Raw genomic sequence first — 82,447 nt, 5'->3', positions numbered from 1 at the left:
CCGCGTTGAGCGGCACAGCAACCACCGGAATAGGGCGGTCCTGCGCACTGCGTCCTCGCTAGTGTTTACTTCATAAAGGAATCTCCAACCCCACCACAAAGGTGAGGCCGGGGATGTCAACATATCTGGCGTTGACTTTTGGCACGCTGTTGAGTTCTCAAGGAACGATGGCTTCCTTCGGACTGCCTTCCGGCAGGCCCTCCGGGCGCTTCGTTCTTTCGTGTCTCCCAGCCTATCAGACGTTTTCCGCTCCGTTTCACCGGAGTTTCACCCATCTGACCTGCTTTTGTTCGCTGCTCTCGCGGCGACTCCGGAACTGTACGGGGATCGGCGCCCCACAAGCAAATCGTCCCCGCCCGGCGGACCGGACGGGGACGAAGAGCGCTGTGCGTCAGCGGACCTCGGTGATCTCCGGGCCGCGGGCGAAGGGGTCGAGCGAGGCGTCCGCGAAGCGGGAGCCGGCGCCCTCGACGACGCCAGCGCCGCCGTCGGCGACCATCTGGGCGTCCTCGGGGAGCTTGAGGACGATCGGGTCGCGGGGGGCCATCGGGGTCTCGCCGCGGACCACGACGGTCTGCTGGAAGACCTGCTCCAGGACGCCGGCCATCTCGGGCTGGACCGCGGCCTGGCCGGAGATGACGCCGCGCAGGAACCAGCGCGGGCCGTCGCAGCCGACGAAGCGGACCAGCTGGACACCCTGGGTGCCGTCCGGGAGCTGGACCGGGACCTGGGCGCGGAGGTGCCAGCCCAGCGGGCCCTCCTCCTCCTCGACCAGTCCGCCCTGCTGGGTGATGCCGGTGGCGATCTCCTCGCGGACCTCGCCCCAGATGCCCTCGGACTTGGGGGCGGCGAAGGCCTGCAGCTGGATGGCGCTGTTGCCCAGGACCAGGGTGGCGGCCACGATCGCGTCGCCGGCCACCTCCACCCGGAGCTCCATGCCCTCGACGCCGGGGATCAGCAGACCGCCGAGGTCCACCCGGCCGTCCTGCGGGCTCTCGAGCTCGGAGATGTCCCAGGGGCCGTCCGGACGCGGGGCCGGCGGCAGGCCGACCCGGTCGGCGGGGTCGATGCTGTTCTCGCTCTCGGAGTCGGCGGAACCTTCGACGTCATCGGCCGTCTCGTCGGCGCTGATGGCGTCGTCGGCGAGCTGCTCGACAGCGTCCTCGCTCTTCTGGCGACGACGGAACACGGTCACTGTCCTTCCCGGTCCAAGACCGATGCGAATACCTGCTCGACTACTGCTCGGCTACTGCGCTGGCGCGGGCATGGTAACCCTGTCGTGACCTCCGGTCGACCCGAACCCGCCTTCTCCCCGGGACGAACCGGGCAGTTCGGCCACCTCGTGGAAAAGGGCCTTCTCGACCTGCTGGACGACCAGCTGGGCGATCCGGTCCCCCCGGCGGAACTTCACGGGCTCGCGCGGGTCCAGGTTGACGACGATCACCTTGATCTCACCACGGTACCCGGCGTCGACCGTCCCTGGGGCGTTCACCAGTGCAACGCCGCACCGGGCCGCCAGGCCGGAGCGCGGGTGCACGAAGGCGGCGTAGCCGTCGGGCAGGGCGATGGCCATGCCGGTCGGCAGCACGGCCCGCTCGCCCGGGGCCAGTTCGGCGTCCTCGGTGGTGCGCAGGTCGGCGCCGGCGTCGCCGGGGTGCTCGTACGCGGGCAGCGGGATCTCCGGGTCCAGCCTGGTGATCAGGACGTCTACCGGCGGGCGGGCGGTGGTGCTCACGGGTTCACCTCAAGGGCTCGGGCGCGTTTGAACAGGTCCGGGTCGTCCATGGCCTTCTTGATGTCCTCGGGACGACCGTGCGTGGTGAAGTGTTCCAGCTTCACCTGGATGAAGAGTGCCTGGGCGCGTATCGCCACCGGTCCGTCAGGTCCGCCGATCCGGCCCTCGGCGACGCTGTAGATCTTGCGGCCGTGCACGCCGGTGATCCGGGCGTGGATGTGCAGCACGGAGTCGACGGGCACCGGGCGGGCGAAGTCGCACTCCAGGCGGCCGGTGACGGCGGGGGCGTTCAGCAGCCAGTTGAGGCAGCCGATGGTCTCGTCCATGGCAGTCATCAGGACGCCGCCGTGGGCCAGGCCCGGGCCGCCCTGGTGGCTGGGGCGGACGGTGAACTCGGCGGTGACGTCCAGGCCCTCCCCGGCCACCGCGTCGAGCTGGAGGCCCTGGGGGTGTTGTGGGCCGCAGCCGAAGCAGTGGTCGTAGTGCGAGCCGAGGTGGGTGCCGGGTGCCGGCGCCTCGGGGTGGCGGGGCGGCAGCACGGCCTCGGCGGGCGGGGTGGTGGGCGGCAGCGCCGGTGGGGCGGGCGCTGCGGCGGCGGTGTTCGTGGAGGCGTTCACGCCCGCGACCCTACCGGCGGGTAGCTTCCGGTGCACGGGGTGTCCGCTGCGGCGGACGGGGGCGTCCCGGAGGCCCGCGGCGGGGCCCCGGCGAGGCCCCCGGGGGCCGGGGGCGGCGTCGGCGCACCCACAATGGAGCCATGTACGACGAACGCCTCACCGTCCCGCGCAGCTGGTGGCTGCTGCCCGTCGCGCTCGGCCTCACGCTGGGCCTGATCATGATCCGGTTCGACGCGGTCGCGGCGCTGGTCGCGCTGGTGATCGGCCTGGTCGCCGGAGCCGCTGCACTGAGCAGCTACGGCTCGGCCCGGATCCGGGTGGTGCAGGGCTCGCTGGTGGCCGGGCAGGCCCGGATCCCGGCCGAGGCGCTCGGCACCGCGCACGTGCTCAACCCCGCCGAGACGGTGGCCTGGCGGACCGTCAAGGCCGATCCGCGTGCCTTCATGCTGCTGCGCAGCTACGTGCCGACGGCACTGCGGGTCGAGGTGACCGACCCGGCCGACCCGACGCCGTACGTCTACCTGTCCACCCGCTCGCCGCAGAAGCTGGCCGACGCCCTGGCCGAGGCCCGCAGGGTCGGGCGCACCAAGTAGGCCCGCACCCGGGCGGACCGGCGCCGGGGGCGCGCCGGGCGGCCCCGGACACGGAGGAGGGACGGCTCCGCGTGGTGTCACGCGGGACCGTCCCTGTGTTCCGGTACTGCTACCGCCCGGCCGGAAGGACCGGCCGTGCGGGGGTGCGGGCGCGACCGCCGGAGCGGCCGCTGCTGCTGCCTCCGGCCTTGCTGCCCAAGGCCGGGCGGGGTGGTGTGCCGGGCCGGCGGTGACCGTCGGACCCGGGCCGTTCCCGCTCGGGCTCAGGCGCCGCAGTCCACGCAGATGGGCTGGCCGTTCTTCTCGCCGGCCAGCTGGCTGCGGTGGTGCACCAGGAAGCAGCTCATGCAGGTGAACTCGTCGGCCTGGCGCGGCAGCACCCGGACGGAGAGCTCCTCGTTGGACAGGTCGGCGCCGGGGAGCTCCAGGCCCTCGTTGGCGTCGAACTCGTCGACGTCCACCGAGCTGCCGGACTTCTCGTTCCGGCGAGCCTTGAGCTCCTCGATGCTGTCTTCGTTGACGTCGTCGTCAGTCTTGCGTGGGGTGTCGTAGTCCGTTGCCATTGTTCGCTCTCCCCCTCTGGGTGTGTGCGGGTATCTCCAGCGCACGTAACGCATGGGGGGCCGGTCTTGTGCCCGACCCGAGGCCGAGATTTTGCCTTACTTCAAGCCCTGTTACTCAATCGACACCCTCAAACGGCCCTCTCGGGCGGGTCCGAGGGGGCCGTCGGGGGCTCACGGAGAGCTGCCACCGCAGGTGCGGCAGGGCAGCCGGACGGACACGCTGGGTAGTGGCCCCCGGAGGGGCCAATCGCCAACTCACCTGCGACACCATTGATTTGACGCTACGTCGACAATTGTCGCCGTTCGGCGCGCCGTCACCCTACGGAGCCGGTTCACCCTGATCGGTGATCACCAAGAGAGATCATCCGAACGGCCCAGGCGGGTGAATGTGAGATCCGTCACAGTCTGAACTTTTCGGGCAAAACCCGAAGAATCCACCTGGCCCGCGACTACTTCCGAGCGGCCGCGGCGGCCCGGCGGGCGAGCAGCGCGGCCTGCCGCTCGTCGAACTTGGTGGCCTGCGCGTCCAGGCCGTCCAGGAAGGCGCCGAGCTCCTGCTGGGCGAGCAGGCCCTCCGGGCCCAGGCCGCCGAGCTCCATCACCTTGAGGTGGCGCAGCACCGGCTGCAGCACGTCGTCGTGGTGGATCCGCAGGTTGTAGACGCCGCCGATGGCGATCTGGACCGCCGCGCGCTCGAAGCCGGGGATGCCGTGGCCGGGCATCCGGAAGTCGGTCACCACGTCGGCGATGGCCCGCATGGCCTGGTCCGGGGCGATCTCCAGGGCGGCCTTGAGCAGGTTCCGGTAGAAGACCATGTGCAGGTTCTCGTCGTTGGCGATCTTCGCCAGCAGCTGGTCGCAGAGCGGGTCGCCGGCGTAGTGGCCGGTGTTGCGGTGCGAGATCCGGGTGGCGAGCTCCTGGAAGGCCACGTAGGCCACCGAGTGCAGCATGCTGTGCGCGTTGTCGGACTCGAAGCCCTCCGACATGTGCGACATCCGGGCCCGCTCCAGCTCCACCGGGTCGACCGCGCGGGTGGCCAGCAGGTAGTCGCGGATGGCTATCCCGTGCCGGCCCTCCTCGGCCGTCCAGCGGTGCACCCAGGTGCCCCAGGCGCCCTCGCGGCCGAACATGGTGGCGATCTCGTGGTGGTAGCTGGGGAGGTTGTCCTCGGTCAGCAGGTTGACCACCAGCGAGACCCGGCCCAGCGGGGTCACCTGCGACTGCTCCAGCGACCAGGCCTCGCCGCCCAGCACGCCGTCGAAGTCCCGGCCCTGGCCCCACGGCACGTACTCGTGCGGCATCCACTCCTTGGCCACCTTCAGGTGCCGGTTCAGCTCGGTCTCCACGACCTCCTCGAGCGCCATGATCAGTCGCGCGTCGGTCCAGCCGGTGGTGGTGAGCGGGGCGGCGGTGGGGGCGGCGGCAGTGCGCTGCACGGGTGCGATGGTCACGGCGGTGCTCCTGACGGGCGGGCAGGGACGACGGCGGGTCGCGGTCGGGCCTGGGTGGCTGCGACCCACCTTACGGCTGCGTAGGTTACGACACCGTAAGTTCTCCCGGCGGCAAAAGACAAGCCGCCCCCGCCAGGGCATATGTCGGCTGACTTGCCTGGCGGGGGCGGCTGTTGGGCGTCCGGGGACGTAGCGGAACGCTCCGGACACGGAGCGACGCGGAGGCGGGCGGGCGGGCGGGTGCGGTGGTCAGACCCCGGGGATCCGGACCCGGATGGTCAGCCCTCCCCCGGGGCGCGCGGCGGCCTCGATGGCGCCTCCGTGCGCCCGGACCACCGAACGGACGATGGAGAGGCCGAGGCCGACCCCCTTGTCGCTCCTGGTCCGGTCCGCGCCCTTGACCCGGCGGAACGGCTCGAAGATGTGCTCCAGCTCGTAACCGGGCACCACGGGCCCGGTGTTGCTGACGGTCAGCTCTCCCCCGCCGCCCGGGGCCGGGGCGCTGGTGATCTCGACCCAGCCGCCGGGGGTGTTGTAGCGGATGCCGTTCTGCAGCAGGTTGAGCGCGATCCGCTCCAGCAGCACGCCGTTGCCGCCGACCACGGCGGGGTTCAGCTGGGAGCGGACCTCCACCTCGCGGCCGGCCGCCTCCGGCCTGGTCACCTCCACGGCCCGCTGGGCCACCTCGGACAGCTCGACCGGGCGGCGCTCGGTCAGCTCGTTGTCGCTGCGGGCCAGCAGCAGCAGGCCCTCGACCAGCTGCTCGCTGCGCTCGTTGGTGGCCAGCAGGGTCTTGCCGAGCTGCTGGAGGTCGGGCGAGGCGCCCGGGTCGGAGAGCTGCACCTCCAGCAGGGTGCGGTTGATCGCCAGCGGCGTCCTCAGCTCGTGCGAGGCGTTGGCGACGAACCGCCGCTGGGAGTCGAAGGCCCGGTCCAGCCGCTCCAGCATCTCGTCGAAGGTGTCGGCGAGCTCCTTGAGCTCGTCGTCCGGACCGTCCATGTCGATCCGGCGGTGCAGGTCGGAGCCGGCCACCTCGCGGGCGGTGCGGGTGATCCGGTTGAGCGGCTGGAGCACCCGGCCGGCCAGCGCGTAGCCGAGGATGAAGGCGATCACGGCCAGGCAGACCATCACCGTCAGCGACTTGCGCAGCAGGGTGGTGAGCGAGGCCGCCTGCTGGACCCGCAGCGACTCCTGGATGTACTGGTTGAACTCGCCCTCGCTGAGGGACTGCCCGTTGGTGATGACCTGCACGTTCGGCCCGATGCCGATCCGCGGCAGCGAGGAGTCGTGGAAGGCCTGCTGGACGAAGTAGTACATGAGCAGCAGCAGCACCACGCCGGCCATCAGGAACATCCCGCCGTACAGCAGGGTGAGCCGGATCCGGATGGTCGGGCGCAGCTGGAGCCAGCCGAACAGGCCGCCGCCCTGCACCGGGTCGGACGGCTGCCGGGCCGGGGCGACGGCCGGGGGCCGGGACGGGCGCGGCGGTACCGGGGTGCCTCCGGGCGCGCCGGAGGCCCCGCCGGGCGAGGGCGGGGTGGTCATGGCTGTCCTCTCGGGTGCGGTCCGGGGCCGGGCTGGTCCGGGGCCTGGGGTGGATGGGGCCGACGGGGCCGACGCGTCGTCAGATCCGGTAGCCGGAGCCGGGCACGGTGACGATGACGGCCGGGTCGCCGAGCTTGCGGCGCAGGGTCATCACGGTCACCCGGACCACGTTGGTGAACGGGTCGGTGTGCTCGTCCCAGGCCTTCTCCAGCAGCTGCTCGGCCGAGACCACGGCGCCGCCGGCCCGCATCAGGACCTCCAGGACGGCGAACTCCTTGGGGGCCAGCTGGACCGGCCGGTCGTCCCGGAGCACCTCGCGGCGGCCCGGGTCCAGGGAGATGCCGGCCCGCTCCAGCACCGGCGGCAGCGGGACGGTGGCCCGGCGGCCGAGTGCCCTGACCCGGGCCACCAACTCGCTGAAGGCGAAGGGCTTGGGCAGGTAGTCGTCGGCGCCGATCTCCAGGCCCTCGACCCGGTCGCTGATGTCGCCGGAGGCGGTCAGCATGATCACCCGGGTGGCCAGGCCCTGCTCGACGATGCTGCGGCAGACGTCGTCGCCGTGCACCAGTGGCAGGTCGCGGTCGAGCACCACCACGTCGTAGTCGTTGACCGCGATGCGCTGGAGCGCGGCCTCCCCGTCGTAGACCACGTCGACTGCCATGGCCTCCCGGCGCAGGCCGGTGGCCACTGCTTCGGCGAGCAGCTGCTCGTCCTCCACGACGAGAACCCGCACGGTGGTTGTCCCTTCTACGGCTTGACTGCGGCCCACCGTGCCGATGCCCGGGCAGGCCGTGGTGCGGCCGGGCGCGGACACCGGCCCGGGCTCCGGCCGGTCTTGCGGCGGCGGGGCCGGGCACAGTGGCCGACGGTGCCTCCATCCTGCCTGGTCCGGCGGTAAAGCAGCGATAAGCCGGGGTTCGTCAGGTCGGACGGTTCCGTGTTCGGACTGTGACGCGGGCAACTTTCCGGCTGCGTCAGGTTTCCCGGCGCCGGTGGCGGGGAGTAGAGCTGCACACCCACGATCGTGCCGAGCGCCGATCGTGGTCACCACCCGCCGTGCGTTCATCCGCACCGGTCAGGGTTTCGGAGTCACATCGGGCGGCCGCAGGCCGTTGACGCACCAGCCGGGGGAGCAGGGAGCCTGGCTGGGGCGTTTCCGTTGGCACCGTCATCCGGCCGGGGAACGCCCGGACCGTGCCCGTCCGACACCGTAAGGGGGCCCGAATGGACGCCTTCACCGCCGGGATCATCCAGCGCATAAGGAACGCCGAGGAAGACCTGCACCGCGCTCTCGCCTCCGGGGACGAGTTCCTCGCCGAGGTCGAGCAGTCGGAGCTGGACGACCTCCGCCGGCTCGCCGCCGAACACGGCGTCGACCCGGTGCAGGAGCTGCACCGCTCCGCCGCCTGACCCAGCGCCACCCGCACCGCCCGCGCGACCCGCACAGACCGAGCCCTGGCACCCCCCGTGTGCCAGGGCTTCGTGCTGCCCGGGCACACGGAGGGGAGGGCTCAGGCGCCGAGCTCGGCCAGCCGGGCGGTCAGCCGCTCGAAGGTGGCGGCGGGCGCGGCCACGGTGAGCGCGTCCCCGGCCGGTTCGCCGGGGCGGCCGCCGGAGACCCCGCCGGCCTCGGCGACGATCAGCAGCCCGGCGGCCCGGTCCCAGGCGTGCAGGCCGCGCTCGTAGAACGCGTCCAGCCGGCCCGCCGCCAGGTCGCAGAGGTCCACCGCGGCGGCGCCGCCCCGGCGGATGTCGCGGACCTCCGGGAGCAGGCCGAGCAGCACCCGGGCCTGCTCCTCCCGGACGGCCCGCACGTAGTTGAAGCCGGTGGAGACCAGTGCCTGGCCCCAGGGCTGCGCCGGGCGGCAGCGGATCGGGGCGCCGTCCAGGTACGCGCCGCGGCCGAGCACGGCGTGGAAGAGCTCGCGGCGGGCCGGGACGGCGACCACCCCGACCACCGCCTCCCCGTCCAGTTCGGCGGCCACGCTGACGCCCCAGGAGGGCATCCCGTACAGGTAGTTGACGGTGCCGTCGAGCGGGTCGACCACCCAGCGGACGCCGCTGGTGCCGGGCCGGTCGGCGCCCTCCTCGCCGAGGTAGCCGTCCTGCGGGCGGCGGGTGCCGATCAGCTCCAGGACGAGCTTCTCGGAGGCGAGGTCCATCTCGGTCACCACGTCCACCGGGCTGCTCTTGGTGGCGGCCACCCCGAGGTCGGCCGGGCGGCCGTCGTGGAGCAGGGCGCCGGCCTTGGTGGCGGCCTCCAGTGCCACGTCGAGGAGTTCGTCGAGCAGGGCGGGATCGGGCACGGGGTTTCCTTCCGACGGTCCGTCAGGGTGACGCGGCGTCAGCTGACGCCGCGTCGGTTCAGCGCTCGGCGGCGGCCGGACGCGGGGCGCGCGGGTTGGGGCAGCAGGCGACGGCGCACACGTCGTGGCTGGGGCCGAGCGCCCCGAGCGCGCACCGTTCGGGGCGCGCCCCGCGTTCGGCGGCGGCGCGCTCCAGCACCAGCTCGCGCACGGCGGCGGTGAAGCGCGGGTCGGCGCCGACCGTGGCGGCCCGGGTGACCGGCAGTTCCAGCTCGGCGGCCTTGGCGGTGGCCTCGGTGTCGAGGTCGTACTTGACCTCCATGTGGTCGGAGACGAAGCCGATCGGCACCATCACGGCGGCCGGGGCGCCGTCCGCCTTCAGGCCCTCCAGGTGGTCGCAGATGTCCGGCTCCAGCCACGGGATGTGCGGGGCGCCGCTGCGGCTCTGGTAGACCAGCTGCCACGGGCGGTCGGCGACCCCGGTGCGCTCGGCCACCGCCTCCGCCACCAGCCGGGCCACGTCCAGGTGCTGGGCCACGTACGCGCCGCCGGGCTCGCCGCGGGCCGGGTCGTCGGGGGCGCCGGAGCTGTCGGCCATCGCGTCCGGGATGGAGTGGGTGGTGAAGGCGAGGTGGGCGCCGTCGCGGACCCCGGCGGGCAGCGCCTCCAGGGCGGCCAGGGTGGCGTCCGCCATCGGCCGGACGAAGCCGGGGTGGTTGTAGAAGTGGCGCAGCTTGTCCACGCTCAGGCCGGTGACGCCCTCCCCCTCCAGGGTGGCCAGCGCGTCGGCCAGGTTCTCCCGGTACTGGCGGCAGCCGGAGTAGCCGGCGTAGGCGCTGGTGGCCAGCACCAGCACCCGGCGGTGGCCGTCGGCGGCCAGCTCGCGCAGGGTGTCGGTCAGGTAGGGGGCCCAGTTCCGGTTGCCCCAGTAGACCGGCAGGTCAAGGCCGTGGTCGGCGAAGTCCTTGCGGAGGGCGGCCAGCAGCTCCCGGTTCTGCTCGTTGATCGGGCTGACCCCGCCGAACAGGAAGTAGTGCTTGCCGACCTCGGCCAGCCGCTCCTTCGGGATGCCCCGGCCGCGGGTGACGTTCTCCAGGAAGGGGACCACGTCCTCGGGGGCCTCGGGGCCGCCGAAGGAGAGCAGCAGCAGGGCGTCGTACGGGGCCGGGCCGGAGCCGGGCGTGAGGGTGCGCGAGTCGGGCATGGCACCGATCCTGCCACCAAAGGGCCTGTTCCCCGGCGCAGGTCCACAGAACGGAAATATCGGTTGCCCGGGCTCGTAAGCTGTGTATGCGATCCGTGTTCCTTACCCCACCAGCGGAGCTCCCCCGTGCTGTCCAGCTACCGCCAGATCTTCGCCTCCCCCGGCACCCTGGCCTTCTCGTTCTCCGGATTCATAGCCCGGATGCCGATCTCGATGACCGGCATCGGCATCATCACCATGCTGTCCCAGCTGCGCGGCTCCTACGGGCTGGCCAGCGCGGTCTCGGCCGCGATGGCGGTCTCGGCGGCGGTGCTCGGCCCGCAGGTCTCCCGGCTGGTCGACCGGTACGGGCAGCGGCGGATCACCCTGCCCGCGACCGCCGTCACCATCGCCGCCGCGGTGGCCCTGCTGCTGCTCGCCCGGGCCGGGGCGCCCAGCTGGACGCTCTTCCTGCCCGCGGTCGGCATGGGCGTGATGCCCAGCGCCGGTTCGATGGTCCGGGCCCGCTGGGCCAACCTCTACAGCTCCACCCCGCCGAAGCTGCACACCGCGTACTCCTTCGAGGCGGTGGTGGACGAGGTCTGCTTCATCATCGGCCCGATCCTCTCCGTCACGCTGGCCACCAGCGTCTTCCCGGAGGCCGGCGTGCTGCTGGCCGGGGTCTTCCTGACCGTCGGCGTGCTGCTCTTCACCGCCCAGCGGCGGACCGAGCCGCCGGTGCGCACCGAGGAGCACCGGGCCGGCCGCTCGGCGATCTTCTCCAAGGGGCTCCAGGTGCTGGTGGCCACCTTCGTGGCGACCGGCGCGGTCTTCGGCTCGGTCGAGGTGGTCACCCTGGCCTACGCCGAGGCCGAGGGGCACAAGAGCCTGACCGGCGTGGTGCTGGCGATCTACGCGCTGGGCTCCTGCCTGGCCGGGGTGGTGTTCGGGACGCTGAAGCTCACCGGTTCGATGGCCACCCGCTTCCTGGCCGGGGTCGCGCTGATGGCGGCCAGCATGGTGCCGCTGGTGGTGGTCGGCTCGCTGGTGCACGGCACCGCCGGGCTGATCGCGATCAGCGCCGCGCTGTTCGTGGCCGGCATCTCCATCTCGCCGACCCTGATCACCGCGATGGCGCTGGTCGAGCGGCTGGTCCCGGCCACCCAGCTGACCGAGGGGATGACCTGGACCACCACCGGCCTGGCGCTCGGTGTGGCGCTCGGCTCCTCGGCCGGCGGCCTGGTGGTGGACGCGGCCGGCGCCTCGGCCGGGTACTGGGTGCCGGTGGCCTCCGCCGCCTTCGGCGCGCTGGTCGCCCTCGGCGGCTTCCGGCGCCTGCGGGCCGGGCTGCCGGCCCCCGAGGCGCAGCAGCCGGTAACGGTCTGACCCGCCGTCAGCCGTTCCGCCGGATGATCGCCGGGCTGCCCCGGACCCCTGTTTTCCGGCGCGCCCGGCGACTACGCTCCCCCTACCCACCGGTACGGAACGGGCCGAGGCCCGGAGCGGAGGCACCCCCATGCCCCAGGCCACCTGGCGGAACTGGGCCGGCAACCAGAGCGCCCGGCCGAGCCGGACCGCGACGCCGCGCTCGGTCGAGGAGCTGTCGGCCCTGATCGGCCACGCCGCCGAGCAGGGCCGCACGGTGAAGGCGGTCGGCTCCGGCCACTCCTTCACCTCGATCGCCTCCGCCGGGGAGGGCCTGCTGATCCACCCCGACGGGCTGTCCGCGCTGCGCGGCATCGACCGCGAGGCCGGCACCGTCACCGTCGAGTCCGGCTTCCCGCTCTGGAAGCTCAACCGGACCCTGGAGGCGGCCGGGCTGTCGCTGACCAACATGGGCGACATCGAGGTGCAGACCGCCGCCGGGGCGACCAGCACCGGCACCCACGGCACCGGCCGGGACTCCGGCTCGCTGGCCGCCCAGGTGAAGGCCGTGGAGATCGTGCTGGCCGACGGCTCGGTGCGGCAGTGCTCGGCGGAGCAGGACCCCGAGCTGTTCCAGGGCGCCCGGCTGGGCCTCGGCGCGCTCGGCGTGGTCAGCGCGCTGACCTTCGCGGTGGAGCCGCTCTTCCTGCTCACCGCGCACGAGCAGCCGATGGACTTCGAGGAGGTGCTCGGCTCCTTCGACGAGCTGGCCGCCGTCAACGAGCACTTCGAGTTCTACTGGTTCCCGCACACCGACCGCTGCTCGGTGAAGCGGAACAACCGCAGCCAGGGCCCGGCCGCCCCGCTGCCCCGCTTCAAGGCCTGGCTGGACGACGAGTTCCTCTCCAACACCGTCTGGGAGGGTGCCTGCCGGGTCGGCCGCCGCTTCCCCGGCTCGATCCCCACCCTCGCCCAACTGGCCAGCCGCGCCTGGTCCGAGCGGACCTACACCGACGTGGCGTACAAGGTGTACACCAGCCCGCGCACGGTGCGTTTCATCGAGATGGAGTACGCCGTCCCGCGGGCGGCGGCCACCACCGTGCTCCGTGAGCTCAAGGCGCTGGTCGAGCGCTCCGACTGGAGGATCAGCTTCCCGGTCGAGGTCCGGGTGGCGCCCGCCGACGACCTCTGGCTCTCCACCGCGAACGGGCGGGACAGCGTCTACATAGCCGTCCACCTCTACCGGGGCACCCGGGAGCAGGGCTACTTCACCGAGGTGGAGAAGCTGATGACCGCTCACCAGGGCCGCCCGCACTGGGGGAAGCTGCACACCCGCGACGCCGCTTACCTGGCCTCGGTCTACCCGCACTTCGGCGACTTCACCGCGCTGCGCGACAAGGTCGACCCGGGCCGGCTGTTCGCCAACGACTACCTGCGCCGGGTGCTCGGGGACTGACGGCCGGTCAGGCCGAGGGGCTGCCGGACGGCAGGCCCGCGGCCGGCTGCCCGGAGGGCGTGGGGCTCGGGGTCGGCTCCGGGGTCGGGCTGGGGGTCGGCGACGGGGTCGGCGTGGGGCTCGGGCTCGGCGTCGGGCTCCCCGAGGGGGAGGACGAGGACGACGGCGAGGAGGACGGACTGCCCGACGGCTTCCCGCTCGGCGTCCCGGACGGGCTGCCGCTCGGGGTGGCCCCCGGCCGCTCCTCCTGGGACGGGGTGCCGGGCGGCGGCGTGGACTTCTCGACCGTGCCGCCGAAGGACGTGCCCGCCCCCTGCTCCCCCTTGACGGTGGCCGCCACCGGCTGACCGGTGATCAGCTCGAAGGACACGATCGGCACCATCGCCAGCACGAACACCAGCCCCGAGGCGGCCAGGTACGTCCGCCAGGTCCAGCGCCGCTTGGCCCGCACCGTGGTCGGCTCGTTCCACTCCCCGGAGGGTCCGGTGGTCTCCGGCAGCGGCTCCTGCTTCGATCCCTGGGTGCGGTCCACGACCTGACGGAGTTGCTCCCCGCCGCGCCGGAACCAGTGCTGGAAGACCGCGCTGCCGGTGGTGGCCCCGACCGAGACCACCGCCGCGCCGAGGATGGTGCCGTAGACGCCCAGTTCGGAGGCGAGCAGCGCGCCGACGATGGTGGCCAGCGCGCTCGCGGCCACCTGAGCCACACTCAGGTCGATCCGTGGTCGTTCGGTGCGCTGCTGGGGCATCAACATCCCTCGGTTGGTACTGGTGTTCATCCGGAAAAGTCCCTCCATCTTGCACAAAGAGGGACACAAGGGGCGAAAATCTGGTTCTCGGCCGCCGATATATGTGAAGATGATCACCGCGCACCGATCGACCGTCGGCTCTTGGAGTGCTCACCCTTGAGATTCCCCTGAATCGGGGGAGACTTGAGCGGCGAGCCGCCCCTCTGGATGCCACGAATGGAGTACTGTTCGTGGAGCCTGAGCCTCGGTCATCAGTGTCGGCTGTCCAGCGGACGGCGGCCGGGGCCCCCGGGCGCGACGTCGACCGGCGACGTGGCAAACAGGCAACCGTGCCACAACGGTGCGTCAGGGCGGAAGCCCGACACGCCGAGTAACTCTGCAAGGTTGTGGCCAGTCGTGAGTGGGCAGGCCACACTCAGTACGGGAGCAGCGACGCAGGTGACGTCGGCAGGCACCACCCGGGAGGTAACCGTGCCCGAACTGCGCGTCGTGGCCGTCAGCAACGACGGCACACGGCTGGTGCTCAAGGCTGCCGACAGCACGGAGTACACCCTCCCCATCGACGAGCGGCTGCGCGCCGCCATCCGCGGTGACCGCCCGCGCCTCGGCCAGATCGAGATCGAGGTCGAGAGCCACCTGCGCCCGCGCGACATCCAGGCGCGGATACGAGCCGGTGCCTCCGCCGAGGAGGTCGCGCAGGCCGCCGGCATCTCGGTGGACCGGGTGCGCCGCTTCGAGGGCCCGGTGCTGGCCGAGCGCGCGTTCATGGCCGAGCGCGCCCGCAAGACCGCGATCCGCCGGCACGGCGAGACCACCGGCCCGCAGCTCGGCGAGGCCGTCTCCGAGCGCCTCGCGCTGCGCGGGGCGGAGAAGGACACCGAGCGCTGGGACTCCTGGCGGCGCGACGACGGCACCTGGGAGGTCATCCTCTCCTACCGGGCCGACGGCGAGGGCCGCAGCGCCAGTTGGACCTACGACCCGCCGCGTCGGCTGGTGCAGCCGAACGACGACGAGGCGCGGGCGCTGATCGGCGAGAACGTGGAGCGGGACGAGGACTCCGTCTTCCCGTTCATCCCGCGGATCGCCCGGCTGCCCCAGGACCGTCCGTCCCGCCCGATGATCGAGCGGCCCTCGGCCGACCGGATCATGGCCCGGGAGGTGCGCGAGGTCCGGGAGGTCACCGCCGCGGCGGCCACCGCCGAGGTGCGCGACCCGCTGACCAGCCTGCTGGACGTGGTGCCCGCGTTCGTCCCCGCCATCGAGCCGGTGGTGGCGGCCGAGAGCGAGCCGGACGAGCTGGAGGAGGCCGCTCCGGCGGCCAGTGTCGGCGCCGGTTCGGCGTACGCGGACATCCTGATGCCGCGGGCGGTGGCACCGCACCGCGAGCGGCTGGTCGGCACCACCGACCGGCAGGCCGAGGCGGACGGGGTCCGGCCCGGGCGCCGGGCCACGGTGCCGAGCTGGGACGAGATCGTCTTCGGTTCGCGCCGCAAGAAGCAGGACTGACCGGCCGTCAGGTCGTGAGCGCGGGAGGCGGGGTCCGGACGGGCCCCGCCTCCCGCGCTGCTCAGGCGCCGGTCGCGGCCGGGTTGGCCGGGTCGGCGGACCACTCGCTCCAGGAGCCCGGGTAGAGCGCGGCCCCGGGGTGGCCGGCCACCGTGAGGGCCAGCAGCTCGTGCGCGGCGGTGACGCCGGAGCCGCAGTAGACCGCCACCCCGGAGGCCTCCTCGACGCCCAGCGCGCGGAACCGCGCGGCCAGGTCGGCGGCGGGCAGGAAGCGTCCGTCGGCGGCCAGGTTCTCGGTGGTGGGGGCGGAGACCGCGCCGGGGATGTGCCCGGCCCGCGGGTCCACCGGTTCCACCTCGCCCCGGTAGCGCTCCCCCGCCCGGGCGTCCAACAGCAGCCCGGTGCGGGCGAGTTCGGCCGCGGCGGCGGCGTCCACGGTGGGCAGCGCGCCCGGCTCGGGCTTGAAGTCGCCGCCGCCGTCGGCCGGGGTGTCGGTGGTCAGCGGGCGGCCCGCGGCCGTCCAGGCGGCCAGGCCGCCGTCCAGCACCCGGACATCCCGGTGGCCGGCCCAGCGCAGCAGCCACCAGGCGCGGGCGGCCGAGGTGGCCGGGCCGGCGTCGTAGACCACCACGGGGCGGTCGGCGCGCACCCCGGCGCGGCGCAGTGCGGCGGCGAACACCTCCGGGTCGGGCAGCGGGTGGCGCCCGGCCGGGCCGGGCGGGGCGGCCAACTCCCGGTCCAGGTCGACGTAGTGGGCGCCGGGCAGGTGGCCGGCCGCGTACTCCTCGGCGCCGGGCGGGCCGCCCAGGGCCCAGCGGACGTCCAGCAGGGCGGGCGCGGCACCGGAGTCGAGCGCGGCGGCCAGCTCCTCGACGGCGATCAAGGGGGAAGGGGTGCTCATGTGCGCCATTCTTCCTCCGAAACTCCCTCCTTTGTACGGTCTTTGCGCGGCTCGCCGGGGCATGTACACCCCGAGTCCGCCCTCGCGGTGGAACCATTCCCCTGCGACCGGAGCACTCCGAGGAGGACCGCCATGACCGCGGTGAAGGCACGGCTTGCCCAGGGCACGCCCTGCTGGGTGAGCCTGATGACCGGCGATCCGGAGGGCGCGCAGGAGTTCTACCGCGCCCTGCTGGGTTGGGAGTTCGAGCCGGGGCCGACCCCGTTCGGCGGCTACGTGCGGGCCACCCTGGGCGGCGCCCGGGTGGCCGGGCTGGGCGTCACCCCGCCCGGTTCGGGGCACGGCGTGGAGTGGACCACGTACTTCGCGGTGGACCAGGCGGACGAGGTGGCCCAGCGGATCCGGGAGTGCGGCGGCACCGTGGCGGTCGGCCCGGTGCAGGCCGAGCGGGCCGGGCGGGTGGCCATCGCGGCGGACGTGACGGGCGCGGTGTTCGGCCTCTGGCAGGGCGAGGAGCACACCGGCTGGGAGCTGGTCGGCGTGCCGGGCGCCCCGGCCCGGGTGGAGCTGCTGACACCGGACCGGGAGGGCGCCGGGTACTTCTACGACGCGGTCTTCGGGGCCGGTCCGGAGCGGACCTACCGGGGCGGCGAGGAGCTGCGGGACGGGCCGCCGCGCTGGCGGGTCCACTTCGGCGTCACCGACCCGGACCTGACGGCCCTGCACGCCGAGCGGCTGGGCGGGCGGATGCTGGTCGCCCCGCACGACACCGGGCACGGGCGGGTGGCCCGGCTGGCCGACCCGCAGGGCGCGCGCTTCTCGGTGATCGCCGTCCCCTGACGCGGCCCCGGGAGGGCGGCGTCTCAGGCCGGTTGGACGCCGGTCTCGCCGAAGGGCAGCACGTCGGGCGAGAGCACCGAGGCCCGGGCGGTGGCGGCGGTCAGCCGGCGCCGGTGGTGGCGGCGGCAGAGCACCTCGTAGCCGACCTCGGCCTCGCTCTTGGCGATGTCGCCGACCACCACCTGGGCGCCCTCCACCACCATCACGCCGCCGACCGTGCGGGCGTTGTGGGTGGCCCGGGCGCCGCACCAGCAGAGCGCCTCGACCTGGAGCACCTCGACCCGGTCGGCCAGCTCGATCAGGCGCTGCGAGCCGGGGAAGAGCCGGGTGCGGAAGTCGGTGGTGATGCCGAAGGTGAAGACGTCGATGGAGAGTTCGTCCACCACCCGGGCCAGCTGGTCGACCTGCTCGGCGGTGTAGAAGTTGGCCTCGTCGCAGATCAGGTAGTCGACCTTGCCGCCGGCCGACAGCAGGTGCACCACGTGGGCGTGGAAGTCGAAGCCGTCGGTCACCTCCTGGGCCTCGGCGCGCAGGCCGAGCCGGCTGGAGATGGTGGAGGCCCCGGCCCGGTCGTGCCGGGAGAAGATGATGCCCCGTCGGCCCCGGGCGGCGTGGTTGTGGTCGAGTTGGAGCGCGAGCGTCGACTTGCCGCAGTCCATCGTGCCCGAGAAGAACACCAGGTCAGCCATGGGTGGAACGGGGGCCTTTCGGTCGTGAGGGCCGGGGACGGTCAGCTGCGGACTTCGAGCAGCGGCACGATCTGCTCGACCGCGGTCATCGACCCGTGCAGGCCGATCATCGAGGACTCGCCGGGCTCGCTGCGCGAGGCGGTCACCGCGAAGTCGTCGCGGGCGGCCGCCACCACGTCGCCGATCCGGTGGTAGACCCGGTCCTCGACCACCGGGCCGAACCAGCCGTGCGCGATGGCCTGGTCCCGGGTGGCCACCCAGAACCGGTCGCCCAGCACCTCGCTCCAGACCGTGAAGACGTCGCCGGCCGCCCCGGGCACCGCGTACACGTGCCGGGCCCGGCCCTCGCCGCCGAGCAGGGCGACGCCCGCGCCCAGCTCCCAGTCCTCGTCGAAGTCGATCCGGTTCTCCGGGGTGACGTCGATCATGCCGTGGTCGGCGGTGACGTACATCGCCGAGCGCGGGGGCAGCTGCTCGGCCAGCCGCTTGGCCAGCCGGTCCACCGCGAACAGCGCCATCCGCCACTCACCGGAGTCCACCCCGTAGCGGTGGCCGGTGCCGTCCAGCTCGCTGACGTACGTGTAGACCAGCGCGCGGTCGTGCTCGGCCAGCCACTGGGCGGCCAGGTCCATCCGCTCCTCGCCGGTGGTGCGGCCGAGGAAGGTGCCGCCGGAGAGCGCCACCTGGGTGAGCGGGGTCTGGGCGAACAGCGGGGAGGAGACCTGCGCGGTGGCCACGCCGGCGGCGTGCACCCGCTCGAAGACGGTGGGGTGCGGCTGCCACTCGCGCGGCGGCACCGGCGGCTGCCAGCGCAGCTGGTTCATCAGCTGGTCGCGCCCCGGGACGGCCACCGTGTACCCGGCCAGGCCGTGCGCGCCGGGCGGCAGGCCGGTGCCGACCGAGGCCAGCGAGGTGGCGGTGGTGGACGGGAAGCCGGAGGTGACGGAGCGTCCGCCGGCCGCGATCAGCCCGTTCAGGAAGGGCGCGTAGTCCGGGTGCCGCTTGATCAGCTCGAAGCCCAGGCCGTCGACCAGGAAGACGCAGACCCGGTCGGCCGGCTCCAGGGCCAGGCCGTCCCGGAAACCGGCGATGCCGAAGCCGGCCGCCACCGCGGGCAGCAGGTCGGCCAGCGAGCCGGTGCCGTAGTGCGGCACGGGGGCGTCGGAGGGGTCGAGGATCTCGAAGTCGTCGTACCCGAGGTGCGTGGTCATGAAGGTGCGTCAGCCCCGGTTGGCGATGGTGGCCTCGGACAGCGCCCGGGCGAAGACCAGCGACTGCGCGACCGTCTCCGGACCGTCCCCGGCCTCGCTGACCCGCAGCGAGAGGTCGTCGGCGGTGGCCGAACCGGTGTAGCCGTGGTCGGCCTCGCAGTTCGGGTCCGAGCAGCCGGCCGGCTCCAGGTCGATCCGCTGCACGGCGCCCCAGCCGATGGTGAGCACCACCTCGCGCGGCAGGGTGCCGGGGGTGTACGTCTCCGGGTTGGCCACCATCCGGGAGAGCACCACGGAGTTGATCCGGTCGATCCGGACGCACTCGGTGGAGGTGGTGGCGTACGGCACCGGGTTGGTCCCGTCGGCGTTCTGCTCGTCGGTGTGGCTGACCACGAACCGGCTCGGCGTCAGCACCAGGACGGTGACGTGGCGGCGCACCTCGTTGGAGTCGAAGGTGGTCTCCTGGTGGACCAGGTAGGAGACGATCGGCTCGGGGCCCACCGCGGACTCCACGGCCTCCGACACCAGGGCCGGGTAGTAGCCGCTGCGCTCGATCGCCGACCGCAGGTCCTGGGTGGTGGTGGTACCGGTCTTCGCCATAGCTCCATCCTGGCATGTCCCGCCGACGTGGCGGTCGGCGCTGCGCCGGACTTCCGGCCTCTTCGCGTCCGGAGTCGGACACAACCTAGGAAGGTTACAGGGTGCTCATGGCGCGCGGCCCCAGATCGCTGCGGACCGGCAGCGGCGCGATCCGCACCCGGGCGGCCAGCACGGCCAGTCCGCGCGGGGCCACCACCACCGGGTCGAGGTCCACCGAGGCCACCTCCGGCAGGTCGTCCACCAGCCGGGACACCCGCAGCAGCAGCTCCTCCAGGGCCCCGGTGTCCACCGGCTCGGCGCCCCGCCAGCCGAACAGCAGCGGGGCCGCCCGGACCTCCCGGACCAGCGCCGAGACGTCCTGGTCGGTGGCCGGGACCAGCCGGTGCGCGACGTCCCCGAGCAGCTGGGACGGGGCGCCGGCCAGGCCGAAGGAGAGGATCGCGCCGACCGCCGGGTCGACGGTGGCGCCGATCACGGTGTCCACCCCGCGGGCGGCCAGCCGCTGCACCACCAGCCGGGCCCTGGCCGCGCCGCCCAGCAGCGCGTCCAACTCCCGGAACGCGCGCCGCAGTCCGGGCTCCCCGGCGAGGTCCAGGCGGACGCTGCCCAGGTCGGCGCGGTGGCGCAGGTGCTCGGCGGTGGCCTTGAGCGCGACGGGGTAGCCCAGCGCGGCGGCCGCCCGCAGGGCGCTCTCCTCGTCGGGCGCGGGCAGCGCGGGGTGGACGTCGATGCCGTAGTGGCCGAGCAGTTCGGCGGCCTGCTGGTCGGAGAGCGTGACCCTCGCCCCGCCGGGCTGGGTCCGGGCCGCCACCGCCTCCCTGGTCTGCAGCGCGGCCTCCACCAGGGCGCGGGCCCGGTCCTCGGTGATCCGGTCCAGCTCGGGCACCCGGGCGGTCTGCTCGGCCTCGGCGGTGCGGCGGCGCCAGTCGGCGTAGCCGACCGCCCGGGCCAGCGCGTGGACGGCCCGCTCGGGGGCCGGGTAGGCCGGGATGCCGGCCACCTGGAGCCGCTCGGGCAGGTCGGTCAGCGCCAGGTGGGCGAGCAGCAGCGGCTTGCCCAACTCCCGTGCCCGTCCGGCCACTTCGATCAGGGCCTCGGCGAACTCCGGTTCCTGGGCGCCCCGTTCGGTCGGCGGGCGGTGGGTGGCGATCGGCGGGATGGTCACCGCGATCACCGCGTCCACCGCCGGGTCGGCCAGCGCGGTGTCCAGGGCGATCCGGAAGTTCTCGCCGGTGGCGCCGGTGGTCAGGTCCACCGGGGTGCGGGGGCGCAGGCCCGCGCTCAGGCAGGCGTCGTGGGTGAGCAGCCCGAGCGAGTCCGAGTTGCCCACCACGGCGACCCGGTCCCCCGCCGGGAGCGGCTGGAAGGCCAGCAGCTCCCCGGTGTCGAACAGCTCGGTGATGGTCTCCACCCGGACCACCCCGGCCTGCTGGAACAGCGCGTCCACCGTCTCGTCCCGCAGCCCGCTGGAGGCCGGCTGCACGGCGTGGCCGGGCGGCAGGCTCCCGGTGTGCCGGGCCCCCTTGACCACCACCACCGGCTTGCTGCCGGCCAGCCGCCGGGCGATCCGGGTGAACTTCCGCGGGTTGCCGAAGGACTCCAGGTAGAGCAGCACCACCTCGGTGGCCGGGTCGTCCTCCCAGTACTGCAGCCAGTCGTTGCCGGAGACGTCGGCACGGTTGCCGACCGAGGCGAAGGAGGAGACCCCGAGGCCCCGGCGGTGCGCGGTCTCCAGCAGCGCCACCCCGATCGCCCCGGACTGGCAGAACAGCCCGAACGGGCCCCGGCCGGGCAGCGCCGGGGACAGCGAGGCGTTCAGCGGGCTCCCGGGGTCGGTGTTCACCAGCCCGAAGGCGTTCGGCCCGATCACCCGCATCCCGGCCGCCCGGGCCTGCCGCACCAGCGCCCGCTGACGGTCCCGCCCCTCCGGGCCGGTCTCCGCGTACCCGGCGGTGACCACCACCAGGCCCTGCACGCCGTGCGCCCCGCACTCGGCGACCGCCTGCGGCACGGCGGGCGCCGGGACGGCGATCACCGCCAGGTCCACCGGGCCGGGGATCTCCAGCACCGAGCGGTGGCTGGGCACGCCGTCGATCGGGGTGCCGGGCTCCGCGTTCCGGTTCACCGCGTACAGCTCCCCGGAGAAGCCACCGGTCCGCAGGTTGCGCAGCAGCGAGCGCCCGACCGACTGCGGGTGGCGGGAGACCCCGATCACCGCGACCGAACGGGGCGTCAGCAGCCGCTGCACCGAACGGGCCTCGGCCCGGTGCTCGCGGGCCCGCATCACCGCGAGCGCGGAGTCGGTGGGCTCCAGGTCGAACTCCAGGTGCACCACGCCGTCGGCGAAGGAGCGCCGCTGGACGTAGCCCGCGTCGGTGAAGACCTTCACCATCTTCCGGTTCTCCGGCAGCACCTCGGCCTGGAAGCGGCGGATGCCGCGCTCCTGGGCGACGGCGGCGATGTGCTCCAGCAGCGCCGAGGCCACGCCGCGGCCCTGGTGCGCGTCCTGCACCAGGAAGGCCACCTCGGCGTCGGTCCCGGTGGTGGAGGGGCGGCCGTCCGGGTCGATCCGGTCGTAGCGGACGGTGGCGATGAAGCGGTCCCGCACCACGACGGCCAGGCCCACCCGGTTCACGTAGTCGTGGTGGGTGAAGCGGCGGACGTCCTTGTCGGAGAGCCGGGGGTACGGCGCGAAGAACCGGAAGTACTTCGACTGGTCCGAGACCTGTTCGTAGAACTCCACCAGCCGCTCGGCGTCGGCCTCGGTGATCGGGCGGATCCGGGCCGTGCCGCCGTCGCGCAGCAGGACGTCGGCCTCCCAGTGCTGGGGGTAGCTGTGCTCGTCGCCGTGCGGCGCACCGTCTTCCACAGCGTCAGGTTAGACGCTCCCGCCCTCCGCCGAGCAGGCCTCTCACCCCGGTGGCCCGGCGAGCCTCACCGGCGCCGCGGGTGGTCCCGGGCAGGGTGGGACTTTGGCCACGAAACGGCCCCGCAGCGGCGCGACCTCGCCGTTCGCGTGCGACACTGGTCTAGACAACCCAGCTCCACCAGCACCACCTGAAAGGCACGTCACATGGCTGAGCGCCGCGTCACCATCGGTTGGGCCGAGGGCCTGCACGCCCGTCCCGCCTCCGTCTTCGTCCGGGCGGCGACCGCCGTGGGCGTGCCCGTCACCATCGCCAAGGAGGGCGGCAACCCGGTCAACGCCGCCTCCATGCTGGCCCTGCTGGGCCTCGGCGCCCAGGGCGGCGACCCGGTCGTCCTGGCCTCCGACGCCGACGGCGCGGACGAGGCGCTGGACCGTCTGGCGAAGCTGGTCCAGGAGGGCCTGGACGAGCTCCCCGCCGCCTGACGCACCATCGGAAGGGGCGCACCACCGGACCGCCGGTGGTGCGCCCCTTCTCGCGTCTCCGCCCCTCAGAACACCGACCACCCGGTGGCCGTGGTCAGCGCGTCCAGCGCCGCCACGCCCAGCACCGAGTTCCCCGCCTGGTCCAACCCCGGGCTCCACACGCAGACCGCGCCGCGCCCCGGCAGCACCGCCAGGATCCCGCCGCCCACCCCGCTCTTGCCCGGCAGCCCGACCCGGAAGGCGAACTCCCCCGCCGCGTCGTACGTGCCGCAGGTGAGCAGCACCGCGTTCACCCGCTTCGCCTCGCTCCGGCTCAGCAGCCGCGACCCGTCCGCCCGCACCCCGTGCCGGGCCAGGAACCGTCCGACCAGCGCCAGGTCCCGGCAGCTCGCCGTCATCGCGCAGTGCGCGTAGTAATGCGCCAGCACGCTCTCCACCGGGTTGCGCAGGTTCCCGTAGCTGGCGATGAAGTGCGCCAGCGCCGCGTTCCGGTGCCCGTGCCGGGCCTCCGAGGCGGCCACCGCGTCGTCCACCTCGATCGCGTCGTTGCCCGACTCCGCGCGCAGGAAGTCCCGGACCGCACCGACCGCGTCCCCGGTCAGCTCCAGCAGACGGTCCGTCACCACCAGCGCCCCGGCATTGATGAACGGGTTGCGCGGGATGCCCTGCTCGGTCTCCAACTGCACCAGCGAGTTGAACGGATTGCCCGAGGGCTCCCGGCCGACCCGCCGCCACAGCGCGTCGGCGTCCTCCCCGCCCTCGGCGAGGGCCAGCGCCAGGGTGAACAGCTTGGACACGCTCTGCACCGAGAACGGCGTCTCCCAGTCCCCCGCCCCGAACACCTCACCGTCGACGGTGGCGATCGCCATGCCGAACGCCGTCGGGTCGACCGCCGCGAGGGCCGGGATGTAGTCGGCCGGCCGGCCGCGTCCGGGCGCGCTCAGCGCGGTCGCCATCGCCTGGTGCAAGAGCTGCTGGTAGTCCACCCGGCCATTGTGCGAGCACCCGTCCCACCAGTCGAAATGCCGTTCGCATTCGGACGGCTGCACCGCCTACGGTGCCGGGATGACCGCCACCGCACCGCCACCCGCACCACTGCCCGCGCCGCCGCTCGTCCCGCCCCGCGACGCCCTCCGGGACACCCTCGGCGTGGGGATCGGGATCTTCCCGCTCGGGCTGGCCTTCGGCGTGCTGCTCACCCAGAGCGGCTACGCCTGGTGGTGGGCGCCGCTGTTCTCGGTGCTGATCTACGCCGGCTCGGTGGAGTTCCTCGCGATCGGCCTGCTGATCGCCGTCACCCCGCTCGCCTCGCTCGCCATGACCACCTTCCTGGTCAACTTCCGGCACGTCTTCTACGGGCTCTCCTTCCCGCTGCACCGCGTCCGGGGCCGGCTCGGCAAGGCCTACAGCGTCTACTCGCTGACCGACGAGGCCTACGCCCTCACCGCCACCAAGCCGGCCGAGACCCTCTCCTCGGGCTACGTGCTCGGCATCCAGGCGCTCTGCCAGGCCTACTGGGTGACGGGCGGTCTGCTCGGCGCCCTGCTCGGCTCCGCCCTCCCGGCCGGCCTGGAAGGGCTGGAGTTCACCCTCACCGCGCTGATCGCGGTCCTCGCCGTCGAGGGCTACCGCGCCACCCGCGACGTCCCCGGCCCGGTCCTCGGACTGCTCTCCGCCCTGACGGCCCTCCTGGTCGCCCCCGACCAGCTGCTGGCCGTCGCCCTCGGCCTCTACGTCGCCGCCCTCGCCGTCCGCCACACCCTCAGGAGCCGCCGCCGTGCCCAGTGACCGCTACCTCCTGACCGGCCTCCTGGTGATGCTCGCCGTCACCCTCGCCCTCCGCGCCGCACCCTTCCTGCTGCTCGGCCGGCTCCGCGACTCCCCCTTCCTCACCTACCTCTCCACCGCCATGCCCGCCGGCGTGATGGTCATCCTCGCCGTCTACACCCTCCACGGCACCACCACCGCCACCGCGCTCCCCGCCGCCGCCGGCCTGACCACCACGGTCGGCCTCCAACTCTGGCGGCGCAGCGCCCTGCTGAGCGTCCTGGCGGGCACGGCGGTCTACATGACGGCCCTCCAGCTCGGCTAAGCGGACAAATCGCCTTTAGCAAATCCATCTGATCGGATGGTCTGACTCGATTTCAGAAATGCTGCACGCCATCGGCGTCCAACCTGAATGCCATGAACGACTTCGATCTCCAACGCCCTGAGCACGCCTACATGTTCGGCTTCATCCAGGCGGATGGACACCTCCACCTGGGCCCCGGCAACAAGGGGCAGTTGTCGGTGGAGCTGTCCGCCCGAGACGCACCGCTCCTGGAGGAGTTCCAGCGGCTCTGCCCCTACAACAGCTCGATCAGATACCGCACCCGCGACACCAACTTCGCCACCGAACACACCTCGGTCGTATGGACGGTCTGCGCCCGCGAGTTCCGCGAAACGCTCCGAGCGCTGGGCCTACCACCCGGCCGAAAGTCGGACAGCATAGCGCCGCCCACGGTTCCGCACTCCGAACGCGACTACCTGCGCGGCCTGGTGGACGCCGACGGCTCACTCGGTCGGACCGGGCGGGACCTGCCCTTCATCGGCCTCACCACCAAGAGCGATGTGATCGCTGCTCATTTCGGGGCCTACGCCGAGCGGATCACCGGCCTCCGACGCATCGTCAACCGCAACGCGCGTGACGACATCTACAACATCTGCATCACACGGGAGGATGCCGTCGCGATCACCAGCGACCTCTACTACCCGGGCTGCCTGGCCCTGCCGAGGAAGGTCGCTGCGGCACAGCGGGTGACGACTTGGATCCGGCCTGCCAACGTACGGAAGGTCAGTCGCCGCTCCTGGACCGTCGAGGAGACCGAACTCCTCCTCGCCACACAAGACCCGGAGCAAGCCGCAGTGCTGCTGAACCGCTCGGTCCAGAGCTGCAAAATGCGCCGCTGGCGGATCCAGGGACCGAAAAAGGCCGGGGCGCTCTCTCCTCGCACCCCGGCCTGATCCGTCAGCCCTTCACACAGACGACCTGCTTGAGCTGGGCGACGACCTCGACGAGGTCACGCTGCTGCTCGATCACCTTCTCGATGGACTTGTATGCTCCCGGGATCTCGTCCACGACACCGCTGTCCTTGCGGCACTCGACGCCCCTGGTCTGCTCCGCCAGGTCCTGCGCGGTGAACTTCTTCTTCGCCGCCGTCCGGCTCATCTTCCGGCCGGCGCCGTGCGAGGCCGAGTTGAAGGCCGCCGCGTTGCCGAGGCCGCGGACGATGTACGAGCCGGTGCCCATCGAGCCCGGGATGATGCCGTAGTCACCGGAGCCGGCCCGGATCGCGCCCTTGCGGGTGACCAGCAGGTCGACACCGTCGTACTGCTCCTCCGCCACGTAGTTGTGGTGGCAGCTGATCTCGTTCTCGAACGAGACCTTGGCCTTCGGGAACTCACGCCGCAGCACGTCCTTGAAGAGCGCCATCATCACGGCGCGGTTCTTCTTGGCGTACTCCTGCGCCCAGAACAGGTCGGAGCGGTAGGCCGCCATCTGCGGGGTGTCCGCGATGAACACCGCGAGGTCGCGGTCGACCAGGCCCTGGTTGTGCGGGAGGCCACGGGCCACACCCATGTGGTGCTCCGCCAACTCCTTGCCGATGTTGCGCGATCCGGAGTGCAGCATGAGCCATACCGAATCGGACATATCGACACATACTTCCGCAAAATGATTGCCGGCGCCCAGCGTCCCCATCTGCTGCATGGCCCGCTCACGCCGCCACTTCACCTCGGAGGCGACACCGTCGAAGCGCTGCCAGAAGTCGTCCCACCCCGCCGTCGCGAAGCCGTGCAGCTTGCCCGGGTCGACCGGGTCGGAGTGGAGCCCACGCCCCACCGGGATGGCCTGCTCGATCTTCGACCGGAGCCGCGAGAGGTCGTCCGGCAGGTCCTTGGCCGTCAGCGAGGTCTTCACCGCGCTCATCCCGCACCCGATGTCGACGCCGACCGCCGCCGGGCAGACCGCGCCCTTCATGGCAATGACCGACCCGACCGTGGCGCCCTTCCCGAGATGGACGTCCGGCATCACGGCGAGACCGTGGAGCCACGGGAGGGAGCTGATGTTGCGGAGCTGCTGCATCGCGGCGCCCTCGACGGTCGAGGGGTTGGTCCACATCCGGATCGGGACGCGGATGCCGGGGACTTCGGTGTACGACATGGTGAACGACCTCCACGGGTCGGCTGGTTCAAGCGTAAGGAGAACGAGCTGCCACGCGAAGCTTCCGGCGTGGCTCGGGGAAGACCGAGGGGCTCAGAGAGCCGCACAGGGGAAGTACGGCCTCGGGGAGCCGGTTCGTCGCTCGACCCGCATGGTGACCGCCTCCTCTCCCGTGCTCGATGGCCGCCCGTGTGGCGACGGGAGCAATCTAGCCACAGCAGCCGACAGCAGCACAACGAAATTAAAAACGGCCCGGCGGAGCCGAAGGGGCTCCACCGGGCCGCGAGCCGACGGGGCGTCAGCTGACGACGGTGACCTCGCCGATCCCCAACTCCCGGACCGCGTCGGCGAACGCGGAGGCGTCGCCGACCAGCACGGTGACCAGCCGGTCCGGCGGGAAGGCGGCGACGACGGCCGCGGTGGCGGCGTCGGTGCCGAGGGCGGCGAGCTGCCGGTAGACCTCGGCCTGGTAGTCGTCGGGCAGGTACTGCTCGACCTGGTCGGCCAGGGTGGCGGCGACGGAGCCCGCCGTCTCGTACTTGAGCGGGGCGACCCCGACCAGGAACTGCACGGCCTCGTCGCGCTCGGCGTCGGTGAGGCCCTCGGCGGCGAGGGTGCGCAGGATGGTCCAGGTGTCGGCCAGGGCGGGGGCGGTGGAGGCGGTGTCCACCGAGCCGCTGATGGCCAGCAGGGCGCGGCCGGTGCCGGCCGCGTTGGAGCGCAGCGGCTGGGCGAAGGCCCGCACGCCGTAGGTGTAGCCCTTCTCCTCGCGCAGGACGCGGTCCAGGCGGGAGGTGAGGGTGCCGCCGAGGCAGTAGGTGCCGAGGATCTGGGCGGCCCAGTCGGGGTCGTGGCGGTCGGGGCCGATCCGGCCGATGAGCAGCTGGGTCTGGACGGAGCCGGGGCGGTCGACGATGACGACGCGTCCGGTGTCGTCGGCGGTGACGGCGGCGTGCTCGGTGGTCGCGGCGGGGGTGCCGGCCCACTGGCCGAGGGTGGCCTCCAGCAGGGCGGGCAGGTCGATGCCGGTGAGGTCGCCGACCACGACGACGGTGGCGGTGCCGGGGTGCAGGTGCTCGGCGTAGAAGGCCTGCACGGCGGCCCGGGTGATGTTCTTGACCGTCTCGGCGGTGCCGCTGCGCGGGCGGGAGAGGCGGTCGGCCTCCTCGAAGAGTTCGGCGTAGAGGGCCTTGGCGGCGCGGCGGGCCGGGTTGGCCTGCTCGTGCTGGATCTCGTCGAGGCGGTTGGCGACCAGGCGCTCGATCTCGTCCTCGGGGAGGGCGGGGGCGCGCAGGGCGTCGGCGAGCAGGCCGAGGCCGCGCTCCAGGCGGGAGGCGGGGACCTCCAGGGAGACCCGGATGCCGGGGTGGTCGGCGTGGGCGTCGAGGGTGGCGCCGGCCCGCTCCAGCTCGCCGGCGAACTGCTCGGCGGTGAGGGTGTCGGTGCCCTCGCTCAGCGCCCGGGCGAGGATGTTGGCGATGCCGTCGAGGCCGTCCGGCTCGGCGGCCAGCGGGGCGTCCAACTGAACGTCCACGGCGACGAGTTGCTGGCCGGGGCGGTGGCAGTGCAGCACCGTGAGGCCGTTGCCGAGGACGGCCCGCTCGGGGGCGGGGAAGGCCCACGGGGTCGGGTCGCCGGCGGTCGGCTTGGGGTGGAAGGTCATGGTGGGGGTGGGGTCGGTCATGCCGCCGCCTCCTCGTCCTCGGTGTCGGCAGCGTCGTCGGTGGTGGTGGGCTCGTACACCAGGACCGCCCGGTTGTCCGGCCGCAGGCGGGCGGCGGCCACGGCCTTGACCTCCTCGGCGGTGATGTCGAGGACCTTGCCGAGCGCCTCGTTGAGCAGCTTGGGGTCGCCGAACAGGACGGCGTAGCGGCAGAGTTCGTCGGCGCGGCCGGCCACGGTGGTGAGGCGGTCGAGCCACTCGCGCTCGATCTGGGCCTGGGCGCGCTCCAGCTCCTCGGCGGTGGGGCCCTCGGCGGCGAAGCGGGCGAGCTCCTCGTCGACGGCGGCCTCGATCCGGTCGAGGGTGGCGTCGCCGGAGGTCTTGACGTCGAGCCAGCCGAGCGAGGGGGCGCCGGCCAGGCGGAGCAGGCCGAAGCCGGCCGAGACGGCGGTGCGGTCGCGGCGGACCAGCCGGTTGTAGAGGCGGCTGGACTCGCCGGAGCCGAGGATGGTGAGCGCCAGGTCGGCGGCGTCGGCCTCGCGGGTGCCGTCGTGCGGCAGGCGGTAGGCGGCCATCAGGGCGCGGGAGGGGACATCCTCGTGGATGAGCTCGCGGACCTCGGCGCCGATGGTCTCGGGCAGGGTGCCGTCGCGCGGGGGCTGCTTGCCGTCGTGGGCGGGGATGGTGCCGAAGTACTTCTCGACCCAGGCGATGGTCTGCTCGGGGTCGAGGTCGCCGACGATGGAGAGCACCGCGTTGTTGGGCGCGTAGTAGGTGCGGAAGAACGCGCGGGCGTCCTCCAGGGTGGCGGCGTCCAGGTCGGCCATGGAGCCGATCGGGGTGTGGTGGTACGGGTGGCCGTCGGGGAAGGAGAGCGCGGTGAGCTTCTCGAAGGCGGTGCCGTAGGGGACGTTGTCGTAGCGCTGGCGGCGCTCGTTCTTGACGACGTCGCGCTGGTTCTCCATCGAGGTGTCGTCGAGGGCGGCCAGCAGGGAGCCCATCCGGTCGGCCTCCAGCCAGAGCGCGAGCTCCAGTTGGTGGGCGGGCATGGTCTCGAAGTAGTTGGTGCGCTCGAAGCTGGTGGTGCCGTTGAGCGAGCCGCCGGCGCCCTGGACCAGTTCGAAGTGGCCGTTGTTGGAGACGTTGGCGGAGCCCTGGAACATCAGGTGCTCGAAGAGGTGGGCCAGGCCGGTGCGCCCCTTCACCTCGTGGCGGGAGCCGACGTCGTACCAGAGGCAGACGGCGGTCACCGGGGTGAGGTGGTCCTCGGAGAGCACCACGCGCAGGCCGTTGGCCAGTCGGTGCTCGGTGATGGCGAGGCCTCGGGTGGAGGCGGGGGCCGGGTTGGCCATGCTGGGTCCTTCCCGTCTTCGGTCGGTCGCGGTCCGGATGGCAGGTCCGGAGGGGCAGGGAATTGCCGTTCCCCATTCTGGTCCAACGCACGGCGCGTCCGGTTGTGCCCGCGCCAACGGGGCGTTCGCCACGGGCGGAAGCGGGTTCGGGGGGAGGGGGTTGACGGAGGCTGTCAGCCTTAGGGTTCACAATGGGGGGCGCCGTACCCCGGCGCCGAGCCCGGACGTTTACCGAAGTACCGTCAGAGACGCAAGGGAGCCAAGCCGCGATGGCCCGCCGCAGTTCGCCCACCCCGCCGCCCGGAGACTACGAGGAGCGCATCCTCGACGTGGACGTGGTGGACGAGATGCAGGGCTCCTTCCTGGAGTACGCCTACTCGGTCATCTACTCCCGCGCCCTGCCCGACGCGCGTGACGGCCTCAAGCCGGTGCACCGCCGGATCCTGTACCAGGCCAACGAGATGGGCCTGCGCCCGGACCGTGCGCACGTCAAGTGCGCCCGCGTGGTGGGCGAGGTGATGGGCCGTCTGCACCCGCACGGCGACGCCTCGATCTACGACTCCGTGGTCCGGATGGCACAGCCGTTCTCGATGCGGCTGCCGCTGATCGACGGCCACGGGAACTTCGGTTCGCTGGGGAACGACGACCCGCCGGCCGCGATGCGGTACACCGAGTCGCGGCTGACGGCCGCCTCGATGGCGATGGTGGAGTCGATCCACGAGGACACCGTCGAGTTCGGGCCGAACTACGACGGCAGCGAGCAGGAGCCGACGGTGCTGCCGTCCGCGTTCCCGAACCTGCTGGTGAACGGTGCCACCGGCATCGCGGTCGGCATGGCGACCAACATGCCGCCGCACAACCTGGCCGAGGTGGTGGCGGCCGCCCGGCACCTGATCAAGCACCCGCAGGCGGACCTCGAGACGCTGATGCGCTTCGTGCCGGGTCCGGACCTGCCGACCGGTGGCCGGATCGTCGGCCTGTCGGGCATCCGGGACGCGTACGAGTCGGGCCGCGGCACCTTCAAGATCCGGGCGACGGTCTCGATCGAGGCGGTGACGGCCCGTCGCAAGGGCATCGTGGTCACCGAGCTGCCGTTCAGCGTCGGCCCGGAGAAGGTGATCGGCAAGATCAAGGACCTGGTCGGCGCGAAGAAGCTCCAGGGCATCGCCGACGTCAAGGACCTGACGGACCGTGAGCACGGTCTGCGCCTGGTCATCGAGGTGAAGAACGGTTTCGTTCCCGAGGCGCTGCTGGAGCAGCTCTACAAGCTGACGCCGATGGAGGAGACCTTCGGCATCAACAACGTGGCGCTGGTGGACGGCCAGCCGCTGACGCTGGGCCTGAAGGAGCTGCTGGAGGTCTACGTCGACCACCGGTTCACCGTGGTCCGGCGGCGCAGCGACTTCCGCCGCCGCAAGCGCCAGGAGCGGCTGCACCTGGTCGAGGGCCTGCTGGTCGCCCTGGTGGACATCGACGAGGTCATCTCGATCATCCGCTCCAGCGACAACGCGACGCAGGCCAAGGAGCGCCTGATGGAGCGCTTCTCGCTGTCGGAGACGCAGACCGCGTACATCCTGGACACCCCGCTGCGCCGGCTCACCCGCTTCGACCGGGTGGAGCTGGAGGACGAGCAGGCCAAGCTGCTGACCGAGATCGCGGAGCTGACCGAGATCCTGGAGTCGGACAGCAAGCTGCGCAGCGTGGTCTCCGGCGAACTCGCGGCGGTGGCGAAGCAGTTCGGCACCGAGCGGCGCACCGTGCTGCTGGAGGCCGGGGCCGCCCCGTCCGCCTCGCTGGCGGTGCCGCTGGAGGTCGCGGACGACCCGTGCCGGGTGCTGCTGTCGGCGACGGGCCTGCTGGCCCGGACGGCGGACGGCGAGCCGGTGGAGTTCTCCGAGTCGCGCTCCAAGCAGGACGTGGTGGTCTCGGCGGTGCCGGCCACCGCGCGGGCCGACGTCGGTGCGGTGACCACGGCGGGCAGGGTGCTGCGGCTGCCGGTGATCGACCTGCCGGCGCTGCCGCCCTCGCCGTCGTTCTCGCTGGCGGGCGGCGCCGCGGTGGGCGAGTTCCTCCGGCTGGAGGACGGCGAGCGGGTGATCGCGCTGACCACGCTGGACGAGTCCTCGCCGGGTCTGGCGCTGGGCACCGTGCAGGGCGTGGTGAAGCGGGTGGTGCCCGAGTGGCCCGCCAACAAGGACGAGTTCGAGGTGATCGCGCTCAAGGACGGCGACCAGGTGGTCGGCGCGGTGGAGCTGCGGACGGGCGAGGAGGACCTGGTCTTCATGACCTCCGACGCCCAGCTGTTGCGCTACCCGGCGGGCCAGGTCCGCCCGCAGGGCCGCCCGGCGGGCGGCATGGCCGGCATCAAGCTGGCGGACGGCGCCCGGGTGCTCTCCTTCACCGCGGTGGACCCGGCGGCGGACGCGGTGGTGGTCTCGGTGGCCGCGGCCTCGGGCACGCTCTCCGGCTCCGAGCACAGCAGCTGGAAGGTCACCGCCTTCGAGCTCTACCCGCGCAAGGGCCGTGCCACCGGCGGTGTCCGGGTGCAGCGCTTCCTGCGCGGCGAGGACGGCCTGGCCTTCGCCTGGGCCGGCCCGGCCCCGGCCCGCGCCTGCACCGCCAACGGCACCCCGGTCACCCTTCCGGAGCGGGACCCGCGCCGCGACGGCTCGGGCACCCCGGTCACCGGCACCATCGCGGCGGTCAGCGGGCCGACGGCCTGACGACGGTGGACGGGAGGGGCGCCGGGTCACCGGTGCCCCTCCCGCCGTGTCGTGGGTGCGTCAGCCACTCATCCGAAGGCCGCCGTCATCCTGGCCGCCGTCTCCCCGGCCGGCTGCCCCGGGACGGTGGCGGCCACCGGCTCCTCGTCGAGACGGCGGACCGTCTCCGCGGTCTGCGACAGCAGGGCGACATAGTCCGGGAGTTCGGGCAGCGACGGGGTGCTGAGGGCGAGTACCAGGAGTGTGCCGAGGTCCGGCAACGGGACGTAGGCGTCGACCCGGGCCAGCACGATCGGCTCCGGGCGTTCGGGGGCGTCCGCCGGGCCGATCTGCCACTCCACCGCGGAGAAGGACACCACCGCCGGACCGGCCTCGACCTCGACCCGCTGCACGTCGTTGCTGGGGTTGAGCGAGAGCGTCTCCTCCAGGGTGGCGACGATCGTCTCCAGGTCACCGGCCTCGATCGGGTCGGTGCGGGCGATCAGCGAGGCGCTGCTGATCCGGTCGTCCTCGGTGGCGAACATGGCCACACCCGCGTAGATCGCGCCGTCCTGGGCCGCCGCCTCGGCGATGTCGGCGTACAGCTGCTGGACCCCGGAGCGCTGGTCGGCGGTGCCGCCGGACCAGATCTCGCAGGCGAGCTCCTCCAGGTGGGCCCAGCGCGCGGCCTCGTCCAGGTGCATGGCGAGGTCGTGGAAGTGCACCGGCACCTCGAAGGTGAACCCCCGGTCCGGGACGTTCGGTGCGGTTGACTGCTCGGTCGTCATCGGCCGATTTCCTGTTCTCCTGACCGCTGCGGCCTCACGGCCGGTGGTCAGCCCTGGTGGTGGACGTTGCGCAGTTGGACGGTCTTCCCGGCCGGCTGCCAGCCCGGCAGGCCGGCGCGCTGACCCGCCGTCAGGATGCGGTCGAGCGGAAGGGTGCCGAAGTCGTCCCGGGTGAGGTACCAGTACGGGAGTGCGGCGAGCGGGCGGTACTGCCCGTCCCAGCGGACGGCGCTCCCCGGGTGGCGGGCGAGGCGGTCGAGTTCGGACCGCAGCTCCGCCAGCTTCCGGTCGAGGTGAGCCTCCCAGAGGCCGCCGTCACGGCTCCACTCCCGGCGGAGCCGGCCGGGGCCCACCGCGCGCTTCAGGACCGCGCTCGCGCCGAACCCCGGGCCCTTCATGCCCTGGTGGTCGAGGAGCATGAGCACCGTCGCGGGTGCCGTGCGCAGCGCCAACCACAGCGGGATCACGATCCACTGGGCGAAGAACCACAGCAACAGGCCCGTCCTGGAGCGGGGTTCACCCTGGATGAAGTTCACTTCTCGTCACCGTCCTCGGTCCTGGGGGTCATTCGCCGGAGAGCAGCGTGCCGACGCTGTTGATGATGCCGACCCCGCTGCCGACCACCTGCGGGCCCCGGGACCACCAGGAGAGCGGGTCCAGGCTGCCGTCGGCGCGGATCGCCGCCTGCAGGCCGGGGAGGCTGCGTAGCCCGGGGGTGCGGGTGACGATGTCGCTGAGGCGCTTCTCCTTGAAGGAGGAGGCCATGTTGTCGGCGACGTGCTTCTCCCAGGCCAGCGCCACCCGGTTGCCGATGCCGGGCTTGGCGACGAAGTCGACGCCGTCCTGCACCGCCTCGCCGCCGATCCGGCTGATCCTGGGCAGCGCGTGCACGGCGTCGCCGGCCTTGTCGGCGATCCGGGCCGCACCGTTGACGCCGTCGATGACGTCGACCGCCCGGGTGACCTTCTGGCCGTTCTCGATCACCTCGGCGCCCACCTTGGTGACCACCTTGGCGCTGCCCTTCATGGCGACCCCGGCGAACTTGCCGAACGGGACGACCCCGAGGCCGTCACCGATCAGGTCCATCGCGCTCACCTTGGCCCCGCCGAGCTTGGCCAGTCCGTGGGTGGCCAGCGCACCGGCCGACATCACGCCACCGGCCAGCGCCAGCGCGCCGGACAGCGGCGGGAACCAGAGCGTGCAGAGCGCCAGCACGCCCAGCACGGTGGACGCGACGCCCATCCAGTCGCCGATCTTCTTCAGCAGGTCGGCGTGCTTGGTGGCCCACTCCTTGATGGCGTGGCCGGCCCGCTTGAGGGAGTCCTTGAACCTGTCCCACATGCTGGTCTCGGGGGCGTTCTGGTTGGCCTTGCGGAGCGCCTTGGCGATCTTCGCGGCGGAGTCCTGGTGGTCCTCCTTGAGCTCCTTGGCCTGCTTGACGATGGCCTCGAAGGCGTCCTTGGCGTCGTCCAACGCGCGCTTGGCGCCGTCCAGTTCGTCCCCAGCCCGGGTCAGCTCGCGCTGGGCGGTGTCGATCCGGTTCTGGGCGTCCTGGAGGGCCGCGTCGTCGGTGTAGACCTGGCCGGCCAGCCGGAAGGCGGGGGCGTCGGCGGCCGAGTTGTAGCGGGTCCTGGCCCGGTCCTTGGCGGCCTCGCACTGCTCGCAGCGCTGCTTGGCGGCCTGCGCCTCGCTCTCGTACTTGCGCGCGGTGGCCTGGTAGGAGAGGAGCTGGCCGTGCCAGGCGTCGAGCTGGCGGGCCGCGGTGCGGATGGCGTCGTCGCTGTCGCGGAGCATCGAGGGCAGTTCGCCGACCTTGCCGGCGAAGGCGGTGGCCGCGTCGCCCTGCCAGGCGCCCCCGGTCCGGGTGAGCGAGGAGAGGCTCTGGTGGGCGCTGGAGAGCGCGGAGGCGGCGGTGTTGAGGCGGGTGACCAGGGCGTCGACGTTGCCGGGGTTGCCGGGGGCGGGGTCGAAGCCGAGGGCCGGGAAGTCGGCGGCGTCGCTCATCACTTGCCTCCGGCGAAGGCGTCGCGGATGGCCTGCTCGGTCTCCTCGTAGGCCTGCTTGGTGAGCTTCAGGCCTTCCTCGATCTGCTGGGTGCCGTCGGCGATCTTCTTGATCGCGTCGTCCCAGCTGTCGTGGAACTCGTCGCAGGCGTGGTCCAGCGCGGTGCTCCCGGTGGTCTTCGGGCCTGTGTCGCGCATGGCGTTGAGCGCGGTCCGCATCTCGTCCTGGCTGCGGTGCAGATCGGCGATCAACTTGTCCAGGCGGCCGGTCTCGACCTTGAACTGACTCCCCACAGGTCCCCCCACGCATCAGCTCACACATTCGTGCGAATACGGATCAGCATAGCCAGCCCTCCATTCCGGGGTGCGATGCCCCTACAGGGGGACTGACGGACCCGGGGCGTGGTCCGTGCGGCCCGGAGGTGGGGAAGCGTAGCCTTACCGGCGTGAGCACCTGTGCGACGCTGTCCCGCGAACTGACCGAGCCGTTGTCCGCGACGGCGGCGACCGCCACCACCTGGCTGCTGGTGGAGCAGGTCGGCCCGTGGGGCGCGAAGGCCCTGGCGGAGAGCCACCTGGACCCGGCGGTCGGGCGGGCCCTGGACGCGGCGGCCGCGGACACCGGGGTGCGGGTGGCGCTGATCCGGCGGCCGGGGCGGCACGCGGACTGCCTGCCGACGGCCCGGCACGAGGTGGTCGTGGCGCACACCGCCCCCGGCCGGTCCTGGGTGCGCCGCACCAACGTGGCCGATCCGGCGGAGCTGCTGACCCTGGACTTCGCCGCGCTCGGCGCGGGCGAGCACGGCGGCTTCGGCACCGAGCACCGCGGCGACCCGCTGGCCCTGGTGTGCACCAACGGCCGCCGGGACCGCTGCTGCGCGCTGCTCGGCCGCCCGCTGGCGGCCGAGCTGGCCGCGGCCGGCCACGCGGAGGTCTGGGAGGTGACCCACCTGGGCGGGCACCGCTTCTCCCCCACCATGCTGGTGCTGCCGTTCGGCTACGCGTACGGGCGGCTGAGCCCGACCGCCGCCAAGGAGGTGCTGGCGGCGACCGCCGTCGGGCACGTGGTGCCGGAGTTCTCGCGCGGCCGCTCGTACTGGGACCGGCCGGGCCAGGCCGCCGAGCAGGCGGTGCGGCTGCTGACCGGGGAGACCGCCGCGGACGCCCTGACGGTCGGTCAGGAGCGGCACGGCGAGGGCTGGCGGGTGACGGTCCGTCACCAGGACGGCCGGGCCTGGCTGGCCGAGGTCGCGGCCGGCGTCAGCGAGCCGCCCCGGGCGGAGAGCTGCGGCAAGGCCGCGGCCACTCCGTCCCGGATGGACGTCACCTCACTGGGTCCGGTCACCTGACCTTGGAGACGAACTCCGTGGTGTAGGTGCGGGCCAGGTCGATCGACCCCTCCTTGCCCCGCACGTCCGGGTGGAAGGCGCCGAGCACCGCGAGCACGGTCTTCGGCCCCTCCGGCGGCATCACCCCGTCGGTGGTGAACATCGGCAGGGTGGCCTTGATCGCCGCCGCGTACTGCTCGGCGCCGCCCTGGGCGTAGTCGGCGGGCATCCTGGCGGCGATCTCCTCGGGGGTGTGGGTGTTCATCCACCGGAGGGTCTTCACGAAGGCGTTCGCCAGCTTCTGCACGGTCTCCTTGTTCTGCTGGACCCAGGCGGTGTTCATGTAGAGCGAGGAGGAGGGGTAGAGGCCGCCGAGGGCGGCGCGCGAGCCCTCGGGGGTGCGCATGTCGTAGAGCACGGTGCCGATCTGCTTGGCCAGGATGTTCGCCACGGTGGGGTCGGTGGTCATCCCGGCGTCGATCGAGCCCTGCTGCATGGCGGCGATGAAGGTCTGCCCGGCGCCGACCGCGATCGGGCTGAACTCGCTGACGGCGACGCCGTTCTTGACGGCCAGGTACTTGGTAAGGAAGTCGGTGGAGGAGCCGATGCTGGTGACGCCGAGCTTCTTGCCCTTGAAGTCGGCGCCGCTGCGGATCGCCCCGGCCTGCTTGGCCGAGACCACCTCCACCTCCCCCGGTGCCTGGGAGAACTGGACCACCGACTGCACCTCCTTGCCCTTGGCCTGGAGGTCGATGGTGTGGTCGTAGAAGCCGACGGCGCCCTGGACGTCCCCGGCGAGCAGGGCGGTGGTGGCGTTCACCCCGGCCGGCTCGCTGAGGAGTTCGACGTTGACCCCGGCCTCGGCGAAGTGGCCGAGCCGCTGGGTGAGCATGGCGGGCAGGTAGATCACCTTGTCCAGCCCGCCGACCATGATCTTGACCTTGGGGCCGTCGACCGCCGGGCCGGAGCCGGCGCTGTGCGAGGAGGAGGCCTCGTTGGCGCAGGCGGTGAGGGTGAGCAGCAGGGCGGCGGCGAGGAGAGCGGTTCTGCGCACGGGGGGTGCCTCTCTGGATGGGGAGTTGACGGAGGGTCAGGCGGTGCTCAGCGGCCGTCGCCGGAGTCGGCCGGCTTCCAGCGGAAGAGCCGCTTCTCGGCGAAGGTGAGCAGCCCCTCGGTGAACAGCGCGACCACCGCGAGGATGGTCATCGCCGCGTACACCCCGGCCGCGTTGAAGGTGCCCTGGGCGGCCGCGACCAGCAGTCCGAGGCCCTTGGTGGCGCCGATGTACTCGCCGACGATGGCCCCGATCAGGGCGAAGCCGAAGGAGACGTGCAGGCTGGTGAAGATCCAGCTGGTGGCGGCCGGGACGACCACCCGCACGGTGAGCTGCCGGTTGGAGGCGCCCAGGACGCGGGCGTTGGCGATCAGGTTGCGGTCCACCTCGCGGGCGCCCTGGAAGGCGTTGAAGAAGACCGGGAAGAAGACCAGCACCACGGCGGAGGCCACCTTGGAGGCCGGGCCGAGGCCGAACCAGATCAGGAAGATCGGGGCCAGCACGATCCTGGGGATCGCGTTGAGCACCTTGATGTACGGGCCGAACACGTCCGCCAGGAAGCGCACCCGGCCGAGCGCGATGCCCAGCAGCACGCCGCCGACCACGCCGATCACCCAGCCGGTGAGGGCCTCGTAGAGGGTGTAGCCGATCTGCTCGCCGAGCGATCCCTGGGCGGTGCCGTGGGTGGTCCACTGCCAGATCTGGGCCCAGATCCTGGACGGCTGGGAGAAGTTGAACGGGTCGACGACCCCGGTGCGGGCGGCCAGTTCCCAGAAGCCGAGGAAGCCGGCCAGCACGGCGGCACGGGCTCCGGCGACGCCCAGCCGGCGCTGCCGGGCGGCCCGTTCGCGGGCCTCGGTGCGGGAGCCGGCGGCGGGTGCCGGTGCGGGAAGGGTGAGTTCAGGCTGCACGGTCGGCTCCTCGTTCGCGGGTGATCCGGACCTCCTCGCCGAGGGAGGCCCAGATCTCCCGGTACAGCTCGACGAAGCGGGGTTGCAGGCGGACGGCCTCGACGGTGCGCGGCCGGGGCAGGTCCACGGTGAAGACCTCCTTGACGGTGGCGGGGCCCGCTGTCATGACCACCACCCGGTCGGCGAGCGCGATCGCCTCGTCCAGGTCGTGGGTGACGAAGACCACCGAGGAGCCGGTGCCGGCCCACAGCTCCAGCAGCTGATCGGACATCAGCGCCCTGGTCTGCACGTCCAGGGCCGAGAACGGCTCGTCCATCAGCAGGATCCGCGGGTCGTTGACCAGGGTCTGGGCCAGCGCGACGCGCTTGCGCATGCCGCCGGAGAGCTGGTGCGGGTAGCGGTCCTCGAAGGCCGCCAGGCCGACCCGGGCCAGCCAGTCCCGGGCCCGCTCCTTCGCCTCGGCGGCGGGCACGCCGCGGAACCGGGGGCCGGCCGTGACGTTGGAGAGCACCGTCCGCCAGGGGAAGACGGCGTCCTGCTGGAAGACGAACCCGACCTCGGGGTCGATCCCGGTGACCGGGCGGCCGTGCACCAGCACCTCGCCCTCGGTGGGCTCCTCCAGCCCGCTGACCAGGGTCAGCGTGGTGGACTTGCCGCAGCCGGTCGGGCCGACCACGGCGACGAACTCGCCCGGGGCGACGGTCAGGTCGAGGCTCCGGACGGCGGTGTGCAGGGTGCCGGACGGGGTCCGGAAGCGTTTGGTGGCGCCGATCAGTTCGATCGCCGGTGGGGTGCTGCTCATCTGCTCTCCACGGGTGGGTGGTTGCGGTGCACCGGGAGGCTAGGAGCGGGCGGGCCGGGGCCGGGAGGCTTGCGGGCGTTGCGCGGGTTCTGCGCGCAGGGGGCTGTTCTGCTCGTTCTGCTTCCGGATACTCGGCGGACGGGGGCTGACAGGGCGCCCGGGCGAACGTAGGGTGCCCGTCACCTGCGCCGTCAGCCGTCAGTCGCCAGCCGCCGGCCGCCCGGTGCCGGCCGTACGAGAGGAGCCCCGGATGAGACGTCCGCACTGGCCGCGCCGGGTCTTCGCCCAGCTGCTGCTCGGCCAGACCGTGGTCACCCTCGGCGTGACGGCGCTGACCGCCGGGCTGCTGCTGGCCCCGGTCAGCCACGAGCTGGACCGGAACGCGATGGACCGGGCGCTCTCCATCGCGTTGGCCACCGCCGCCGACGAGACCATCGCCCGGGCCGCCGCCGAACGGGACTCCGCCACCGCCCAGCGCAACGCCGAGCAGATCCGGGTGGCCACGCACGCCAGCTTCGTGGTGGTCACCGACGCGGCCGGGCTGCGGCTCTCCCACACCGACCCGGCCCGGATCGGCCAGCGGGTCTCCACCGATCCGGGGCCCGCGCTGAACGGACGGAGCGTCACCGCCATCGAGCACGGCACCCTCGGCCGCACCGCCCGGGGCAAGGTGCCGCTGAGGCTGGCCGACGGCCGGATCGTCGGCGAGGTCTCGGTCGGCATCAGCGACCGGTCGATCCGCGGTCAGCTGCTCGGCATGACCGACGGGATCGCGCTGTGCGCGGGCACCGGCCTGGTGGTCGGGACGGCCGCCACCCTGCTGCTCGCGCGGCGGCTCAAGCGGCGCACCCACAACATCGCGGTGGCCGACATCTCCGCCCTGCTGATCGAGCGGGAGGCGATGCTGCACGGCATCCGCGAGGGCGTGGTCGCGCTGGACGCCCGGGGCCGGATCCGGCTGGCCAACGACGAGGCCCGCCGCCTGCTGGCCCTCCCCGAGGACTGCACCGGGCGGCCGGTGGACGAGGTGCTCCCGCCCGGCCGCCCCGCCGACGTGCTGGCCGGGCGGGTCACCGGGGCCGACCTGCCGGCCGTCCGGGGCGAGCAGGTATTGCTGATGAACCGGATGGCCACCGCCGACGGCGGCGCCGTCACCACCCTCCGGGACCGCACCGAACTGGAGTCCCTGGTCCGCGAACTGGACCACACCCGGAGCCTCACCGAGGCCCTCCGGGCCCAGGACCACGAACACGCCAACCGGCTGCACACCCTGCTCGGCCTGCTGGAGCTCGGCCTGCACGACCAGGCCGCCCAGTACCTCTGCGAGGAGTCCGGCACCCAGGCGGCGGTGGCCGCCCGGATCGCCGAACAGGTCCAGGACCCGCACGTGGCGGCGCTGCTGGCGGGCAAGACCGCGGTCGCCGCCGAACGGGGCGCCCGGCTGACGGTCACTCACCACAGCCACCTGCCGGACGCGGTGGCCGACGCCCGGATGCTGGCCGCCGTGCTCGGCAACCTGCTCGACAACGCCCTGGAGTCCACGGCCCGCTCGGTGGAGGTCGCCCTGCGCGCCGACGGGCCACGCCTGCGGCTCACCGTCTCCGACGACGGACCGGGCGTACCGCCGGAACTGCGCGATCGGGTCTTCGAGGAGGGCTGGAGCAGCAAGCAGGCCCCCGCCCACCGCCCGCGCGGCCTCGGCCTGCCCCTGGTGCGCCGTCAGGTCGAACGCGCCGGCGGCTCGGTGACGGTGGGCCGCTCCGCGACCGGCGGCGCGGAGTTCACGGTGCTGCTCCCCGAGGCCCTGCTGACCGCCCCGCCCACCGGTCACCCCGACGCCGGGCCACCCGCCCCGGCCTCCCGCCCGGCCGCCCTCCGATCCGTACCCGGGCCGCCCGCAGGGCACCCCCACCACCCCCACCGCCCCGACCAGCCCGCAGGAGCCCCCCGGTGATCGACGTGCTCGTGGTGGACGACGACTTCCGGGTGGCCCAGGTGCACGCCGCGTACGTCGCCAAGGTCCCCGGTTTCCGGGTCTGCGGGCAGGCCCACAGCGCCGCCGAGGCCGCCGCCGCGCTCCGCCGCACCCCCGCCGACCTGCTCCTGCTGGACCATCACCTCCCGGACCGCACCGGCCTGGAGCTGATCCGCGACCTCCAGTCCGCCGGGATCGGCTGCGACGTGATGATGGTGACCGCCGCCCGGGACGTCTCCACCGTGCAGGCCGCGATGCGGCACGGCGCCCTTCAGTACCTGGTGAAGCCGTTCACCTTCGCCGGCCTGCGGGAGAAGCTCACCGCCTACGCCGAGCTGCGCCAGGCCCTCACCGGCCCGGCCGCCCGGGAGACCTGCCAGGCCGAGGTGGACCGGCTGTTCGCCACCCTCCGCACCGCCGCCCCCGCCGCGGCCGCCCTCCCCAAGGGTCACTCCGCCCCCACCACCGACCTGGTGCTGGCCGCCCTGCGCCGCACCCCGGGCCCGCTCTCCGCCCAGGACGTCGCCGACCGCACCGGCCTCAGCCGCTCCACCGCCCAGCGCTACCTCAAGCAGCTCGAACGCGACGGCCGCCTGCGCCTCTCGCTGCGCTACGGCGACACCGGCCGCCCCGAGCACCGCTACCTGCTGGCCGCCCCGCCCGCCCGCTGAGCACGCCGGCGGTCGGCGAACCCGCAGGTCAGCGCGGTCGTGCCGAGCAGCACCGCCATCGCCCGCAGCAGCGCCGACTCGTAGTAGGTGTCGGTGACCGCCCGCACCGCCAGGTACGCGGCCACCAGCCCGGCCGCACCGCCGGCGAGCAGCCACGGCAGCGCGGCACCGGCCCGGCCGCCCAACCCCTGACGGAGTGCCAGCGCCCCGACCAGCAGCCCGGCCAGGGCGCCGAGCAGCGGGGTGCCGAAGGCGACGCTGTAGCGGACGGCCAGCGCGGGCACCAGGAAGTAGGCCAGCGACCAGCGCAGCACCCCCTCCAGGGCCGCCGCCGTCTCCCCGCCGCCCGCTCCCGGCCACCGGTCGACCGCCCAGGAGGCCCCGAACACCCCCGCCGTCGCGAGCAGCAGCGAGGGCCACCGCCCGCCCAGGTGGCCGAGGTTGTAGAGCAGCGCGGTGTCGTAGACCACCATCACCAGCTGCCCGAGCGCCCACAGCCCGAGGGTGAGGCCCAGCAGGCCGCCCGCCCCGAGCCGCCGCTCGCCACCGGTCTCCCGCCGGGCCAGCGCGGTGACCACCAGCGGGGTGACCAGGGCGGAGGCCGCCCGCACCGCCAGGTCCTGCCCGGTCCACGGGTTGTGCAGGTCCCACTCGACCACGCCGAAGACCACCGTGTAGGAGAGCGCGGCGGCCCACACCAGCGGGCGCGAGCCGAGCAGCCGGCGGTAGGGCGCCGGGCCGAGCAGCCGCAGCACCGTGCCGTAGGCGAACAGCACCAGGGGCAGTTCCAGGAAGGCCTGCACCCGGAGCACGGTGACCGCGAACAGCCCGGGCACCGGCAGCCGTTCGGCCAGCCACTCCACCACCGGGTTCCCCACCGGCTGGGCGAACCACCCCTCGGGCAGGTACCGGGTGACGTACGAGGGGTCGCCGCCGTGCACCCGCAGCAGGTAGGCGGCGCAGAGCAGTTGGTTGAGGTAGACCAGCGCGACCACCACGGCGAGGGCCGCCGCCGGGCTGACGGTCCGTCCGGTGGAGGTCCGCTCCCGGCCGCGGAGGACGCGGGGGACGGCGCGGACCGCGAAGCCGGTGGCGAAGGCGACCGCGCCGTCGACGAGCAGGGTGGTGGGCGTCATCCGGCCGACGGTACCGATGGGAGGTGAGGGCCCCTCAGGCGGCCCCGGCGCCGGTCAGCGCGCGGACCTCCAACTCGGCGTAGCCGTCCGGGTCGGCGGGCTCGCGGGAGGTGACGGTGCCGAGCCAGCCGGCCAGGAAGCCGACCGGGATGGCCACCAGCCCCGGGTTCTCCAGCGGGAACCAGTGGAAGTCCAGGCCCGGGAGGACGGCCGTCGGGGAGCCGGAGACCACCGGGGAGAAGAGCACCAGCAGCACCGCCGTGGCCAGCCCGGCGGACACCGAGCAGACCGCGCCCCGGGAGGTGAAGCGCCGCCAGAAGAGGCTGTAGAGCAGTGTCGGGAGGTTGGCCGAGGCGGCCACCGCGAAGGCCAGGCCGACCAGGAAGGCCACGTTCAACCGCTGGGCGAAGAGGCTGAGCACGATCGCCAGCGCCCCGATCAGCACCGCCGCTCCCCGGGCCACCAGCACCTCCTGACGTGCCGTCACCTCGGCCCCGCCCCGGGCCCGGCGCCAGACCCCGAGGTAGAGGTCGTGCGCGAAGGCGGCCGAGGAGGCCAGCGTCAGCCCGGCCACCACGGCCAGGATGGTGGCGAAGGCGATGGCCGAGATCAGCGCGAAGAGCAGCAGCCCGCCGGTGGAGGAGGCCCCGCCGCCGAGCACCTGGGCGAGCAGCGGGACGGCCGTGTTCCCCGCCGGGTTGTCGGCGCGGACGGCGGCGCTGCCGACCAGGGCGGCGGCACCGAGGCCGAGCACGATGGCCATCAGGTAGAAGCCGCCGATCAGGCCGATCGCCCAGACCGTGGAGCGCCGGGCGGCCCGGGCGGTGGGCACGGTGTAGAAGCGGGAGAGGATGTGCGGCAGCCCGGCGGTGCCGAGCACCAGGGCCAGGCCGAGCGAGATCAGGTCGAGCCGGCTGGCCGTGGTGGCCCCGTACTTGAGGCCGGGCCGCAGGTACGCCGGGCCGGCGCCGCTGTGCTCGGCGGCGGCCCGCATCAGCCCGGCCAGGTCGCCCCGGAAGCGGACCAGCACCAGCAGGGTGAGCAGCGCCGAACCGGCCACCAGCAGCACGGCCTTGACGATCTGGATCCAGGTGGTGGCCTTCATCCCGCCGACCGTGACGTAGACGATCATCAGCCCGCCGACCGCCACGATCGCCCAGGTCTTGGCCGCCCCGCTGCCGGTGCCCAGCAGCAGCGCGACCAGGCTGCCCGCCCCGACCATCTGGGCCACCAGGTAGAGCAGGGTGACCACCACGCTGGCGCTGCCCACGGCGGCCCGCACCGGGCGGCGGCGCAGCCGGACCGCCAGCACGTCGGCCAGGGTGTACCTCCCGGCGTTGCGCACCAGTTCGGCGACCAGCATCAGCACGGCCAGCCAGGCCACCAGGAAGCCGACGCTGTACAGCACCCCGTCGTAGCCGTAGAGCGCGATCAGGCCGGTGACGCCGAGGAAGGAGGCGGCGGAGAGGTAGTCCCCGGAGAGGGCGAAACCGTTCTGCAGCGGGCTGAACTCCCGCCCGCCGGTGTAGAACTCCTCGGCGGCCTGGCCCCGGCGCCCGGCCCAGAGCGTGATCCCCAGGGTGACCAGCACGATCACCGCGAACAGGCCGACCGCCCACTGGTGCTGGGTGCCGGTCATCGGAGCTGGTCCTGGGTGTCCCAGCGCAGCTCCAGGGCGGCGGCGTCCCGGCGGGTGCGGGCGTGCCGCACGTAGAGCCAGGTGAGCAGGAAGGTGGAGGCGAACTGGAGCAGGCCGAGCAGCCAGGCCACGTTCACCGGCCCGGCCAGCTGGCGCGCCATCAGACCCGGTGCGGCGGCCTGGGCCACCAGGTAGAGCAGGTACCAGCCGAGGAAGGCGCCGGTGGCCGGGAAGACGAAGCCCCGGTAGCCGCGGCGGATCTGCTGGAAGGCCTCGCTCTCCTGGACCGCCCGGTACACCTCGGCCTGCGGTCGTGCCGCCCGTTCTCTGACCTGCTGCTGTGCCACGGGCTGCTCCACGATCGGTGTCGGCGTCCGGAGGCCGAACCCGGAGGCCGGCCCTCCGGTACGCCCGGATCGTTCCAGGATGGGATGGTCCGTCCGGCCCTCGCCCCGGCTTTGCAGATACGTTCACCCAAACAGGTGAGCCCCCGTCAGCTGACGGGGGCTCACTTCGCGTGCGGGGGGCTCAGGCGTCGATGCGCGAGCGGTCCAGGGTGGCCGCCGAGTCCACGATGAACTCCTTGCGCGGGGCCACGTCGTTGCCCATCAGCAGGTCGAAGATCTTCTCGGCCTGCTCCAGGTCGCCCAGGTTGATCCGGCGCAGGGTGCGGTGGCGCGGGTCCATGGTGGTCTCCGCCAGCTGGTCCGCGTCCATCTCGCCGAGGCCCTTGTACCGCTGCACCGGCTCCTTCCAGCGCTGCCCCTTGCGCTGGAACTCCAGCAGGGTGGAGCGCAGTTCGGCGTCCGAGTAGGTGTAGTGGTACTTGTCCTGGCCCCGCTTGGGGCTGGTCAGCTCGATCCGGTGCAGCGGCGGCACCGCGGCGAACACCCGGCCCTGCTCCACCATCGGCCGCATGTAGCGCTGGAACAGCGTCAGCAGCAGGCAGCGGATGTGCGAGCCGTCGACGTCGGCGTCGGCCATGAAGATGACCCGGCCGTAGCGGGCCTGGTCGATGTCGAAGGTGCGGCCCGAACCGGCTCCTATCACCTGGATGATCGAGGCGCACTCGGCGTTCTTCAGCATGTCCGAGACCGAGGCCTTCTGGACGTTCAGGATCTTGCCGCGGATCGGCAGCAGCGCCTGGAACTCGGAGTTGCGGGCCAGCTTGGCGGTGCCGAGCGCGGAGTCACCCTCGACGATGAAGAGCTCGCTGCGCTCCACGTCGTCACTGCGGCAGTCGGCCAGCTTGGCCGGCAGCGAGGAGGTCTCCAGCGCGGTCTTCCGACGCTGCGCCTCCTTGTGCTGACGGGCCGCCACCCGGGTGCGGGCGGCCGCCGCGACCTTCTCCAGCACGGCGCGGGCCTGGAGCTTCTCGTCCTTCTTGGTGGAGGCCAGGAAGTTCTTCAACTCCTTGGCCACCACGGCCGCGACGATCCGGTTGGCCGCCGAGGTGCCGAGCACCTCCTTGGTCTGGCCCTCGAACTGCGGCTCGGCGAGGCGGACGGTGACCACCGCGGTCAGGCCCTCGGTGGCGTCGTCCTTGGTGACGTCGTCCTCGGCGACCCGGAGCACCTTGGCCGCGCGCAGCGCCTCGTTCACCGTCTTGGCCAGCGAGCGCTCGAAGCCGGTGACGTGGGTGCCGCCCTTGGGGGTGGCGATGATGTTGACGAAGGAGCGCAGCGTGGTGTCGTAGCCGGCGCCCCAGCGCAGCGCGATGTCCACCCCGAGGTGGCGGGTGACCTCGGTCGGGGTCATGTGGCCGAGCTCGTCCAGCACCGGGACGGTCTCCTTGAAGGAGCCCTCGCCCTGCAGCCGCAGCACGTCGCAGACCGGCTTGTCCGGGGCGAGGTACTCGCAGAACTCCCCGATGCCGCCGTCGTAGCGGAAGGTGTCCTGCTGGACCTTCTCACTCTCCGTCAGGCGCTCGTCACGGACCACGATGGTCAGGCCGGGCACCAGGAAGGCGGTCTGCCGGGCCCGGGCGTGCAGGGTCTCCAGCGAGAGCTTCGCGTCCTTGAGGAAGATCTGCCGGTCGGCCCAGTAGCGGATCCGGGTGCCGGTGCGGCCGCGCGGGGCCTTGCCCTTCTTGGTCATCCCGCTGCCGGCCTCGAACGGGGCGTCCGGGCTGAGCTCGGTGAAGATGCCGGGGGTGCCGCGCCGGAAGCTGATCGCGTGGACGTGCCCGCTGCGGTCCACCTCGACGTCGAGCCGCGCCGAGAGCGCGTTGACCACCGAGGCGCCGACGCCGTGCAGACCGCCGGAGGCCGCGTAGGAGCCGCCGCCGAACTTGCCGCCGGCGTGCAGCTTGGTCATCACGACCTCGACGCCGGAGAGCCCGGTCTTGGGCTCCACGTCGACCGGGATGCCGCGGCCGTTGTCCTTCACCTCGACCGAGCCGTCCTCGTGCAGGACCACCTCGATCTTGTCGCAGTGCCCGCCCAGGGCCTCGTCCACCGCGTTGTCGATGATCTCCCAGAGGCAGTGCATCAGACCGCGGCTGTCGGTGGAGCCGATGTACATGCCGGGGCGCTTGCGGACCGCCTCCAGCCCCTCCAGGACGAGCAGGTGCCGAGCGGTGTAGTTGGAACCGTCGTCTCCGGCCAGCAGGGCGGACGACGCGGTCGGTTCGGCGCTCACGCGGTGTGCACTCCTCAATGACGTTCTGACTCGTCTTACTTCGGCCCGCTCTCCGGCGGCCGACCCCCACAGTGTTCCCAATGCCTGAGACACATCGGACCCGGCCTCCGCAGCTTGTACGCGCTGCGCGAACAAGAACCGGGCCGTTTCCGGCGGCACCGGAACGCCATCTCCACCTGCCACCACGGCTCCTGGCGGACCGTCGGCCCCGGGGAGGGCGGCGGAGCAGCCGTTATGCAGGCTACCGGTGTCGCGGACGGGGCTTATGCTCCAACCCAGCAGAGGATTATGCTACGCGGACCTCGACCCCCGGCCCGTTCGGGAGTTCGAGCCGAATGGCGAGTCCTGGAAGTCGACAGGCATGAACCGCCGACGGCCTGGGCACGTCCTCATCAACGACACAGCAGAATCCTCAGAGAAGAAAAGCCACGAGCGGGAACGTTTTCGGCCTGGTTGGATGTTGACCCTGGTACGACAGCTCGTCGAGCTAGAGAAGAGGCGACGTGACTACTGTTCTGACCCCTGCGAGCCCGCTCACCGCGGCTGACCGCTGCGACCGCTGCGGCGCCCAGGCCTACCTGCGCGTCGTACTCGCGAGCGGCGGAGAGCTGCTCTTCTGCGCCCACCACGGGCGGAAGTTCGAGCCGGAGCTGAAGAAGATCGCCGTCGAGATACACGACGAGACCGGTCGCCTCACCGAGACCAGCACCAGCGCCTCCGAAGACGAGCGCTGAGCCCCAGGGCTCGCACAGGCGGGCCCGGCTGGCTGACCGGCGGAGCCGGACGGCACCCCTCCTTCCGGAGGGTGGCCGTCCGGCTCCGCTGCGTTCCGGGTCTGATGGCTCTGGGCCTGGCGGCTCCGGGCCTGGTGGCGGGCGATGCCCTTGCGGGTGATGTCCGACACTCCGTCAGCTCCCCGCCCGGGGCGGCCCATTGCCACACCGGAGCGTGTCCGGACGGACACGGAGCGCTCCCGCCGCACACTCAGATCCGGGAGTGCACCGCGTCCGAGACGGCGGCGACCCGGGTGTAGACCCCGGGGTAGCGGGCGTCCGCACAGCCGGTGCCCCAGGAGACCAGCCCGGCCAGTCGGCCGTGCACCACCAGCGGCCCGCCGCTGTCGCCCTGGCAGGCGTCCTTGCCGCCCTTCTGCTCGCCGGCGCAGACCATCACCCGGGGATCGTAGGAACCGTCCCGGCCGTGCGTGTAGGCGTCCCCGCAGACCTGGTCCGAGACGATCGGCACGTCCACCGACCGCAGGGTCCGGGAGTAGCTGCCGTTGCCCTGGGTGTCCCCCCAGCCGTAGACCGTGGCCCGGGTGCCCGGCGCGTACGGCTCGGTCTCGCCCTGGTTCAGCAGCTCGATCACCGGACGGTCGCCCTGGTGCTCGGCCAGCGTGAGCACCGCCACGTCGTTGAGGTTGTGGGCGAAGTCGTACGAGGGGTGCACCCAGATCTCGCGCACCTCCACCTCGCGGCCGGTCCCGGTGCGGCCGAGGTCGTCCCGGCCGACGACCACCCGCAGGCCGGGGCGGTTCACCCGCTGGCCGTTGGACTCGTCGTAGAAGCAGTGCGCGGCGGTGGCCACCTTGGTCGGCGAGATCAGCGCCCCGCCGCAGAACTGGCCCGACCGCGCGTTCCCGAACTGCTGACGGCTCGCCAGGGCGACCATCCAGGGCACCTGTTGGGTGCTCACGTTCTGGCCGCCGACGATCCGGCGCTGCGCGTTCGCCGGTCCGGCCGTGCCCAGCGCGAGCAGCGGGGCCGGCAGGGAGGCGAGCAACGCCAGGGCGACCGCCCGGCGGTGGCGGCGACGGGTCGGCGTCGGCGGGGTCGGGCGGGCGTCCGTGATGGGCGGCACCGAGGTCTCCAAGATCGGTCGGCGGACAGCAACCGGCACAGCGTAGTGGAGCCGTCACCCACCGTGCGGGCACCCGCGCCGGGTGTACCCGGACGGGCGACCCGGCGCTCCCCCGGCTGACGCAGCGTCCCGCCGCGGACGCCGGAAGGCCCGGAGCGGTGGTGAACCGCTCCGGGCCTTCCTGGATGCATCCGCCCCGGAGGATCAGTCCAGGTAGTCGCGCAGGACCTGGGAGCGCGACGGGTGGCGCAGCTTCGACATGGTCTTGGACTCGATCTGGCGGATGCGCTCGCGCGTCACGCCGTAGACCTTGCCGATCTCGTCCAGGGTCTTCGGCTGACCGTCCGTCAGACCGAAGCGCATCGAGACCACGCCCGCCTCGCGCTCGCTGAGCGTGTCCAGGACGGAGTGCAGCTGCTCCTGGAGGAGGGTGAAGGAGACCGCGTCGGCCGGGACGACCGCCTCGGAGTCCTCGATCAGGTCACCGAACTCGCTGTCGCCGTCCTCGCCGAGCGGGGTGTGCAGCGAGATCGGCTCGCGGCCGTACTTCTGGACCTCGATGACCTTCTCGGGGGTCATGTCGAGTTCCTTGGCCAGCTCCTCCGGGGTGGGCTCGCGGCCCAGGTCCTGGAGCATCTGGCGCTGGACGCGGGCCAGCTTGTTGATGACCTCGACCATGTGCACCGGGATGCGGATGGTGCGGGCCTGGTCGGCCATCGCGCGGGTGATGGCCTGACGGATCCACCAGGTCGCGTAGGTCGAGAACTTGTAGCCCTTGGTGTAGTCGAACTTCTCGACCGCACGGATCAGACCGAGGTTGCCCTCCTGGATCAGGTCCAGGAAGAGCATGCCGCGGCCGGTGTAGCGCTTGGCCAGCGAGACCACCAGGCGGAGGTTGGCCTCCAGCAGGTGGTTCTTGGCGCGGCGGCCGTCCTCGGCGATGATCTCCAGCTCGCGCTTGAGCTTCGGGGCGAGCTTGTCGGCGGCCGAGAGCTTGTCCTCGGCGAACAGGCCGGCCTCGATGCGCTTGGCGAGCTCGACCTCCTGCTCGGCGTTGAGCAGCGGGACCTTGCCGATCTGCTTCAGGTAGTCCTTCACCGGGTCCGCGGTGGCACCGGCGACGGCGACCTGCTGGGCCGGGGCGTCGTCCTCGTCGTCGTCGGAGAGCACGAAGCCCTGGTCCGACTCCTCCTCGGGCGTCTCCGCGCCGGCCTCCTTGTCACCGGGCAGGGCGACGTCCTCGAGCAGCTCCTCGTCGCCGAGCAGCTCCTCCTCGCCGTCCTTGGAGGTGGACTTGGTGGCGGCCGTCTTCTTGGCGGCCGTCTTCTTGGCGGGCGCGGCGGCCTTCTTGGCCACGGCCTTCTTCGCGGGGGCGGCGGCCTTCTTCGCGATGGCCGCGCGCACCTCGGTGGACTCGCCGAAGCCCTCGACGGACTCGACCACGCGGACCTCGGGCACCACCGGGGCCGGAGCGGCCGGGGTGGCCGACGGCGCGATCCGCACCGGCGGCTTGGTCGGCGCCGACGGGGTCCGGGTGGTGACCGTCTTGGCGGCGGTGCGCTTGGCGGCGCTCTTGGTCGCGGCAGCCTTGCGCTTCGCGGCGGACGGCTCCGCCGCGCTGACCATGAGGTCCACACCCTCCTCAATCAGAACCTGATTGAGGCTGCGCATGACGTTCTTCCACTTGGTGACCGGGATCTGGTCCGCCTCGAAAGCCTGACGCACGTCGTCACCGGCGATCTGCCCCTGGGCCTTGCCCCGCTCGATGAGCGCCAGCAGAGCCGCGGACTCGGCGATCTCGGGGGGGAGCGAACGGGATGTGCTGGCCGACACGAACAACCTCTCGGACGATGAGTTAACTCGACACCAGTACCGGACGCCGAGCCGACGGGAGCGGCCACGCGGAGCGCGCGCGGACCCGGTTCCGACCGGCTCGGGCTTGGGGACTGGGGTGTGCAGGACGGCAGCGGCGCCGCAGACCAACACAGCATTCTGACACGGTGGTGGTATTCCGGAGCCGCTTCCGCTCCGTACACATCGCCGCCGCTCCTCAAGTGTTACGCATGGCCTTGGTGGCGCCCGTCACACCGGGGGCCCGCAGGGGGCCGGAGCGGGGGTGCCGGGAGGCCCCGGAGACGGCCATGGCCCCTCAGCCGCAGGGGAGAGCGGCTGAAGGGCCATTGGGTACCGACGGATTTCCGTGCTCGGATCGTTGTCTTCCGGCCCTTCCGGCAGGGGCGCCGGGGCCGACGGGGCCCGCGCCCGGGCGGGGCCGACGTCCGGAGGGGGCGGGCGTCCTGGGCGTCCCGAGTGCCTCGGGTGCCCCGGCGGGGTCAGTGCTCGCGCGGGGTCAGTGTTCGCGCGGGGCCGGGACGGAGTGCTCGACCTCCGGGTGGACGGTGAGCAGGGCGCGGACGGCGGCCTCGGCGGCGGTGCCGTCGCCGGTGCCGAGGGCGTCGACCAGGCGGGCGTGCAGGCTGACCGCCGAGTCCGAGGGGCGCTCGCAGGAGGTGGCCGGACCGCCGGAGACCTGGAGGGCGCAGCCGACGATGCCGGAGAGGTGCTCCAGCATGCGGTTCCCCGCCATCTGCAGCACCAGCGCGTGCAGTTCGACGTCGGCGCGGCCGTAGCTGACCATGTCGCCCTGGGCGGCGGCGTGGCCCATCACGTCGGCCAGCTCGGTGAGGCGCTGCTGGACGTCCTCCCGGCCGTGGCCGGCCGCGAGCCGGGCCGCCAGCGGCTCGATCGCCCAGCGCAGCTCGAAGAGCTCGCGGCGCTGCTCGTCGCGCTGCGGGCCGAAGGCGCGCCACTCGATGATGTCCGGGTCCAACAGGTTCCAGTCGCCGACCGGGCGGACCCGGGTGCCGACGTTCGGCCGGGCGCTGACCAGGCCCTTGGCCTCCAGGACCCGGAGGGACTCGCGGACGACGGTGCGGGAGACCTCGAACCGCTGGCCGATCTCCTCCGGCACCAGCGGGCGGTCGGCGCCCAGGTCGCCGGAGACGATCATCTGGCCGAGCTGCTGGACCAGCTGGCCGTGCAGGCCACGGCCACGGCTGCTGGTGGTCTTGCGGCCGACCCGCAGGTCGACCTCGGAGCCCTCCCAGCGGGGGGCGGGCGGGATGGGCCGTTCGGCGTAGGAGAAGCGGTCCAGCTCTCCGGGGACGACTGCGTCGGAGGGACGAGCTGCGTTCATGGTGGGGTGCGCAAGGGTACTCACAGGTCCTTTGTCGGCGATCGGCGGGCCCGCCTTGAGAATTCTCGTGAAAAGCACACGAAAGGGTGATCGCCCGTGACCGGATAATTGACTTCTTATCAGGCAGAATCCCCCAAATCGACTCGGTGGTGCGGACCTCGGTGACGGGGCGTCACCGAGGCTCTGGGGAGCGGTCGTTCGTGCATCGGCGCATGGGTGGACGGGCGGGTGGGCCCGTGGGCGGACGGGCTGACGGGCGGTGGGCGGACGGAGTGCTCGCGGCCCCGGAGGCCGTCAGAGCGCGCGGCGGCGGAGCTGGGCGAGGACGGCGGCGAGCAGGAGCAGCGCGAGCGGGGCCAGCACGGCGGCGGCGAAGGTGCCGTCCATCGCCGGTGCCGTCCCCAGCCGCTGCGGGTCGACGCCCCGGACCAGGTCCAGGCCGTACTGGAACGGGAGCAGCTCGCGGGCCTGAGCCGGCCAGCCCCGGCCGCTGCGGCCCAGCAGCAGGGTGAGCGCCGGCTCGAGCAGGGCGGGGACCGCGCACAGGACCAGCAGTCCGGCCGCCGCGCTCCGGAGCAGCGAGGTCAGCAGCAGTCCCGCCCAGGCGGCCAGCACCGTCAGGCCGGCGAAGAGCGCGAGCGGGCGGAGCAGCTCACCGAAGGCCACCGAGGACGGGTCGGTGAGCGGGCCCGTCCCGGCGCCCGGGGCGGCGGCCGCGAGCACCACCGCCGCGTCCACGGCGACGGTGACGACGGCGAGCAGCAGCGCCACCGGACCGATGACGGCCAGCTTCGCGGCGAGCAGCCCGAGCCGGCGGCCGAAGGAGACCCGGCCCGCCACCAGACCGGGGTGCCGGACCTCGTGGCCGTAGGAGAGGGCGCCGAGGGCGCCCGCGCCGAGCGCGGCGATCGGCAGCGGGAGCAGTGGGACGACGGCCGTCAGGCAGCGGACGGCGGAGGCCGGACCGAGCTGCCCACCGGGCAGCTGACGGGCCAGCACCGCGGCCACCGCCGCGTCGACCAGCAGGACGGCGGCCAGGATCAGCCAGGTGGAGCGGAGGCCGCGCAGTCGGCGCAGCTCGTAGGCCAGTACGCGCACGGGTCACTCGCTCCAGGGCTCGGGGGCGGCCGGGTAGGGGGCTGCGGGGGTGGACGGCGTCGGCAGTGCGGTCGGGGGCGTGGGGGCAGGGGCAGGGTGGGGGCGGAGCGCGTCGAAGGCCGGGGCGGTGGCGGGGAGTTCGTCGCGGAAGAGCTGACGGCCGCTCAGGGTGATGGCCCGCGGGGCGGACCCGGGCTCGGGCCCCGCTCCGGCCCCGGGCGGGCCAGGCGGGCGGGTGTCGCTGGTGACCGCGGCTGCTGCGAGGACTGGAGCCGGGGCTGCGGGGGGCTCTGCCTGGGTGGGCGCCGGTACGGGGTGGACCCCGGGGGCGATGGGGTGGGCAAGGAGGACCGCGGTCTGCTCCTGGGCCGACTCGGTGTGCGCGGGGTGCTGCTGCGACGGCGGGCCTGCGGCAACGCCGGCCACGGTGGCGAGGACTGCAGGCGCGGGCGCGGGGGTGGGGGTCGGCGCGGTGGCCTGGGCCGAGGACGTCGCCGGGGTCTGCGACAGGAGCCGCGCCGGGGTGGCGGCGGCCTCACCCGGGCTGCCGCCGGTCGGGACCGGGACGGGCTGGACGTGGCCGGAACGGCCGGAGGCGGTGGGGAGCACCGGGTACGGGACGGGCTGCTCGACCACCCGGTCGGCCAGCTCGTGCAGCAGGATGCCGTTGCGGTAGGCCAGTTCGCCGATCTCGGTCCGGGTCAGGCCGCTCACGGCGAGGCCGGTGCCACCGTCGCGGCGGACGTCGTGGCCCTGCTCGGTCAGCAGGTCGGCCAGCCGGGCCATCTGCGGGCCGCGGACCGAGACCTCCGGGTGCAGACGGGTGCGGCGGAACTCGGAGACCGGCTGGTCGGCCACCAGGCGGCCCTGATCGAGCGTCACCACCCGGTCGGCCAGGGCGGCGGCCTCCTGCGGTGTGCTGGTGGTGACCAGGACGGTGCCGCCGGAGACGCCGAAGGAGCGCAGGAAGGAGTGGAACCACTCGATGTTGCGCGGGGAGAGGCCCTCGGTCGGCCCGTCCAGCAGCAGGGTGCCGGGCGAACCGAGCAGGGCCGCGGCCAGGGCGAGGCGGCGGTGCATGCCGGGCGAGAAGGAACGCAGGCGGTGGTCGGCGACGCCGGCCAGCCGGGTCTGTTCCAGCAGCTCGTCGGCCCGGGAGGCCGGCACGCCCGCGGCGGCGGCCAGCATCCGCAGGTGGGCGCGGGCCCGCATGCCGGGGTGGCCACTGCCGTGCCCGCCCTCGGGGAGCAGCACGCCGACCTCGCGCTCGGGGTGGCGCAGCCTGCGGTACGTCCGGCCGCTGAAGAGGGTGATGCCCTGGCCGCGCTCCAGCTCGACCATCAGCCGCAGCGCGGTGGTCTTGCCCGCCCCCTCGGCACCGAGCAGGGCGGTGACCACACCGGGACGGGCGTCGAAGGTGAGGTCGAGCAGGGCCGGGGGGCGGCCCCGGCGGTAGACCTTGGTCAGTCCGGTGATCTGGATCATCGCTGCCTGCTCCTGTCTCGGCCGACCGGGCAGCGGAGCTCTTGCGCCCCGCTGGAGCACAGTAGGGCGAGCAGGCATGGAAATCGGGCATTACGGACGCGGAGCGGGCGGCGTGGCCGCCCACCTCACTCGATCAGGGGACAGTCGGTGCACGGGGCCGCGGGAGTGCGGCTCAGGACTCCGGGCGGAGCATCGGCGGGTTGAGGACCGTGGCGCCGCCGGCCTTGAACAGCTGCGCGGGGCGACCGCCCTGACGGGTCGTCGTGCCGCCGGTGGGCAGCAGGAAGCCCGGGGTGCCGGTGACCTTCCGGTGGAAGTTCCGGGGGTCGAGGACCACTCCCCACACCGCCTCGTAGACCTGGCGGAGCTCGCCGACGGTGAACTCCGGCGGGCAGAAGGCGGTGGCCAGGGAGGAGTACTCGATCTTCGAGCGGGCCCGCTCCACACCGTCCGCGAGGATCTTCCCGTGGTCGAAGGCGAGCGGGACGCCCTCGGCCGGGCTGGGGCCGAGCAGGTCACCGACCGGTGCCCAGCGGGCGCCGCTGGCGTCGCCGCCGGGGCGGGGCGTCGGCAGGTCGGGGGCCAGGGCGAGATGGGCGACACTGACCACCCGCATGCGGGGGTCGCGCTGCGGGTGCCCGTAGGTCGCGAGCTGCTCCAGGTGGGCCCCGACCGTGCTCGGGCCCTGGCCGGGGGCGGAGAGGGCGCGCAGGCCGGTCTCCTCGGCCAGCTCGCGGGAGGCCGCCTCGGCCAGACCCTCGTCCAGCCGGACGAAGCCGCCGGGCAGCGCCCAGTACCCCTGGAACGGCGGCTCGCCACGGCGGACGAGCAGGGCACAGAGCGCGTGCTCCCTGACCGTCAGCACCACCAGGTCGACCGTGACAGCGAACGGGGGGAAGGCCGACGGGTCATAGCGAGACATGGCGACGATCATAGTCGTCTCTCTGACGATAAGCACAGGGCCCGAACGAGGGTCCATCAGATCGTGCTCCGCCTACGGAGCGACGCGACCGGGCGCCGCCGGGAGGTGCTCCGGCCCACCCCGGTCCGACCCGCCCACGAGGCCCGGGGCGGGCCGACGACACGCCGCCCGGGCTCAGCGGGTGCCGAGCTGGAGCGTCGGCGAGGCCTCCTCCACGACCGCGACACCGATCCGGCTGATCCGCACCGAGAAGGGCTCGCCGGCCACCCGCAGGCCGCCGAGCTCCAGCTCGCCCAACGGGGCGGTGCTGGCCGGACGGACGGTGACCCGGCCGGACGGGACATCAGGTCGGACCCCGGCCAGACCGGCGACCAGGTGCACGGCCGCGGCGGAGGAGAGCGCCGCCGGGCGGCAGGCGGACGGGTGCGGGACCGGCGGGCAGCCGGTGACCCGCTGCTCCCCCGCGTACATCTCGGGCAGCCGCCCCTCGAAGTGGGCGGAGGCGTCGAGCAGGCCCTCCAGCAGTATCCCGGCCTCCCGCTCGAACCCGGCCTCGGTCAGGCCGACCACCGCGAGCACCGTCTCGTGCACCCGGACCGCCCCGCTCCGGTGCCCGAGCGGGTTGAACCGGGGCGACTTGGCGCTGAGCGTCCGCAAGCCCCAGCCGCAGTCGAACTCCGGGGTGGCCAGGCGCTGGGCCAGCACCCTGGTCTGCTCGCGGTCGAGCATGCCCTCGTGGCGGTCCCCCTCGGCGGCCAGGCCGAGGTCCAGCAGGTGGACGAAGGAGGAGGCCACGGCGGGCAGCGGCCGGTCGGGGGCGATCAGGGCCGCCGCCGGACGGCCGCCCGAGAGGTCGTCGATCCAGAACTGCTCCCGGAACCGCTCCCGCAGGCCGGCCGCCCAGGACCGCCACTCGGCGGCGCCGGGACGGCCGAAGGCCTCCAGCAGCTCGGCCCCGTGCAGGGCCGCCCGGTGGGCCTGGGCCTGCACCTCACAGCGGGCGGGCACCGGTCTGGCCGCGCGATCCTCGGCCGACCTGCCCAGGTCGGTCACGAAGCCGACCGGCCCGAGCGGGGCTCCCTCGGCCTCCGCCCTCCCGGAACCCGCGGTAGCACCGGCACGGGGGGAGCCGGCTGACGGACCGTCGGACGGCGCGCCGTCCGCCGTGGCCGCGGCCGCGGCCGAGGTCGCCGGGGCCGGGGCCGGGGCATCGGTGATGTTGCTCCGCAGGGCGGCCAAGGCCCGCTCGGCGGCGGGCAGCAGCTCGGCCACCTCCTGGCGGGGCAGGCCCCAACGCCACGCCTCCGCCAGCACGGTGACGAACAGCAGGGTGGCCTCGGTCGCGGTGCAGGAGGGCGGCAGCTCGGGGCCGCCGTGCCGGAGCGGACCGGGGACCACTCCGGCCTGCGGGCCGGTGGTGGCCTGACGGCGGGCCAGCGCGCGGAGCGTGCCGGCGGCGAGCCGGGTACCGAGCGGCAGGGTGAGCCGGGCCGCCCAGAGCGCGTCGGCAGCGGTCAGGCCGAACCGCCAGGGCGCGCCGGAGACGGCGTACAGGTCGGTGGGACGGTCGGCGTCGGCGACCAGCAGGCCGCCGAGGGCGTCCAGGGAGCGGGCCACGAGCGGGGCCGTGCGGGTGTCGTCGCAACGGACCTCGGGCTCCGACCAGGGCAGCGGAACTCCGGGGCCGCGGCCCGTGGGCGGACGCGGACCGCTCTGGGCAGTGGTCTCCAGCGTGGTGCTGAGCTCCACCGACCAGCGGGCGCCCGGCTGCACCTCCAAGTCCCAGCGCAGCACGCCCGCCCCGGCCAGGACCGCGTGCGGGGACGGCCGGGCCGCCACGGAGGCGCTGTGCTGGGGGCCGGCCCAGCGGAGACCGGCCGACTGGACCTGCCCGGGCAGGTCCGCCAGGCGCTGGCCCGCCGAGATCTCGGCGAGCTGGCCGAGGTCGGTGCCGAGGGTGATCTCCAGCGGTATCCGGGCGGGCCTGACGCCGGTGTTCCGCACCGTCACGGTCTCGACGCCGTTGGCGTGGCGGAGCCGTTCGACCGTCAGGGCCGGGTCCGGGTCCGGGTCTCCGGGGACCCGGACGGCGCCGACGAAGCGCGCCTCCGCCGCCGAGGTCAGCGTGCCCTGGAGCGGCAGCGGCTCCACCCCGCCGAGGCGCAGCTCCATCCGGGCGAGGGTGCGGACTCCCGAGCGGTAGAAGCCGTGCAGGGCCTGGCCGCGGAGCTGGCCGTCCAGACCGGAGAGGGCCATCGCCGGGGCACTGACGCAGAGGACGGTGGCGTGGGTGGCGGGCGGCTGCGGACGGAACGGGCCGGACGCGCGCGGCACCCCGGCCGCTCCCGGCGTCTGGACAGGCGTCCCGCCGGGCGGCGTGTGTGACGACCCGCCAGGGCTGCCCGAGCCGCCCGGGAGGCCGGCGAAGAACCCGCCGGGGGCGGCGGGGCTGCCGGAGGCGCCGGGACCGCCGGGCGGCGTGTGCGGCAGTCCGGTGGCGGGGGCGCCGGGACCGGTGCCGGGCATCGGCGCGGACTGGTGCTCGGGGTGGGGCCGTGCACCCCTCGACGGGGCGTCAGCGGGTGCCCCGGAGGCGGACGGTGGCCCCCACGGGGAGGCGGCGGGCGCGGCCGGAGCGGCGGACCGGGGTTCGCCCGGGAAGGGTGCGACGGAGACCGGCGGAGTTGCGCCGGGGGCGCGCGGGGGTACGTTGTGCTCCCCTGACCGCGGCGCGAAGGGTGGAACGGACGGCCCAGCGCCGAACCGGTCGGCACTCGACGCCCCGGCCCCGGACATCCCGGCACCGGACGGCCCGACCGTCGTGGTGGCGAACGAGGACGCCGTTGCCCCGGGCCCGGAGGGCGTCGGAGTGGGAGCGGGAACCGACGGTGCGGCAGACCCGACGGTGGGCGGTGCGTCCCGCAGCGGCCTCGGGTCGTTCACCTGGCTCTCCTTCTTCGACCGGGCGACGGCGGTACTGCCGGTCGGCCGGATATGTCCTCGATCACGGTCTGGTGCTGCTTGCTCGTGCCGTCGGCCGGGCGGCCCGTCGGCAGGCCGGCCGGAGCCGGGGTCGGTGGAGCGCGGCGCTCCCCCGCGCCGGGCTCCGCTCCAGGTGTCCTGGCCGTACCGTCCGGCCGGACACCACCGCGGCGGTGCGGACGGGCACGACCCCGACAGGGCCGTCGGTGCGGACCGCCGACGTGCCGGGCGTCGGCACCGGGACGGCTGACCGTCCACGGACGGGGCCGTCGTGCGAGGACGTACCCGGGCAGGGCCCACCCGGGACGGCCACGGCGCCGGCCACACGTGGCCGGCCGGGACCGGCAGTCGCGGGCGCCGCCCAGCAGATTGAACGCACCGCCCCTCCCCCAGGTCACGCCGTACCGGTCCGTCGACAGGTCTTCCCTGGTCAGCCGCTCCCCGCACGTCCCCCGGCGGTGCGGACGGCAGTGGCGCCCCGCGCGGTGTCGGCGCGGCTCGCGCCGGCCGGTCCGCCGTCCGGTTACTCCCTGCCCGCGTCAGGATACGGTGCGGGGGCAACGGCGGGCGCACCGGGAACACCGTGGACGCCCGCCGCCGCGCGTCTGTGACCAGCACGTACCGAGGAGTTGTATGTCCACCCCCAGCCGGCTGCCCGGGACCGTCACCACCGACCACGTCTTCCAGGTCCCGCTCGACCACGAGGCGCCCGAGGGAGAGCGGATCGAGGTGTACGCCCGCGAGGTGGTCGCCTCCGGCCGCGAGCACGACGAGCTCCCGTGGCTGCTCTTCCTCCAGGGCGGGCCCGGCGGCAAGGCCAACCGCCCGATCGGCCGGGACAGCTGGGTCGACCGCGCCCTGGACGACTACCGCGTGCTGCTGCTCGACCAGCGCGGCACTGGCCGCTCCACCCCCGCCACCCGCCAGACCCTGGCCCGGCGCGGCGGCCCCCGCGAGCAGGCCGAGTACCTGGCCCGCTTCCGGGCCGACTCGATCGTCCGGGACGCGGAGCTGATCCGGCGTCAGCTGCTCGGCGAGACCGGCCGGTGGAGCCTGCTGGGGCAGAGCTACGGCGGCTTCTGCACCCTCACCTACCTCTCGATCGCCCCCGAGGGCCTGCGCGAGGCCTTCGTGACCGGCGGGCTGGCCGGGCTGCGCAGCTCGGCCGAGGACGTCTACCGGGCGGCCTACCCCCGGACCGCCCGGAAGAACAAGGCGTACTACGCGCGCTACCCGCAGGACGTGGCGGCGGTGCAGCGGATCGCCGCCCACCTGGTCGAGCGGCCGGCCGAGCTGCCGGACGGCGGGCTGCTCACCGTGCAGGCCTTCCAGGGTCTCGGAATGCTGCTGGGCACCGGCGGTGGCGCGCACGTGCTGCACTACCTGCTGGAGGAGGCCTGGGTGGAGGGCGTGGAGGGCCCGGTGCTCTCGGACACCTTCCTGGCCGGGGTGCAGTCGCACCTCTCCTTCGCGCAGGGGCCGCTGTACGCGGTGATGCACGAGTCCATCTACGGGCAGCGCTCGGTGGACGCCGGCGGGACGGAGTGGGCGGCGGAGCGGGTGCGCAAGGAATTCCCCGAGTTCGACGCCGAGGCGGCGCTGAGTGCCGGTCAGGCCGTGTACTTCACCGGGGAGATGATCTACCCCGCGCTGTTCGAGACCGACCCGGCACTGCGGCCGCTGCGGGAGACCGCGCAGCTGCTCGCCGAGCGGACGGACTGGCCCGACCTCTACGACCCGGCCCGACTGGCGGCCAACCAGGTGCCGGTGGTGGCGGCCATCTACCACGACGACATGTACGTGGACACCGCCGACTCGCTGGCCACGGCGGACGCGGTGGCCGGCACCCGCGCCTGGGTCACCAACGAGTGGGAGCACGACGGGCTCCGGGTGAGCGGCGGCGCGGTGCTCGACCGGCTGATCAAGATGGCGCGCGGGGAGATCTAGGGGCTGGAGGACGTGCCCCCGCGCCGGCCCCGGCACGGACAGCCCCGGCGCGGACGGCCGTGACGGGGCCGCGCCGGGAAGGGCGGCCGGGGGCGGGGAGGGACGGCGCGGCGCCGCCGGCCGACGTGCGGGCGGGCCGCGGTGCCCGCGCGCTCCCGGGGCGGGCCGGTCCTGGCCGGACCGGCCGCCTCGCTGACGCTCCGTCATCCGGAGTGCCCTGCCCGGCGGATGCGGGCCGCCGGCTCGGCCTGGCGGTGACCGGCCGCTCCGTCTCCTGGCACCAAGGGCTGGCCCGGGGCGGCGCCGAGGTTGCGACCGCCGTGGCGGCGGCCCTTCCGGCGGGTCTGGCGCGGCGGTTGACGGGGCGTCCGGCGTGCCCCCTGCGGCTCCTCGCCCGGCTCCGCGGCTCCAGCGGCGGAGCCCTGCCGACCGGCACGGCCCCGGGATGCTCCCCGGTTCTGCTCACGGCCCTGCCCGCGGGCCGGGCTCGGCGGCTTCCCGGGGCCGCCGCCCCTGCGGCCGCCATCCTCGGCCGGCTCCGCGCCCTCGGCCGGGGGCGGCCGCTCCCCGCGCGGCTCCGACGGCTCGTCAGGACCGGCCGCACCGTGGCCAGCCCACTGCCCCTCGTCCTCCTCGGGAGTCGCCGCTCCGGCGGTCGCCCGACCGCCTGCCCCGCGCGATCCCGGCACCGCTCCGGGGCCGGGCCCCGGCGCCGATCCGGGCCCCGGCGCAGACCCTGCTCTGCTCCCTGCCCCCGCTCCCGCCCCCGCGCCTGCCCCGGGGATCCGCACCCCGTAGAGCCCCAGCCCGTCACCGGCCGTGCGCTGGAGCCCGGCCAGCTGCTGCCGGGCCAGGCGCTCCCGGCGGACCCGGTCGAGCAGCTCGCCCGGGTGGAGGCCGCCGTTCAGCGATTCGTAGAGCAACTGCGCCAGCGTGTACGCCTGGTCGAGGTCGAGCACCCTGGCCAGCACCACCCTGGCCGTGGCGGTGTCACCGGCCAGCCAGGACGTCCAGGCCAGCAGGGTGAGCGGCGGGGCGGCGTAGTGCTCGAAGGGCGGGACGCAGTGGCGGGCCAGGTAGCGCCACAGGCGCTGGGCCGGGACCAGCTCGTCCGGCTCGGCGTACTCGGCGCCGCGGTCCCGGGCCAGCTTGTCCTGGAGGCCGACCAGCAGGCGGGCCGTCCGGGCCGGGGCGAGCTCGCGGGCCCCGCCGGCGAAGTCGGCCAGGGCTTCGGAGAGCAGCCCGGCGGTGTGCTCCAGGACCGCGAACCGGCCGCCGGGCCCGGCGAGTTCGCCGATCAGCTCGGGGCCGGCCAGCTCGAGGGCCTCCCGCTGCGCGTCGTCGCCCGGCGGGCCGATCGGGGCGAGGGCGGCGGCGATCGCCTTGCGGCTGCCCCGGGGTGCGACCCCGGCGTAGGCCGCGGCGGCCGCGATCGGGCTGGGCAGCCGGATGGACCTGATCGGCACTCCGGCCGGATCGCAGCAGCCCGCCTCACCGCAGAGGAAGGACCACCACCTCCCGTCCGAGACGCACAGGGACTCCTTCACCGTGACCCCGGCGGCCCGGAACTCCTGCGCCAACTGCTCGGCCAGCGGGCGCAGCAGGGCCACCACTCCCGGGCCGTCCAACGGCTCCACCTGCTCCGCCGACGGACCGTCGGGAGGGCCCGGCTCCGCGGGCCCCTCTGCCCCCGGCGGCCAGACCCGGTCGAAGCCGGGCGCGCCCCGGGAGAGCAGCAGCGGGGGCGGCGGCGAGGAGGGCGGCCGGGCGGTGCCGGGCGGATCGGCGGCGTCCCGGCAGAGGTAGAGGAGCACCTGCTCGGGACGGCGGTCCCGCTGCTCGGAGAGCCCGACCAGCAGCCGGGCGGTGTCGGCCGCGACCGTCGGCCACGTCGCCGGGTCGGCCGGGATGTCGAGCCGGATCACCCCGCCCTGCTGGAGCGTCGGCCCCTGGAGGCCGACCGCGACGATGCTGTCGTCGGGGAAGAAGCCGAGCAGGTAGGGGAGCATCTCGGCCATGTCGGCCGGGCCGCGCATCCGGAGCGGGAGCTGACCGGAGAGCGGGGCGGCGGACTGGATGACGTGTTCCTCGTTCATGTCCGGAAGCGTCCCGCGCGAAGGGTGCCGACCCCGGCGAAGAGCTCTTTCCTGTGGAAAACTCCGGGGGGTCAGCATCTGCTCACCCGTTCGGATCAGTCGCATATCGCACCAAAAGGGACAAGAGTCCCTCACTTGGATGATGTGCTGATGAACCGACATGGGGGCCTCGTCACCGCTGTTCGCGGACTGTCGCTCCGAGCCTGTATCCATGAGCCATGACCCAGCCGCCGCAGCACCCCTCCACCGCCACCGACCACCCCGGGGCCCCGACGACGGACCGCGCCGCCGTCCGGGCCCGGGCCGAGGCCGTGCTCCGCGAGCTGGCCGGCCCGGCCGCCGTCCTGCGCGAGGACCAGTGGCTGGCCATCGAGGCCCTGGTGGTCGACCACCGCCGGGCGCTGGTCGTGCAGCGCACCGGCTGGGGCAAGTCCGCCGTCTACTTCATCTCCACGGCGCTGCTCCGGGCCAGGGGCGCCGGGCCGACGGTGATCGTCTCCCCGCTGCTCGCCCTGATGCGCAATCAGGTCGACTCCGCCGCCAAGGCCGGCATCCACGCCCGCACCATCAACTCGGCCAATCCGGAGGAGTGGGACGACATCCAGGCCGAGGTGGCGGCCGGCCAGGTGGACGTGCTGCTGGTCAGCCCCGAGCGGTTGAACAACCCCGACTTCCGCGACCAGGTGCTGCCCAAGCTGGCCGCCTCCACCGGCCTGCTGGTGGTCGACGAGGCGCACTGCATCTCCGACTGGGGCCACGACTTCCGCCCCGACTACCGCCGCCTGCGCACCATGCTGGCCGAGCTCTCCCCCGGCGTCCCGGTGCTGGCCACCACCGCGACCGCCAACGCCCGGGTCACCGCCGACGTCGCCGAGCAGCTGGGCACCGGCGGCAGCACCGAGGGCTCCGACGGCACCGCCCTGGTGCTGCGCGGCCCGCTCGACCGCGAGAGCCTCGGCCTCGGTGTGCTCGACCTGCCCGAGCCCGCGCACCGCCTCGCCTGGCTGGCCGACCACCTGGCCGAGCTCCCCGGCTCCGGCATCGTCTACACCCTCACCGTGGCCGCCGCCGACGAGGTCACCGCCTTCCTCCGCCAGCGCGGCTACCCGGTCGCCTCCTACTCCGGCCGCACCGAGGACGCCGAGCGCCGCACCGCCGAGGCCGACCTGCTGGCGAACAGGGTGAAGGCCCTGGTCGCCACCTCCGCCCTGGGCATGGGCTTCGACAAGCCGGACCTCGGCTTCGTCGTCCACCTCGGCTCGCCCGGCTCCCCGATCGCCTACTACCAGCAGGTCGGCCGCGCCGGGCGCGGGGTGGACCGGGCCGAGGTGCTGCTGCTGCCCGGCCGCGAGGACGAGGCGATCTGGCGCTACTTCGCCTCGCTCGGCTTCCCCGCCGAGGAGCAGGTGCGGCGCACCCTGGACGCGCTGGCCGAGGCCGGGCGTCCGCTCTCCACCGCGGCCCTGGAGCCCCGGGTCGACCTCCGCCGGGCCCGCCTGGAGACCATGCTCAAGGTGCTCGACGTGGACGGCGCGGTCCGCCGGGTGCGCGGCGGCTGGACGTCCACCGGCCAGGAGTGGACGTACGACGCGGCCCGCTACGCGAAGGTCGCCGAGTCCCGCACCGCCGAGCAGCGGGCCATGCGGGAGTACGCCACCACCGACGGCTGCCGGATGGAGTACCTGCGCCGCCAGCTGGACGACGAGCAGGCCGCCCCGTGCGGCCGGTGCGACAACTGCACCGGGCGGCGGCGCTCCCCCGAAGTGTCGGACGAGGCCATGGCCGCGGCCCGGGCCGCCCTCGGACGGCCGGGCGTCAGCTTCGAGCCGCGCCGCCTCTGGCCGACCGGCATGGAGGCGATCGGGGTGCCGCTCAAGGGCCGCATCCCGGCGGGCGAGCAGGCCGAGACCGGCCGGGCCCTCGGCCGGCTGTCGGACATCGGCTGGGGCACCCGGCTGCGGAGCCTGCTCGCCGACGACGCCCCGGACGGGCCGGTCCCCTCCGAGGTGCTGGACGCGATGGTCAGCGTGCTCGCCGACTGGGCGCGCGGCCCGGGCGGCTGGGCCGGCCCGGAGGACGCCGAGGGCGGGAGGCCGGCCCGCCCGGTCGGCGTGGTCACCATGGACTCGGCCCGCCGCCCCCAGCTGGTGGCCTCCCTGGGCGCCCGGATCGCGGAGGTCGGCCGGCTGCCGCTGCTCGGCCGGGTCTCCTACGCCGAGGGTCGCCCGCCGCACGGCCCGCGGAGCAACAGCGCCCAGCGCCTCCACTCCCTGGCCGGCGCCCTGGTGGTCCCCGAGGAGCTGCAGCGGGCGATCACGGCCAACCCCGGCCCGGTCCTGCTGGTGGACGACCTGGTCGACTCGGGCTGGACGGTCACCGTGGCGGCCCGCCTGCTCCGCCGGGCCGGGGCGGGCCCGGTCCTTCCCCTGACCCTCGCGGTCCAGGCCTGAGCCACACGGAGGGAGCGCTGCGGAGAGCGCCGCGGAAGGAGTGAGGGAAGTGGGAGGAGTGGAACGAGCCTCAGGCACCCGGACCGCACCGCCCTGACCAGCGGGGCCGGTCGGGAGGACGGGCACCGAGGGGCAGGAGGAGCGGAGGGGGCGTGGCAGCCCCCTTGCCCGGCGGCCGACCTGACGACCCGTGACCGCGAACCTGACAGATCCGACCCTCCGTCAGCCGAATGGCAGTCAGCCCGAGGTGGAATATATCCGGCAGACCATAGGCATTCGGGCGGCGTTCGTCATTTCATCGTTGCCGCTCAGCCGTTCTGACCTGAGAATTGGGAGGTACCCATAGCCCGGTCCGGTGGACCCGGCCTTCGGCGTACGCAGATACCCGCCTGCCCCGCGACACGCGGGCGACGGGCCGGGAAGGAGGATCGTGATCAGCGGCAGCGACCGACCCCGGTTCTCCCGGAGACGCACGCTCGACCTCGAGGGCTGGGCGGAGGCCGACGTCCCGCTGCTCCGCGACCCGCGCGAGTTCGTCTCCGAGCTGCACCAGCGTCACCTCCCGCAGCCGGGCACCACGGTGGTCGCGGTGCTGGACGCCCTGCACCAGGTCACCGCGTCCGCCTCGTTCCCCGCCCGCCAGCAGGTCCAGGACGGCTGGCAGCACCGGAACGAGATCCTCTCCCACCTCCGGCTGGTCACCCCGCACGACCTCCGGCTGGCCCGGCCCAGCAGGACGGCGGTCCTGCTGCGCTGCCGCGAGGGCGCGCCGGGCTGGACGGAGCAGGACGGCGCGTGGATGTGGGCCCTGCGCGACGCGGCCGCCCTGCACGGACTGCGCTGCGGCTCGTACATCGCGCTGACGCCGACCGGCTGGCAGTCCCTCGGGGACGGCCGCCACGGCCGGACGCCCAACTCGGCCTCCTGGAGCGAGGGCCCGGTGCACACCGTCACCGAGCTCGCGCCGCGCTCCACCCGCAGCCACCCGGGTCAGGTCGCCCCGGTCAGCCCGCTGCGCCGCACCGCGACCGGCTGACGCCCCGGGGCGGACGGCCGGCCGAGGGAACATCGAACGGCACCGCACACGACAACGGCCCGCGCACGACGGTGGTCCCCGGTCCGCGAAACCACTGGACCGGGGACCACCACCGTCAGCACCGAAGTACCGACGGAACGGCTCAGACGCCGACCGGGCTCTTCGCCTCGGAGAACAGCGGCCCGACCACGGCGGCCTCGCCGCAGACGACCAGCAGCTCGCCGGCCAGCGCCTGCGCGCTCCGGGCGGCCGCGGCCAGCAGCTCCCCGCCCGCCGAGTTGGCCACCAGGACCACCACCGGACGGCCGACCGTCCGGCTCGCCGCGGCGTCGGCGTAGAAGACGTCACCGCCCTCGGTGAGCTGCGCCCAGTAGCGCTCCTCGCCGAAGGTGAGTTCGTGCTGCTGCCAGGGGTGGTGCTCACCCACCGTCAGGACCAGGACCGTCTCCGGCCCGCGGCCCGACTCGAGCAGCCGGTCCACGGTCTCGTCGGCGCGCTCGACCGCGTCGCGCGCGGTGGAGGGCACCAACTGCACCGTGGCGCCCGGCTTCCGGGACGCGGCGCCCGGCGGCGGGCCGGGCCGGGGGCCGGGCTTGGGAGCCGGACGCGGCCCGGGCAGCGGGACGGACCGGGTGGGAGCGGCGGACGGGACACCAGCGGACTGGGCATCAGGCATACGGGGGGAAGACTCTCGCGGGAGGGGGACACCGGGGCCCGGGACACTCTCGTGGATCTCCGGCCCCACGCGCACGTGGTTTTCCGGATCCTCGGGGGAAACAGGCATGACCCGATGTCTATCAAATGGCGGTCGAACGCGCACGGGCGCCCCACCAGTTGGGACCGAGTGGTCATCCACCCGACACCGTGTCAGAAGCCCAGCGTCAGCTGCTCGTCCTGGGGCTCGGGCTCGCGGACCCGCTTGAGGTGGCTCCACCGCGGCAGCGCGTCCATGTAGGCCCAGGAGAGCCGGTGGTGGCGGGTCGGGCCGTGCTCCTCCAGCGCGGCGCGGTGCACCGGCGAGGGGTAGCCGGCGTTCTCGGCGAAGGCGAACTCCGGGTACTCCTCGCCGAGCTCGGCCATCATCGTGTCCCGCTCCACCTTGGCGAGGACCGAGGCGGCGGAGACGCAGATGCAGGACTGGTCACCCTTGATCACGGTGCGGACCCGCCACGGACCGCCGAGGTAGTCGTGCTTGCCGTCGAGGATCACCGCGTCCGGCCGGACCGGAAGGGCCTCCAGCGCGCGCACCGCCGCCAGCCTCAGCGCGGCGGTCATGCCGAGTTCGTCGCACTCCTCGGGCGAGGCGTGGCCGAGCGCGTAGGCGGTGACCCACTCGGCGAGCAGCGGGGCGAGTTCGGCCCGGCGCTTCTCGGTGAGCAGCTTGGAGTCGGTGAGCCCGGCGGGCGGCTTGCGCAGCCCGGTGACCGCGGCGCCGACGGTGACCGGCCCGGCCCAGGCGCCCCGGCCGACCTCGTCGAGCCCGGCCACCAGCTGGGCGCCCGCCCGGCGCAGCGAGCGTTCGACCGAGTGGCTGGGCGGGTCGTACGGCATGGCAGGTCCTTCGGTTCGGGGCGGCTCGACGGAGACCAGCCCCGCGCACCGTCCAGCCTAGGTGGTGTCGTCAAAGTGATCTTGATTAGTGGATCATGGTGGGGTGATACGTCGTCATGAGCTGTCCGATGCGGAGTGGGCTCTGGTCGGTCCGTTGCTGCCCAGGTCCGTGACGGGGCGTCCGCGTCTGGACGACCGGACGGTGCTGAACGGGATCGTGTGGAAGTTCCGGACCGGGGTGGCCTGGCGGGACGTGCCCGAGCGGTACGGGTCGTGGGCCACCCTGCACACCCGCTTCCGCCGCTGGGCCGCGGACGGCACCTTCGAGCGGATGCTGCGCACCGCGCAGGCGAAGGCCGACGCAACCGGGGACATCGACTGGCTCGTGTCGGTCGACTCCACGATCGTCCGCGCCCACCAGCATGCCGCCGGAGCCCGCAAAAAGGGGCCCACGACCAGGCACTCGGACGCTCCCGGGGCGGTCTGACCAGCAAGATCCACCTGGCCGTGGACGGGCTCGGCCGCCCGCTCGCCTTCGTCCTCACCGGCGGGAACACCAACGACTGCACCTGGTTCACCACCCTCATGGACGCCATCCGCGTTCCCCGGACCGGGCCGGGACGCCCCCGCACCCGGCCCGACCACGTCCTGGGCGACAAGGGCTACAGCTCCAGAGCGATCCGCACCTGGCTGCGGCAGCGCCACATCACCCACACCATCCCCGAACGCGCCGACCAAGTGGCCAACCGCCGACGGCGCGGCAGAGCGGGCGGACGCCCGCCGGCCTTCGACAAGAAGCTGTACCGGCAACGCAACGTCGTCGAACGCTGCTTCAACCGGATCAAGCAATGGCGCGGCCTCGCCACCAGGTACGACAAGACGGCCAAGTCCTACCAGGCGGCCGTCACCCTCGCGGCACTACTCATGTGGGCATGACTCCTTTGACGACACCGCCTAGGACACTCCCGGCGGCCCCCGGGACGACCACGAACGCGCGAGGAGCCCTGCGGGAGGCCGGCCAGGAATCAGCGGAAGGCCGCCAGGAGCCCGGCCCCCACGACCGCCATGACCACCACGGGAACGACCGCCGCAGAAACGATCACCGTGGAGACGACCGCCGCGGAAGCAACCGCCGCAGGAACGACCACCGCGGAAACGACCGTGGACGTGCCCCCCGGCACGCCCACGGCAGTCCGTCCCGATCCCGCAGGCTCCTACGGCAGTTCCTCACCCATCGGGTAGCGGCTGGTGCTGCACCGCGCCTTCAGGTCCACCGGCCGCTCCCGCAGCAGCTGCTGCGCCCGGCTCTCCGAGAGGCTGGCCGCGTACCAGGGGGTGTCCCGCCCGTCGAGCGATTCGGCGAGGTACTGGAGGGCGCAGGTCCGCCGGTCCGCCGGCAGCCGGTCGAGCGCCGGGACGGCGTCGGCGGAGAGGCTGCTGAGGTAGTCGAGGTCGATGGTGCCGAGGCGCTCGAAGCGGGCGACGTTCTGCTCGGCGATCAGCGCGTCCGGCCGGACCAGGCCGAAGACCGCCACGCCGGCCACCGCGCTGAGCGCCACGGCCCGGGGCAGCAGCCGCGCGACCGAGGCACCGGCCAGCACCGCGGCCAGCACCAGCAGGAAGACCACGCCGAGCCAGAGCTCCGCCGCCGTGACCGTCACCCGCAGCCGGGTCAGCCCGAAGACGTCGACGTACCGCTGCATCCGGTAGTACGCGGAGGCGACCACGACCAGGGTGAGCACGCAGAGCAGGCCGACCAGGCCCTTGGCCAGCAGCCGGTCGGAGGCCGTCTGCCGGGGCGCCCAGCGCTGGGCCAGCGCCACCACGGCGAGGGCCAGCACGGTGACCCAGAGCAGCTGCCAGAAGCCCTGCCGGGCGTACTCGGCCGGCACCAGCCCGGGCTTGCTCATCACGGCCTCGTAGCCGCCGAAGAAGACCACGGCCTGGATGGCGACGAAGGCGCCGAAGAGCAGGTTGAGCGCGACCATCGGGAGGGCCCACTCGGTGCGGCCGCGCTCGCGGCCGGGTCCGACCGGGAGCCGGTCGAAGCGGCGCGGGGCGGCGGCGAGGTGCGCGGCGGCCAGGGCGACCGCCACGCCGACGCCGAACAGGAAGACACGGAACGGGAGTTCGCCCAGGTCGAAGCTGGGCACCAGCTCGTCGACCAGCTCGCCCACCGCCGCGTCGGCGCTGGCGAACAGCGCGCCGAAGACCAGCAGCAGCAGCCCCGTCACCACCACCGACTTCACCAGCGGCACCGCCCTGGAGCGCGCCGAGGACGGGAGCGAACGGCCCTTCAACCCCCGGGCCGCCCACGGCAGGGCCGTGAAGAAGTGCGGCAGGAGCCAGATCGGGCCGAGCAGTACGGCCGCCCACCGGGTGCCGCCGTGCAGGGCCAGCGAGGCCGCCCCGACCGCGGCCACGAAGGCCAGGAAGCTGGGCCAGCCCGCATCGCTCAGCACCGGCACCAGCAGCAGCGCGAAGGCCGACACGCCCCAGACCACGGTCCACGGCCTGGCCCGCCGCCCGCGCGCCACCGCGGCCGAACCGGCCGCCACGGCGGCGGCCAGCGCGACCAGCAGCAGGTTCACGCCCACGCCGTCGCTCAGCACGGTGGCCGCGACCAGCCCGCTCAGCAGGACCCCGAGCAGCACCCGCCCACCGGGCGGGGCCGGCCGCTCCGGGGCGGTGCCGGTGTCCCAGAGCGGCTTCGGAGCGGGCTTCGGCGGTGCCCACACGTTGGCGCCGGGCTGCCGCGGCACCTGCTGCCCCCCGGCACCCCGCACCGGACCGGCCGGCTTCGGGCCAGGCGCACCAGCAGCGGGCGCACCGGCACCGGACGCACCGGCAGCGGCCGGCTTCGGCACCTGCTGCCCGGCGGCCTTCTGCCCCGGATCTTGTGAACCAGCGTTGGACGGAGTGGACATGACGCTCCCTCGGAGTTCGACGGGCACGGCGCGACACCCCTCAGGGATGCCGCGCCGTGCCCGAGACTCCTGGAGACTATCCACCCATCTGAACAGGTTCAAAACCCAGGCGCCTTCTGTCACTGAGCTGTGACAAAGCCTCAGGCCCCGCCTCAGTGCGTCAGCGTGTCAGTACACCAGTACGTCGGTACGTCGGTACGTCAGTACGTCAGTACGCCAGCGCGTCAGTACGTCCCGTACAGCGAGTACGACAGCGAGGTCCGGTTCGCCGGCCCGAAGCTGCCGGGCCAGGTGCCGAACGGCACCGCCGCCCCCTGGTACGCACCGTCCCCGAACGACCCGGCGCTGTAGTGCATGTTGTTCAGCGCCGGCCCGGTGCCGTTGGTGTTGTAGACCAGCCAGTACGCCGTCCCCGCCGCCAGCGTCACGTCCACCGGCAGCGAGTTCCACGAGTCCGCCGTCAGCGTCCCGGCCGCGGTGCTGACCACCAGGTTGCCCGGCACGCCGCCGGCGTCGCTGTAGACCGCCATCTGGAACTGGTTGTTGGGTGCCGCGCCGACCGACCCGACGTGCACGCTGAGCTGCTTGAGGGTCACCGGCGAGGAGCCCGTGACGATCCGGCTGCCGTTCAGGTGGTTGGCGTCGTTGTCGTCGGTCTGGACGCCGATGTCGGCGTTGCCGATGGTCAGCGGCGGCGGTGCGGCCGTGGTGAAGGAGATGGTGTACGGCGCGGCCAGCGTGTTGCCGGCCACGTCCCGGACGCCCTGCACGGTGGCGGTGTAACCGGTCGTCACCTCCAGCGGTGCGGACGGGGTGAAGAGCACCCCGCTGGTCGTGGAGTCGTACGACACCGTGCCGCTCACCGCCGCGCCACCGGCGGTCGGGACCACCGTGACGTCGGTCTGGCCGACCGAGGAGCCGTCCAGCGGCTCGCTGAAGGCGAAGCGCAGCGCGTTCTGCCCCGGCACGTTGACGGCGCCGTTGGCCGGGGTGGTGCCGGTGACGGTCGGCCGGGTGGTGTCCTGGCCGTAGGTGGCGGTGAAGGAGCCGACGTTGCCGTTGAAGAAGGCGTAGTTGACGCCCTTGACCGTCTCCACCCGGTAGGGCACCGTCACGCCGCCCTGCTTGATCCCGAGCAGGGTGCCACTGGCGGCCTGCACCGGCAGCATCGCCCGCAGGCCGTTGACCCCGCCGGTGATCGAGAAGGAGAGCGTGGTGCCGTTCCAGCTGATCCCGCTGAAGGCCGAACCGTTGCGCCCGTCCAGCCAGTTGAGCAGCTGCCGGCCGGAGACCACCGGCGCGCCCTTGGCCTTGGCCGCCGCCACGATCTGGTCGGCGGTCTGCGAGGGGGCGAAGTCGGTGTGGATGTTGGCGGTCAGCGCGGCGTAGTAGCCCTGGGCGCCGTAGGCGGCGTTCAGCAGGGTGTTGACGGTGCCGGGGTAGGACTGGCCGGACTCGTCGGTGAGCTGGGTGGTGGCCTGGTAGACGTCGATGACGCTGCCGTCGGTGTCAGCGAACTTCATCGGCAGCCCGGTGCCGTTGAAGTAGCCGGGCCGGTCGTTCACGAAGGCGGCCGGGTAGTAGTAGTAGTCGTGGTCCATCCGGATGCCGTTGGCCAGCTTGGTCTTGGCCTGGGTGGCCCAGTCGTCCCACTCCACGCAGTGCGTGCGGCTGCTCGAAGGCGTCGGCAGCGCCGGGTACTTGGTCTTCCAGGCGTTCAACTGGCTGCTGTACATGGACTGCAGGTTGGCCGCGGTGCCCCACGGGCGGCAGTCGGTGGTGATGTGCGAGCCGACCTCGAAGCCCTCGTCGGAGTAGGCCTGCGCCTGCGCGGCGGTCAGCGGGCCGCCGCTGTAGAGGTAGGAGGAGGCGCGCACGCACTCCCAGTCGGCCACCTTGCAGCCGGCCGGGCTCTGCGAGATGAAGCTGTCCCAGCGGCCGGAGGTGCCGCCCACGCCGTGGTCGTCACCGGTCATCACCACGACGGCCTTGACGTCCCGGGGGAAGTACCAGAAGCGCGGCAGCGGGGCCTTGGAGAGGTTCATCCGGGTCACCAGGTTGGCGAGCAGGCGCTGCTGCTCGTCGGCGATCGGGATCAGCGCCTTGTCGAGGTTGTTCCAGTTCGCCTGGCCGGTCTGGCCGAAGAACATCTCGCTGGCCTCGTAGCCGTCCACGCCGTCGCGCTGCTGGCCGGCCCAGGCGGCGTTGCCCTGCCGGGTCTGCACCACCGAGCGGGCCAGGTCGAAGGTGAACGCGGCGGCCTGGCCGCTGCCGGCCGCCCGGAGCGAGACCGCCGGGTTGGTGGTGGCGGTGGAGACGTCGCTGTAGAGGCTGGCCACCGCGGTCGCGCCGTTCAGCGCGTACCGGTCGGCGGTGCCGTGGAAGCCCATGGTGTCGGCGGTCAGCCCGGCACCGGGGGCGGCCGAGGTGTCGATCTTCAGGTAGGTGTCCGCCAGCGTGTCCGGCGTGGCGGTCAGGCCCAGCAGCGGGGCCAGCTTCTTGTCCGGCCGCATCGCGATCAGCCGTCCGCCGCCGTTGGTCCAGGTGGTGAACATCGAGACCTGGGCGTCCGTCAGGGCGGTCTCGCCGAGCAGCACCAGGCTCTGCTGGGTCAGCATCAGGCTGTTCACCTGCGAGAGGTCCACGGTCTTGAAGCTGTTCAGCCCCTCGGCCTTCAGGATCTCCGCGAGGTACTTGGAGTACGGGTTGGCCGCCGTGGTGACCAGCAGCACCGGCCCGCTGGCGCCCGGCCCGGCGCCCGGCGTCCAGACCGGCGGGTTGCCCGGCGTGTAGGTCGCGTGGATCGAGAAGTCCAGGCCGGTGTTGGTGGACGCCCCGAAGCTGGACGGCCAGCTCCCGTACGGGGACGAGGAGTTGCTGTACGCGCCCTTGCCACCGGTGGAGTAGCGCAGGTTGTTCACGGCCTGGCTGGAGCCGTTGCTGTTGTAGGCCAGCCAGTAGGCGGTGTTCGGGGTCAGGGTGGCCGAAACCGGCAGGGTGTTCCAGGAGTTGGCGGTCAGCGTGCCCGCCGCGCTGTTGGCCAGCAGGGTGCCCGGCTTGCCGCCGGCGTCACCGTACACGGCCACCTGGTACTGGTTGTTGGGCGCGGCGTCGACCGCGCCCACGTACACCGAGATGCTGCTGACCTGCCCGCCCTTGCTGCCGATCACGTAGCGCGAGGCGTTCAGGTGGTTGGAGTCGCCGGAGTCGGTGGCGGTGCCCGTCGTGGTGTTGCCGAGCTTCGCCGTTGCGTCCAGGGCGGACGCGTTGGTCGGGGTGGCCAGGCTGGCCGCCGCGAGCAGGGCCACCAGTAGGCCCGAAAGTCGTTCTCTGTACCGCACGCACTGCCCCCAGGTCTGTCAACGGCGAAATGCCGCCACCTGTGTACCGGGTGGAGCGGGCGCATGTCCGCAGAATCCACACATTCCTGCGCCATGACAGTTCGTCAGCCGGTCAACCCTTGACAGAACCGGCCAACAGGCCCCGTACGAAGTACCGCTGCAGCGCAAAGAACACGGCCAGCGGGACGATCAGCGAGAGGAACGCACCGGCCGTCAGCAGCTCCCAGCGGCCGCCGAAACTTCCCGACAGCTGGGCCAGCCGCACCGTCATCGGAGCCACCTCGGCCAGCCCGCCGGAGAAGGTCAGCGCGACCAGCAGGTCGTTCCAGACCCAGAGGAACTCGAAGATGGCGAAGGAGGCCAGCGCCGGGGTGCAGAGCGGCAGCACGATGGAGCGGAAGATCTTGAAGTGCGAGGCGCCGTCCACGATCGCCGCCTCCATCAGGTCCCTCGGCAGCTGGGAGACGAAGTTGTGCAGCAGGAAGGTGGCCAGCGGCAGGGCGAACATGGTGTGCGCCAGCCAGACCGGCACGTAGGTGTCGCTCAGGTTCACCGCCGGGATGACGGTCACCGAGCCCAGGTGGGCCCCGCCGGAGAACAGTTGGAGCAGCGGGATGAGCGCCATCTGCAGCGGCACCACCTGCAGCGCGAAGATCACGAAGAAGACCGTGTCGCTCCCCTTGAACCGCACCCAGGCCAGCGCGTAGGCGGCCATCGAGGCCAGCACCAGCGGGAAGACGGTGGCCGGGACGGCGATCGCCAGCGAGTTGACCAGGAAGGGCATCAGGCCGTTGCTGTTGCCGAAGCCGCCCTCGAACAGCACCGCGTGGTAGTTCTCGAAGCCGACCGACGGATCGGAGAACACCTCCCACCAACCCGTGGTCGCCACCTGCTGCTTGGGTCGCAGCGAGGTGACCAGCAGGCCGAGGGTGGGGATGGTCCAGAGCACCGTCACGGCGATCACGAAGAGCGAGCCGAGCGGCCCGCCGAAGGCCTTGCGCACGGACTTCACCTGGTCTCACGCTCCTTGCGCAGCTGGACGATGTTGTAGGCCACCAGCGGCAGCACGGCCAGGAAGAGGATGACCGCCAGGGTGGAGCCGCGGCCGACGTCGAACTGGACGAAGGACTGCGAGTACATCTCGTTGGCCAGCACCTGGGTGCCGAAGTTGCCGCCGGTCATGGTGCGGACGATGTCGAAGGCCTTCAGCGTGGTGATCATCACCGTGGTGAGCACCACCACCAGGGTGGTGCGGATCATCGGCACGGTGATGTCCTTGAACAGCCGGAAGCCCTGCGCCCCGTCCAGCCGGGCCGCCTCGGTGACCTCGTCCGGGATGGCCTTGATCGCGGCCGAGAGCACCACCATGGCGAAGCCGGTCTGCACCCAGACCATGACCGCCATCAGCAGGAAGTTGTTCAGCGGCTGGCTGAGGATCCAGTTCGGCGGGTCCTCCCAGCCCAGCGAGACGGCCAGCTGGCTGAGCAGGCCGATCTGCGGCTGGCCGGCCCCGCGGGACTCGTAGACGAACTTCCAGATGATGCCCGCGCCGACCAGCGAGACGGCCATCGGCAGGAAGATCAGCGACTTGTAGACCGCCTGCCAGCGCATCCGCTCCACCAGCAGGGCCAGCACCAGGCCGAGGCCGGTGGCGGTGAGCGGGGCGACCAGCAGCCAGAGCGCGGTGTTCAGCAGCACGCTGTGGATGGACTCGGTGGTGAACGCCCAGGCGTAGTTGTCGAAGCCGGTGAAGCGCGAACTGTCCGAGTTGTAGAGGCTCAGGAAGAGCGTGCGGACCAGCGGGGCGACCAGGCCGACGACCAGCAGCAGCACGGCCGGGCCGAGCATCACCGTGATCGCCAGCGGTCTGCCGAAGCGGCCGCTCGCCCGGCCGGCGGCGAAGAAGACCACCAGCAGGATGCCCAGGAAGCCGGCCACGGCGCCCAGGCTGTTGCCGAACTTGATCCCGGCGTCGGTCCACGCGGAGGCGGCCAGGCCGACGGTCATTCAGATGTCCTTCCTCGGCGGTCCATGGACGGAGCGGACTGGGCAGGTCGCGGGCGTGGCGAGAGGGCGAGAGGGTGAAAGGGGCGCGAGGAAGGTGAGGGCGGCGCGGGCGGGTGGACCCGCGCCGCCCGTGACGGCGGGCTACTGCGGCCAGGCCGCGTCGATGTCCGCCGCCACCTTCGGGATGGCCTGTCCCTCGGCGAACCAGGCGGTGAGCGCCTTCCACTCCGCGCCCGCGCCGACGGCGGCGGGCATCAGGTCGGAGGCGTCGAACCGGAAGGTCGCCGCCGGGTCGGTCAGCGCGGCGGCCGAGAGCTGGTCGATCGGGTCGGTGTAGAGGCTCTTGTCCACGCCCTGGTTGGCGGAGACCCAGCCCTTGGAGACCTTGACCCGGCTGCTGGCCCACTCGCTGCTGGAGAGGTAGTTCTGCACCGCCTGCACCTCGGGCCGGTTGCTGAACGCGGCCAGGAACTCCCCGCCGCCCTCCACCGGGCTGGGCACCGCCGGGTTCACCGCCGGGAAGCGGAACGCGAAGATGTCGCCGTCCGGCCCGACCGCCGTGCCCTTGGGCCACTGGGCCGCGTAGAAGGAGGCCTGCTGGAGCATGGCGCACTTGTTGGTGAGGATCGGCGCCCCGGCGTCCTGGAAGGTGGTGGTGGCGATCGACTTCACGTCACCGATGCCGCCGTTCACCCAGGCCGGGTTCTGCATCCAGCCGGCCACCGTCTGCATCGCGGCGGTGATCTTCGGGTCGCTGAACTTCACCTGGTGGCTGACCCACTGGTCGTAGACCTCACCGCCGTGGGTGCCGAGCACGACCTCCTCCAGCCAGTCGGTGGCCGGCCAGCCGGTCGCGGTGCCGGAGCCGATGCCGCCGCACCAGGGCTTGGTGGAGCCGGAGCCGGCGATCTTGTCGCTCAGCGCCGTCAACTCGGCCCAGCTCTTGGGGACTTCGTACCCGGCCTGCTTGAAATACTTGGGCGAGTACCAGACCAGGGACTTCATGTTGGCGCTCATCGGGGCGGCGTAGAAGGTGCCGTTGACCGAGCCGTAGGTCTTCCAGACCGGGCTCCACCTGGCCTGGTTCGCCTCGGTCTGGGCCGGCGGCTTCACGACCTTTCCGGTCTTCACCATCTGCGCCAGCAGCCCGGGCTGCGGGATGATCGCGAAATCGGGGGCGTTGCCGCCGGTCACGCGCACCTGGAGCTGGGACTCGAAGTCACTGGAGCCCTCGTACGCGATCTTGATCCCCGTACAAGAACTGAACTCGGCCCAGGACTTCTCCAGCGAGTCCGACTCCGGGCTGAGGATCGAGGCGTACATGGTGACCTTGGTGCCCGAGTGCCCGGCGTACGCCTGGTACTTGGCGCAGTCGCCGGTCAGCGGGGCGGCCGAGCCGCCGCCACCGCCGCCCGAGGAGGAGGAGTTGGAGCAGGCGGCCGTGAGCGCGAGCAGCAGGGCGGCCGGAACGGCCAACTGCCGGGGGCGGAGCGTCATCGGCGGCCTCCGGTCGCGGTCAGGGTGGTGGTCAACGAAGTCCTCCTAGCCAGGGCATGACATGCCAGCGGTGGGACGAACAACACTGCGCTGTACCGGAATCCGTGCGCACCCGGGGGTCGGGCTGGCTCGAAGACGTTAACCCAAGCGGCATCCCCCGCCAAGGTGTGCGTTCGACCTTCATCGGCCGGTGCCGCAGTCGTGACCTGGCCGTGTCGCCCGGCCGGGTCACGACTGACGGCCGGTCAGAGCAGGACCGGCAGCTCCCGCAGCGAGTTGAGCACCATCGACGGGCTCGGCCGCAGCTCCTCGTCCGGCACGGCCAGCCGGAGCCCGGGGAAGCGTGCGAACAGCGCGGGCAGCGCGATGCCCGCCTCCAGGCGCGCCAGCGACGCCCCGGGGCAGACGTGCGGCCCGTGGCCGAAGGAGAGGATCCGGGACGGCTCCCGGGTCACGTCGAACACCTCGGCGGTGACGCCGTGCTGCGCCGGGTCCCGGCCGATCGCGTTGTACGAGACCAGCACCGCCTCGCCGGCCGGTATCACCACGTCCCCGTACGCGACGTCCTCGGTGGTGAAGCGGAACAGGAAGTTGGAGGTGGGCGGGGTCCAGCGCAGCGACTCCTCCACCACCGCGGCCCACTCGACCTCACCCTTGCGGACCAGCTCCAGCTGGTCCGGATGGGTGAGCAGGGCCCGGACGGCGTTGGTGATCAGGTTGACGGTGGTCTCGTGCCCGGCCGCGATGATCACCCGCAGGGTGGCCGCCGCCTCCTCGTCGGTGAGCGCGCCGCCCTCCACGTCGGCCGCCAGCAGAGCGGTCGTCAGGTCCTCCCCCGGCTCGGCACGCCGACGCGCCACCAGGTCGTTCACGAAGGCGTTCAGCCCGGCGATGATGGCGGGCACCTCGGCCGGGTCCTTCACGCTGCTGAAGAAGCGCTCGTACAGGTCCCGGATCCGGGCGTGGTCCTCGGCCGGGACGCCCAGCAGGGTGCCGATCACGGTCATCGGCAGCGGGAAGGCGAAGACCGTCTTCAGGTCCACCTCGGGGCCCAGCTCCCCCACCCGGTCGAGCAGTTCGGCGGTCATCCGCTCGATGCCCGGCCGCATCGCCTCCACCCGGCGCGGGGTGAAGGCCTGCGTCACGATCGAGCGCAGCCGCCGGTGCTCGGCCCCGTCCGTGGTCACCATGGAGGGCCCCGGCACCGCCAGCCCGATCAGCGGCCAGGTCTTCGGCACCTCGCCGCGCTGGTACGCGGCCCAGTGCCGCGCGCTCTTCACCAGCCGCTCGTCGGTCAGCAGCGCCCGGGCGGCCTCGTGCCGGGTGACGGCCCAGCCGCGCACCCCGCCCATCAGCTCGACCGGCACCACCGGGCCGGCGGCGCGCAGCAGCGCGCCCTCGGCGGCGTTGTCGGCGGCCAGCGGGTCCATCGGGATCGGGGTGATCGGGGCAGTGGTCATGCTTCCTCCGGTGGTTCGGGGGTCTGGGGGACGAGGGGGACGGGTGGAGGGAGCGGGACGGGCCTGACGCCGGGTCAGCCCGCGTAGCCCGGGGTGAAGGCCACCGGCAGTGCGACCAGTGCGCGGACCCAGGCGGACGGCCGCCAGACCAGCGCCGACTCGGTGACCGCCAGCCGCAGGTCGGGCAGCCGGTCCAGCAGCACCTCGATCGCCGTGCCGGCGATCACCTCGGCGGTCTCCTGGGCCGGGAACGGGCAGCTGTGCGGGCCGTAGGAGTAGCTCAGGTAGGCACGGTTGCCCTCGGCCGCGGCGCCGTCGGCCTGCCGCACCGAGGGGTCGGTGTTGGCCCCGGCGATGCCGAGCAGCAGCATGTCGCCGGCGGCGATCCGCTGGCCGCCGAGCTGGGTGTCCCGGGTGGCCCAGCGCCCGGCGAAGATCTGCGTCGGGGTGTCCTCCCAGAGCGCCTCGGAGAGCGCCTGGCCGATCGAGCGGCGGCCGCCGGAGAGCGAGGCGGCGAAGCGCTCGTCGGTGAGCATCAGGCGCAGCGCGTTGGAGATCCAGTACGCGGACGGCTGGTGACCGGCGATCAGGATCACCCGCAGGTCGCGCATGACCTCCTCGTCGGTCAGCCCGGCCTCGTGGCCGATCAGCCGGGAGGTGATGTCCGGGCCGGGCTGCTCGCGCTTGCGCAGCACCAGCCCCAGCATCACGTCGAGCAGCCGCTGCGCGCCGGCCTGGGCCTCGGCCCCGCCGTCCAGCATCGCGACCAGTCCGCCGATCAGCACCGGCGCCTCGTCCTCGTCGAGGCCGAGCATCCGGCAGAGCACCAGCAGCGGCAGCCGGTGCGCGTAGTCGGTGACCAGTTCGGCCTCGCCCTTCCCGGCGAAGCCGTCGATCAGCCGGTCGGCCACCTCCTCGCAGTACTGCTTCAGCTCGTACTGGTCCACCGCCGCCAGCGCGTCGGTGATCGCGGCCTTGCGGCGCTGGTGCTCGGCGCCCTCCGCGTAGAGGATCGACGGCACCGGCGCCATCATCGGCTTCAGCGGCCAGTCCGCCGGGATGTCCGGCCACTGGTTCCACCGGCTGGAGTCCCGGCCGTAGACCTTGGGCTGACTGGTCATCAACTGGAGCTCGCGGTAGCCGATCACCAGCCAGGCCGGCACTCCCCCGGCCAGCTCCACCGGGGCCACCGGGCCGTGCTTCGCGCGCAGCTCCTGGTAGACCCCGCGCGGGTCGGTCTGGAACCGCGGGCCGTACAGCGGCGCCGCGTCGGCGTGGGCCGGGCAGCCCGGCGGAGGGGTGTGCGCGGGCTCGGTCACGGGGTCTCCTCGTACGCTCTTTCGGCCAACTGCTGGATGTGGCGGACCAGTCCGATCAGCACCTGTTTGCCGGACTCCCGGTCACGGGCGTCGCAGTCCACCAGCGGGACGTGCTCGGGCAGGTCGAGGGCGGCCCGCACCTCGGCCAGGCCGTGGCCGGGCGGGCCGAAGTTGTTGCGGGCCACGATGAACGGGGTGCCGTGCTGCTCCAGCCGGTCGATCGCGTACCAGGACTCCTCCAGGCGGCGGGTGTCGACCAGCACCACCGCGCCGAGCGCCCCGCTGAACAGCCGGTCCCAGAGGAACCAGAACCGCTCCTGGCCGGGCGCGCCGAACAGGTAGAGCACGTTGCGCTCGTCCAGGGTGATCCGGCCGAAGTCGAAGGCCACCGTGGTGGAGCGCTTGGAGGCGACCAGCGAGGGGTCGTCCACGCCCTCGCCGGCCCGGGTCATGGTCTCCTCGGTGTTGAGCGGGCGGATCTCGCTCACCGCGCCGACCAGGGTGGTCTTGCCGACCCCGAAGCCGCCGACCACCACGATCTTCAGACCACTGGCGGCGGTGGGGCTCAGCGGGGCGACCGCCCGCGCCCGCAGCAGGGCCCGGTCAGAGCCGTTGGAGTCCATTGAGCACCTGCTTCAACGTGTCGAGGTCGGGCAGCCGTGCCTTGCTGGGCACGAACCGGGGGTGCCGGGCGGTGATCCGGCCGCCCTCCAGCAGGTCACCGAGCAGGATCTTCACCACGCTGACCGGCAGGGCGAGTTCGGCCGCCAGCTCGACCACCGCGGTCGGGGAGGCGGCCAGCTCCAGGATCCGGGCCAGCTCGGACTGCATGCCGGGCGCCGGCTCCTGCTCGGCGACGATCAGCGTCACCAGGTCGAAGGCGTCCGTGGGCGGGCGGCTGCGGCCCCGGGTCACCGTGTAGAGCCGGTCCGGCGAGTCGTCCGGCCCGGGGACGGCCCTGGCGGCGCTCATGCCGAGGAGGTCGCGCGGGCCGGGGAGGTCAGGTGGATGCCGATCTGCTCGACCAGGCCGTGCATGTTGTGGCCGACCACGCCGACGTCGGCGCTCTCCTCGGCGACCACCGCGAGGTGGGCACCCTCACCGGCCGCGACGATGCACAGGATGCCGCCGTGGAACTCGGTCATCGACTGCCGCACCCCTCCGGTGCGGTCGCCGAACTCGATCGAGGCACCGTGCGCCAGGCTCTGCAGGCCGGAGGCGATCGCGGCCAGCTGGTCGGCCTGGTCGACCGTCAGGCCCGAGCTGTGGCAGAGCTTGAGGCCGTCGGCCGAGAGCACCAGGGCGTGCCGGGTGCCGGGGGTGGAGGCCAGCAGGTTCTCCAACAGCCAGTCGAGGTCGCGATCGGTGCTGCTGCTCATCGGAGGTCGTCCTTCGGGGAGGCGTCGTCGGTGGTGGCCGCTGTGGTGGCGGCCCCGGTCTCCCCGGCCGGCGTGGCGGTCGGCTCGGGGGCGGTCTCGGGAGCGGGCGCGGGGGGGGGGCCGCCCGCCGGGGGGGGGGGGGGGGGGGGGGGGGGGGGGGGGGCGGCGGGGGGGGGGGGGGGGGGGGGGGGGGGGGGGGGGGGGGGGGGGGGGGGGGTGGGGGGGGGGGGGGGGGGGGGGGGGGGGCGGGGGGGGGGGGGGGGGGGGGGCGGGGGCCGGGGGGGGGCGGAGCGCGTCGAAGGCCGGGGCGGTGGCGGGGAGTTCGTCGCGGAAGAGCTGACGGCCGCTCAGGGTGATGGCCCGCGGGG

At 73.3% G+C, this 82,447-nt stretch carries 69 protein-coding genes; 19 read left to right on the top strand and 50 right to left on the bottom strand.

Translation table 11 applies throughout. The features are described from left to right. Nucleotides 1–391: 391 nt before the first annotated feature. The 3 genes from ACIA8O_RS38280 to ACIA8O_RS38270 are packed head-to-tail and all read right to left on the bottom strand — an operon-like array spanning nucleotide 392 to nucleotide 2,352. Nucleotides 392–1,189, bottom strand: coding sequence for a DUF3710 domain-containing protein (locus ACIA8O_RS38280; RefSeq protein ID WP_396298689.1), 798 nt, complete (start codon nucleotides 1,187–1,189; stop codon nucleotides 392–394). A 57-nt stretch (nucleotides 1,190–1,246) separates the two neighbouring features. Continuing rightward, nucleotides 1,247–1,735, bottom strand: a complete 489-nt coding sequence (gene dut / locus ACIA8O_RS38275) for a dUTP diphosphatase (RefSeq protein ID WP_396298688.1) — start codon at nucleotides 1,733–1,735, stop codon at nucleotides 1,247–1,249. Further along, on the bottom strand, nucleotides 1,732–2,352 hold the full coding sequence (locus ACIA8O_RS38270) for a PaaI family thioesterase (RefSeq protein WP_396298687.1): 621 nt from the start codon (nucleotides 2,350–2,352) through the stop codon (nucleotides 1,732–1,734). Before ACIA8O_RS38270 ends, dut begins: the two co-directional genes overlap by 4 nt. 140 nt (nucleotides 2,353–2,492) lie before the next feature. On the opposite strand from ACIA8O_RS38270, the gene ACIA8O_RS38265 reads away from it, so the two are divergent. Next, nucleotides 2,493–2,945, top strand: coding sequence for a DUF3093 domain-containing protein (locus ACIA8O_RS38265; protein WP_396298686.1), 453 nt, complete (start codon nucleotides 2,493–2,495; stop codon nucleotides 2,943–2,945). 263 nt (nucleotides 2,946–3,208) lie between these two features. Here the strand turns inward: ACIA8O_RS38265 and ACIA8O_RS38260 are convergent, their stop codons facing one another. The 4 genes from ACIA8O_RS38260 to ACIA8O_RS38245 form a co-directional block, all read right to left on the bottom strand. Next, entirely contained in the window at nucleotides 3,209–3,508 is a 300-nt protein-coding gene (locus tag ACIA8O_RS38260) for a DUF4193 domain-containing protein (protein ID WP_345288514.1), read from the bottom strand. 449 nt (nucleotides 3,509–3,957) lie between these two features. Continuing rightward, nucleotides 3,958–4,959, bottom strand: coding sequence for an acyl-ACP desaturase (locus ACIA8O_RS38255; protein ID WP_396298685.1), 1,002 nt, complete (start codon nucleotides 4,957–4,959; stop codon nucleotides 3,958–3,960). A gap of 249 nt (nucleotides 4,960–5,208) precedes the next feature. Further along, a complete protein-coding gene (locus tag ACIA8O_RS38250) occupies nucleotides 5,209–6,504 on the bottom strand; it encodes a sensor histidine kinase (protein WP_396298684.1) in 1,296 nt (431 codons plus the stop codon). 79 nt (nucleotides 6,505–6,583) lie between these two features. Then, nucleotides 6,584–7,237 (bottom strand): response regulator transcription factor, encoded by a 654-nt coding sequence (locus ACIA8O_RS38245; protein ID WP_396298683.1) that lies wholly within the window; start codon nucleotides 7,235–7,237, stop codon nucleotides 6,584–6,586. 491 nt (nucleotides 7,238–7,728) lie between these two features. Here ACIA8O_RS38245 and ACIA8O_RS38240 point away from each other — a divergent pair, with 491 nt between their 5' ends. Then, nucleotides 7,729–7,914, top strand: coding sequence for a hypothetical protein (locus ACIA8O_RS38240; protein ID WP_345288508.1), 186 nt, complete (start codon nucleotides 7,729–7,731; stop codon nucleotides 7,912–7,914). 101 nt (nucleotides 7,915–8,015) lie between these two features. On the opposite strand, the gene ACIA8O_RS38235 is transcribed toward ACIA8O_RS38240, so the two are convergent. Continuing rightward, nucleotides 8,016–8,810, bottom strand: coding sequence for an inositol monophosphatase family protein (locus ACIA8O_RS38235; RefSeq protein WP_396298682.1), 795 nt, complete (start codon nucleotides 8,808–8,810; stop codon nucleotides 8,016–8,018). A gap of 58 nt (nucleotides 8,811–8,868) precedes the next feature. Further along, on the bottom strand, nucleotides 8,869–10,014 hold the full coding sequence (locus ACIA8O_RS38230) for a ferrochelatase (RefSeq protein WP_396298681.1): 1,146 nt from the start codon (nucleotides 10,012–10,014) through the stop codon (nucleotides 8,869–8,871). Between the two features lie 126 nt (nucleotides 10,015–10,140). Here ACIA8O_RS38230 and ACIA8O_RS38225 point away from each other — a divergent pair, with 126 nt between their 5' ends. Both ACIA8O_RS38225 and ACIA8O_RS38220 read left to right on the top strand, forming a co-directional pair. Further along, nucleotides 10,141–11,379 (top strand): MFS transporter, encoded by a 1,239-nt coding sequence (locus ACIA8O_RS38225; RefSeq protein ID WP_396298680.1) that lies wholly within the window; start codon nucleotides 10,141–10,143, stop codon nucleotides 11,377–11,379. A 130-nt stretch (nucleotides 11,380–11,509) separates the two neighbouring features. Next, the gene (locus tag ACIA8O_RS38220; protein WP_396298679.1) at nucleotides 11,510–12,814 is read left to right on the top strand and encodes a D-arabinono-1,4-lactone oxidase; all 1,305 of its coding nucleotides are present in this window, start codon (nucleotides 11,510–11,512) and stop codon (nucleotides 12,812–12,814) included. 7 nt (nucleotides 12,815–12,821) lie between these two features. Here ACIA8O_RS38220 and ACIA8O_RS38215 read toward each other — a convergent pair whose 3' ends face one another. Further along, nucleotides 12,822–13,568 (bottom strand): hypothetical protein, encoded by a 747-nt coding sequence (locus ACIA8O_RS38215; protein WP_396298678.1) that lies wholly within the window; start codon nucleotides 13,566–13,568, stop codon nucleotides 12,822–12,824. 432 nt (nucleotides 13,569–14,000) lie between these two features. Between ACIA8O_RS38215 and sepH the strand changes: the two genes are divergently transcribed. Continuing rightward, nucleotides 14,001–15,068: a septation protein SepH gene (gene sepH / locus ACIA8O_RS38210; protein ID WP_396298677.1), complete on the top strand. Its 1,068-nt coding sequence runs from the start codon at nucleotides 14,001–14,003 to the stop codon at nucleotides 15,066–15,068. A gap of 61 nt (nucleotides 15,069–15,129) precedes the next feature. On the opposite strand, the gene ACIA8O_RS38205 is transcribed toward sepH, so the two are convergent. After that, the gene (locus ACIA8O_RS38205; protein WP_396298676.1) at nucleotides 15,130–15,969 is read right to left on the bottom strand and encodes a sulfurtransferase; all 840 of its coding nucleotides are present in this window, start codon (nucleotides 15,967–15,969) and stop codon (nucleotides 15,130–15,132) included. Nucleotides 15,970–16,101: 132 nt separating this feature from the next. Here ACIA8O_RS38205 and ACIA8O_RS38200 point away from each other — a divergent pair, with 132 nt between their 5' ends. Next, on the top strand, nucleotides 16,102–16,809 hold the full coding sequence (locus tag ACIA8O_RS38200; protein WP_396298675.1) for a VOC family protein: 708 nt from the start codon (nucleotides 16,102–16,104) through the stop codon (nucleotides 16,807–16,809). 23 nt (nucleotides 16,810–16,832) lie between these two features. Here ACIA8O_RS38200 and ACIA8O_RS38195 read toward each other — a convergent pair whose 3' ends face one another. The 4 genes from ACIA8O_RS38195 to ACIA8O_RS38180 form a co-directional block, all read right to left on the bottom strand. Further along, entirely contained in the window at nucleotides 16,833–17,498 is a 666-nt protein-coding gene (locus tag ACIA8O_RS38195; protein WP_396298674.1) for a thymidine kinase, read from the bottom strand. A gap of 41 nt (nucleotides 17,499–17,539) precedes the next feature. Beyond that, a complete protein-coding gene (locus tag ACIA8O_RS38190; RefSeq protein ID WP_396298673.1) occupies nucleotides 17,540–18,709 on the bottom strand; it encodes an alkaline phosphatase family protein in 1,170 nt (389 codons plus the stop codon). A 9-nt stretch (nucleotides 18,710–18,718) separates the two neighbouring features. Continuing rightward, complete coding sequence (locus ACIA8O_RS38185; protein WP_396298672.1) at nucleotides 18,719–19,309, bottom strand: DUF5998 family protein; 591 nt, start codon at nucleotides 19,307–19,309, stop codon at nucleotides 18,719–18,721. 94 nt (nucleotides 19,310–19,403) lie between these two features. After that, a complete protein-coding gene (locus ACIA8O_RS38180; protein WP_396298671.1) occupies nucleotides 19,404–22,178 on the bottom strand; it encodes a GNAT family N-acetyltransferase in 2,775 nt (924 codons plus the stop codon). Between the two features lie 204 nt (nucleotides 22,179–22,382). On the opposite strand from ACIA8O_RS38180, the gene ACIA8O_RS38175 reads away from it, so the two are divergent. Continuing rightward, nucleotides 22,383–22,661: an HPr family phosphocarrier protein gene (locus ACIA8O_RS38175; RefSeq protein WP_396298670.1), complete on the top strand. Its 279-nt coding sequence runs from the start codon at nucleotides 22,383–22,385 to the stop codon at nucleotides 22,659–22,661. A 65-nt stretch (nucleotides 22,662–22,726) separates the two neighbouring features. On the opposite strand, the gene ACIA8O_RS38170 is transcribed toward ACIA8O_RS38175, so the two are convergent. Next, nucleotides 22,727–23,647, bottom strand: coding sequence for a glutaminase (locus ACIA8O_RS38170; RefSeq protein WP_396298669.1), 921 nt, complete (start codon nucleotides 23,645–23,647; stop codon nucleotides 22,727–22,729). A 79-nt stretch (nucleotides 23,648–23,726) separates the two neighbouring features. Here ACIA8O_RS38170 and ACIA8O_RS38165 point away from each other — a divergent pair, with 79 nt between their 5' ends. The 3 genes from ACIA8O_RS38165 (at nucleotide 23,727) to ACIA8O_RS38155 (ending at nucleotide 25,664) form a co-directional block, all read left to right on the top strand. Next, nucleotides 23,727–24,449 carry an AzlC family ABC transporter permease gene (locus ACIA8O_RS38165; protein WP_396298668.1) on the top strand — a complete coding sequence of 241 codons (723 nt, stop codon included), beginning with the start codon at nucleotides 23,727–23,729 and terminating at the stop codon, nucleotides 24,447–24,449. After that, nucleotides 24,439–24,753 carry a branched-chain amino acid transporter permease gene (locus tag ACIA8O_RS38160; protein WP_396298667.1) on the top strand — a complete coding sequence of 105 codons (315 nt, stop codon included), beginning with the start codon at nucleotides 24,439–24,441 and terminating at the stop codon, nucleotides 24,751–24,753. Before ACIA8O_RS38165 ends, ACIA8O_RS38160 begins: the two co-directional genes overlap by 11 nt. Before the next feature lie 92 nt (nucleotides 24,754–24,845). Continuing rightward, the gene (locus tag ACIA8O_RS38155) at nucleotides 24,846–25,664 is read left to right on the top strand and encodes a hypothetical protein (RefSeq protein WP_396298666.1); all 819 of its coding nucleotides are present in this window, start codon (nucleotides 24,846–24,848) and stop codon (nucleotides 25,662–25,664) included. 4 nt (nucleotides 25,665–25,668) lie between these two features. Here ACIA8O_RS38155 and ACIA8O_RS38150 read toward each other — a convergent pair whose 3' ends face one another. From ACIA8O_RS38150 to ACIA8O_RS38140, 3 genes are all read right to left on the bottom strand, one after another. Then, a complete protein-coding gene (locus ACIA8O_RS38150; RefSeq protein WP_396298665.1) occupies nucleotides 25,669–26,862 on the bottom strand; it encodes an RtcB family protein in 1,194 nt (397 codons plus the stop codon). Between the two features lie 298 nt (nucleotides 26,863–27,160). Beyond that, nucleotides 27,161–28,546, bottom strand: coding sequence for a M16 family metallopeptidase (locus tag ACIA8O_RS38145; RefSeq protein ID WP_396298664.1), 1,386 nt, complete (start codon nucleotides 28,544–28,546; stop codon nucleotides 27,161–27,163). Beyond that, nucleotides 28,543–29,877 carry a M16 family metallopeptidase gene (locus ACIA8O_RS38140; protein WP_396298663.1) on the bottom strand — a complete coding sequence of 445 codons (1,335 nt, stop codon included), beginning with the start codon at nucleotides 29,875–29,877 and terminating at the stop codon, nucleotides 28,543–28,545. The genes ACIA8O_RS38145 and ACIA8O_RS38140 overlap by 4 nt, the downstream gene beginning before the upstream one ends. A gap of 269 nt (nucleotides 29,878–30,146) precedes the next feature. Between ACIA8O_RS38140 and ACIA8O_RS38135 the strand changes: the two genes are divergently transcribed. Continuing rightward, nucleotides 30,147–32,600 carry a DNA topoisomerase (ATP-hydrolyzing) subunit A gene (locus ACIA8O_RS38135; RefSeq protein ID WP_396298662.1) on the top strand — a complete coding sequence of 818 codons (2,454 nt, stop codon included), beginning with the start codon at nucleotides 30,147–30,149 and terminating at the stop codon, nucleotides 32,598–32,600. A gap of 68 nt (nucleotides 32,601–32,668) precedes the next feature. On the opposite strand, the gene ACIA8O_RS38130 is transcribed toward ACIA8O_RS38135, so the two are convergent. The 4 genes from ACIA8O_RS38130 to ACIA8O_RS38115 are packed head-to-tail and all read right to left on the bottom strand — an operon-like array spanning nucleotide 32,669 to nucleotide 35,664. Next, a complete protein-coding gene (locus ACIA8O_RS38130; RefSeq protein WP_396298661.1) occupies nucleotides 32,669–33,367 on the bottom strand; it encodes a hypothetical protein in 699 nt (232 codons plus the stop codon). 47 nt (nucleotides 33,368–33,414) lie between these two features. After that, nucleotides 33,415–33,903 (bottom strand): hypothetical protein, encoded by a 489-nt coding sequence (locus ACIA8O_RS38125; protein ID WP_396298660.1) that lies wholly within the window; start codon nucleotides 33,901–33,903, stop codon nucleotides 33,415–33,417. A 28-nt stretch (nucleotides 33,904–33,931) separates the two neighbouring features. Further along, nucleotides 33,932–35,371 carry a putative T7SS-secreted protein gene (locus tag ACIA8O_RS38120; RefSeq protein ID WP_396298659.1) on the bottom strand — a complete coding sequence of 480 codons (1,440 nt, stop codon included), beginning with the start codon at nucleotides 35,369–35,371 and terminating at the stop codon, nucleotides 33,932–33,934. Then, complete coding sequence (locus ACIA8O_RS38115; protein ID WP_396298658.1) at nucleotides 35,371–35,664, bottom strand: WXG100 family type VII secretion target; 294 nt, start codon at nucleotides 35,662–35,664, stop codon at nucleotides 35,371–35,373. The genes ACIA8O_RS38120 and ACIA8O_RS38115 overlap by 1 nt, the downstream gene beginning before the upstream one ends. A 152-nt stretch (nucleotides 35,665–35,816) precedes the next feature. On the opposite strand from ACIA8O_RS38115, the gene ACIA8O_RS38110 reads away from it, so the two are divergent. Continuing rightward, nucleotides 35,817–36,719 (top strand): sucrase ferredoxin, encoded by a 903-nt coding sequence (locus ACIA8O_RS38110; protein ID WP_396298657.1) that lies wholly within the window; start codon nucleotides 35,817–35,819, stop codon nucleotides 36,717–36,719. On the opposite strand, the gene ACIA8O_RS38105 is transcribed toward ACIA8O_RS38110, so the two are convergent. The 3 genes from ACIA8O_RS38105 to ACIA8O_RS38095 are packed head-to-tail and all read right to left on the bottom strand — an operon-like array spanning nucleotide 36,712 to nucleotide 39,465. Further along, complete coding sequence (locus ACIA8O_RS38105) at nucleotides 36,712–37,752, bottom strand: ABC transporter substrate-binding protein (protein ID WP_396298656.1); 1,041 nt, start codon at nucleotides 37,750–37,752, stop codon at nucleotides 36,712–36,714. The two genes, ACIA8O_RS38110 and ACIA8O_RS38105, sit on opposite strands and share 8 nt — an antisense overlap. 47 nt (nucleotides 37,753–37,799) lie before the next feature. Further along, nucleotides 37,800–38,663 (bottom strand): ABC transporter permease, encoded by an 864-nt coding sequence (locus ACIA8O_RS38100; RefSeq protein WP_396298655.1) that lies wholly within the window; start codon nucleotides 38,661–38,663, stop codon nucleotides 37,800–37,802. After that, complete coding sequence (locus ACIA8O_RS38095; protein WP_396298654.1) at nucleotides 38,653–39,465, bottom strand: ABC transporter ATP-binding protein; 813 nt, start codon at nucleotides 39,463–39,465, stop codon at nucleotides 38,653–38,655. Before ACIA8O_RS38095 ends, ACIA8O_RS38100 begins: the two co-directional genes overlap by 11 nt. A 250-nt stretch (nucleotides 39,466–39,715) precedes the next feature. Here ACIA8O_RS38095 and ACIA8O_RS38090 point away from each other — a divergent pair, with 250 nt between their 5' ends. Continuing rightward, nucleotides 39,716–41,419: an ATP-binding protein gene (locus ACIA8O_RS38090; protein ID WP_396298653.1), complete on the top strand. Its 1,704-nt coding sequence runs from the start codon at nucleotides 39,716–39,718 to the stop codon at nucleotides 41,417–41,419. Continuing rightward, nucleotides 41,416–42,111 (top strand): response regulator, encoded by a 696-nt coding sequence (locus ACIA8O_RS38085; protein ID WP_396298652.1) that lies wholly within the window; start codon nucleotides 41,416–41,418, stop codon nucleotides 42,109–42,111. Before ACIA8O_RS38090 ends, ACIA8O_RS38085 begins: the two co-directional genes overlap by 4 nt. On the opposite strand, the gene ACIA8O_RS38080 is transcribed toward ACIA8O_RS38085, so the two are convergent. From ACIA8O_RS38080 to ACIA8O_RS38065, 4 genes are all read right to left on the bottom strand, one after another. Continuing rightward, nucleotides 42,081–43,247, bottom strand: coding sequence for a hypothetical protein (locus ACIA8O_RS38080; protein WP_396298651.1), 1,167 nt, complete (start codon nucleotides 43,245–43,247; stop codon nucleotides 42,081–42,083). The two genes, ACIA8O_RS38085 and ACIA8O_RS38080, sit on opposite strands and share 31 nt — an antisense overlap. Before the next feature lie 34 nt (nucleotides 43,248–43,281). Beyond that, on the bottom strand, nucleotides 43,282–44,886 hold the full coding sequence (locus ACIA8O_RS38075; protein WP_396298650.1) for a cation acetate symporter: 1,605 nt from the start codon (nucleotides 44,884–44,886) through the stop codon (nucleotides 43,282–43,284). Continuing rightward, nucleotides 44,883–45,233: a DUF485 domain-containing protein gene (locus tag ACIA8O_RS38070; protein WP_396298649.1), complete on the bottom strand. Its 351-nt coding sequence runs from the start codon at nucleotides 45,231–45,233 to the stop codon at nucleotides 44,883–44,885. Before ACIA8O_RS38070 ends, ACIA8O_RS38075 begins: the two co-directional genes overlap by 4 nt. 181 nt (nucleotides 45,234–45,414) lie before the next feature. Further along, on the bottom strand, nucleotides 45,415–47,526 hold the full coding sequence (locus ACIA8O_RS38065) for a type IIA DNA topoisomerase subunit B (protein ID WP_396298648.1): 2,112 nt from the start codon (nucleotides 47,524–47,526) through the stop codon (nucleotides 45,415–45,417). A gap of 503 nt (nucleotides 47,527–48,029) precedes the next feature. Here ACIA8O_RS38065 and ACIA8O_RS38060 point away from each other — a divergent pair. Further along, nucleotides 48,030–48,260 (top strand): hypothetical protein, encoded by a 231-nt coding sequence (locus tag ACIA8O_RS38060; RefSeq protein ID WP_345284470.1) that lies wholly within the window; start codon nucleotides 48,030–48,032, stop codon nucleotides 48,258–48,260. A 250-nt stretch (nucleotides 48,261–48,510) separates the two neighbouring features. Here ACIA8O_RS38060 and ACIA8O_RS38055 read toward each other — a convergent pair whose 3' ends face one another. The 7 genes from ACIA8O_RS38055 to ACIA8O_RS38025 all read right to left on the bottom strand — a co-directional run bounded on the left by ACIA8O_RS38055 (nucleotide 48,511) and on the right by ACIA8O_RS38025 (nucleotide 58,343). Continuing rightward, nucleotides 48,511–49,377 (bottom strand): S1 family peptidase, encoded by an 867-nt coding sequence (locus ACIA8O_RS38055; RefSeq protein WP_396298692.1) that lies wholly within the window; start codon nucleotides 49,375–49,377, stop codon nucleotides 48,511–48,513. A 213-nt stretch (nucleotides 49,378–49,590) separates the two neighbouring features. Continuing rightward, the gene (locus tag ACIA8O_RS38050; RefSeq protein WP_396298647.1) at nucleotides 49,591–51,225 is read right to left on the bottom strand and encodes an RNA polymerase sigma factor; all 1,635 of its coding nucleotides are present in this window, start codon (nucleotides 51,223–51,225) and stop codon (nucleotides 49,591–49,593) included. A gap of 511 nt (nucleotides 51,226–51,736) precedes the next feature. Continuing rightward, entirely contained in the window at nucleotides 51,737–52,606 is an 870-nt protein-coding gene (locus ACIA8O_RS38045; protein WP_396298646.1) for a FadR/GntR family transcriptional regulator, read from the bottom strand. Nucleotides 52,607–52,876: 270 nt separating this feature from the next. Further along, on the bottom strand, nucleotides 52,877–53,680 hold the full coding sequence (locus ACIA8O_RS38040) for a hypothetical protein (protein ID WP_396298645.1): 804 nt from the start codon (nucleotides 53,678–53,680) through the stop codon (nucleotides 52,877–52,879). A gap of 3 nt (nucleotides 53,681–53,683) precedes the next feature. Beyond that, a complete protein-coding gene (locus ACIA8O_RS38035; RefSeq protein ID WP_396298644.1) occupies nucleotides 53,684–55,165 on the bottom strand; it encodes an ATP-binding cassette domain-containing protein in 1,482 nt (493 codons plus the stop codon). A 172-nt stretch (nucleotides 55,166–55,337) separates the two neighbouring features. Continuing rightward, complete coding sequence (locus tag ACIA8O_RS38030) at nucleotides 55,338–56,087, bottom strand: NUDIX domain-containing protein (protein WP_396298643.1); 750 nt, start codon at nucleotides 56,085–56,087, stop codon at nucleotides 55,338–55,340. Nucleotides 56,088–56,261: 174 nt separating this feature from the next. Beyond that, complete coding sequence (locus ACIA8O_RS38025; protein WP_396298691.1) at nucleotides 56,262–58,343, bottom strand: glycogen debranching N-terminal domain-containing protein; 2,082 nt, start codon at nucleotides 58,341–58,343, stop codon at nucleotides 56,262–56,264. Nucleotides 58,344–59,702: 1,359 nt separating this feature from the next. Between ACIA8O_RS38025 and ACIA8O_RS38020 the strand changes: the two genes are divergently transcribed. Then, nucleotides 59,703–61,016, top strand: a complete 1,314-nt coding sequence (locus ACIA8O_RS38020; RefSeq protein ID WP_396298642.1) for an alpha/beta fold hydrolase — start codon at nucleotides 59,703–59,705, stop codon at nucleotides 61,014–61,016. A gap of 203 nt (nucleotides 61,017–61,219) precedes the next feature. On the opposite strand, the gene ACIA8O_RS38015 is transcribed toward ACIA8O_RS38020, so the two are convergent. Beyond that, on the bottom strand, nucleotides 61,220–63,112 hold the full coding sequence (locus ACIA8O_RS38015) for a DUF4192 domain-containing protein (protein WP_396298641.1): 1,893 nt from the start codon (nucleotides 63,110–63,112) through the stop codon (nucleotides 61,220–61,222). Between the two features lie 218 nt (nucleotides 63,113–63,330). Between ACIA8O_RS38015 and ACIA8O_RS38010 the strand changes: the two genes are divergently transcribed. Together ACIA8O_RS38010 and ACIA8O_RS38005 are read left to right on the top strand one after the other, a co-directional pair. Then, nucleotides 63,331–65,562, top strand: coding sequence for a DEAD/DEAH box helicase (locus tag ACIA8O_RS38010; RefSeq protein ID WP_396298640.1), 2,232 nt, complete (start codon nucleotides 63,331–63,333; stop codon nucleotides 65,560–65,562). 430 nt (nucleotides 65,563–65,992) lie between these two features. Beyond that, on the top strand, nucleotides 65,993–66,598 hold the full coding sequence (locus ACIA8O_RS38005; protein ID WP_396298639.1) for a hypothetical protein: 606 nt from the start codon (nucleotides 65,993–65,995) through the stop codon (nucleotides 66,596–66,598). 142 nt (nucleotides 66,599–66,740) lie between these two features. Here ACIA8O_RS38005 and ACIA8O_RS38000 read toward each other — a convergent pair whose 3' ends face one another. Together ACIA8O_RS38000 and ACIA8O_RS37995 are read right to left on the bottom strand one after the other, a co-directional pair. Beyond that, the gene (locus ACIA8O_RS38000; RefSeq protein WP_396298638.1) at nucleotides 66,741–67,124 is read right to left on the bottom strand and encodes a hypothetical protein; all 384 of its coding nucleotides are present in this window, start codon (nucleotides 67,122–67,124) and stop codon (nucleotides 66,741–66,743) included. A gap of 341 nt (nucleotides 67,125–67,465) precedes the next feature. Next, on the bottom strand, nucleotides 67,466–68,149 hold the full coding sequence (locus ACIA8O_RS37995; protein WP_396298637.1) for a ribonuclease HII: 684 nt from the start codon (nucleotides 68,147–68,149) through the stop codon (nucleotides 67,466–67,468). A 106-nt stretch (nucleotides 68,150–68,255) separates the two neighbouring features. On the opposite strand from ACIA8O_RS37995, the gene ACIA8O_RS37990 reads away from it, so the two are divergent. Next, nucleotides 68,256–69,085 (top strand): IS5 family transposase gene (locus ACIA8O_RS37990; protein WP_396298690.1). Its coding sequence is split into 2 segments (ribosomal slippage): nucleotides 68,256–68,604 and nucleotides 68,604–69,085, totalling 831 coding nucleotides; the frame shifts between segments, so codons are not numbered across the junction. A gap of 278 nt (nucleotides 69,086–69,363) precedes the next feature. On the opposite strand, the gene ACIA8O_RS37985 is transcribed toward ACIA8O_RS37990, so the two are convergent. The 10 genes from ACIA8O_RS37985 to ACIA8O_RS37940 form a co-directional block, all read right to left on the bottom strand. Beyond that, on the bottom strand, nucleotides 69,364–70,911 hold the full coding sequence (locus tag ACIA8O_RS37985) for a DUF4153 domain-containing protein (RefSeq protein WP_396298636.1): 1,548 nt from the start codon (nucleotides 70,909–70,911) through the stop codon (nucleotides 69,364–69,366). 389 nt (nucleotides 70,912–71,300) lie between these two features. Then, nucleotides 71,301–74,417 carry an Ig-like domain-containing protein gene (locus tag ACIA8O_RS37980; RefSeq protein ID WP_396298635.1) on the bottom strand — a complete coding sequence of 1,039 codons (3,117 nt, stop codon included), beginning with the start codon at nucleotides 74,415–74,417 and terminating at the stop codon, nucleotides 71,301–71,303. Nucleotides 74,418–74,529: 112 nt separating this feature from the next. Beyond that, nucleotides 74,530–75,429, bottom strand: a complete 900-nt coding sequence (locus ACIA8O_RS37975) for a carbohydrate ABC transporter permease (protein ID WP_396298634.1) — start codon at nucleotides 75,427–75,429, stop codon at nucleotides 74,530–74,532. Next, nucleotides 75,426–76,424, bottom strand: a complete 999-nt coding sequence (locus ACIA8O_RS37970) for a carbohydrate ABC transporter permease (protein WP_396298633.1) — start codon at nucleotides 76,422–76,424, stop codon at nucleotides 75,426–75,428. Before ACIA8O_RS37970 ends, ACIA8O_RS37975 begins: the two co-directional genes overlap by 4 nt. Nucleotides 76,425–76,565: 141 nt before the next feature. Then, nucleotides 76,566–77,921, bottom strand: coding sequence for an ABC transporter substrate-binding protein (locus ACIA8O_RS37965; RefSeq protein ID WP_396298632.1), 1,356 nt, complete (start codon nucleotides 77,919–77,921; stop codon nucleotides 76,566–76,568). 245 nt (nucleotides 77,922–78,166) lie between these two features. Beyond that, nucleotides 78,167–79,381: a cytochrome P450 gene (locus tag ACIA8O_RS37960; protein ID WP_396298631.1), complete on the bottom strand. Its 1,215-nt coding sequence runs from the start codon at nucleotides 79,379–79,381 to the stop codon at nucleotides 78,167–78,169. A gap of 74 nt (nucleotides 79,382–79,455) precedes the next feature. Then, nucleotides 79,456–80,700 (bottom strand): cytochrome P450, encoded by a 1,245-nt coding sequence (locus ACIA8O_RS37955; protein ID WP_396298630.1) that lies wholly within the window; start codon nucleotides 80,698–80,700, stop codon nucleotides 79,456–79,458. Beyond that, nucleotides 80,697–81,323, bottom strand: a complete 627-nt coding sequence (locus ACIA8O_RS37950) for a GTP-binding protein (RefSeq protein WP_396298629.1) — start codon at nucleotides 81,321–81,323, stop codon at nucleotides 80,697–80,699. The genes ACIA8O_RS37955 and ACIA8O_RS37950 overlap by 4 nt, the downstream gene beginning before the upstream one ends. Next, on the bottom strand, nucleotides 81,304–81,672 hold the full coding sequence (locus ACIA8O_RS37945; RefSeq protein ID WP_396298628.1) for a DUF742 domain-containing protein: 369 nt from the start codon (nucleotides 81,670–81,672) through the stop codon (nucleotides 81,304–81,306). The genes ACIA8O_RS37950 and ACIA8O_RS37945 overlap by 20 nt, the downstream gene beginning before the upstream one ends. Further along, complete coding sequence (locus ACIA8O_RS37940; protein ID WP_396298627.1) at nucleotides 81,669–82,079, bottom strand: roadblock/LC7 domain-containing protein; 411 nt, start codon at nucleotides 82,077–82,079, stop codon at nucleotides 81,669–81,671. The genes ACIA8O_RS37945 and ACIA8O_RS37940 overlap by 4 nt, the downstream gene beginning before the upstream one ends. Nucleotides 82,080–82,447 lie beyond the last annotated feature (368 nt).

Source organism: Kitasatospora sp. NPDC051853 (assembly GCF_044452665.1).
Lineage (GTDB): Bacteria > Actinomycetota > Actinomycetes > Streptomycetales > Streptomycetaceae > Kitasatospora.
This window is presented reverse-complemented; position numbering and strand designations above follow the sequence as displayed.

Bases quoted from the DNA above. Each gene is read 5' to 3' on its own strand.
- ACIA8O_RS38265 (WP_396298686.1), top strand. From the start codon at position 2,493: ATGTACGACGAACGCCTCACCGTCCCGCGCAGCTGGTGGCTGCTGCCC.
- ACIA8O_RS38260 (WP_345288514.1), bottom strand. From the start codon at position 3,508: ATGGCAACGGACTACGACACCCCACGCAAGACTGACGACGACGTCAAC.
- ACIA8O_RS38250 (WP_396298684.1), bottom strand. From the start codon at position 6,504: ATGACCACCCCGCCCTCGCCCGGCGGGGCCTCCGGCGCGCCCGGAGGC.
- ACIA8O_RS38240 (WP_345288508.1), top strand. From the start codon at position 7,729: ATGGACGCCTTCACCGCCGGGATCATCCAGCGCATAAGGAACGCCGAG.
- ACIA8O_RS38230 (WP_396298681.1), bottom strand. From the start codon at position 10,014: ATGCCCGACTCGCGCACCCTCACGCCCGGCTCCGGCCCGGCCCCGTAC.
- ACIA8O_RS38220 (WP_396298679.1), top strand. From the start codon at position 11,510: ATGCCCCAGGCCACCTGGCGGAACTGGGCCGGCAACCAGAGCGCCCGG.
- ACIA8O_RS38215 (WP_396298678.1), bottom strand. From the start codon at position 13,568: ATGTTGATGCCCCAGCAGCGCACCGAACGACCACGGATCGACCTGAGT.
- ACIA8O_RS38205 (WP_396298676.1), bottom strand. From the start codon at position 15,969: ATGAGCACCCCTTCCCCCTTGATCGCCGTCGAGGAGCTGGCCGCCGCG.
- ACIA8O_RS38200 (WP_396298675.1), top strand. From the start codon at position 16,102: ATGACCGCGGTGAAGGCACGGCTTGCCCAGGGCACGCCCTGCTGGGTG.
- ACIA8O_RS38195 (WP_396298674.1), bottom strand. From the start codon at position 17,498: ATGGCTGACCTGGTGTTCTTCTCGGGCACGATGGACTGCGGCAAGTCG.
- ACIA8O_RS38190 (WP_396298673.1), bottom strand. From the start codon at position 18,709: ATGACCACGCACCTCGGGTACGACGACTTCGAGATCCTCGACCCCTCC.
- ACIA8O_RS38185 (WP_396298672.1), bottom strand. From the start codon at position 19,309: ATGGCGAAGACCGGTACCACCACCACCCAGGACCTGCGGTCGGCGATC.
- ACIA8O_RS38175 (WP_396298670.1), top strand. From the start codon at position 22,383: ATGGCTGAGCGCCGCGTCACCATCGGTTGGGCCGAGGGCCTGCACGCC.
- ACIA8O_RS38165 (WP_396298668.1), top strand. From the start codon at position 23,727: ATGACCGCCACCGCACCGCCACCCGCACCACTGCCCGCGCCGCCGCTC.
- ACIA8O_RS38155 (WP_396298666.1), top strand. From the start codon at position 24,846: ATGAACGACTTCGATCTCCAACGCCCTGAGCACGCCTACATGTTCGGC.
- ACIA8O_RS38150 (WP_396298665.1), bottom strand. From the start codon at position 26,862: ATGTCGTACACCGAAGTCCCCGGCATCCGCGTCCCGATCCGGATGTGG.
- ACIA8O_RS38145 (WP_396298664.1), bottom strand. From the start codon at position 28,546: ATGACCGACCCCACCCCCACCATGACCTTCCACCCCAAGCCGACCGCC.
- ACIA8O_RS38140 (WP_396298663.1), bottom strand. From the start codon at position 29,877: ATGGCCAACCCGGCCCCCGCCTCCACCCGAGGCCTCGCCATCACCGAG.
- ACIA8O_RS38135 (WP_396298662.1), top strand. From the start codon at position 30,147: ATGGCCCGCCGCAGTTCGCCCACCCCGCCGCCCGGAGACTACGAGGAG.
- ACIA8O_RS38130 (WP_396298661.1), bottom strand. From the start codon at position 33,367: ATGACGACCGAGCAGTCAACCGCACCGAACGTCCCGGACCGGGGGTTC.
- ACIA8O_RS38120 (WP_396298659.1), bottom strand. From the start codon at position 35,371: ATGAGCGACGCCGCCGACTTCCCGGCCCTCGGCTTCGACCCCGCCCCC.
- ACIA8O_RS38095 (WP_396298654.1), bottom strand. From the start codon at position 39,465: ATGAGCAGCACCCCACCGGCGATCGAACTGATCGGCGCCACCAAACGC.
- ACIA8O_RS38090 (WP_396298653.1), top strand. From the start codon at position 39,716: ATGAGACGTCCGCACTGGCCGCGCCGGGTCTTCGCCCAGCTGCTGCTC.
- ACIA8O_RS38080 (WP_396298651.1), bottom strand. From the start codon at position 43,247: ATGACGCCCACCACCCTGCTCGTCGACGGCGCGGTCGCCTTCGCCACC.
- ACIA8O_RS38075 (WP_396298650.1), bottom strand. From the start codon at position 44,886: ATGACCGGCACCCAGCACCAGTGGGCGGTCGGCCTGTTCGCGGTGATC.
- ACIA8O_RS38035 (WP_396298644.1), bottom strand. From the start codon at position 55,165: ATGATCCAGATCACCGGACTGACCAAGGTCTACCGCCGGGGCCGCCCC.
- ACIA8O_RS38030 (WP_396298643.1), bottom strand. From the start codon at position 56,087: ATGTCTCGCTATGACCCGTCGGCCTTCCCCCCGTTCGCTGTCACGGTC.
- ACIA8O_RS38025 (WP_396298691.1), bottom strand. From the start codon at position 58,343: ATGGCCCTCTCCGGTCTGGACGGCCAGCTCCGCGGCCAGGCCCTGCAC.
- ACIA8O_RS38020 (WP_396298642.1), top strand. From the start codon at position 59,703: ATGTCCACCCCCAGCCGGCTGCCCGGGACCGTCACCACCGACCACGTC.
- ACIA8O_RS38015 (WP_396298641.1), bottom strand. From the start codon at position 63,112: ATGAACGAGGAACACGTCATCCAGTCCGCCGCCCCGCTCTCCGGTCAG.
- ACIA8O_RS38010 (WP_396298640.1), top strand. From the start codon at position 63,331: ATGACCCAGCCGCCGCAGCACCCCTCCACCGCCACCGACCACCCCGGG.
- ACIA8O_RS37995 (WP_396298637.1), bottom strand. From the start codon at position 68,149: ATGCCGTACGACCCGCCCAGCCACTCGGTCGAACGCTCGCTGCGCCGG.
- ACIA8O_RS37970 (WP_396298633.1), bottom strand. From the start codon at position 76,424: ATGACCGTCGGCCTGGCCGCCTCCGCGTGGACCGACGCCGGGATCAAG.
- ACIA8O_RS37965 (WP_396298632.1), bottom strand. From the start codon at position 77,921: ATGACGCTCCGCCCCCGGCAGTTGGCCGTTCCGGCCGCCCTGCTGCTC.
- ACIA8O_RS37960 (WP_396298631.1), bottom strand. From the start codon at position 79,381: ATGACCACTGCCCCGATCACCCCGATCCCGATGGACCCGCTGGCCGCC.
- ACIA8O_RS37950 (WP_396298629.1), bottom strand. From the start codon at position 81,323: ATGGACTCCAACGGCTCTGACCGGGCCCTGCTGCGGGCGCGGGCGGTC.
- ACIA8O_RS37945 (WP_396298628.1), bottom strand. From the start codon at position 81,672: ATGAGCGCCGCCAGGGCCGTCCCCGGGCCGGACGACTCGCCGGACCGG.
- ACIA8O_RS37940 (WP_396298627.1), bottom strand. From the start codon at position 82,079: ATGAGCAGCAGCACCGATCGCGACCTCGACTGGCTGTTGGAGAACCTG.